This is a genomic window from Micromonospora sp. CP22 (assembly GCF_009712475.1).
Taxonomy (GTDB): Bacteria; Actinomycetota; Actinomycetes; order Mycobacteriales; family Micromonosporaceae; genus Micromonospora.
This window is the reverse complement of the sequence record NZ_VCJO01000007.1, coordinates 115,344-230,686: the sequence shown is the minus strand read 5'-3', so window position 1 is coordinate 230,686 and position 115,343 is coordinate 115,344. Positions and strand designations below refer to the sequence as shown.

General features: G+C 71.2%; 103 protein-coding genes (2 of these 103 cut by a window edge). 53 read left to right on the top strand and 50 right to left on the bottom strand.

Features of this window, described 5'->3' with window-relative positions:
• On the top strand, positions 1-99 hold the final stretch of the coding sequence (locus FF096_RS15100) for a Rieske (2Fe-2S) protein (RefSeq protein WP_155218500.1). The gene continues 381 nt to the left of window position 1, outside the view; the window shows 99 of its 480 coding nt (coding positions 382-480); its start codon lies beyond the left edge, outside the window; its stop codon occupies positions 97-99.
• 94 nt (positions 100-193) lie between these two features.
• On the opposite strand, the gene FF096_RS15095 is transcribed toward FF096_RS15100, so the two are convergent.
• Positions 194-3,409: a penicillin acylase family protein gene (locus FF096_RS15095; RefSeq protein ID WP_155218498.1), complete on the bottom strand. Its 3,216-nt coding sequence runs from the start codon at positions 3,407-3,409 to the stop codon at positions 194-196.
• A 190-nt stretch (positions 3,410-3,599) separates the two neighbouring features.
• Here FF096_RS15095 and uvrC point away from each other — a divergent pair, with 190 nt between their 5' ends.
• Positions 3,600-5,630, top strand: a complete 2,031-nt coding sequence (gene uvrC / locus FF096_RS15090) for an excinuclease ABC subunit UvrC (protein WP_309223340.1) — start codon at positions 3,600-3,602, stop codon at positions 5,628-5,630.
• Here the strand turns inward: uvrC and FF096_RS15085 are convergent, their stop codons facing one another.
• Positions 5,631-6,251, bottom strand: coding sequence for a TetR/AcrR family transcriptional regulator (locus FF096_RS15085; protein ID WP_155218496.1), 621 nt, complete (start codon positions 6,249-6,251; stop codon positions 5,631-5,633).
• 81 nt (positions 6,252-6,332) lie between these two features.
• Here FF096_RS15085 and FF096_RS15080 point away from each other — a divergent pair, with 81 nt between their 5' ends.
• The gene (locus FF096_RS15080; protein WP_309223339.1) at positions 6,333-7,175 is read left to right on the top strand and encodes an NAD(P)H-binding protein; all 843 of its coding nucleotides are present in this window, start codon (positions 6,333-6,335) and stop codon (positions 7,173-7,175) included.
• 44 nt (positions 7,176-7,219) lie between these two features.
• Here FF096_RS15080 and recQ read toward each other — a convergent pair whose 3' ends face one another.
• Positions 7,220-9,058 carry a DNA helicase RecQ gene (gene recQ / locus FF096_RS15075; protein ID WP_155218492.1) on the bottom strand — a complete coding sequence of 613 codons (1,839 nt, stop codon included), beginning with the start codon at positions 9,056-9,058 and terminating at the stop codon, positions 7,220-7,222.
• A gap of 235 nt (positions 9,059-9,293) precedes the next feature.
• Positions 9,294-9,947, bottom strand: a complete 654-nt coding sequence (locus tag FF096_RS15070; RefSeq protein WP_155218490.1) for a hypothetical protein — start codon at positions 9,945-9,947, stop codon at positions 9,294-9,296.
• A gap of 219 nt (positions 9,948-10,166) precedes the next feature.
• On the opposite strand from FF096_RS15070, the gene rapZ reads away from it, so the two are divergent.
• The 9 genes from rapZ to FF096_RS15025 all read left to right on the top strand — a co-directional run bounded on the left by rapZ (position 10,167) and on the right by FF096_RS15025 (position 18,196).
• Positions 10,167-11,096, top strand: a complete 930-nt coding sequence (gene rapZ / locus FF096_RS15065) for an RNase adapter RapZ (RefSeq protein WP_375335344.1) — start codon at positions 10,167-10,169, stop codon at positions 11,094-11,096.
• Positions 11,093-12,061 carry a uridine diphosphate-N-acetylglucosamine-binding protein YvcK gene (gene yvcK / locus FF096_RS15060; protein WP_155218488.1) on the top strand — a complete coding sequence of 323 codons (969 nt, stop codon included), beginning with the start codon at positions 11,093-11,095 and terminating at the stop codon, positions 12,059-12,061. The genes rapZ and yvcK overlap by 4 nt, the downstream gene beginning before the upstream one ends.
• Before the next feature lie 54 nt (positions 12,062-12,115).
• A complete protein-coding gene (gene whiA / locus FF096_RS15055; protein WP_155218486.1) occupies positions 12,116-13,096 on the top strand; it encodes a DNA-binding protein WhiA in 981 nt (326 codons plus the stop codon).
• Between the two features lie 248 nt (positions 13,097-13,344).
• Positions 13,345-14,349, top strand: coding sequence for a type I glyceraldehyde-3-phosphate dehydrogenase (gene gap / locus FF096_RS15050; RefSeq protein ID WP_309223338.1), 1,005 nt, complete (start codon positions 13,345-13,347; stop codon positions 14,347-14,349).
• Positions 14,346-15,545 carry a phosphoglycerate kinase gene (locus tag FF096_RS15045; protein WP_309223337.1) on the top strand — a complete coding sequence of 400 codons (1,200 nt, stop codon included), beginning with the start codon at positions 14,346-14,348 and terminating at the stop codon, positions 15,543-15,545. Before gap ends, FF096_RS15045 begins: the two co-directional genes overlap by 4 nt.
• Entirely contained in the window at positions 15,545-16,336 is a 792-nt protein-coding gene (gene tpiA / locus FF096_RS15040; RefSeq protein ID WP_155218482.1) for a triose-phosphate isomerase, read from the top strand. Before FF096_RS15045 ends, tpiA begins: the two co-directional genes overlap by 1 nt.
• Positions 16,337-16,431: 95 nt before the next feature.
• A complete protein-coding gene (secG, locus tag FF096_RS15035) occupies positions 16,432-16,692 on the top strand; it encodes a preprotein translocase subunit SecG (protein ID WP_155218480.1) in 261 nt (86 codons plus the stop codon).
• A gap of 136 nt (positions 16,693-16,828) precedes the next feature.
• Positions 16,829-17,173: an RNA polymerase-binding protein RbpA gene (locus FF096_RS27105; RefSeq protein ID WP_309223336.1), complete on the top strand. Its 345-nt coding sequence runs from the start codon at positions 16,829-16,831 to the stop codon at positions 17,171-17,173.
• A 63-nt stretch (positions 17,174-17,236) separates the two neighbouring features.
• Positions 17,237-18,196 carry a DMT family transporter gene (locus FF096_RS15025; protein ID WP_230462613.1) on the top strand — a complete coding sequence of 320 codons (960 nt, stop codon included), beginning with the start codon at positions 17,237-17,239 and terminating at the stop codon, positions 18,194-18,196.
• Here the strand turns inward: FF096_RS15025 and FF096_RS15020 are convergent.
• The 12 genes from FF096_RS15020 to FF096_RS14965 are packed head-to-tail and all read right to left on the bottom strand — an operon-like array spanning position 18,161 to position 30,832.
• Positions 18,161-18,835, bottom strand: a complete 675-nt coding sequence (locus FF096_RS15020; RefSeq protein ID WP_155218478.1) for a B3/4 domain-containing protein — start codon at positions 18,833-18,835, stop codon at positions 18,161-18,163. The genes FF096_RS15025 and FF096_RS15020 overlap by 36 nt on opposite strands.
• Positions 18,832-20,151: a Gfo/Idh/MocA family protein gene (locus FF096_RS15015; RefSeq protein WP_155218476.1), complete on the bottom strand. Its 1,320-nt coding sequence runs from the start codon at positions 20,149-20,151 to the stop codon at positions 18,832-18,834. The genes FF096_RS15020 and FF096_RS15015 overlap by 4 nt, the downstream gene beginning before the upstream one ends.
• The gene (locus FF096_RS15010) at positions 20,148-21,257 is read right to left on the bottom strand and encodes an Ldh family oxidoreductase (RefSeq protein WP_196222533.1); all 1,110 of its coding nucleotides are present in this window, start codon (positions 21,255-21,257) and stop codon (positions 20,148-20,150) included. Before FF096_RS15010 ends, FF096_RS15015 begins: the two co-directional genes overlap by 4 nt.
• Positions 21,258-21,267: 10 nt before the next feature.
• Complete coding sequence (locus FF096_RS15005) at positions 21,268-22,554, bottom strand: M20/M25/M40 family metallo-hydrolase (RefSeq protein ID WP_309223335.1); 1,287 nt, start codon at positions 22,552-22,554, stop codon at positions 21,268-21,270.
• Complete coding sequence (locus tag FF096_RS15000; RefSeq protein ID WP_375335343.1) at positions 22,551-23,405, bottom strand: sugar phosphate isomerase/epimerase family protein; 855 nt, start codon at positions 23,403-23,405, stop codon at positions 22,551-22,553. Before FF096_RS15000 ends, FF096_RS15005 begins: the two co-directional genes overlap by 4 nt.
• A gap of 5 nt (positions 23,406-23,410) precedes the next feature.
• Positions 23,411-24,529, bottom strand: a complete 1,119-nt coding sequence (locus FF096_RS14995; RefSeq protein ID WP_155218654.1) for a DegT/DnrJ/EryC1/StrS aminotransferase family protein — start codon at positions 24,527-24,529, stop codon at positions 23,411-23,413.
• A 2-nt stretch (positions 24,530-24,531) separates the two neighbouring features.
• Positions 24,532-25,680: a DegT/DnrJ/EryC1/StrS aminotransferase family protein gene (locus tag FF096_RS14990; RefSeq protein WP_155218470.1), complete on the bottom strand. Its 1,149-nt coding sequence runs from the start codon at positions 25,678-25,680 to the stop codon at positions 24,532-24,534.
• Positions 25,677-26,468 carry a tryptophan synthase subunit alpha gene (gene trpA / locus FF096_RS14985; protein ID WP_155218468.1) on the bottom strand — a complete coding sequence of 264 codons (792 nt, stop codon included), beginning with the start codon at positions 26,466-26,468 and terminating at the stop codon, positions 25,677-25,679. The genes FF096_RS14990 and trpA overlap by 4 nt, the downstream gene beginning before the upstream one ends.
• Positions 26,465-27,652: a tryptophan synthase subunit beta gene (gene trpB, locus FF096_RS14980; protein WP_155218466.1), complete on the bottom strand. Its 1,188-nt coding sequence runs from the start codon at positions 27,650-27,652 to the stop codon at positions 26,465-26,467. Before trpB ends, trpA begins: the two co-directional genes overlap by 4 nt.
• The gene (locus tag FF096_RS14975) at positions 27,649-28,440 is read right to left on the bottom strand and encodes an indole-3-glycerol phosphate synthase TrpC (RefSeq protein ID WP_196222532.1); all 792 of its coding nucleotides are present in this window, start codon (positions 28,438-28,440) and stop codon (positions 27,649-27,651) included. Before FF096_RS14975 ends, trpB begins: the two co-directional genes overlap by 4 nt.
• Positions 28,441-28,475: 35 nt before the next feature.
• The gene (gene trpD, locus FF096_RS14970) at positions 28,476-29,546 is read right to left on the bottom strand and encodes an anthranilate phosphoribosyltransferase (RefSeq protein ID WP_155218462.1); all 1,071 of its coding nucleotides are present in this window, start codon (positions 29,544-29,546) and stop codon (positions 28,476-28,478) included.
• Positions 29,546-30,832 (bottom strand): nucleotide sugar dehydrogenase, encoded by a 1,287-nt coding sequence (locus tag FF096_RS14965; protein ID WP_196222531.1) that lies wholly within the window; start codon positions 30,830-30,832, stop codon positions 29,546-29,548. The genes trpD and FF096_RS14965 overlap by 1 nt, the downstream gene beginning before the upstream one ends.
• A 708-nt stretch (positions 30,833-31,540) precedes the next feature.
• Here FF096_RS14965 and FF096_RS14960 point away from each other — a divergent pair.
• Entirely contained in the window at positions 31,541-33,028 is a 1,488-nt protein-coding gene (locus tag FF096_RS14960) for a PLP-dependent aminotransferase family protein (protein WP_155218458.1), read from the top strand.
• On the opposite strand, the gene FF096_RS14955 is transcribed toward FF096_RS14960, so the two are convergent.
• The 12 genes from FF096_RS14955 to tkt all read right to left on the bottom strand — a co-directional run bounded on the left by FF096_RS14955 (position 32,952) and on the right by tkt (position 47,380).
• Complete coding sequence (locus tag FF096_RS14955) at positions 32,952-33,575, bottom strand: phosphoribosylanthranilate isomerase (protein WP_155218456.1); 624 nt, start codon at positions 33,573-33,575, stop codon at positions 32,952-32,954. The genes FF096_RS14960 and FF096_RS14955 overlap by 77 nt on opposite strands.
• A gap of 133 nt (positions 33,576-33,708) precedes the next feature.
• Complete coding sequence (locus FF096_RS14950) at positions 33,709-35,142, bottom strand: MFS transporter (protein ID WP_155218454.1); 1,434 nt, start codon at positions 35,140-35,142, stop codon at positions 33,709-33,711.
• Positions 35,139-36,398, bottom strand: a complete 1,260-nt coding sequence (locus tag FF096_RS14945; RefSeq protein ID WP_196222529.1) for an ATP-grasp domain-containing protein — start codon at positions 36,396-36,398, stop codon at positions 35,139-35,141. Before FF096_RS14945 ends, FF096_RS14950 begins: the two co-directional genes overlap by 4 nt.
• Before the next feature lie 34 nt (positions 36,399-36,432).
• Positions 36,433-37,659 carry an ATP-grasp domain-containing protein gene (locus FF096_RS14940; protein ID WP_155218450.1) on the bottom strand — a complete coding sequence of 409 codons (1,227 nt, stop codon included), beginning with the start codon at positions 37,657-37,659 and terminating at the stop codon, positions 36,433-36,435.
• On the bottom strand, positions 37,647-38,678 hold the full coding sequence (locus FF096_RS14935; RefSeq protein WP_155218448.1) for a Gfo/Idh/MocA family oxidoreductase: 1,032 nt from the start codon (positions 38,676-38,678) through the stop codon (positions 37,647-37,649). The genes FF096_RS14940 and FF096_RS14935 overlap by 13 nt, the downstream gene beginning before the upstream one ends.
• 84 nt (positions 38,679-38,762) lie before the next feature.
• Positions 38,763-40,001 carry an ATP-grasp domain-containing protein gene (locus tag FF096_RS14930; RefSeq protein ID WP_155218446.1) on the bottom strand — a complete coding sequence of 413 codons (1,239 nt, stop codon included), beginning with the start codon at positions 39,999-40,001 and terminating at the stop codon, positions 38,763-38,765.
• Positions 40,002-40,284: 283 nt separating this feature from the next.
• On the bottom strand, positions 40,285-41,049 hold the full coding sequence (pgl, locus tag FF096_RS14925; RefSeq protein ID WP_155218444.1) for a 6-phosphogluconolactonase: 765 nt from the start codon (positions 41,047-41,049) through the stop codon (positions 40,285-40,287).
• Positions 41,050-41,099: 50 nt separating this feature from the next.
• On the bottom strand, positions 41,100-42,119 hold the full coding sequence (locus FF096_RS14920; protein WP_309223334.1) for a glucose-6-phosphate dehydrogenase assembly protein OpcA: 1,020 nt from the start codon (positions 42,117-42,119) through the stop codon (positions 41,100-41,102).
• A 94-nt stretch (positions 42,120-42,213) separates the two neighbouring features.
• Positions 42,214-43,785 (bottom strand): glucose-6-phosphate dehydrogenase, encoded by a 1,572-nt coding sequence (gene zwf / locus FF096_RS14915; protein WP_155218442.1) that lies wholly within the window; start codon positions 43,783-43,785, stop codon positions 42,214-42,216.
• A complete protein-coding gene (locus tag FF096_RS26335) occupies positions 43,725-43,874 on the bottom strand; it encodes a hypothetical protein (protein ID WP_196222540.1) in 150 nt (49 codons plus the stop codon). The genes zwf and FF096_RS26335 overlap by 61 nt, the downstream gene beginning before the upstream one ends.
• A 169-nt stretch (positions 43,875-44,043) precedes the next feature.
• On the bottom strand, positions 44,044-45,225 hold the full coding sequence (gene tal, locus FF096_RS14910) for a transaldolase (protein ID WP_155218440.1): 1,182 nt from the start codon (positions 45,223-45,225) through the stop codon (positions 44,044-44,046).
• 16 nt (positions 45,226-45,241) lie between these two features.
• Entirely contained in the window at positions 45,242-47,380 is a 2,139-nt protein-coding gene (tkt, locus tag FF096_RS14905; RefSeq protein ID WP_309223333.1) for a transketolase, read from the bottom strand.
• Between the two features lie 287 nt (positions 47,381-47,667).
• On the opposite strand from tkt, the gene FF096_RS14900 reads away from it, so the two are divergent.
• The 3 genes from FF096_RS14900 to FF096_RS14890 all read left to right on the top strand — a co-directional run bounded on the left by FF096_RS14900 (position 47,668) and on the right by FF096_RS14890 (position 50,121).
• Positions 47,668-48,624 carry a heme o synthase gene (locus FF096_RS14900; protein WP_309223332.1) on the top strand — a complete coding sequence of 319 codons (957 nt, stop codon included), beginning with the start codon at positions 47,668-47,670 and terminating at the stop codon, positions 48,622-48,624.
• A 231-nt stretch (positions 48,625-48,855) separates the two neighbouring features.
• The gene (locus tag FF096_RS14895; RefSeq protein ID WP_155218438.1) at positions 48,856-49,191 is read left to right on the top strand and encodes a hypothetical protein; all 336 of its coding nucleotides are present in this window, start codon (positions 48,856-48,858) and stop codon (positions 49,189-49,191) included.
• 6 nt (positions 49,192-49,197) lie between these two features.
• Positions 49,198-50,121: a RimK family alpha-L-glutamate ligase gene (locus FF096_RS14890; RefSeq protein ID WP_155218437.1), complete on the top strand. Its 924-nt coding sequence runs from the start codon at positions 49,198-49,200 to the stop codon at positions 50,119-50,121.
• 33 nt (positions 50,122-50,154) lie between these two features.
• Here FF096_RS14890 and FF096_RS14885 read toward each other — a convergent pair whose 3' ends face one another.
• Positions 50,155-51,138 (bottom strand): heme A synthase, encoded by a 984-nt coding sequence (locus FF096_RS14885; protein ID WP_375335342.1) that lies wholly within the window; start codon positions 51,136-51,138, stop codon positions 50,155-50,157.
• A 97-nt stretch (positions 51,139-51,235) separates the two neighbouring features.
• Here FF096_RS14885 and FF096_RS14880 point away from each other — a divergent pair, with 97 nt between their 5' ends.
• From FF096_RS14880 to FF096_RS14835, 10 genes are all read left to right on the top strand, one after another.
• Entirely contained in the window at positions 51,236-52,042 is an 807-nt protein-coding gene (locus FF096_RS14880) for a helix-turn-helix transcriptional regulator (protein ID WP_375335341.1), read from the top strand.
• Positions 52,039-53,469, top strand: a complete 1,431-nt coding sequence (gene sufB / locus FF096_RS14875; RefSeq protein WP_155218435.1) for a Fe-S cluster assembly protein SufB — start codon at positions 52,039-52,041, stop codon at positions 53,467-53,469. Before FF096_RS14880 ends, sufB begins: the two co-directional genes overlap by 4 nt.
• Before the next feature lie 118 nt (positions 53,470-53,587).
• Positions 53,588-54,730, top strand: coding sequence for a Fe-S cluster assembly protein SufD (sufD, locus tag FF096_RS14870; protein WP_155218433.1), 1,143 nt, complete (start codon positions 53,588-53,590; stop codon positions 54,728-54,730).
• A complete protein-coding gene (locus FF096_RS14865) occupies positions 54,730-55,056 on the top strand; it encodes a non-heme iron oxygenase ferredoxin subunit (protein WP_155218431.1) in 327 nt (108 codons plus the stop codon). Before sufD ends, FF096_RS14865 begins: the two co-directional genes overlap by 1 nt.
• Positions 55,056-55,829: a Fe-S cluster assembly ATPase SufC gene (gene sufC / locus FF096_RS14860; protein ID WP_155218429.1), complete on the top strand. Its 774-nt coding sequence runs from the start codon at positions 55,056-55,058 to the stop codon at positions 55,827-55,829. The genes FF096_RS14865 and sufC overlap by 1 nt, the downstream gene beginning before the upstream one ends.
• Before the next feature lie 26 nt (positions 55,830-55,855).
• On the top strand, positions 55,856-57,160 hold the full coding sequence (locus FF096_RS14855) for a cysteine desulfurase (RefSeq protein WP_155218427.1): 1,305 nt from the start codon (positions 55,856-55,858) through the stop codon (positions 57,158-57,160).
• The gene (sufU, locus tag FF096_RS14850) at positions 57,160-57,636 is read left to right on the top strand and encodes a Fe-S cluster assembly sulfur transfer protein SufU (protein ID WP_155218425.1); all 477 of its coding nucleotides are present in this window, start codon (positions 57,160-57,162) and stop codon (positions 57,634-57,636) included. The genes FF096_RS14855 and sufU overlap by 1 nt, the downstream gene beginning before the upstream one ends.
• The gene (locus FF096_RS14845; RefSeq protein WP_155218423.1) at positions 57,633-58,049 is read left to right on the top strand and encodes a metal-sulfur cluster assembly factor; all 417 of its coding nucleotides are present in this window, start codon (positions 57,633-57,635) and stop codon (positions 58,047-58,049) included. Before sufU ends, FF096_RS14845 begins: the two co-directional genes overlap by 4 nt.
• A gap of 347 nt (positions 58,050-58,396) precedes the next feature.
• Positions 58,397-59,113, top strand: a complete 717-nt coding sequence (locus FF096_RS14840) for a LysE family transporter (protein ID WP_309223330.1) — start codon at positions 58,397-58,399, stop codon at positions 59,111-59,113.
• Between the two features lie 108 nt (positions 59,114-59,221).
• Complete coding sequence (locus FF096_RS14835) at positions 59,222-59,869, top strand: acVLRF1 family peptidyl-tRNA hydrolase (RefSeq protein WP_155218421.1); 648 nt, start codon at positions 59,222-59,224, stop codon at positions 59,867-59,869.
• A gap of 103 nt (positions 59,870-59,972) precedes the next feature.
• Here the strand turns inward: FF096_RS14835 and FF096_RS14830 are convergent, their stop codons facing one another.
• Entirely contained in the window at positions 59,973-60,881 is a 909-nt protein-coding gene (locus tag FF096_RS14830) for a neutral zinc metallopeptidase (protein ID WP_155218642.1), read from the bottom strand.
• A gap of 232 nt (positions 60,882-61,113) precedes the next feature.
• Between FF096_RS14830 and FF096_RS14825 the strand changes: the two genes are divergently transcribed.
• The 4 genes from FF096_RS14825 to FF096_RS14810 all read left to right on the top strand — a co-directional run bounded on the left by FF096_RS14825 (position 61,114) and on the right by FF096_RS14810 (position 66,005).
• Entirely contained in the window at positions 61,114-62,718 is a 1,605-nt protein-coding gene (locus FF096_RS14825; protein ID WP_155218419.1) for an ABC-F family ATP-binding cassette domain-containing protein, read from the top strand.
• Between the two features lie 146 nt (positions 62,719-62,864).
• A complete protein-coding gene (locus tag FF096_RS14820) occupies positions 62,865-63,092 on the top strand; it encodes a helix-turn-helix domain-containing protein (RefSeq protein ID WP_007072022.1) in 228 nt (75 codons plus the stop codon).
• A gap of 58 nt (positions 63,093-63,150) precedes the next feature.
• The gene (locus FF096_RS14815; RefSeq protein ID WP_309223329.1) at positions 63,151-63,918 is read left to right on the top strand and encodes an enoyl-CoA hydratase/isomerase family protein; all 768 of its coding nucleotides are present in this window, start codon (positions 63,151-63,153) and stop codon (positions 63,916-63,918) included.
• 110 nt (positions 63,919-64,028) lie between these two features.
• Positions 64,029-66,005, top strand: coding sequence for an ABC transporter ATP-binding protein (locus tag FF096_RS14810; protein ID WP_155218638.1), 1,977 nt, complete (start codon positions 64,029-64,031; stop codon positions 66,003-66,005).
• A 21-nt stretch (positions 66,006-66,026) separates the two neighbouring features.
• Here the strand turns inward: FF096_RS14810 and mug are convergent, their stop codons facing one another.
• The 6 genes from mug to FF096_RS14780 form a co-directional block, all read right to left on the bottom strand.
• The gene (gene mug, locus FF096_RS14805) at positions 66,027-66,587 is read right to left on the bottom strand and encodes a G/U mismatch-specific DNA glycosylase (RefSeq protein WP_309223328.1); all 561 of its coding nucleotides are present in this window, start codon (positions 66,585-66,587) and stop codon (positions 66,027-66,029) included.
• Positions 66,588-66,655: 68 nt separating this feature from the next.
• On the bottom strand, positions 66,656-67,417 hold the full coding sequence (locus FF096_RS14800; RefSeq protein ID WP_155218417.1) for an SDR family oxidoreductase: 762 nt from the start codon (positions 67,415-67,417) through the stop codon (positions 66,656-66,658).
• 61 nt (positions 67,418-67,478) lie between these two features.
• Positions 67,479-67,949 carry a hypothetical protein gene (locus FF096_RS14795; protein ID WP_309223327.1) on the bottom strand — a complete coding sequence of 157 codons (471 nt, stop codon included), beginning with the start codon at positions 67,947-67,949 and terminating at the stop codon, positions 67,479-67,481.
• Positions 67,946-68,764, bottom strand: a complete 819-nt coding sequence (locus tag FF096_RS14790; RefSeq protein WP_155218413.1) for a DUF692 domain-containing protein — start codon at positions 68,762-68,764, stop codon at positions 67,946-67,948. The genes FF096_RS14795 and FF096_RS14790 overlap by 4 nt, the downstream gene beginning before the upstream one ends.
• Positions 68,761-69,684, bottom strand: a complete 924-nt coding sequence (locus FF096_RS14785) for a TIGR04222 domain-containing membrane protein (protein WP_155218411.1) — start codon at positions 69,682-69,684, stop codon at positions 68,761-68,763. The genes FF096_RS14790 and FF096_RS14785 overlap by 4 nt, the downstream gene beginning before the upstream one ends.
• Positions 69,685-69,786: 102 nt before the next feature.
• A complete protein-coding gene (locus FF096_RS14780) occupies positions 69,787-70,359 on the bottom strand; it encodes a helix-turn-helix domain-containing protein (protein WP_309223326.1) in 573 nt (190 codons plus the stop codon).
• 152 nt (positions 70,360-70,511) lie between these two features.
• Between FF096_RS14780 and FF096_RS14775 the strand changes: the two genes are divergently transcribed.
• Positions 70,512-71,156: an HAD family hydrolase gene (locus FF096_RS14775; RefSeq protein WP_309223325.1), complete on the top strand. Its 645-nt coding sequence runs from the start codon at positions 70,512-70,514 to the stop codon at positions 71,154-71,156.
• Between the two features lie 157 nt (positions 71,157-71,313).
• Positions 71,314-72,243, top strand: coding sequence for a serine protein kinase RIO (locus FF096_RS14770; RefSeq protein ID WP_155218409.1), 930 nt, complete (start codon positions 71,314-71,316; stop codon positions 72,241-72,243).
• Between the two features lie 90 nt (positions 72,244-72,333).
• Here the strand turns inward: FF096_RS14770 and FF096_RS14765 are convergent, their stop codons facing one another.
• Entirely contained in the window at positions 72,334-72,582 is a 249-nt protein-coding gene (locus FF096_RS14765) for a DUF2630 family protein (protein ID WP_155218407.1), read from the bottom strand.
• Positions 72,583-73,105: 523 nt separating this feature from the next.
• Between FF096_RS14765 and FF096_RS14760 the strand changes: the two genes are divergently transcribed.
• From FF096_RS14760 to FF096_RS14740, 5 genes are all read left to right on the top strand, one after another.
• Positions 73,106-74,737, top strand: a complete 1,632-nt coding sequence (locus tag FF096_RS14760; protein ID WP_309223324.1) for a prenyltransferase/squalene oxidase repeat-containing protein — start codon at positions 73,106-73,108, stop codon at positions 74,735-74,737.
• Between the two features lie 93 nt (positions 74,738-74,830).
• Positions 74,831-77,314: a nitrate- and nitrite sensing domain-containing protein gene (locus tag FF096_RS14755; RefSeq protein WP_155218405.1), complete on the top strand. Its 2,484-nt coding sequence runs from the start codon at positions 74,831-74,833 to the stop codon at positions 77,312-77,314.
• A gap of 82 nt (positions 77,315-77,396) precedes the next feature.
• On the top strand, positions 77,397-77,819 hold the full coding sequence (locus tag FF096_RS14750; protein WP_309223323.1) for a roadblock/LC7 domain-containing protein: 423 nt from the start codon (positions 77,397-77,399) through the stop codon (positions 77,817-77,819).
• 5 nt (positions 77,820-77,824) lie between these two features.
• Entirely contained in the window at positions 77,825-78,211 is a 387-nt protein-coding gene (locus FF096_RS14745) for a DUF742 domain-containing protein (protein WP_155218403.1), read from the top strand.
• Positions 78,192-78,791: an ATP/GTP-binding protein gene (locus FF096_RS14740; protein ID WP_155218401.1), complete on the top strand. Its 600-nt coding sequence runs from the start codon at positions 78,192-78,194 to the stop codon at positions 78,789-78,791. Before FF096_RS14745 ends, FF096_RS14740 begins: the two co-directional genes overlap by 20 nt.
• Before the next feature lie 68 nt (positions 78,792-78,859).
• Here the strand turns inward: FF096_RS14740 and FF096_RS14735 are convergent, their stop codons facing one another.
• Positions 78,860-81,715: an aconitate hydratase gene (locus tag FF096_RS14735; RefSeq protein WP_309223322.1), complete on the bottom strand. Its 2,856-nt coding sequence runs from the start codon at positions 81,713-81,715 to the stop codon at positions 78,860-78,862.
• Positions 81,716-82,057: 342 nt separating this feature from the next.
• Complete coding sequence (locus FF096_RS14730) at positions 82,058-82,714, bottom strand: C39 family peptidase (protein WP_155218399.1); 657 nt, start codon at positions 82,712-82,714, stop codon at positions 82,058-82,060.
• Between the two features lie 450 nt (positions 82,715-83,164).
• Between FF096_RS14730 and FF096_RS14725 the strand changes: the two genes are divergently transcribed.
• Complete coding sequence (locus tag FF096_RS14725; protein WP_309223321.1) at positions 83,165-84,841, top strand: right-handed parallel beta-helix repeat-containing protein; 1,677 nt, start codon at positions 83,165-83,167, stop codon at positions 84,839-84,841.
• Here FF096_RS14725 and FF096_RS14720 read toward each other — a convergent pair.
• Positions 84,838-85,026, bottom strand: coding sequence for a hypothetical protein (locus tag FF096_RS14720; protein ID WP_196222528.1), 189 nt, complete (start codon positions 85,024-85,026; stop codon positions 84,838-84,840). The genes FF096_RS14725 and FF096_RS14720 overlap by 4 nt on opposite strands.
• A 19-nt stretch (positions 85,027-85,045) precedes the next feature.
• Here FF096_RS14720 and FF096_RS14715 point away from each other — a divergent pair, with 19 nt between their 5' ends.
• The 5 genes from FF096_RS14715 to pulA all read left to right on the top strand — a co-directional run bounded on the left by FF096_RS14715 (position 85,046) and on the right by pulA (position 93,615).
• Positions 85,046-85,705, top strand: coding sequence for a hypothetical protein (locus tag FF096_RS14715; protein ID WP_155218393.1), 660 nt, complete (start codon positions 85,046-85,048; stop codon positions 85,703-85,705).
• 37 nt (positions 85,706-85,742) lie between these two features.
• Entirely contained in the window at positions 85,743-86,132 is a 390-nt protein-coding gene (locus FF096_RS14710; RefSeq protein ID WP_309223320.1) for a hypothetical protein, read from the top strand.
• A 152-nt stretch (positions 86,133-86,284) separates the two neighbouring features.
• A complete protein-coding gene (locus FF096_RS14705) occupies positions 86,285-87,136 on the top strand; it encodes a cellulose binding domain-containing protein (RefSeq protein ID WP_155218390.1) in 852 nt (283 codons plus the stop codon).
• Between the two features lie 91 nt (positions 87,137-87,227).
• Positions 87,228-87,926, top strand: a complete 699-nt coding sequence (locus FF096_RS14700) for a cellulose binding domain-containing protein (RefSeq protein WP_230462611.1) — start codon at positions 87,228-87,230, stop codon at positions 87,924-87,926.
• 199 nt (positions 87,927-88,125) lie between these two features.
• Positions 88,126-93,615, top strand: a complete 5,490-nt coding sequence (gene pulA / locus FF096_RS14695; RefSeq protein ID WP_155218387.1) for a pullulanase-type alpha-1,6-glucosidase — start codon at positions 88,126-88,128, stop codon at positions 93,613-93,615.
• A 114-nt stretch (positions 93,616-93,729) separates the two neighbouring features.
• On the opposite strand, the gene FF096_RS14690 is transcribed toward pulA, so the two are convergent.
• The 3 genes from FF096_RS14690 to FF096_RS14680 all read right to left on the bottom strand — a co-directional run bounded on the left by FF096_RS14690 (position 93,730) and on the right by FF096_RS14680 (position 99,268).
• Positions 93,730-95,382, bottom strand: a complete 1,653-nt coding sequence (locus FF096_RS14690) for a hypothetical protein (protein WP_155218386.1) — start codon at positions 95,380-95,382, stop codon at positions 93,730-93,732.
• A 349-nt stretch (positions 95,383-95,731) separates the two neighbouring features.
• A complete protein-coding gene (locus FF096_RS14685) occupies positions 95,732-97,444 on the bottom strand; it encodes a right-handed parallel beta-helix repeat-containing protein (RefSeq protein ID WP_155218384.1) in 1,713 nt (570 codons plus the stop codon).
• A gap of 357 nt (positions 97,445-97,801) precedes the next feature.
• Positions 97,802-99,268 (bottom strand): aminopeptidase P family protein, encoded by a 1,467-nt coding sequence (locus FF096_RS14680; RefSeq protein WP_155218382.1) that lies wholly within the window; start codon positions 99,266-99,268, stop codon positions 97,802-97,804.
• A 121-nt stretch (positions 99,269-99,389) separates the two neighbouring features.
• Between FF096_RS14680 and asnB the strand changes: the two genes are divergently transcribed.
• Positions 99,390-101,351 carry an asparagine synthase (glutamine-hydrolyzing) gene (gene asnB, locus FF096_RS14675; protein WP_155218380.1) on the top strand — a complete coding sequence of 654 codons (1,962 nt, stop codon included), beginning with the start codon at positions 99,390-99,392 and terminating at the stop codon, positions 101,349-101,351.
• Positions 101,352-101,463: 112 nt separating this feature from the next.
• Here the strand turns inward: asnB and FF096_RS14670 are convergent, their stop codons facing one another.
• Entirely contained in the window at positions 101,464-102,579 is a 1,116-nt protein-coding gene (locus FF096_RS14670; protein WP_309223319.1) for a lytic polysaccharide monooxygenase, read from the bottom strand.
• Positions 102,580-102,974: 395 nt separating this feature from the next.
• On the opposite strand from FF096_RS14670, the gene FF096_RS14665 reads away from it, so the two are divergent.
• Positions 102,975-103,910, top strand: coding sequence for a PfkB family carbohydrate kinase (locus FF096_RS14665; protein WP_155218378.1), 936 nt, complete (start codon positions 102,975-102,977; stop codon positions 103,908-103,910).
• Between the two features lie 79 nt (positions 103,911-103,989).
• On the opposite strand, the gene FF096_RS14660 is transcribed toward FF096_RS14665, so the two are convergent.
• Entirely contained in the window at positions 103,990-104,826 is an 837-nt protein-coding gene (locus tag FF096_RS14660) for an MBL fold metallo-hydrolase (RefSeq protein WP_155218376.1), read from the bottom strand.
• Positions 104,823-105,227, bottom strand: coding sequence for a thioesterase family protein (locus tag FF096_RS14655; RefSeq protein WP_155218374.1), 405 nt, complete (start codon positions 105,225-105,227; stop codon positions 104,823-104,825). The genes FF096_RS14660 and FF096_RS14655 overlap by 4 nt, the downstream gene beginning before the upstream one ends.
• 115 nt (positions 105,228-105,342) lie before the next feature.
• Between FF096_RS14655 and FF096_RS14650 the strand changes: the two genes are divergently transcribed.
• Entirely contained in the window at positions 105,343-106,368 is a 1,026-nt protein-coding gene (locus FF096_RS14650; RefSeq protein WP_155218372.1) for a phosphatase PAP2 family protein, read from the top strand.
• Positions 106,369-106,406: 38 nt separating this feature from the next.
• Here the strand turns inward: FF096_RS14650 and FF096_RS14645 are convergent, their stop codons facing one another.
• From FF096_RS14645 to FF096_RS14635, 3 genes are all read right to left on the bottom strand, one after another.
• The gene (locus tag FF096_RS14645) at positions 106,407-107,684 is read right to left on the bottom strand and encodes a PH domain-containing protein (RefSeq protein ID WP_155218370.1); all 1,278 of its coding nucleotides are present in this window, start codon (positions 107,682-107,684) and stop codon (positions 106,407-106,409) included.
• Positions 107,685-107,890: 206 nt separating this feature from the next.
• A complete protein-coding gene (locus tag FF096_RS14640) occupies positions 107,891-108,421 on the bottom strand; it encodes a PH domain-containing protein (protein ID WP_309223318.1) in 531 nt (176 codons plus the stop codon).
• Positions 108,411-108,677, bottom strand: coding sequence for a hypothetical protein (locus FF096_RS14635; protein WP_155218368.1), 267 nt, complete (start codon positions 108,675-108,677; stop codon positions 108,411-108,413). The genes FF096_RS14640 and FF096_RS14635 overlap by 11 nt, the downstream gene beginning before the upstream one ends.
• Positions 108,678-108,913: 236 nt before the next feature.
• Here FF096_RS14635 and FF096_RS14630 point away from each other — a divergent pair, with 236 nt between their 5' ends.
• From FF096_RS14630 to FF096_RS14620, 3 genes are read left to right on the top strand one after another with little or no spacing between them, the layout of a single operon-like run.
• Positions 108,914-110,020, top strand: coding sequence for a MoxR family ATPase (locus tag FF096_RS14630; RefSeq protein ID WP_309223317.1), 1,107 nt, complete (start codon positions 108,914-108,916; stop codon positions 110,018-110,020).
• On the top strand, positions 109,999-111,009 hold the full coding sequence (locus FF096_RS14625; protein WP_375335340.1) for a DUF58 domain-containing protein: 1,011 nt from the start codon (positions 109,999-110,001) through the stop codon (positions 111,007-111,009). Before FF096_RS14630 ends, FF096_RS14625 begins: the two co-directional genes overlap by 22 nt.
• Complete coding sequence (locus tag FF096_RS14620) at positions 111,006-111,956, top strand: VWA domain-containing protein (protein ID WP_155218366.1); 951 nt, start codon at positions 111,006-111,008, stop codon at positions 111,954-111,956. The genes FF096_RS14625 and FF096_RS14620 overlap by 4 nt, the downstream gene beginning before the upstream one ends.
• Before the next feature lie 67 nt (positions 111,957-112,023).
• Here FF096_RS14620 and FF096_RS14615 read toward each other — a convergent pair whose 3' ends face one another.
• On the bottom strand, positions 112,024-112,179 hold the full coding sequence (locus FF096_RS14615; protein ID WP_155218364.1) for a hypothetical protein: 156 nt from the start codon (positions 112,177-112,179) through the stop codon (positions 112,024-112,026).
• Positions 112,180-112,590: 411 nt separating this feature from the next.
• On the opposite strand from FF096_RS14615, the gene fabG reads away from it, so the two are divergent.
• The 4 genes from fabG to FF096_RS14595 form a co-directional block, all read left to right on the top strand.
• Positions 112,591-113,295, top strand: a complete 705-nt coding sequence (gene fabG, locus FF096_RS14610) for a 3-oxoacyl-ACP reductase FabG (RefSeq protein ID WP_309223315.1) — start codon at positions 112,591-112,593, stop codon at positions 113,293-113,295.
• A 27-nt stretch (positions 113,296-113,322) separates the two neighbouring features.
• A complete protein-coding gene (gene fabI / locus FF096_RS14605; protein WP_155218360.1) occupies positions 113,323-114,090 on the top strand; it encodes an enoyl-ACP reductase FabI in 768 nt (255 codons plus the stop codon).
• Between the two features lie 148 nt (positions 114,091-114,238).
• Entirely contained in the window at positions 114,239-115,270 is a 1,032-nt protein-coding gene (locus FF096_RS14600; protein ID WP_155218358.1) for a ferrochelatase, read from the top strand.
• 37 nt (positions 115,271-115,307) lie between these two features.
• Positions 115,308-115,343, top strand: partial view of an HAD-IIA family hydrolase gene (locus FF096_RS14595; RefSeq protein WP_155218356.1) — the beginning only. It continues 744 nt past the right edge of the window; the window shows 36 of its 780 coding nt (coding positions 1-36); the start codon lies at positions 115,308-115,310; the stop codon falls past the right edge of the window.

Genomic DNA, 115,343 nt, shown 5'->3' with positions numbered 1-115,343 from the left:
TTCTCCATCGAGGACGGCTCGGTCAAGGCCGGTCCGGCCACCACGCCGCTGCCGGCGAAGGACATCAGAGTCGACGGCGACCAGATCGCGCTGGCCTGAGCGTGGTCGAGCGGGCCATGGTCCCCTCGACCACGCGCCGAGTCGTACGGTGGTCGCGGCCGGGACGAACCCGTCCCGGCCGCGACCGTCGGCCTCACTGGGCGTGAACCGACATCTCCCAGAGCGAGAAGCCGTACGAGGTACCCCGGGTCAGCCCGTACATCCGCACGTACCGGGCCTGTTGCGGGGCGAAGGCGAGCACGTCGGTGCCGCCGTCCCCGGCGGTGGTCGACCAGACCGGGCGCCAGGTGGCCCCGTCGGTGGACACCTCCACCCGGTACGACCGGGCGTAGGCCGCCTCCCAGGCCAGCACCACCCGACCGACCTGGCGGACGGATCCGAGATCCACCCGCAGCCACTGGTTGTCCGACCAGGAACTGGCCCAGCGGGTGCCCAGGTCGCCGTCTACGGCGCGACCCGCGCCGTTGAACAGTTGGCTGCTGGAGGCGGTGACCGGCCGCCCGGCCGCCAGGTTGCTCAGGTCGTCGCCACGTCGGGCGGGGAACGAGACCACCTGCTGGTAGGTGGGGCGGTTCTGCCAGGCGGTGGGGGCGTGCGTGATGCCGCCCAACGGCGACTGGATGATGGCGTCGGCGCACCACTGGTCACCGGCGGCGCAGGTCGAGTCACCCGGATAGGTCTGCGCGGCCGGGGTCGCCATCGCCGTACGCAGCGTGTCGAGCAGGACCTGGCGGCAGGAGCCCAGGTTCCCGTCGCCGCAGAAGGTACGTCCCGGCCCACCGGCCACCGGCTCGCCCAGGACGGCCCGCAGGTCCTTGTCGACCCAACCCCACCAGCCGTACTGGAACGCCGAACCCTTGTGGGTCTGGGCGCTGTTCGCCGAGGTCGGCAGGTTGGACACGTCGCCCTGCTGGTGGCCGGAGGGTGACTCGTTGACCTGGAGGGTGTTCACCAGCGACTGGTACAGCTCCGCGCCGAGCGGCTCGCGGAACATGCCCCGCACCAGCAGCGGCCACCAGGCGTCGAAGGTCCTGATCGCGTCGGCATGCTGGTACACCCGGCTGCCCTTGGCCGTCTCCACCCGCAGCGCGCCGGCCTGCCGCCACGCCGTCAACCGGGCGATCTCGGCGGCCACGGCGGTGTCGGTGACCGGCTGGCTCTCCAGCACCCGGATCAGTTCGTCGAGCACCTCGGCACCCCGCAGGTCGGTCAGCCCGGCCCGCTGCACCAGCTCGGTCAGCGAGGCCCGGTCGAACGTGCGCCCCGCCGCGAGCGCCGCCCGTACCGGCTTGTCCAGCAGGTCGCCTCGGTGCACCGCGCCGAAGCTGAAGTTGCCGTCGGCGGCGCCGAAGTCCTTGGCCTGCTTGTTGTTCCAGCTGATGTAGTAGTCCTGGTTGACCGACTGCGGGTGGGCCGACGCCGGGGTGTACCGGGCGGTGCCGGTCTCCGGGTCGAAGTCCTGCCACTCGTACGCCCGCTCGGCCTTCATCGGCAGGTTCGGGTTGCTGCCGGGCGCCCGCACCGGGTTCAGCCCGGAGTTGAAGTACGCCGTGTCGGTGGAGTTGACGTAGAACCAGTTGAACGCGAACTCGACGTTGCTCGCCGAGGTGAGGAAGGCCGCGGCGGAGCCCATCTGGGTCGGGTCGTTGTACATCTGGAAACCGATCGCGGAGTCGGCCTCCCGACCGTAGGTGGAGCGTAGGTGGGTGAAGGCGTGCGGCACGCCGCCGACGGTGCCCCGCCACGCCACCAGACCGAGTTTGGTACGCCAGGCGACCAGCCGGTACGACCCGGCCGCGGTGCCGTCGGCGACGGTGGGGCTCCACCGGTTGACGTGGGACAACTCCTCCATCGCCAGGCACTGGCCCCGGAACAGGTAGTGGTTGCTCTCCAGCGTCGGGGTGCCACCGCCGGGTACGCAGAGCGGCACCGCGTACGTGTCGGTGATGTCGTGCACGGCGGAGGTGGCGCTCCAGGCGTAGTCCTGACCCCGGCCGAGCAGGACGTACAGGTTGAGCCCGGCGAAGGCGGCGCCTCGGGCGCTGATGCCCGGCCCCTGCAACTGCTGGACCATCAGCAGTTGGGGCGCGAAGTAGCCGGTCTGCGGCCCGAAGACGGCCACCGGGTGTCCGCTGGCGGAGTGTTCGGCGGAGATCACCGCGGCGTTGGACATGCCCCGGTGCGCCGGGTCGATGGTCAGCCCGGACAGCGCGGCGGCCAGTTCCGCGCTGCGGGGCGAGCCGGTGGTGGAGGTGGCCGAACCGGTCGGGTCGGTGACGACCGGCTCGACCCGGGCCGATCCGGCGTCCGGCAGCACCACGCTCGGTGCGTCGGGGGAGGCGTCGCCGTACGGGAAGCTCTGCCCGTCGTGCAGGGTCAGCACGGTCTCCGGGTCGTTCTGCCCCCGGAACCCGTTCCAGATCCGGTCGCCCTCGACGGGGCCGAACTTGGCCCGGGCGGCGATGCGGACCAGCGCGGACTGCATCTCGTTGCCGCCACCGCCGCCGAACAGGCCACCGATCACCCCGGCGATGGCGATCAGGTCGGTCATGACGAACGGTTCGGGTCCGCCGGCGTTGGTGATCGCGTCGAGGTGGCCGGTGAGCACGTACTCCCCGGGGCAGTTGCGGTTGGCCATGCAGGTGCGGATGTAGGCGTTGACCCCGGCGACGTACTCCTGCACGTCTTGGTAGAGCTGCTCACCGCGATCGCCCTTGCGCCGCAGCGCGGCGACCTGCGCCGCCAGGTCGGCCTCGGTGTACGGGGAGGTGCGCCAGACGCTCTGCTCCAACGCCCGGTTGCCCGGCGCACCACCGGCGAACGGGGTCAGGGTGCCCCGGCCGACGTGCCGCAACAGGTCCATGGTGAACAGCCGGTCCTCGGCTCCGGCGTAGCCCGCGCCGAACATGGTGCCGGCGCGGGTGGTGCCGGTGATGTGCGGTACGCCGTTGGCCCGGTCCCGCACGATGCGCACGTCCGAGCGGGGGGAGTAGTCGCGTTCCACCTGGCTGGGCGCGACTCCGAAGGAGGCGTCGGCGAAGAAGGTGTCGATCTGGTCCGCGCGCAGTCCGGCGTAGCCGTAGACGAGGTCGGCGTACTTGTCGAGTTGGTCGGTGGAGTGCCGGGGTCGGGTGCCGAGGACCTGGTGGCCCAGGATGTCGACCAGGGTGGCGTTGCCGTTCTGGCCGGGCGGCAGGATCTCCGAGCACTCGCCCAGGCAGTAGTCGTCGGCGGCGAGGGTGGTGGTCGCGGCGGCGGGGGCGGTGGTGGGAACGGTGACGAGGAAGGCGGCGAGGGCGGCGGTCGTGGCACCGGCGATCAGCCGGCGGGTGGCGGTGAGACCGGTCATGGCGATCCTTTGTGGACGGGGACCAGCGGGCAGGATCATTACATGAAGAACATTCGGTTACTGGATGGTAGGTCGAGGCGTTCGATATTGGAAGGAGTCGATGACGGCCTCGGTCGAGCCAGTCAGTCAGGGCGAGAAGGCCCATCCGGGGATGATTCGGGCTGTCGGGGGCGGCGACTAGTCTCGGAGTGTGGCTGATCCGTCGACCTACCGTCCCGCGCCGGGCACGATTCCCGAGGCGCCGGGGGTCTATCGCTTCTACGACGGCACCGGTCGCGTGATCTACGTGGGCAAGGCGAAGAACCTGCGCAGTCGGCTCAACTCCTACTTCGCCGACCTGTGGGGGTTGCACCAGCGCACCCAACAGATGGTCACCACGGCCGAGTCGGTCGACTGGGTCACGGTGAGCACCGAGGTCGAGGCGCTCCAGCTCGAATACCTCTGGATCAAGCAGTACGACCCGAGGTTCAACGTCCGCTACCGCGACGACAAGTCCTACCCCTACCTGGCCGTGACCCTCGACGAGGAATATCCACGGCTCCAGGTGATGCGCGGGGCCAAGCGTAAGGGGGTGCGCTACTTCGGGCCGTACTCCCACGCCTGGGCGATCCGCGAGACGCTCGACCTGCTGCTGCGCGTCTTCCCGGCCCGCACCTGCTCCGCCGGGGTGTTCAAGCGGGCCGGGCAGGTCGGCCGTCCCTGCCTGCTGGGCTACATCGGCAAGTGCTCGGCCCCCTGCGTCGGCAGCGTCTCCGCCGAGCGGCACCGCGAGATCGTCGACGACTTCTGCGACTTCATGGCCGGGCGCACCGACACCATGGTCCGCAAGCTGGAACGCGAGATGGCCGAGGCCAGCGCCGCGTTGGAGTTCGAGCGCGCCGCCCGGCTGCGCGACGACGTCGCGGCGCTGCGCCGGGCGATGGAGAAGCAGACGGTGGTGCTCGGTGACGGCACCGACGCCGACGTGGTGGCCTTCGCCGACGACCCGCTCGAAGCCGCCGTGCAGGTCTTCCGCATCCGCGACGGTCGGGTACGCGGCCAGCGCGGCTGGGTGGTGGAGAAGACCGAGGAGCTGACCACCGGCGACCTGGTGCACCACTTCTGCACCCAGGTCTACGGCGGTGAGCAGGGCGAGGCCGACGTGCCACGTGAGCTGCTGGTGCCCGAGCTACCCGCCGACGCCGACGCGTTGGCCGACTGGCTCTCCACCCGTCGCGGCGGTCGGGTGACGTTGCGGGTGCCGCAGCGTGGCGACAAGCGCGCCCTGTTGGAGACGGTGGAACGCAACGCGAAGGACGCCCTGGCCCGGCACAAGCTCAAGCGGGCCGGTGACCTGACCACCCGCAGCAAGGCACTCGACGAGATCACCGAGGCGCTCGGTCTGCGTACGGCGCCGTTGCGCATCGAGTGTTTCGACATCTCGCAGATCCAGGGCACCGACGTGGTGGCGAGCATGGTCGTCTTCGAGGACGGCCTGCCCCGTAAGAGCGAATACCGTCGCTTCATCATCCGGGGCGCCACCGACGACCTCTCGGCGATGTCCGAGGTGCTGCGCCGCCGCTTCGCCCGCTACCTCGACGCCCGCGCCGAGACGGGTGAGGCGGGCGTCGAATCCGCCGACGATCTCGCCGTCGCGGAGCGCGCCGCCGGGGACACCGTCGCCGACTCCGGCGGCGCGCAGGCTGTCACCGACGCTCCCGGTACGGAGGGCAGCGGTGAGCCGGGGATCGGCGCGCTGGTCGACCCGACCACCGGACGGCCGCGCCGGTTCGCGTACCCGCCGCAGCTCGTCGTGGTCGACGGCGGAGCGCCGCAGGTCGCCGCCGCCGCGCAGGCCCTCGCCGAGCTCGGCATCGACGACGTGGCGCTGTGCGGGCTGGCCAAGCGGCTGGAGGAGGTCTGGCTGCCCGACGACGACTTCCCGGTCATCCTGCCGCGCGCCTCGGAAGGGCTTTACCTGCTGCAACGGGTACGCGACGAGGCGCACCGCTTCGCCATCACCTTCCACCGGCAGCGTCGCTCCAAGCGGATGACCACCTCGGCGCTGGACAACATCTCCGGCCTGGGTGAGGTACGCCGCAAGGCGCTGCTGCGCCACTTCGGCTCGCTCAAGCGACTCTCGGCCGCCACCGTGGAGGAGATCACCGAGGTCCCCGGCGTCGGTCGGCGCACCGCCGAGGCGATCCTCGCCGCCCTCGATCCCGCGACCTCACCTGATTGATCAGCTCGGCGGGGTGCCGGGCAGGGGTGTGGCACGGGGTGCGGTGGCGTCCAGCGCGTCCAGCATCAGGTGCAGGTAGCGGGCCGGCTGGTCGGCGACGTGCCGGGGCAACTGGTCCGGATGGCAGGTGAAGACGGTGAGTAGGGCGACCAGGTCGCCGGTGCCGATGTCCGCGCGGATCGTTCCGGCCCGTTGCCCATCGGTGACCAGACCGTCCAGCAGGTCCAACCACTCCTGGCGGGACCGGGCGAACGCGGGTAGCGCCCGCACCTGCGCGACGGGCAGGTCGGCCAGAGCCGCGGCCAGCGCGCCCTGCCCCGGAGACGCGCACCAGTCGACCAGTTCGCGCAGTGCCGACCAGGGATCCGCCGCGCCGTCGATGATCCGTCGGGTGGCGGTCACCAGGTCGGCGACGTACGCCTCGGCTACGGCACCGAGCAGTGCCTCGCGGGTGGGAAATCGCCGGTAGAGCGTGCCGACGCCCACCCCGGCGCGGCGTGCCACCAGTTCCATCGGTGCGTCGAGCCCGTGCTCGACGACCACGTCGCGGGCCGCCGACATGATCTTTGTCAGGTTGCGGCGCGCGTCGGCCCGTAGGGGAGCGGCGTCGTTGGTCGGCAAGGTGTCCTCTATCCGGAAGGTTGTCCTCCGGTTATCCTAGTCGCCGGATAACCGGAATACCTCATTCCGCTTGGAGGCTTGGTGATCATCGTGACCGGCGCGTCCGGACAGATAGGCCGTGCGCTCGTCGATCGACTGGACCGGCACGCGGTGCCCCGGCGGGCGGTGGTCCGCCAGCCCCGGCACGTCGCCGAACTCGGCGGTGATGTCACGCTCGCCGACTTCGCCGACCCCCGCTCGATCCGCGCCGCCCTCGTTCCCGGTGCCCGCCTGCTGCTCAACGGCGCACCGGGGCCGGACTTCGTCCACCAGCAACGGTCGATCATCGACCTTGCCGCCGAGACCGGCGTCGCGCAGGTGATCAAGATTTCGGTACGCGGAGCGGCCCCCGGTGCGCTACTGGCCCAGGGTCAGCACGGCGAGATCGACGATCATTTGCGCGACTCAGGACTGCCGTACCTGATCCTGCAGCCGGTCGGCTTCATGCAGAACCTCCTCACCGAGGTCGCTTTCGCCGAGGGCGAGGGACGGTTCTACGGGTCGTACGGGTCTGGCCCGGTTGGCTACCTCGATGCTCGGGACATCGCCGACGTCGCCGCCGCCCTGCTGACCCGGCCGGTCGAGGCGAACGCCACGCTGATCCTGACCGGCCCCGAGGCGTACACCCACCACGAGGTGGCCGAGACGATGACCGCCGTGCTCGGCCGCCCGGTGCGCTACGTCGACCTGCCGGTGGCCGCCATGGCGCAGCGCCTACGCGCGGTCGGCCTGCCTCCGGCGTTCGCCGACGACCTCGCCACGCTGATGCGCGACATCGGCGACGGCCGGTGGGCCGACACCACCGACACCGTCCAGGCGGTCACCGGTCACCCCCCGCGCACCCTGACCACCTTCGTCACCGACCACGCCACCTGCTGGACCTGACCCCGCACCGTTCGGCGGGTCACGCCAAAGGTGGTGCAGTCGGGTTAGTCGGCTCCGGCGAGGACTTCGAGGATCTGCTCGCCGTACTTGGCTAGCTTGTTCTCGCCGACGCCGCTGATCCGGGACAGCTCGGCCAGCGAGGACGGCTTGTCGGCGGCGATCTGGCGCAGCGTCGCGTCGTGGAAGATGACGTACGCGGGGACGCCCTGCTCCTTGGCGGTCGCGGCACGCCAGGCGCGGAGTCGTTCGAAGGTGCCGGCCGCCTCCGCCGGCAGTTCCGCGACGACGGTGGCCGCGCCGCGCGGCTTGGCGACGCGCGCTGGCCGGGCCGGCTCACGGCGCAGCATCACCGTACGTCGTTTGCCGAGCACCTCGGCGCTGGCGTCGGTGAGCGCCAGCGTGCCGTAGTCGCCCTCCACGGCCAGCAGCCCCTCGGCGAGCAGTTGCCGCACCACGCCGCGCCACTCCGCCTCGCTGCACTCACCACCGATGCCGAACACGGTCAGCGAATCGTGCCGATGCTGGACGATCTTGTCGGTGCTGCGGCCGAGCAGGATGTCGATGCAGTGCCCGGCGCCGAAGCGCTGGTTGCGTTCCCGGTCCAGCCGGAACACCGTGGAAAGCAGCTTCTGCGCGGCCACCGTGCCGTCCCACGACTCCGGCGGCTCCAGGCAGGTGTCGCAGTTGCCGCAGCCGCCGGTGGCCGGCTCACCGAAGTACTCCAGCAACTGCGCCCGGCGGCAGCGCACCGTCTCGCAGAGCGCCAGCATCGCGTCGAGGTGGGCGGCGAGGTTGCGCCGGTGGGCCAGGTCGCCCTCGGAGGTGTCGATCATCTTCCGCTGCTGGACCACGTCCTGGAGCCCGTACGCCAGCCACGCCGTCGACGGTAGGCCGTCGCGTCCGGCCCGGCCGGTCTCCTGGTAGTAGCCCTCGACCGACTTCGGCAGGTCCAGGTGGGCGACGAAGCGTACGTCCGGCTTGTCGATGCCCATCCCGAAGGCGATCGTCGCCACCATCACCACCCCGTCGGCGCGCAGGAAGCGCTGCTGGTTGGCGGCGCGCGTCGCCGCGTCCAGACCGGCGTGGTACGGCAACGCGTCGATGCCGTTGGCGACCAGGAACTCGGCGGTCTTCTCCACCGAGGCGCGGGACAGGCAGTAGACGATGCCGGCGTCACCGGGATGCTCGTCGCGCAGCAGCGCCAGCAGCTGCTTGCGCGGCTCCCGCTTCGGCACGATCCGGTACTGGATGTTGGGCCGGTCGAAGCTGGCCACGAAGTGCCGCGCCCCGGTCAAGTCGAGGCGGGTGGCGATCTCCGCCCGGGTGGCGCTGGTCGCGGTCGCGGTCAGCGCGATGCGCGGCACCCCCGGCCAGCGCTCGTGCAGCATCGACAGGTTGAGATAGTCCGGCCGGAAGTCGTGCCCCCACTGCGACACACAGTGCGCCTCGTCGATGGCGAAGAGACTGATCCGCCCCCGGTCGAGCAGACTCAGCGTGCCCTGACCGGCCAGCGCCTCCGGCGCGAGGTAGAGCAGGTCGATCTCGCCGGCCACGAACTCCGCCTCGACCAACCGGCGGGTGTCGGGGTCGAGGGTCGAGTTGAGGAAACCGGCCCGGACGCCGACGGCGGTCAGCGCGTCGACCTGGTCCTGCATCAACGCGATCAGCGGCGAGATCACCACGGCGACGCCGTCGCGCACCAGCGCCGGGATCTGGTAGCACAGCGACTTGCCGCCACCGGTCGGCATCAGCACCAGGGCGTCCCCGCCGGCCACCACGTGGTCGATGACCTCGCGCTGGAAACCCCGGAACGAGTCGTACCCGAACACCCGCCGCAGCGTCTCAAGCGCGGCCTCGGTGGTCGGTGCGGTGGGGGAGGGCATCCCGGGATTCTACGGACCCGAGGAGACAACGATCGGTGTGGCGTCCGGAACGGCGGGGTGTTCCGCCGACCTCGCCGGGCTCGAAGACCTCATCACGATCCGCACAGTCTGACGTGAACAGCTAGGAGTGACCGGCGATAGGACTGGTGGGCTGCGGCACGGGGCACGTCCAGCACTCGGAAACGCCCGAGTCGGCATTGCCGGGGTCGGTGTCCTCAGCACCCGGTGCGTCCGTTCAGGCCGAGGCCGCAACGGGCACCCGTTTGGCCCAGCGGACCTCGCCGCCGAGCTCGACGTAGCAGAACGCCACCACGAGACGGCTGGGGTCGGTCACCGGCAGGGCGTCGGGGGCCAGCCGGAAGACGGCGATCAGGCTGCCGTCGGCGAGCGCGCGGGTGCCGACCGCGCCGATTCGGTCCGGGATGGTGAACGTCCCCTCGAGCTCCTCACCGCTGGCGGTGTCGGCGAGCCAGGGATACCGCTCGGCCAGCACGTCGTACGCTCCGGCCCAGTTGAAACCCGTGCCACCCGCGGCGTCCCAGCCGGCGTAGGGCTGTACCACCTGGGCGGGTTCCAGCCGGCCGTCGAGCAGCATGACCTGGTAGTGCCCCTTCCGGGGCGGCCCGGACCAGCGCAGCCGCACCGCCACCGACTGCCGGTCGGGGTCGCCGATGATGTTGTCCACCGGTTCGGGCCAGCCGAGCGTCACGACCGCGTCCTTGACCTGGTCCGGCTCCGGCAACAGGGCGTCGACGGTCACCGTCACCTGGTCGCCGCCGCGCGCCCATTCGCGTTCTCGGTCGACGTAGCGGTCCACCGTGGCCAGCACGGCGATGGTGACCGACACCAGGGCAACCACCCAGCGCAGTCGCGCTCCGTGCCTGCCCATGTCCGGAGGATAGTCGCGTCCCGCGCCGACTGCCGTCACTCAGCCGACACCGCAGCGAAAGGAAGGGCCCCTTGTTAACGCCTGATGCATAGGAAGGGCCCCTTCCTAACCGGCGAGCCTGCGGCGGGTGTGCAGGCTAGCGGTGGCCGGCGGGTTAGAGTCGCTGCTTGACCAAGCCGGTCGCCATCGACCGGGGCAGCGTGGTTGGAGGTTTTTCGGGTGGGCGAGGCGCACACGACCGGTCACCGTTCGGGCGTACCCGGTGAGCAGACCGGGCCGATCGCCGAGACGGACACCACGCTGGTCGTGGTCACCGGGCTCTCCGGTGGCGGTCGCAGCACCGTGGCCCGGGCGTTGGAGAACGTGGGCTTCTACGTCGTCGACAACCTGCCGCAGGCGCTGCTGCTGGACATGGCCGAGCTGGCGGTGAAGGCGGGCGGGGCGGCCCGGCGTACCGCGATGGTGCTGGACGTGCGTTCCCGGGCCTTCTCCACCGATCTGGCCGAGGCGATCCGGGAGCTGAAGGAGCGTGGCTACGCCCCCCGGGTGGTCTTCGTCGACGCCGACGACGAGGTGCTGATCCGCCGGTTCGAGAGCGTGCGGCGCTCGCACCCGTTGCAGGGCGACGGTCGGCTCGCCGACGGCATCGCCGTCGAGCGGGGCCTGCTGGAGGAGGCCCGCGACCAGGCTGACGTGATCATCGACACCAGCCACCTGAACGTGAACCAGCTGCGCCGCCGGGTCGAGGAGCTGTTCGGCGGGGAGGACGCCCGCCGGCTGCGGTTGACGGTGATCTCCTTCGGCTTCAAGTACGGGCTGCCGCCGGACGCCGACTTCGTGATGGACGCGCGGTTCCTGCCCAACCCGTACTGGGTGCCCGAGCTGCGCGAGCACACCGGGCGCGAGGAGGCGGTCAGCGCGTACGTGCTGGGGCAGGAGGGGGCGGACGCCTTCGTCGACGCGTACGCGGACCTGGTGAACGCCACCACGGCCGGCTTCGAGCGCGAGGGCAAGCGGTACCTGACCGTGGCGGTGGGTTGCACCGGAGGCAAGCACCGCAGCGTGGCCATCGCCGAGGAGCTGGCGGCCCGGCTGCGTCGCTCCGGGCTGGCCGCCAACGCCCAGCACCGCGACCTGGGGCGGGAATGACGATCCGGGTGGTGGCGTTCGGCGGCGGGCACGGCCTGTCCGCCTCGCTGCGTGCGCTGCGCCGCTGCGCCCCCGAGCTGGACCTGGACATCACCGCGGTGGTGACCGTCGGCGACGACGGCGGCTCCAGCGGGCGGCTGCGCGCCGAGCGGGGCGGGTTGCCCCCCGGTGACCTGCGGCAGGCACTGGTGGCGTTGGCCGGTGACCATCCCGCCACCCGACGCAGCGCCGGGCTGTTCCAGCACCGGTTCGCCAGGGTCGGCGACGGCCCGGGGGACGGGCTGGCCGGGCACGCGGTGGGCAACCTGGTGCTCTGCGGGCTGATGGAGTTGCTCGGCGACCCGGTGGCGGCGTTGGAGCACGCCGGGGCGATGCTCGGCGCGGTCGGCCGGGTGCTGCCGATGTCCCGGCAGCCGGTCGACATCGAGGCCCGGGTACGCGGTGCCGAACCGGGCCGCCCCGACGAGGTGACCGTGGTCCGTGGCCAGCACCAGGTCGCGGTCACCACCGGCCGGGTCGAGTCGTTGCGGCTCACCCCGCAGGCGCCGGCGGCGTGTGCGGAGGCGGTCGCGGCGATCGGCGTCGCCGACTGGCTGATCTTCGGGCCGGGCAGCTGGTACACCAGCGTGTTGCCACACCTGCTGGTGCCGCAACTGGCCGCGGCGATCCTGGCCAGTCCGGCCCGGCGGCTGGTCACCCTCAACCTCGCCGCCGAGAAGGAGACGCTCGGGCTCTCCGTCGCCGACCACCTGGCGGCGCTGCGCTGGTACCTTCCGGAGTTGACTGTCGACTTCGTGCTCGCCGATGCCAAGGCGGTCGGTGACCCCGAACCGGTCCACGGTGCGGCAGAATCCCTGGGAGCCCGACTGGTCCTCGCTCCCGTCGCGGTCGACGACGGCACTCCCCGTCATGATCCGGCTGCTCTGGGCGCCGCCCTGGTGCCTGTAATGGGCGCCGATCGTTAGACACGTACGTAATCTCCGGCGACACGCCGGAACCGGTCCGTGAGGGGACGCACAATGGCGATGACGGCTGCGGTCAAGGACGAGCTGAGTCGGGTCGACGTGCCCAAGCCCTGCTGCCGGCGGGCGGAGATGGCGGCGCTGCTGCGGTTCGCCGGTGGGCTGCACATCGTCTCCGGTCGGGTGGTGGTGGAAGCCGAACTCGACACCGGGGCGGTGGCGCGGCGGTTGCGCCGTGAGATCGCCGAGGTCTACGGCTATCCGAGCGAGATCCACGTACTCGCCTCCGGTGGGCTGCGCAAGGGCAGCCACTTCATCGTCCGCGTCGTCAAGGACGGTGAGGCCCTGGCCCGGCAGACCGGGCTGCTCGACGTGCGGGGGCGACCGGTGCGGGGGCTGCCGCCGCACGTCGTGGCCGCCAGCGTCTGCTGTGCGGTGTCCGCCTGGCGGGGGGCGTTCATGGCGCACGGCTCGTTGACCGAGCCGGGACGCTCCAGCGCCCTGGAGATCACCTGCCCCGGGCCGGAGTCGGCGCTGGCGCTGGTCGGCGCGGCCCGGCGGATCGGCATCACCGCCAAGAACCGTGAGGTACGCGGTGTCGACCGGGTGGTGGTCAAGGACGGCGACGCGATCGCCGCGTTGCTCACCCGCATCGGTGCCCACTCCAGTGTGCTCGCCTGGGAGGAGCGTCGGGTCCGGCGTGAGGTCCGGGCGACGGCCAACCGGTTGGCGAACTTCGACGATGCCAACCTGCGACGTTCCGCTCGGGCGGCGGTCGCCGCCGCGGCCCGGGTGACCCGGGCGTTGGAGATCCTCGCCGACGACGCCCCGGAGCACCTGACCTCGGCCGGTCGGCTGCGGTTGGAGCACCGGCAGGCGTCCTTGGAGGAGCTTGGCGCGTTGGCCGATCCGCCGCTGACCAAGGACGCCATCGCCGGGCGGATCCGTCGGCTGTTGGCACTGGCCGACAAGCGGGCCCGGGACCTCGGCATCCCGGATACCGAAGCGGCCGTCACGCCCGACATGCTCGTGGTCTGATAAGACGGTGGGGCGACCACCCGACGCAGCACGGCTCGGCGCGCTCGGATAAGGTCGCTGAGTACGGCAAGGGGGCCGGCACCGGTACTCCCAACCGTACCCACCGCCTCGACGGCGGTCAGGTCCCTCGGACCGCGGCGGGGTGGCCGGGATGAACCGTCAACGGCCGGCTCCAACGGTCGGCGCACACCATTTCGCCGGCCGAAGGTCTCCACGCCGGCGGACCAGAACGCGAGGAGATGGGACCTGTGACCATCCGGGTTGGCATCAACGGCTTCGGCCGGATCGGCCGTAACTTCTTCCGGGCAGTGCTGGCGTCCGGCGCTGATGTCGAGGTCGTGGCCGTCAACGACCTGACCGACAACGCGACGCTCGCTCACCTGCTCAAGTACGACAGCATCCTGGGCCGCCTCCCGCAGGAGGTCAAGGCCACGGCCGACGAGATCACCGTGGGCGGCAAGTCCATCAAGGCCTTCGCTGAGAAGGACCCGGCGGCGCTGCCGTGGGGCGACGTCGGCGCCGACGTGGTCATCGAGTCGACCGGCTTCTTCACCGACGCGACCAAGGCCAAGGCGCACATCGACGGTGGGGCCAAGAAGGTCATCATCTCCGCCCCGGCGAAGAACGAGGACGTCACGGTCGTGATGGGCGTCAACGACGACCAGTACGACGCGGCCAGCCACAACATCATCTCGAACGCCTCCTGCACCACCAACTGCCTGGCGCCGATGGCGAAGGTCCTGCACGACACGTTCGGCATCCAGCAGGGTCTGATGACCACCATCCACGCGTACACCCAGGACCAGAACCTCCAGGACGCGCCGCACAAGGACCTGCGTCGGGCCCGCGCCGCCGCGCTGAACATCGTGCCGACCTCGACCGGTGCGGCGAAGGCCATCGGCCTGGTGCTGCCGGACCTCAAGGGCAAGCTCGACGGGTACGCGCTGCGGGTGCCGATCCCGACCGGGTCCGCCACCGACCTCACCGTCACCGTCGGTCGGGACACCACCGTGGACGAGGTCAACGCCGCGCTGAAGGCCGCCGCCGAGGGCCCGCTGCGGGGCATCCTGACCTACAACGAGGACCCGATCGTCTCGGCCGACATCGTCACCGACCCGGCGTCGTGCATCTTCGACGCGCCGCTGACCAAGGTCATCGGCAACCAGGTCAAGGTCGTCGGCTGGTACGACAACGAGTGGGGCTACTCCAACCGCCTGGTCGACCTGGTGAAGCTGGTTGGTTCGTCGCTGTGAGCATCCGTAACCTCGACGACCTGCTCGCCGAGGGGGTGTCAGGTCGGCGTGTGCTGGTCCGCGCCGACCTGAACGTCCCACTCGACAAGCAGACCGGTGCCATCACGGATGACGGCCGGATCCGGGCGGTGTTGCCGACCCTGGGCGCGTTGACCGAGGCCGGAGCCAAGGTCGTCGTCTGCTCCCACCTGGGCCGGCCGAAGGGTGCGCCGGATCCGCAGTTCAGTCTCGCCCCGGTCGCGGGACGCCTCGGCGAGCTGCTCGGCACGGCGGTGCACTTCGCCACCGACACGGTGGGCGAATCCGCCCAGGCGACGGTGGCGGCGCTCGCCGACGGCGAGGTGGCCCTGCTGGAGAACCTCCGTTTCAACAAGGGTGAGACCAGTAAGGACGACGCCGAGCGGGGTGCCTTCGCCGATCGGCTCGCCGCCCTCGGTGACGTGTACGTCGACGACGCCTTCGGCGCGGTGCACCGCAAGCACGCCAGTGTCCACGATGTCCCCGCGCGGTTGCCGCACGTGGCCGGACGGCTGGTGCTGCGTGAGGTGGAGGTGCTGTCGCAGCTGACCGGCGACCCCGAGCGGCCGTATGTGGTGGTGCTCGGTGGCTCGAAGGTCTCCGACAAGCTCGCGGTGATCGAGGCGTTGCTGCCGAAGGTCGACCGGCTGCTCATCGGTGGCGGCATGTGCTTCACCTTCCTCAAGGCCCAGGGCCACGAGGTCGGTTCCTCCCTGCTGGAGGAGGAGATGGTGGAGACCTGCCGCAACCTGCTGGAGCGCTCCGAGGGCAAGATCATGCTCCCGGTCGACGTGGTGGCCGCCGAGGCGTTCGCCCCGGACGCCGCGCACGACACCGTGCCGGCCGACGGCATCCCCAGCAAGCGGGTGGGGCTGGACGTCGGCCCGAAGACGGTGGCGGGCTTCGCCGCCGCGCTCAAGGACGCCCGGACGATCTTCTGGAACGGCCCGATGGGCGTGTTCGAGATGGCCGCGTTCGCGAACGGCACCCGCGGGGTGGCCGAGGCGATCGCCGGTTCGGAGGCGTTCAGCGTGGTCGGTGGCGGTGACTCCGCCGCCGCGGTACGGGCCCTGGGGCTGGACGAGAAGGCCTTCGGGCACATCTCCACCGGTGGTGGCGCGTCCCTGGAGTACCTGGAGGGCAAGACCCTCCCCGGCATCGCGGCTCTGGAGAACTGATGGCGAGCGCTACCCGCCGGCCGTTGATGGCCGGCAACTGGAAGATGAACCTCAACCACCTCGAGGCGAACCTGCTGGTGCAGAAGCTGGCGGCCAGCCTCACCGAGAAGCAGCTGACCGAGGTGGAGACGGTGGTGCTGCCGCCGTTCACCGACCTGCGCACGGTGCAGACCGTGGTGGAGGGCGACAAGCTGCTCATCGGCTACGGCGGGCAGGATCTGTCGCCGCACGCCTCCGGCGCGTACACCGGGGATATCTCCGGCGCGATGCTGGCCAAGCTCGGCTGCACGTATGTGGTGGTCGGGCACTCCGAGCGGCGGCAGTACCACCACGAGGACGACGCGTTGGTGGGCGCCAAGGTGCAGGCGGCGCTGACCAACGGGTTGACCCCGATCCTCTGCGTGGGGGAGGGGCTGGACGTCCGGGAGCAGGGCAACCACGTGGCGCACTGCACCGAGCAACTCGACGCCGCCCTCAAGGGGCTCAGCCCGGAGCAGGTGCTCCGGGTGGTGGTCGCGTACGAGCCGGTCTGGGCGATCGGCACCGGTAAGACGGCCACCCCGGAGGACGCCCAGGAGGTCTGTGGCGCGCTGCGGGCCCGGCTGGCCGAGACGGTGGACCAGGCCACGGCCGACGACGTACGGATCCTCTACGGTGGCTCGGTCAAGTCCTCGAACGTCGCCTCGATCATGGCGCAACCGGACGTGGACGGTGCCCTGGTGGGCGGCGCGAGCCTGGACGCCGAGGAGTTCGCGAAGATCTGCCGGTTCCCGGAGCACATTACCGGCTGATCGCTCGCTATCCTTGACTCCGCCCGTCCGCCGGTCGGTGCCGCAGTGCCCGATCTACCCGGGCGAGGATCGTAACGAGAGGACTGACCCCCGCCATGCCGCTCTGGTTCACCTACACGTTGATCGCGTTGCTGGTCATCACGAGCTTCCTGCTCGTTCTGCTCATCCTGCTGCACCGCGGCAAGGGCGGTGGAATGTCCAGCATGTTCGGCGGTGGTGTCAGCTCCAGCCTGGCCGGTTCCTCCGTGGCCGAGAAGAACCTGGATCGATACACCGTTCTGGTGGCGATCGTCTGGTTCGCCTGCATCGTCGGGCTCGGTCTCTGGCTTCGGCTTGAGGTGGGCACGGGCGTCTGAATCGATCCCCGAGGCGTACAATCTGCGCGCGGTCCGTCACTCGACGGGCCGCGCGCAGTCCGTTTCACCCGCTGCACCGCGTCGCCCGCCGTCCACCCCTCGACGGCGGTCCCCTCCGACGACAGGAGTCAGCGCCGTGCCGAACGGCCACGTCATCCGGGGCGCCCGGGTCGGGTCCGCGCCCCCACGTCTACCCGAACGCCACCAGCCGGTCCCGTGCCGGTCGGTGAGCTACTGGTGCCGCAACGGGCACCGCACCGACATCCGGATCGTCGCCGACGTGGCGGCCCCGAGCGTGTGGGACTGCCCCCGCTGCGGGCTGCCCGCCGGCCAGGACGCCCAGGATCCGCCGGGGCGGACCCGGGCCGAGCCCTACAAGACCCACCTGGCGTACGTGAAGGAACGTCGTACCGACGCCGAGGGGGAGGCGATCCTCGCCGAGGCGCTCGCCGCCCTGCGCAACCGGCGCGGCGGGGGCTGATTTCCGCCCGACCCGGCGTCCGGAGGGTCACCTCGATCGATGCCTGGGTCGTATGCTCACGCAATGGCTATGACCGGTCACCGAGTGGGGTTGCTCAGCGGGGCGCTCGCCATGGCTTTCGTGGGCAGTTCCGCTGCCGTCAGCCCGTTGCTCACGGCCTATCCGGTGTTGACCGGGCAGGCGTGGCGGTACGCGGCGGCGGCACTGTTGCTGCTGGGCTACCTGTGGTTGCGCCGGGTGCCATGGGTCCAGGTCGGCCGGTCGGACTGGCTGCGACTCGTGGTGCTCGCCGCGACCGGCCTGGCGGCCTTCAACGTGTGTCTGCTCCAGGCCGCCCGCCACACCGACCCTCCGGTGCTCGGGGCGATCGTCGGGGCGGCCCCGCTGGTGCTCGCCATCACCGGTCCGCTGCTGGCGGGTCGGCGGCCGTCGCTGCTGGTGGCGACATCGGCGGTGATCGTGGTGGTCGGCGTCGGCACCGTCCTCGGCGGGGGACACTTCAGCCTGCCCGGTGTGCTGTGGTCCCTCGGCGCGTTGGCCGGTGAGTGCCTGTTCTCCCTGCTCGCCGTCCCGCTGTTGCCCCGGCTCGGGCCGGTGCGGGTCAGTGCGTACACCTGCGCGCTGGCCAGTGTCATGCTGGCCTTGACCGCCCTGCTCGTCGAGCGGGGCGACGTCGTCACCGTGCCCACCGGCGTGGAGTTGCTGTCGCTGGCCTTCCTCGCGGTGTTCGTGACCGCAGTGGCGTTCGCGCTGTGGTACGCGGCCGTCGGGTCACTGGGCGTGGACCGGGCCGGCCTGCTGGCGGGCCTCGTCCCGGTGGCCGCCGCCCTCATCGCCGCCGGGATCGGCACCACCGACCTGTCGCTTCAGGTGCTGTTCGGCGCCGTCCTGGTCGGGGCGGGCGTGAGCCTGGGAATGGTGCCGTCCCGACGTCAACCTGACGGCGGGCCGACCGGTCCCGTGGACGGCGGCCGGTCGGCCTCGCGGTCAGCGCAGGTCGAGCAGGTCGGCGGATTGCCGTAGGGCGTCCGCCGCCTGGTCGGGGGAGATGCCGTCGACCACGCAGGCGAGCAGCAGCACCCGGCGGGTGTCCGCCCGGACGGCCTGGTGCACGCCGTCGCGGTGGGCGAAGAGAGACAGCACCCGGGCGTCGTCGGCCAGGATCAGCCGATCCGCCTCCAGGGCCACCTCCTCCTGGGCGCCGATCGGTTGCAGGCGTTCCCCGCCCTCACTGAGGGCCAGCCGGACCGGGCCGGATAGCCGCTCGGCGTCGAACACGCCGAGCGCGATCATCGTCGCCACCGCCGTCACGTTCACCGCGTCCACAGTGGGATTGATCTTCGGCCAGCCGCCGAGCGGTTTCGACCGTAGGCCACGCTCGATGAGCGCCTGGATCGACGGCGGCTGGCGGTCCGGGTCCACACCGATCTTCCGGGAGAAGCGTCGGTAGGCGTCGACCGCCGGATCCGCGCGGATCTCCGCCTTCGCCACCCCGTGCCACCGGCCGTGCTCGTGCGCCCACCGCTGCTGAACCTCACCGGCGATGACGTCACCGCCGCCCACCTCGGCCTCGACGCAGAGCACCCGGACGTCGGGGAAGGCCGCCGCGACCTGCGGAGAGACGGTTACCTCGGCCACGGGCAGGTTCGCTTGAGCAGTCATCGCACCGTCTCCAGGAATTGCAGCGGATCGCCGACCTGCAAGTTTAGGTCCTCCGCGGTGAGAACACGTTCGGTGTCGATGAGGATGTTGTAGTGGTTGGGCCAGTGGCACTCGTCGAATCCGGCGACGGTGCCGATCCGCTGACCGTTGCAGACCACCACGTCGCCCCGCTGCACCACGGTCGCCGTGGCGAACTCGGCGAAGCCGAGGAACCCGACCGCGTCCACCCGGTCACCGGGTCGACTCGGCTGGTCCGTGGTCGTCACCAGCTCGTGGAGCTCCCCTTGCCGGACACACCGCGACAGCCACGGCGACATGGTCATGCCCCGCTCGTCACGCCGGTGGAACAACAGCTTCACCAACCGCGCCACGGTCGGCCGCTTCGACGGCATCCGCAGCCGTGGTTCCTTGCGCCGGGCGATCGCGTACGCCTGCTCGACGAGCGCGACGATGTCCGGACCCGCGTCGGTGTACGCGTCACCGAGCGACACGACGTGCCGGAAATCCGCCATGATCGCGGCGTACTCGTGGTCGAGCGAGGACTTGAACCCGGGGAATCCGGCCAGCATGTCGGCGGACCGGACCGAACCGTCCTTTCCGTACACGGTGATGTCCTTGACCTCGCCCGACGGCAGGGCCCAGTCCAGCTCGACGGTGACCGGCACGCCGCTGGCGGAGCGCAGTTCGAGTTCGGCGCAGAACTCCACCCCACGGCGGACGTCGCCGATCGTGGCGTCGATGAGTTCCAGCTCGCCGACGATGGTACGGACCGCGTCCAGCGCGTTCGGGCCGTTGTCGATGACGCAGCCGCCGCCGCCCAGATCCTGGTCGAGATACCACGCCTCCGAGCCGGTGTGCTCCTCGATGCGTTCGGAGTAGCGACACACCAGACGCTCGATGGCCGTCGGATCGCCCACCCCGAGCCGCAGCGCGGCCACGTTGCGGTTGTACCGCCGGTGGAAGGCGGTGAACAGGGTCCGGCCGGACTGCCGCGCCAACGCCATCAGCTCGTGCGCGTCCGCCAGGTGGACCGTCATCGGCTTCTCGCAGCACACGTGTACGCCGGCGCGGAGCGCGTCGGCGGCGACCTCGGCGTGCACCGCGTTCGGCAGGGTCAGTACGACCGCGTCGACCAGGCCCGAGGCGAGCAGTTCCCGGTGGTCGGTGTAGGTCGCGACGCCGCTGTCGTCGGAGAAGTCCGCGAGCTTCGCCTCGTTACGGTCGCAGACGGCGGTCAGGGTGAGGTGCTCGTCGTCCTCGATGGCCCGCAGGAAGTACGGAGCGATCACGCCGAGACCGATGACCCCGATCCTCATGCCGAACCCGCCTCGGTCAGGGCGGCCGGGACGGCCACGTCGAGTTCGGCGCCGAGGCGTACCAACTGGACGGCGACGTGCTGCGGCAGCCGGATCCCCTCGGCGTACGACACGGCGGCCCGCTCGGCCTCCGGTGCGCCCGGGTACGTGACCCGCTGTCCGGGCGCGGCCGGGGACGCCGACACGGTGTCCAACAGGGCACGGGTCTCGGTCGGGAAGCTCTCCGCGACGCCGAACGCGGCGGGGTTGATCACGAGGGCGACCTGGCCGATGTTCACGTCGTCGGCCGGCTCGGTCTCGGTCAGAGCCTCCGGCCGGGGCCCGTACGCCGCGCCCGCCAACGGCCCGCACAGCAGGTCGACCAGCAGGGCGAGGCCGTACCCCTTGGCACCGCCGGTCTGCGCCGTGCCGCCCAGCCAGGCCACGTCGGCGTGCCCGGCGAAGTACGCGTCCGGGTCGGTGGTCGTCGACCCGTCGGCGGCGACCAGCCAGCCCTCGGGCACGGGCCGTCCCTCGCGCTGGGCCGCCCGGATCTTGCCGGTGGCCACGGCGGTGGCGCTCATGTCCAGGACGAACGGCGCGCCGTGGGAGACCGGCACCGCCGCGCTGAGCGGGTTCGTGCCGAGCAGCCGCTTGACCCCGCCCAGCGGCGGAACGACGCCCTGCGCGCCGCAGTTGGACATGACGATGCCGACCAGACCGTCGGCGGCGACCCGGTTGGTGTAGTAGCCGGCGCTGCCGAAGTGGCTGCTGTTGCGCACCGTCACCATGCCGAGGCCGAGTTCACGCGCCTTGGCCGCGGCCAGGTCGACGGCGGTGACCATCGTGACGGCCCCCAGGCCGTTGTCGCCGTCGATGACGGCCGTGGTCGGGGTCTCGACCACGACCTTGGGCTGGGCGTCGGGCCGGATGCTCCCGGCGCGCAGGCGCGGGGCGTAGATTCCGGCCAGCGCGTTGGTGCCGTGGGTGGTGAAGCCGTGGATGTCGGCGTAGCAGATGACCTCGGTGGCCGTCGTCGCCGCCGGCTCGTCGAGTCCACACCGCAGCAGCACCGTCCGTACGAAGGTGGTGAGCTGCGTGTGGTCGACGGTCATGCTGTTGGCCATGTCTCTCCCGTTACTGTGTCGGCACGTGGGCGCCGAAACGCACCACGAGGTCGCGGATCTGTCTCGCATAGGTCGCCAGGTCGTCGACGCGTACCCACTCGGCTGCGGTGTGCGCGCCGTTGACGTCGAGCCGGCCCGGTCCGCACACCGCGACGTACCGGCCGGGCCCGCCGGCCCAGATGGCGTCGCAGGTGAAGGCACTGCCGTCGGCCAGGCCGTCGTGGCGGGGGAATCCCGCCGCGGCGAGCAGGTCTTCCATCTCGGGATCCCGGTTGTCGAGCACCGGCAGCCCGCGTTTGAGCCAGTCCAACCGCACCACCCGGTCCCAGTCGTCGACCAGGCGGGCGGTGAACGGGTTGTCGACGTGCGTCTTGGCGAAGACGTCACGGGCCTGGTCGACCGCCTGCTCCAGCTCGTGTGCCAGCGTCTGCGCGCTGGCCTGGTCCCGGTAGGCGATGTTGAGCAGCAGCTCACCCTCGCCGTACACCCGGTTGTGCGCGGTCCCGGTGTGCAGACCGGCGACGCAGAGCTTCGCGCCGAGGGCGGCCGCCCGGGGGCCGACGGTGCGGGCCAGGTGGTCGGCGAGGAAACCCAACGCCACCGTGGCGTTGTGCCCGTCGGTGGGGTGGTCGTCCGTGCTGCCCTCGCCGAGGACCCGCAGCCGGGGGGTCATGGCCGCCGTGCACGCGTCCAGCACCCGACCGCCGGTGGGCTCGGCGAACAGCATCAGCCGACCGGTGTAACCCAACCGGGTCAGCCATCGGGTGCCGAGGACGCCCATCGCGCCGCCCTCCTCACCCGGCACGCTGGTGAGCATGACCTCGATGCGGCGGGCCAGCGAGGGGTCGTCGGCGAACGCGGCGGCGACGCCTACCGCGGCGGCCACCCCGGGGCCCTTGTCGTCGACGGCACCCCGGCCGTGCAGGATGTCGCCGTCCAGGCGCGGCGCGATGTGCGGGCCGACGGTGTCGACGTGGAAGTTGATGACCAGCCGTCGCTCCGGCGGTGCCGGGTCGCCCATCGCCACCACCAGGGAGGGCTGGGCGGCGAGGAAGGTGTCGGGGTCGGCTTCCAGGGCCCGCCGCACCGGCATCGGGACGTCCTCGGCGGTGATGCTCCGCGTGTCCGGGCTGGCGAAGTGGCGGACCTGGAAACCGCGCTCGCTCGCCCCGGCGAGGAACACCTCCTGTGCCTGCCGGGTGGCGGCGAGCCCGCCGCCCTCCAGCGGCGACACCGAGTCCACCGCCATGAACTCCCGCAGCCAGTCCAGGTCGGGCTCGGTCCAACAGGGGGTCACGGCCGCGCCGCCTCGTCGACGATGGCGCGGAAGCGCGTCGCGTACGCCCGGTAGCTCTGCTCCAACTGCCCGGGGTCACCCGAGACCTTGAGGTGCGGGATGTGCGCCACGTGCGGCTCCAGGCTGTACCAGCCCTGGTAACCGGCCGCCTCCAGTTGGCGGATGCAACCGGCCAGGTCCAGCTCGCCGGAGTCGGGCAGGGTGAACTCGGCCTGGCCGTCCGGGTTGCGGTGGCCGTTCTTGACGTGGACGTGCTCGACCCAGGGCAGCACCTTGGCGAGGAACTCCTCGGCCTGGTAGCCGTACGCCAGGCCGTTGCCCACATCGAAGATCAGCCTGAGGTGCGCACTGTCGACGTGGTCGAGCATGCGCAGCGTGTTCGCGGCGGAGACGCCCGCCCAGCCCTGGCAGTTCTCGTGCAGCAGCATTACACCGAGTCGGCCCGCCTCGTCGGTCAGCACCCGCATGCGGCGCAGCGACTCCGCGGCCCACGCCTCGTCCGACCAGCCGTCGTTGGGGTACGACATGACGCGCAGCCACCGACAGCCCAGGGCGTGCGCGACCGCCGCGGTGCGGTCCAGGATCGACAGTTCGGTGTCCAGGTCGGTGGCGACGGTGGTGGACCAGTTGCCGATCGGCGTGTCCAGCACCGGCACCCGCAGCCCGCTCGCCTCGATCTGCCGGCGCAGGTCGGCCACCTCGTCGGCGTCGAGGTCGTGCAGGCCCCGACCGTCGACCGTGCGCAGTTCCACGCCGGACATGCCCAGGTCGCGGTGCACGTCGAGCTGCCGCGCGAGGCCGGGTGCGGCCTCGTCGCCGATGCCGCAGACCCGGTTGGCCCAGATGCTCACCGCCGTCATGCCTCCTGCCGGTAGAAGCGGGCGATCTCCTCGACGACCCGCTCGACGGTTCCGGCGGGCAGTTCCGGATGCAACGGCAGCGCCAGGCACTCGCGGGACAGTCGCTCGGCGACCGGGAAGTCACCCGGTGCGTGACCGAGGTGGCGGAACGCGGGTTGCAGGTGCAGCGGGCGGGGGTAGTAGACCTTCGTCTCGATACCGCGTCCGGCCAGGTAGGCGCGCAGGTTGTCGCGCTGCGGCGCGCGTACGACGTAGGTGTAGACGGCCTGCTCGCCGAGGTCCCCGGCGGGCGTCAGCACGGCGGGTGCCGCCTCACGCAGCAGGTCGTTGTACTGGCGGGCCAGCCGGCGACGCTCGGCGAGGAACCGGTCCAGGTGGGGCAGCCGGCGCAGCAGGAACAGCGCCGTGACCTCGTCCATCCGACTGTTGAAGCCGACCATGTGGTGCAGGAACCGGACCTTCAGGTCCTGACCGTGGTTGCGCAGCATCCGGCAGGTGGTGGCCAACTCCGCATCGTCGGTGACGATCATTCCGGCGTCGCCGATCCCGCCCAACGGCTTGCCGGGGAAGAAGGAGTACACCCCGGCGTCGCCGTAGCGTCCGGCGGGCCGACCCGCGACCTGACCGCCCAGCGCGACGGCGCTGTCCTCGATCAGGCGCATCGAGTGGCGGTCGGCCAGCGCCCGTAGCGCCGGCATGTCGGGGCTGCTCGCGAAGAGGTACGCCGGAATCACGGCTCGGCTCGCCGTGGTACGGACCGCCTCGACGCTCTGCGCGGTCAGCATCGCCGTGTCGTAGTCGACGTCGGCGAAGACCGGACGGGCACCGCGCAGCGCCACCGTGCTCGCCGAGGAGATGAACGAGAAGGCGGGGGTGACGACGTCGTCGCCGGGCCCGATCTCCATGGCCGTGAGGATCACCGTCAACGCGCCGGTGCCGCTGGCGACGGCGATCGCCTCGGCGGCACCGGTCCGCTGCGCCACCGCCGCCTCGAGGGCGGCGACCCGGGACTTGAGGATGAACTCGTCCGACTCGCCGACCTCCCGGACCGCGGCCAGGATGTCCTCGGTCCACTCGGCGTACCGGGTGGGGTAGTCGAAGTACGGGACTGCCATGCTCACGCGTGCTCCCGGTAGAACTCGTGGATCAGGTCGCAGACCCGGTCGACCTGCTCGTCGGTCAGGTCGGGGTACATCGGCAGTCCGACCGCCCGCTGGCTGGCCGCCTTGGCGACCGGTACGGGTTGGTCCACCCCGGCACGGGTGGTGAGGCAGGGCTGCTCGGTGAGCGGCCGGGGGTAGTACACCTCGGTGCCCACGCCGTGCGTGGTGAGGTACGCGACCAGCTCGTCACGTCGCTCGCACTCGATCAGGTAGACGTAGTAGACGAGGTTGCTCTGCCGTCGGGCGGGCGCGAGCCAGGGGGTACGCACCAGGGGCGCGAGTTCGCCGAGGCGCTGGTCGTAGCGGGCCGCCACCTCCGCCCGCCGGACGATCTCCGCGTCCAGCGTCTGCAACCGCCAGAGCAGGAAAGCCGCCTGAAGCTCGTCGCATCGGCTGTTGTAGCCGAGTTCGAGGTACTCGTAGGAGCCGTCGCTCGGTTGCCCGTGGCAGCGCAGTTGGCGTGCCGTGCGGGCGAGCTCCTCGTCGTCGGTGAGCAGCATGCCCGCGTCGCCCAGGGCACCGAGCGTCTTGGTGGGAAAGAACGAGAGCACCCCGGCCCGGCCCCAGCGGCCGGCGTGCCGACCGTCGATGTGCATGCCGATGCCTTCGGCGCTGTCCTCCAGCAGTTGCAGGCCGTGCTCGTCGGCCACCTCGCGCAACGCCACCATGTCCGCCATCTGGGTGAACAGGTGCACTGGCATGATCGCCCGGGTCCGGTCCGTGACGGCGGCGCGGACCCGCTCGGGGTCCAGCGCGTAGGAGCCGGGCTGGATGTCGACCAGGACCGGTTTGGCGCCGACGTGCAGGACCGAGGAGGCGCTGGCGAAGAAGGTGTACGCGGGGACGATCACCTCGTCGCCGGGGCCGATCCCGGCCGCCCGCAGCATGATGATCAACGCGTCCGTGCCGTTGTTCACCGCCACGGTGTGCCGGGCGCCGGTGCGTTCCGCGATCGCCCGTTCCAGTTCCTCGCCCACCGGCCCGAAGGTGAACCGGCCGGTGTCGGTGACCTTGCGCAGCGTGGCTTCGAGCCCGGTCCAGTCCCGCCGGATGGAGGCCGCGCCGCTGAAGAACGGCACGGCGGTGGTGGTCGGAGCACTCATCGGCAGGCCTCCTTCAGCTCACCGATCAGCGCCGTCGTCTCCGCGATCCGTTGCTGCCAGGTGGTGGCCGCGCCGATCCGCTTGAGCAGCGCGCTGCCGACGATGACGCCGTCCACCTTGCCCCGGAGGGCGGCGACGTGCTCCGGCCGCGAGATGCCGAAGCCCACCGCGACGGGCGTGGTCGCCGCGGCGCGGACCCGGGCGAGGTAGGCGTCGAGGCCGTCGGCGAGCCGATCCCGGACGCCGGTCACCCCGTTGTCGGCCAGGCAGTACAGGAATCCGCGGGACTTCTGCGCGGTGCGGCGCAACCGCTCGGGACTGCTGCCCGGAGCGGCGAAGAAGACCTGGCCCAGGTTGTGCCGTTCCGCCTCCACCAGCCAGTCACTGCTCTCGGTGGCCGGCAGGTCCGGCACGATGAAGCCGTCCGCGCCGGCCGACGCCGCGTCGGCGAAGAGTTTCGGCAGCCCGTACCGGAGGAACGGGTTGCAGTACCCCATCAGCATGATCGGCACGTCGTTGCCGGTGGCCCGCACCTTGGCGACCAGGTCGAGCGTCGCCGCCACCGTCACGCCGGCGCGCAGCGCCTGCTGGGTGGTGGCCTGGATGACCGGTCCGTCGCCGAGCGGGTCGGAGAACGGCGCCCCCAGTTCGATGATGTCGGCACCGGCCGCGCAGGCGGCGTCGACCAGGTTGACGGTCTCGTCGAGGTTCGGGTAACCGGCGGTCAGGTAGGCCACCAGCGCGGTCTCGCGCTGGCTGTCCGCGAACGCGTGCTCAAGTCGCCTCACCGATCTGCTCCATCCCGTTCGCGTAGCGCCGCCAGGGCGCTGACCAGGTCCTTGTCGCCACGTCCGGACAGGTTCACCAGGATGTTGCTGCCGCTGGGCAGTTCCTCCGCCAGTTCGAGCGCGCCGGCCACCGCGTGGGCGGACTCAAGGGCGGGGATGATGCCCTCGGCGCGGCTGAGCAGCGCGAAGGTGCTGAGCGCCTGGTCGTCGCTGGCCGTGCGGTACTCGACCCGGCCGGTGTCCTTGAAGTGGCTGTGCTCCGGTCCGACGCCGGGGTAGTCCAGTCCCGGTGCCACGCTGTGGGTCAGCAGGATCTGGCCGTCGTCGTCCTGGAGGAGGTAGGTGCGGGTGCCCTGTAGCACGCCCGGCTCGCCGTAGAGCAGCGGCGCGGCGTGCCGGCCGCCCGGACCCAACCCTTCGCCGGCCGCCTGGATGCCGACCAGGCGGACCGGGTCGTCGAGGAACGCGCTGAACATCCCGACCGAGTTGCTGCCGCCGCCGACGCAGGCCACCACCGCGTCGGGCAGACCGCCCACGGCGTCCTGGAACTGCTGCCGGGCCTCCCGGCCGATGACGGACTGGAAGCCGCGCACGATCGTGGGGAAGGGGTGCGGCCCGACCACCGAGCCGAGCAGGTAGTGAGTGGAGTCGGGGTGGGCGATCCAGTCGCGGATGGCCTCGTTGATGGCGTCCTTGAGCGTCGCCGTGCCGTTGTCGACCAGGCGTACCTCGGCTCCGAGCAACTCCATCCGCTGCACGTTCGGCGCCTGCCGCTCGGCGTCGACGCGTCCCATGTAGATGGTCGCGTCGAGTTGCAGGTGGGCGCAGGCCGCGGCGACGGCCACACCGTGCTGTCCGGCGCCGGTCTCGGCGATGATGCGTTGCTTGCCGATGCGCCGGGCGAGCAGGGCCTGTCCGATCGCATTGTTGATCTTGTGGGCGCCGGTGTGGGTCAGGTCCTCCCGCTTGAGCCAGAGGGTGCAGCCGTTGGTCTCGACCCCCAACCTGCGAAGCCTGGTCAGCGGGGTGGGCCGCCCGATGAACCTGTTCAGCAGGTCGTCCAACTCGCCGAGGAACTCCTCGCTGGCCTGTGCCTTCTGGTACGCCGCCTCCAGTTCCTCCAACGGAGCCACCAACGTCTCCGCCACGAACTGGCCGCCGTACCCGCCGAACCACCCGCTCATCGCACGGCCTGCGCAATCCGGACGCCGCGCAGCGAACGGAGCTTCTCCGCCGGGTCGTCACTGGTCAGCAGGCTCTCGCCGATCAACGCGGCGTGGAAGCCGTGGGCGCCGATGCGGGCCAGGTCGGCCGGCGTGTGCAGGCCGCTCTCGCTCACCGTCAGCACGCCTGGCGGGATCAGTTGGCGTAGCCGCTGGGAGTTGTCCAGGTCGACCTCGAAGGTGCGCAGGTCGCGGTTGTTCACGCCGATGATCCGGGCACCGGCCCGCACGGCCCGCTCCACCTCCTCCTCGGTGAACGTCTCGACCAGCGCGTCGAGTCCGAGCCCGTCGGCGGCGGCGAGGAGGTCGGCGAGCAGGGCGTCGTCGACCGACCGGACGATGACCAGTACCGCGTCCGCGCCGCAGTCGTGTGCCAGCTGCACCTGCCGCACGTCGACCAGGAAGTCCTTGAACAGCACCGGAACGGTGACCTCGGCGTCGTTGGCCACCTGCGCCACCAGGTCCGGTGAGCCGCCGAAGTAGGGGGTGTCGGCCAGGACCGACACCGCGGCGGCTCCGGCCCCGGCGTACGTGCGGGCCAGCGGCACCGCCTCGGCCAGGGGCAGCAGGTCGCCCTTGGACGGCGACTTCGGCTTGACCTCGGCGATGATGCCCACCTCGGTGCCGTTCAGGGCGGCGGCGAAGGTGCCGGCACGGGCGGGCGTGGCCCGCTCGCCGGCCGCCGACACGGGCGCACGCGCGCCGGACCAGGCCGACCGCTTTGCCGCGACGATGTCGTCGAGATGCATGCGGAACTCCTTGCTGCTGGGTAGTGGTGACCGCGTCATCGCGCGTCGCGTTCGGAGGTGGTGACGGCAACTGGCTCGTGGCGGAGGTCCGCGAGCAGGGCGGCGGCGCGCCCGCTGCCGACCGCTTCCCGGGACAGTTCCAGCCCGTCGGCGAGGTCCTCGGCCAGACCGGCGAGATGCACCGCGGCTGCCGCGTTGAGCAGGCACGTGTCGGTGACCGGCCGGGGCGCGACGCCGGTGAGGATGTCGCGTACCAGCTGGGCGTTGTGCCGGGCGTCGCCGCCCCGCAGCTCGTCGAGCCCGGCCGGTGCCACGGGCAGGTCGCGCGGGTCGACACGGAAGGTCTCGGTCCGACCCCGGGCGACCGCGATGACCGTGCTGGGTTCGGCGGTGGACAACTCGTCGAGACCGGAGGCGCTGCGTACGACCCAGGTGGGCGTGTCGCCCAGCTCCGCCGCAGCCGCCGCGAGGACTTCCTGCTCGCGTGCGTCGGCCGCGCCGACCAGACGCGCGGTCAGCGGCACCGGGTTCGCCAACGGCCCCGACAGGTTGAAGATCGTCCGGAAGCCGAGCCGTCGACGAAGCGGCGCCAGGGTCCGCATGGCCGGGTGCACGGCGGGCGTGAAGAGGAAGGCGAAGCGGTGTCGACGCAGCGAGTCGACGATGTCGGGCGACGGGTCGACCGGTACGCCGAGCGCCTCCAGCAGGTCGGCGCTGCCGCACCGGCTCGTCGCGGCCCGGTTGCCGGCCTTGGCGACGGTGGCGCCCGCGGCCGTGGCGATCAGGGCGGCGACCGTGGAGATGTTGACCGAATCGCTGCCGTCCCCGCCGGTGCCCACGATGTCGACCGCCGGGTCCGTCCAGGCCACCGGCGGCGCGGCGGCGAGGACGACCCGGACGGTCGCCGCGACCTCGGTCGCGGACGGGCCCTTGGCGGCCAGTGCGGTGAGCAGGGCCGCCGCGTCGGTGTCGTCCGCACCGGACAGCAGGGCGGTCAGCGCCCGCGCCGCCGTCGTCGCGTCGAGGTCCGCCCCCGCGACGGCCGACCGGGTGGCCGACCGGAGGAACGACGCGTCGTGCTCGGCCAGGGTTCGCGAGGTGGGCATCACAGGATTTCGACGTTGTCGGCCGGTGCCAGCACGTTGCGGGTGTCCAGCACCAGCGGCGCGGCGCTCCAGTGCGGGTCCGCCGCGATGCGGTTGTGCGGGGTCACCAGCACGACGCAGTCCTGTGCCGCGAGTTCGGTGGGCGTCCAGGCCGCCACGGGCACCGACTGGCCGTCGAGGACCATCGACGGCACCAGCGGGTCGTAGTAGCTGACCTGTGCGCCGCACTGCCGCAGCGCCCGGATGATGTCCAGGGCCGGGGCGTTGCGTAGGTCGGCCACGCCCTCCTTGTAGCTGACGCCGACGATCAGCACCCGGGCCTGCTGGATCGTCCCGCCCCGGGCCACGAGCAGCTCCCGGATCCGGTCGACGACCTGCCCCGGGCGCTCGGTGATCCGGCGGTGTGCGGCGGTGACCAGGCTGAGGTCCGTGCCGGCCAGTTCCGCGAGGGGCCGGAGGAAGAGCGGGTCGACCGGGATGCACTCACCGCCCACCCCGGGGCCGGGGTAGTGCGCGAGGAAGCCGTACGGCTTGGTCGCCGCTGCGTCGATGACCTCCCGGACCGGGATCCGCAGGTGCCGGCAGAGGTCGGACAGCTCCAGGCTCAGCGCGATGTTGACCAGCCGGAACGTGTTCTCGAAGACCTTCGCCAGCTCGGCGACCTCCGGGCTGGAGACCGGGTGGACCTGCTCGCACACCTGCTCGAACAGCAGCGTGGCCCGGCGGGTGCACTCGGCGGTGAGGCCGCCGACCAGTTTGGGCGTGTTGGTCATCCGCCATCCGTCGGCGTTCGCCGGGTTGATCCGCTCCGGAGCCATCGCCAGATAGAGGTCGGTGCCGATGCGGATGCCGCCCTCGCTGGTGAGCCGACGCGCTGCGGCGGACGTGGTCCCCGGTGGGATGGTGGACTGCAACACCAGCAACGTGCCCGGTCGTAGGTGGGGAACCACCGCGGCGAGGGCCCCGTCGACGTGCGACAGGTCGGCGACGCCGTCGGCGGTGGGGGTCGGGACGCAGACGACCACGGCGTCGGCCACCGCCATCGCGTCCGGAGACGTCCCCACCGACAGCTTCAGGCGAAGCTCCTCCAATTCCAGGTCCGAGACGTCGGGAAGGTAGGACTCGCCCCGGACTATCGCGTTGATCTTCTCGGTGTCCGTGTCGAGGCCGACCACCGAAAAGCCCGCCGCGGCGAAACCGGTAGCCAGTGGCAGGCCGGTGTAGCCGAGCCCGACGATGCCGACGACAGCCTTTCGGCTTTCGATGAGGCGATCAAAGTCGGACACCTCGACAACGGCGCAGGCATGCGGGTCCGATGCTCGGGAATCGGTGGGCGAGCTGACCATGCTAACCATTCGTACAGCTCCAAGCGGTGGGCGTGATTGCTCGGCCACTGAGTGCCGGCGGCGATTCAATCAGCCGCTCGGTGGCCCGGCCCAGACCACTGAACCTGGCCGTCGGCAGACCAGGGCCGGATCCGTTGCGAATCGTCTGCCTTGACCTGGGTGTCGTCCACGTATCGGTCAATCTTCGCTCGGCCGGACTGTCGTGCGTGTGCACCATCCGGACAGTCATTGTCGCTTATATGCTGGGCTTTCTGGTTACCCGCGTCCATGCGTATCGCAGGAGCGAGTACCAAAGCGTCTAAATGGGCGCAGGTTGGTGTTCCAGGTTGATCAACGGCCACGCTCCGTTCCGCCGTGCCTACTGGTCGTCGCTGGACGTATTCCGACCGATTAGGCCAAAAAGCGCGCTACGGTACGGCTCGGGAGGCCGCGATTGGACGCTGCACGCCGACTGGGTGGCGCTCTGGTCGTCAGCCGCGATTCGGGTGGATGCGGTGCCGGGCTAGAATCCACCCTGCGGGCCATTGTGGGTGGGGCAGCGGCCATCGTACTCGGTCATTGGCGACCGACATCAAGCTCCGCACGTGACATCCGATGAGCAATAGCCGAGGGGCGGCGACGCTGTCGTGCTGAGGGGGCAATTTCAGAATGTCGTGGCATCTGACAATCAGCGTTTGCAGGGACATCGACGAGCCGCTTAGTCGGCAGATCCAGAGCGCCATCAAGGAGAAGATTCGAAATGGCGTTCTCCTGCCCGGCGTGCCGCTGCCGTCGAGCCGCCTGTTGGCGCGTGACATTGGGGTGTCCCGCTCTGTGGTCGTCGAGGCGTACGAGCAGATGAGCGCCGAGGGGTATCTGGAGGCCGTCCAGGGCTCGGGTACCCGCGTTGCCACCCGCTCCATCGCCGGTGCGGACCGCAGGTCCAGGCTCGACGAGCCGTCGGCGCCGCCCGTGCGCTGGGACCTGCGGGTCGGCGCGACGGACGTGACGAACTTTCCCCTTCAGGAGTGGCTGTCGTGCTACCAGCGGGCCACGCAGAGCCTCGGGCCCAGCGGCTTGAGCTACCCGCCGATATCCGGCATCGCGTCGTTGCGTACGGAGTTGGCCAGCTACCTCGGCCGGGTGCGGGGCGTACGGGTGGAGCCCGCCCACACCATGGTCACGCTGGGCTTCGCGCACGGTCTCGGGCTGCTCTGCCGCACCCTGCCGACGATGGGCATCGACCGGATCGGCGTCGAGAACCCCGGCAGCGGCAAGCAGTTGCAGTTCATCCGCAGCACCGGGATGCGCGCGGTACCGGTGCCGGTGGATGCCGACGGGGTCGACATCGACGCCCTGACGCGTAGTGGCGTCCGGGCTGTCCTGGTCACCGCGGCACACCAGTTCCCCACCGGGGCGACGATGCCGCCCCAACGTCGGCAGGCGCTGTTGCGGTGGGCGAGTGACGTCAACGGCATCATCATCGAGGACGACTACGACACGGAGTTCTGGTTCGACCAGCGGGAACGGCCGCCGGCGATCCAGGGCTGCGACCCGGAGCGGGTGGTCTACGGCGGGAGCCTGAGCAAGGTGCTCGCCCCCGGGTTGCGCCTCGGTTGGCTCGCCCTGCCGGAATGGCTCGTCGGTGCGGTCGAAGCAGCGCGGGCCAGCTCGGACCAGGGCTGCGACAGCATCACCCAGCTGGCCGTGTCGGAGTTCCTCCGCGCGGGACTGCTCGACCGGCACCTGCGCCGGTTGCGGCCGAGGTACCGCTCCAGGCTGGAGACCGTGGTCCAGGCGGTCCGGCGACACCTGCCCGGGGCGAGCATCAGGGGCGCGTCGGCGGGCCGGCACGTCTACGTCGAACTGCCCCACCACGTGGACGAGGCGGCGGTCGTCGAGGGAGCGTTGCGCCGGTCGGTCCTGCTGCGCGGTGGCGGGCACTTCCGGCTCGCCGAGATTCCCGGCGTCACCCCCCGCCCGGCCCTGGTCATCGGCTACTCGTCGGTGCGGCCCAGTGACATCAACGAGGCGCTCGCCCGCGTCGGCGAGGCGTACGCGCCGTACGCGGGCCGACGGGCTAGTCGGCCTGCGGTGCACCTGACTCGTGCGATCGGGCAGCCGCTACGAATTCCGCGATCAGCTGCGGTTCCTTGATGCCCCGACGCACCTCCACCCCGCTGGAGACGTCGACCCCCCAGGGGGACAGCGCCGCGACGGCGGTCGCGACGTTGTCCGGGCTGAGGCCACCGGCCAGCATCCACCGCCCGGCCACCGGCTTCGTCTCCAGCGACGACCAGTTCCACTGGTTGCCGGAACCCGGCTGGGGGGAGTCGATGATCAGCATGTCCTCGCCGTACGAGCCGGGGCGCAGGTCGCCACCGCCGGCCACGGACGTCGCCCTGATCAGGGCGACGTCCAGGTCGCGCAGCGCCGCGTAGTGTTCGCGGGACTCACCGCCGTGCAGCTGCACCGCCCGAAGTCCCGCCGTGGTCACACACTCGCGGATGACGTCGACCGGCTCACCCCGGAACACTCCGACGGTCAGCACCTGCGGCGGCACCTCGGCCGCCAGGCGGCCGGCCTCCGTCGGGGTGACCCGACGCACGCTCTCGGTCAGCATGAAGCCCACCGCGTCCACCCCGGCGTGCACGGCGGCGGCGACGTCGGTCGAGGTCCGTAGGCCGCAGACTTTGATGAACAAGCGATCCTCCTTCGGCATCTCACATTCTGCCCGGCGGCCCGGCGGCCCGGCGGCCCGGCGGCCCGGCGGCCCGGCGGCCCGGCGGCCCGGCAGCCCGGCGGCCCGGCAGCCCGGCGGGCCACGGCTCCGTCGACTACCTCGGCTCGTCCGAGTGCTTGAGACCGGCCAGCGGCGCGCTCCCCGGGCCGCCACGGCTGTCGGGGCCACCATGACCACCAGGGCCACCATGACCACCAGGGCCGTCGGGGCCGTCGAGGTCTTCTGGCCCCTCGGGCGCCTCGGCGATCCGTCCGGCCGGGGTGAGCGCGAACACCATGGCCCCGATGACCAGACCGATGCCGGCGATGAGCAGGGCGCCTCGGGCGCTCAGGACGTTCGCCAGGGCCCCGGCGAGCAGGCCGCCCAGCGGGATGACCGCCCAGGCGACGAAGCGGTACGTCCCGCTGACCCGCCCGAGGAGCCGGTTCGGGATGATCGCCTGCCGCAGCGCCACCGAGTGGATGTTGAAGATGGTGATGCCCACCCCGCTGATCACGTACCCCGCGCCGAGCAGCAACGCCTGCACCGCCGGTGGACCGGCGGCCAACGGCAACACCAGGAGCCCCAGCGCCGAGGTCAGCACCCCCGCGACCATCGCCGGGCCGATCCCGAGACGTCGCGCCAGCGCTCCGGCGATCAGCGAGCCGCCGAAGGCGCCGACGCTGGCCGAGGCGATGATGAACCCGAGCAGCGCCGGGGTCAGCTCCAGGTCCTTGAGGCCGTACAGCGGAAACAGCACGAGCACGACGTCGTGGAACAGGTTGAACCAGGCGGCCTGGAGCAGGACGGCGCGGAGGATGCGGTGACCGAGGGTCGCCCGCAGCCCCTCGCCGATCTCGCTCCACACGCCGCTGAAGCCTCGGGCCGCGGCCGGGCGACGCGGCTCCCGGGTCTTGATCGACAGCAGGGACACGGCCGAGATCAGATACGTCAGGCAGTCGACGATGATCGCGCCGGGAGCGGTGAACACCTGGATCAGCACACCGCTGAAGCCCTTGCCGCCGGTCTCGGCGATGGAGCGGGTGGACTGGAGCTTCGAGTTGGCCTCCACGAGCTGGGCCCGTGACACCAACACTGGCACGTACGCCTGGTAGGCCACGTCGAACTGTGAGGTCAGGACACCGACCAGGAAGGCCACCACGTAGAGGGCGGTCATGGACAGCTGGTCGGTCAGCGCGAGCACCGGCACCACCGCCAGGATCAGCGCCCGCCCGACGTTGGCGCCGATGAGCAGGCCGCGCCGTCGGTAACGGTCGGCCAGCACCCCGGCGAACAAGGTGACCAGGGTGAAGGGAAGGTACTCGGCGACGTTGAGCAGACCCAGGCTGGTCGGTCCGGCGTCCAGCAGCAGAATCGCGGTCAGCGGCAGCGCCAACTCGGTTACTCGGGAACCGAGCATCGCGATGGTCTGCGCGCCCCAGAGCCGGAGGAAGTCGGGGTGACGCCACAGCGATGCCGCCACCTTCGGCGACCGATCCGGCGACGGGGAGTCGGACAGCAGCGAGTCGGCTCCGCGGTGCCGGCTCACCCGTGCGTTCCGATGGTGTCGTCCTCGGCCTGCGCCGGTGACCAGGACAGCTCGTACAGCTCGGCGGCCTGGGAGATGGCCTGCTTGACCCGGTCGGCGGTGGGTGCCCGGAACCGGAACGTGCCGGCCGTGTGGCGGGCCCCACCGGTGCCGTTGAGGATCGCGCCGGGCGGCGGCAGCGTCTCGTCGAACAGGTCGGGCACCCGACCCAGCAGCGAGCCGACCGAGTGGACGACCGCCGGGCGCACCGGCGGCTCCGGCATCATCAGGTAGCCGGCCACGGTGCCGAGGTCCATCTGCGGCAGCTTCAGCTCCGCCCCGATGTGCAGCTTGACCGAGGCGTCGATCAGGTCGACGCCGTACACGTCGCGCCAGACGAACCGCACCTGGCCCCCGCCGGCCCGAGCGCCGATCTCCAGGAAGACCATGTCGGCGTGCTCGTCGTCGTCGATCGGCGCGTCGGTGCGGAAGAACTCCAGATGGAACACGTCGTCGGTGATGCCCAACGCGGCCAGCACCCGTTCGGTGTAGGAGACCACCCGCCGCTCGAACTCGGCGTCGTCGTTGGCGACCGAGCCGAAGGGCGTGCCCTGGGCGAAGTCGAGGCATCCGGCCAGACACTGCCAGCTGCGGACGATCAGCAGCCGGCCACCCTGGACCACCCCGTCCACCTGGTACAGCCCGCCCTCGACGAACTGTTCGCCCTCGTAGTCGGTGAACGACTCGTCGGCCAGCAGGCTGTCCAACTCGGCCTCGGTACGGCAGACGAAGACGCCCTGGCTGTCCGCGCCCGCCCGGGGCTTGAGCACGATCGGCAGACCGACCCGACGGACCAGGTCCCGGACCTGCTCGACGGAGTTCGCCGGACCGTACGCCGGCACCCGCAGCCCGGCCTGCTCGATGTGCTGCTTCATGACCAGCTTGTCGCGGACCTTGAGCACCTCGGCCATGGTCTTGCCGGGCACGTCGAGGACGGCCCGCAGCTCCGCCGCCGTCTCCAGGTCGAACTCGGACAGCGCGATGACGTGGTCGAAGGGTCCGTACCGGGTGGCCAACTCCTTGGCGTGGGTGGTGACGGCGGCCGTGTCACCGAGATCGGGCAGCGTGACGATCGCCTCGGCGAGCTGCTCGTCCAGCGGCTCCCGACCGGCCGGCGTGGTCAGGTACGCCACCCGGTTGCTCCGGTGGTCGACGTAGCGGTGGTACTCGCCGAACTCGTTGCTCCATCGGTTGAGGATGAGAATGTGACGGGACACGGTCATCTCCTGAACGGGGCGGTGGCTGGGAAGGTCATGAGAAGACGACCGCCGCGTCCACTGCGTCGAGCAGGGCGGTCGTCTCCTGGTAGGTCGCGCCGGTGGCCACGACGAAGCCGAGGCGGCCCGACGAGCTACCGGGGTCCGGCACCTCGGCGCCGGGAGAGTGCAGCAGGGAGATCTCCGTGATCCGAGGATCGTCGGCCAGCCGGGGGTCGACGGTCATCGTCGTGAAGCGGCGGATCTCCGGCCGCAGGAAGTAGCGGATGCCGGCGGTCTGTCGGCGGACGCCGGGTGTCGCAGCGCCGACCGGCTCGCCCAGGTACGCCCGCAGGGTGATCGCGTGCATGTCGACGCCCTGCGCCAGCGACAGCAGGGTGGGGATGTGGTCGCCCGGCAGCCGCGCCCCGAGTTCCATCAGCAGGGGCCCCCGGTCGGCCACCCGTACCTCGGCGTGGAACGGCCCCAGCCCGAGACCGAGCGCGGCGACCACCCGCCGGACGTAGGAGGTCACCTCGGCGGCCAGCCCGGCCGGCAGGTCGGCCGGCAGGACGTGTCCCGCCTCCACGAACTCCGGTTCCGGGCCGAGCATCTTCTCGGTGATGCACAGCACGTGCGCCTCGCCGTCGTGGACGTAACCCTCGACGCTGAACTCGGGCCCCCGCACGTACTCCTCGACCAGGGCGACGGGCAACGTCTGCCGGCCGAGGTAGGTGGCCGCCGGGTCGCGGATGCGGTCGACGGCGAGGACCGCCTCGTCGAGCGTGTCGACCCGGCGGACCAACAGGCTGCCGGACTGGTTGACCGGCTTCACCACGCAGGGCAGACCGACCTTCGTGACCGCGGCCTCGACCTCGTTCGGTTCGGTGACCAGCACGGCGGCGGGCTGGTCCACGGCCGCGTCGGTGACCGCCTGGCGCATCAGGTGCTTGTAGTGCAGCCGCATCGCCGCGTCCGGGTCGATCCCCGGCAGACCCAGGTCGGCCGCCGCCCGGGCGGCGACGGGGACGTAGTGCTCGAAGCCGGGCAGCACGGCACCCAGCGGCGTGGCCTCGTGCAACGTCTTGAGCAGGTCGAGCACGGTCGCGTCGTCGTTGGTGTCGACGATCCGCACCTCGCTCGCCGCGGCCAACCGCTCGCGGGGGACTCTCCGCTCGTCCCGGTCGGCGGTCAGCACCACCGGGTCGTGGCCGAGTTCCCGGGCCCGGTCGATGAGCAGACAGCCGGACGACCTCGGCTCGATGATGATCAACCTTGCCATGATGCGAACTCCGTCAGCTGGGGAAGCGTCACCTGAGGCGGCACGGTCACCGCGGTACGCCGGGCCAGGTCCAACAGCTCGATGCTGCGTACGTGCAGGTCGAGATCACCCCGGGGTGGTGGGGCGGCACCGCGCCGCGAGTCGTACGCGGCCTTCAGGAACTGGGACAGCGGCAGGTCCTGGATGATCTGACGATCGCCGCGACCACGGATGCGTACCTGCCCGTAGTCGTCGTCGGAGCTGAGCGGGTAGTCGGCCACGATCTGGCCGTGCGTCCCGGTCACCACCAGCCGACGGCGTCGGATCGGTGCGGTGAGATCGGACAGCAGGGTGCTGGTGATCGCCGAGCCGTGGGTCAGCGTGACCGCCGCGCCACCCATCACGTGTCCGTACTGGTCGCAGGAGGACATCGGCCACCGGACGGCGGACTCGACGGTGGCGTCGGTTCCGGCCAGGTGCAGCGCGAGCAGCAGCTGATGCGGCAGTTCGACGTCGAAGGGCGTGGTGTGCGCGTCGGTCGCCGCCAGGTTCCGCCGGAACCGGGGCTTGCTCTGCTCCATGTGCAGCGTGGTCACCTGGCCGACCTCACCGGCGGCGACCGCCCGCTCCACCACGACGGTGGTGGCGCTCTCCAGCCAGACACTGACCGGCATGATGACGATCTCGGTCGACAGCTCGGCGATCCGGCGGGCCTGCGCCACACTGCTGGCGATCGGCTTCTCGAGGATCACCTGCCGGGCGCCGAGCGCGACCAGTTGCTCCACTCCGGCCAGGTGCTCGGCAGGGGGAGTGGTCAGGTGGAAGACCGCCCGCCGCAGCGGGACGGACATCGCGTCCAGGGTCTGCGCCGCCTCGTCCAGCGTCGCCACCCACCGGATCCCCGGTTGGCTCGGCACCGGGCGCGGGTCCACGACGATCACCGTGTCGTCCGGGTCGAGGAGCGGCCGGATCGCGCGATGGTGCAGGTCACGGCCGGCTCGTCCGTAGCCGACGATGACCGGTTGAAGGTCGCCTTGCATGAGGTGTCTCTGTCTCCCTTGGCCGCACCCGGGCGGCACGAAACGGAATCGAACGGGCCGTAGCCCCGGGACGACCGCGTTCCGCTAGCCGGAGTTGGCGGACAGGGAGGCCGACGAGCTGGTCGCGGCGGACGGCTCGTCGGCGAGTTCCACGGTGAGCGTGCTGCGGGCCAGCTCCATCGCGGCGGCCAACTCGTCGAGGTCGGGAGCCTGGAACAGGACGTGCCCCACCCGCTGCGCCGACGAGGAGTACGGCGCGATCGTGTCGCCGGCCTGCACCTTGAGCTTGACGTCGGCCACCCACGGCTGGGCCCGCAGCGCGTCCAGGCCGTGGACGCGTGCCACGCGACCGGCGGGGAACTGCGGGAACCAACTGGCACCGTGCGCGCCGGGGGTCGTCGTCGCGGGCAGGGTGACCGGCAGGTCCAGCGCCATGGCGATCAGTGCGGCGTACGGGTCGAACCGGTGGGTGAGGGCGAGGACGTCCATGATGTAGTCGCCTGGCGTACGGACCGCGACCTCGACGATCGCCGGGCCGTCCGCGGTCATCCGGAACTCCAGGTGCACGATGCCGGTCTGCATCCGCATCGCGGCCACCACACCGCGGCCCAGGCTGTCGATGGTGAACATGTCCGCACCGGACATCCGGGGACTACCGACGTGCGCCAGCTCGACGAAGTCCGGCGGGCCGGTCGTCTCCTTCGCGGTGACGTTGCCGAAGATCACCTCGCCGCCGCGGACCAGCGCCTCCCAGCTGTACTCCGCGCCGACGAGGAACTCCTCCAGCAGCACCTTCTCCTGAGGCAACCGGGACTGGAGCAGGGCGACGAGCGTCGGCTCGTCCACCACCTGGACGACACCGGCGCTACCACTGCTGTGCAGCGGCTTGACGATCACCGGGTAACGCCCCCGCGCCCAGCTGACCCCCGACTCCACGTCCGGGACGATCAGGAACTTCGGTTGGCACAGCCCAGCGGTGGCGAAACAGCCCCGTTGCAGCGCCTTGTTCCGCGAGATGACGGCGGCGTGCAACGACGGGCCGGGTACATCCAGCGCGTCCTGGACCAGGGCGGCGGCGATCACCTGCGGTTCGGCGAAGCCGAGCACGCCGTCCGGTTCGCACGAGTAGGCGGCGGCGGTGGCCGCTGCCGCCCAGTCCTCCTCGGCGGTGCCCTCGGTGAGGATGAAGCGGTCCGCCTGCGGAGTGAGCCGGTCGCGGTGCAGTGCCGACTCGACCACGGTGACGCGTACCCCGAGGCGTCGGGCGGCCGTCAGGTAGGGAGTACCCATGTAGCCGGCACCGATCAGCAACAGTTCCTTCACCGTGGCCCCTCCCGAACCTGCACCGCCGCGTGGCAACCAGAAGTCCCGGCGAGCATGGACGAGCGAGGCTCACCTTCTGCCGGTGAGCACAGTCTTCGGCCCCGGAACTGGTGAGAGCCAGACCAGCTAGGCGACAGTCGCTGGTACCAGTTCGGCGAACCCGCGCCGACCAGCCACAACCGGCGGCACGGGACCGCCCGGGTCCGCGATGGACCCGGGCGTCGGTCACGGTGGTGCGGCGGTGGCGGGCGTCCGGCGCGCCCCCGCGTCAGGCGCGCCCGGCTCAGCGCAGGCTGCGGAAACGGGCCGGCACGTCGGCCGCCGCGGCACGGTCCAGCAGCCAGAGGGTACGCCCGGTGCCCTGCACACCGGCCGCCGGCACCTGCACCGGCCCGGCGCCGGCCAGCGCCATGCCGACCGCGTGAGCCTTGTCGCTGCCACCGGCCACCAGCCACACCTCCTCGGCGGTGTTGATCGCCGGGAGGGTCAGCGTGATGCGTACCGGCGGTGGCTTCGGGCTGCCCCGCACCGCGCTGACCGGTCGGTTGTCGTAGTGCACCGGATGCTCGGGGAAGACCGAGGCGACGTGCCCGTCCTCGCCGACGCCGAGCATCAGCACGTCGAAGTGGGGCAGCACAGCGGTGCCGGGGCGGGCCGCACGGGCGAGTTCGGCCGCGTACCGGGCGGCGGCCTCCTCCGGGTCGGCGCCGCCGTCCGAGGCCGGCATGGCGTGGACCCGGTCCGGGTCCACCGGCAGCGCGTCGAGCAGCGCCGCGCGGGCCTGGGTCTCGTTGCGCTCCGGATCGCCAGCCGGTAGGAACCGTTCGTCGCCCCACCAGAAGTCGACCCGGGACCAGTCGACCGCGTCCCGGGCGGGCAACGCGCCCACCGCACGGTAGACCGCGGCGGCGATCCGACCGCCGGTGAGTACCACCGACGCCTGGCCGCGTTCGGCCTGGGCGTCGAGCAGCCGCACCACCAGTCGGGCCGCGACCGCCTGCGCCAGCAGGTCGGCGTCGGCGTGGACGGCGACACTCGCCTCACTCATGGTGTCCTTCCGGGACCGCGTCGCGGTCGGTGTCGTGCCAACCTGAGGGGTCAGGAACCGGCGTTGTTCGTCGAGGAGTGTGCGGTGACGCCGGCCTCGGCGCGCTGGGCGGTGGCCGGGTCCTTCCACACGTGCACCCGCTGGCTGGGCCGCCGGTCCAGGTTGGTCAACCCGGCGAAGGCGCCCAGGGCCTCGGCGTACACCTGGTCGGTACCGAGTCGGCGCAGCTCCTCGGCCAGTTCGTCGCCGAGCGGCCGACGCACCAGCGGCAGGATGCGGTCCTCCTGGCCGGTACGCCGGAACGTGGCCACGCTGTCCTCACGGGTCAGCGTCAACTCGTCACCGTTGGCGCAGCGCAGCTGGACCTCCCGCATCCGGGGGAAGTCACGGGTGCGCTCCCAGCGTGGCTTGATGCCGAGCCGGCTGCGCAGCCAGCCCCGCATCAGCGCGGCGGTCGGGTCACTCGGCGGTGCGACCACCGTCGCCTCGGTCAGCTGCGCGTCGGTGGTGTCGAAGGCACCGGCCACCAGGGTGCGCCACGGCGTGATCCTGGTCCACGCGAGGTCGGTGTCGCCGGAGAAGTAGTCGCGGGCGCGCTGCCGCAGCGCCGCGATCGGGTCGGCGGCCTGCGCCGAGTCGGTGATGCGCCGGTCGGCGACCACACCGAGGTAGTCGGTGGCGATCTCCTCCGGCGGCTCACCGTGCCACCAGGTGACCACCGGCACGTCCGGCACCAGCAGCGGCATCACCACGGACTCGGCGTGCAGGGCCAGCCGCCCGTACATCCGCATCACCACCGCCTCGCAGGGTCCGAGGCGCCCGCCGACCACGATCTCGGCGTCGAGTCGGTTGCGGTCCCGGTCCACGTCCGAGCGGACCACCACCAACAGCCGGCACGGGTGCGCGGCGGCGGCGATGGTGGCCGCCGCCTCAGCGTCGCGGACCCGCTTCTCGTCCACCACCACGATCAGGGTCAGCGCCATGCCGCTGGCCACCCCGCCCGCGCTGCGCCGTTCCGCGGCGAGCGCCTTGACCACCTCGTTGCCGGTGGTGTCCCACAGTCCGATCACCGCAGCCTCCTGCTTCGCTCGCCGTGCGTCGCCGCCTCGCCGCGCGCACCCCGCGCCGCGTCACCGAACGCCATGGTTCGCCCGCCCCGCTCGCTCACGCCCGCCGCCAGGCCCGGCCCTCACGGGCCAGCATCTCGTCGGCGGCCCGTGGGCCCCACTCACCGGACCGGTAGGGTTCCGGCTTCGTGCCCTCCCAGGCGTGCTCCAGCGGGTCCACCACGGCCCAGCTCTGCTCGACCTCGGCGGCGTCCGGGAACAGCGTCCGGTCGCCGATCAGCACGTCCAGCACCAACCGCTCGTACGCCTCCGGGCTGGACTCGGTGAACGCCTCGCCGTACTGGAAGTCCATCGCGATGTCGCGGACCTCCATCGTGGTGCCGGGCACCTTCGAACCGAACTTGAGCACCACGCCCTCGTCCGGCTGGACCCGGATCACCAGCTGGTTGTTGCCGAGCATCTCCATGTCGGCCGCGGTGAACGGCAGGTGCGGCGCCTGCTTGAACATCACCGCGACCTCGGTGACCCGGCGGGGCAGCCGCTTACCGGCGCGGATGTAGAACGGCACCTCCGCCCACCGGCGGTTCTGGATGCCGAGCCGCACCGCCACGTACGTCTCGGTGGTCGACGTCGGCGGGACGCCGTCCTCCTCCAGATATCCCCGGGCCCGCTGCCCGCCGACCCAGCCCGGTAGGTACTGACCGCGTACCGTGCCGGTGCTGACGTCCTTCGGCAGCGTGATCGCCTTGAGTACCTTGAGCTTCTCGGCCCGGATCTCGTCGGCGTCGAAGCTGGTCGGCTCCTCCATCGCCACCAGGGCGAGCAGTTGCAGCAGGTGGTTCTGCAACACGTCGCGGGCGGTGCCGACCGAGTCGTAGAAGCCGGCGCGGCTGCCGATGCCGACGTCCTCGGCCATGGTGATCTGCACCGAGTCGACGTACTGCGAGTTCCACAGTGGCTCGAAGAGGCTGTTGGCGAAGCGCAGGGCGAGGATGTTCTGGACCGTCTCCTTGCCCAGGTAGTGGTCGATGCGGAAGACGTCCTGCCGGGTGAAGACGTCGTCGACCAGGTCGTTGAGTGCCTTGGCCGAGGGCAGGTCGTGGCCGAACGGCTTCTCCACCACCACCCGGCGCCAGCCGCCACACTTCTCGTTGTCGGCCATGCCGGTGCGGGCCAGCTGCTTGAGCACCACCGGGAACGCCGCCGGTGGGATGGAGAAGTAGAAGGCCGCGTTGCCGTGGATGCCGTGGCTGTCGCGCAGACCCTCCAGGCAGCGCGCCAGGTTGTCGAAGGCGGTGTCGTCGTCGAACGACCCACCGACGAACTTGATGTTGTGTTCGAGACGCGACCACACCTCCTCCCGCCACGGTGTCCGGGAGTGGCTCTTGGCCGCATCCCGGGCCAGCGAGGCGAAGTCGCCGTCGCACCAGTCCCGCCGCGCGAACCCGACGACCACGAAGCCGGGCGGCAGCAGCCCCCGGTTGGCCAGGTCGTAGACCGCGGGTAGCAGTTTCTTCTGGGCCAGGTCACCGGTCACCCCGAAGATCACCAGAGCGCACGGCTCCGGGATCCGGGGCAGTCGCCGGTCCTGCGGGTCGCGCAGCGGGTTCACGCTGCCTCCTCGCTCCGCTCGTCCACGTCGTCCATCGTCACACCCCTGGCGACCCATCGCGCCGGATGGCCGTGCAGGGTCCGCTGACCGCTCGGCCGGCTGCCGGTGCGGCAGCGGGCGGCTCGACCGGCCACGCCGCCGGTCACCGCCAGCGACTCCTCAGCCAGGAGTACGGGTTTCCGGGCACCGGTAGATCAACGTCGACCGTACCGGTTGTCTGGGAAAGCTACCCACCGTCGAACCGTCGCGGTACCACCGCCGACCCACGCCGCCACCCGAAGCAGGTGGCGGCGTGGGTGTTGCCGGACGGCACCGTCACGCATTGCCTCCGGCACGCGCGGCGGCGTCGGCGTTGTCCCGGGCGGCGTCCGTGGGGTGGCTGCGGCCCTGGCCGGCGGCGGACAGCGACTTACCGACGCCGTCGAGCAGCTCCTGCCAGCTGGCCTCGAACTTCTCCACACCCTCGCGTTCCAACGTGGCGATCACGTCGGTCAGATCCACGCCCACCGACTCCAGCGCGCCGAACACCGCACGGGCGTCGTCGTACGCGCCGGTGACGGTGTCCGGGTGGGTCTCGCCGTGGTCGGCGTACGCGTGCACGACCGACTCCGGCATGGTGTTGACCGTGCCGGGCGCGATCAGCTCCTCGACGTAGATGACGTCCCGGTAGTCGGGATTCTTGGTCGAGGTGGAGGCCCACAGGGGACGCTGCGGGTGCGCCCCGGCGTCGGCCAGCGCCCGCCACCGGTCGGAGGAGAAGACCTCGCTGTAGCGCTCGTACGCCAACCGGGCGTTGGCCACCGCGGCCTTGCCCCGCAGCGCCTTGGCCTCGCTGGAGCCGATCTTCTCCAGCCGGGCGTCGACCTCGGTGTCGACCCGGGAGACGAAGAACGAGGCCACCGAGCCGATCGTGCTCAGGTCGTGGCCGTTCGCCTTCGCCTGCTCCATGCCGGCCAGGAACGCCTCCATCACCTGGGAGTAGCGGTCCAGGCCGAAGATGAGCGTGACGTTGACGCTGATCCCTTCGGCCAGTGCCGCGGTGATCGCCGGCAGGCCGGCCTCGGTCGCCGGGATCTTGATGAACAGGTTCGGCCGGTCGACCAGCCACCACAACGCCCGGGCCTCGGCCACGGTGCGGTGCGAGTCGTGGGCCAGTCGCGGGTCCACCTCGATGGAGACCCGGCCGTCGACACCCGCGCTGGCGTCGTACGACGGGCGCATCACGTCGCAGGCCCACCGCACGTCGTACGTGGTGAGCATGCGGACGGCCTCTTCGACGTCGATGCCCCGGGCGGCCAGGTCCCGCAGCTGCCAGTCGTACTCGTCGGCGTCGCTCAACGCCTTGGCGAAGATCGTCGGGTTGGTGGTCACCCCGGCCACGTGCTTCTCCCGGCGCAGCTGGTCCAGCCCGCCGGAGCTGAGTCGTACCCGGGAAAGATCGTCGAGCCAGACCGCCACTCCCGCGGCGGTCAGCTCACCCAGCCTGTCGGTCGTCATGTGCGCCAACGCCTCCTTAGTTGCCGGTCGTGAAACCGGTGATGTCGCCGGCCCGGGTCTGCGCCGCGTGCGCGGCGGCGACGATCCGGTCCGGGGTGAAGCCGAACTGCTCGAAGAGCACGGAGTGCGGGGCGCTTGCGCCGTAGTGCTCCAGGCTGACGCTCTCGCCGCAGTCACCGACGATGCCGCGCCAGGACATGGCGATGCCCGCCTCCACGCTCACCCGGGCCTTTACCCCGCGCGGGAGCACCGACTCCCGGTACGCCTCGTCCTGCTCGAAGAACCACTCCTGGCAGGGCATCGACACCACCCGGGTGGGGGTACCCTCGGCCTCCAGCCGCTCCCGGGCGGTGAGGCAGAGCTGCACCTCGGAGCCGGTCCCGATGATGATCACCTCGGGCTTGCCGTTGGACGCCTCGGCCAGCACGTAACCACCCTTGGCGACCCCTTCCGCGCTGGCCAGCTGCGAGCGGTCCAGCGTCGGCAGCGCCTGCCGGCTCAACGCCAACGCGGTCGGCCGGTCGGTGTGCTCCAGGGCCTGCCGCCAGGCCCAGGCGGTCTCGTTGGCGTCGGCCGGGCGGACCACGTCCAGGCCGGGAATGGCCCGCAGCGCGGTCAGGTGCTCCACCGGCTGGTGGGTCGGGCCGTCCTCGCCGAGGCCGATGGAGTCGTGCGTCCAGACGTAGACCACCGGCAGCTTCATCAACGCGGCCAACCGGACAGAGGGCCGCATGTAGTCGCTGAAGACCAGGAAGGTGCCGCCGTAGGGCCGGGTGCCGCCGTGCAGCGCGATGCCGTTGAGGATCGCGCCCATGGCGTGCTCGCGGATGCCGAAGTGCAGGGTCCGGCCGTACTCGTGGCCCGGGAACTCCTTGGTGGCGTACTGGCTGGGGACGAAGGAGGGCTCGCCCTTCATCGTGGTGTTGTTGCTCTCGGCCAGGTCGGCGGAGCCGCCCCACAGTTCGGGCAGCACCGGGGCCAGCGCGGCCAGCACCTTGCCGGAGGCGGCCCGGGTGGCGACACCCTTGGCGTCGGCGGGGAACTCCGGCAGGGCGTCGGCCCAGCCCTCGGGCAGCGTCCGGTTGACCAGCCGGTCGTAGAGACCGCGACGCTCCGGGTTCTCCGCCGACCACGAGTCGAAGGCGGCCGTCCACTCCTGCTGGGCGGCCTCGCCACGACGCAGCGCCAGCCGGGTGTGGCCGAGCACCTCCTCGCTGACCTCGAACGACCCGGCCGGGTCGAAGCCGAGGACCTCCTTGGTGGCGGCCACCTCGTCGGCGCCGAGCGCCGAGCCGTGGATCTTGCCGGTGTTCTGCTTGTTCGGCGCGGGCCAGCCGATGATGGTGCGCAGCGCGATGAACGACGGACGGGTCGTCTCCGCCTTGGCGGCCAGCAGCGCCCGGTACAGCTCCTCGACGTTCTCGTGGTAGTCACCCTGCTCGGCGTCGCCGCGCCGCCAGTCGACCGTCTGCACGTGCCAGCCGTACGCGGTGTAGCGGGCCGCGACGTCCTCGCTCATCGCGATGCGGGTGTCGTCCTCGATCGAGATCTCGTTGTCGTCGTAGATCACGCAGAGGTTGCCCAGCTGCTGGTGCCCGGCCAGGGCGCTGGCCTCGTGGCTGATGCCCTCCTCGATGTCACCGTCGGAGGCGATGCACCAGATGTAGTGGTCGAAGACGGACTCGCCGGCCTCGGCCTCCGGGTCGAACAGGCCGCGTTCGCGCCGGGCGGCCATGGCCATGCCGACGGCGTTGCCCAGACCCTGCCCGAGCGGGCCGGTGGTGGTCTCCACGCCGGGGGTGTGTCCGTGCTCGGGGTGACCGGGGGTGAGCGACCCCCACTGCCGCAGCGACTTCAGGTCCTCCAGGCTCAGCGGGTAGCCGGCGAGGAAGAGCTGGATGTACAGCGTCAGGCTGGAGTGGCCTGCGGAGAGCACGAAACGGTCCCGGCCGGGCCAGTTCGGGTCTGCCGGGTTGTGCCGCATCACCCGGTTGAACAGCAGGTACGCCGCCGGTGCGAGGCTCATCGCGGTGCCCGGGTGGCCATTGCCGGATTTCTCCACGGCGTCCATGGCCAGCACGCGGACGGTGTCCACGGCACGGCGGTCGAGGTCGGACCAGTCGAGTGCGGGGTGGTCGGGTCGGTTGGCAGCCACGATGGTTTGTGCTCCTCGGCGAGATGGGCGGAACCCTCACTGGTGACCCTATCGAGCGCGGCTAAACATGCGCCCGAGGATCTCAGCATGCTGGTCTGTACGTTTTGGCGCCGCTGCGCGGTTCAGCCTGGCAGCGGCCCGGAGCCAGCCTTCGGTGTGACGACTGGCACCGTTGCCGGGTCGCCCGGGCAGCGAAAACGACAACGCGTAGTGTGTGGGTCGGTGTGTGGACCCGAGTCGGTCCGGCCGCCGTGACCTCCCCTCCCGACGCCGGAAGGTGGCAATCCGTGAGCATGATCACCGAGCGCCCCGTCAGTACCCCTGCCGGGCAGACGCCGGTGCGTGAGGCCGGGGAGACGCCGGTGCGTCCCCGCGACCTGCGGGCGGTGGTGGCGGCGTACGTGACGCTGACCAAGCCGCGGATCGTGGAGCTGCTGCTGGTCACGACGGTGCCGGCGATGATGCTCGCGCACGGCGGGTTGCCGTCGCTGTGGCTGGTGGCGGTGGTGCTGGTCGGCGGCTCGCTCGCGGCGGGCGCGGCCAGCGTGCTGAACTGCTACATCGACCGGGACATCGACCAGTTGATGCGGCGCACGAAGCGACGGCCGCTGCCGGCGCACACCGTGACGCCCCGCAACGCGCTGATCTTCGGTCTGGTGCTGGCGGTGCTCTCGGTCGCGTTGATGGCGGTCTTCACCAACCTGCTCGCCGCCGGGCTCACCCTGGCCGCGATCGTCTACTACGACGTCGTCTACACGCTGTGGCTCAAGCGCACCACGACGGCGAACACCTTCTGGGGCGGTGCCTGTGGGGCCGCGCCGGTGCTGATCGGCTGGGCGGCGGTGACCGGCTCGCTGTCACCGGTGGCGTGGGCGCTGTTCGGGGTGGTCTTCTTCTGGCAGATGCCGCACTTCTACCCGCTGGCGATGAAGTACAAGGACGACTACGCCCGCGCTGGCATTCCGATGCTTCCGGTGGTCGCCTCCGTCCGGCGGGTCAACGCCGAGATCGTGGGGTTCGCCTGGCTGACCGTGCTGACCTCGCTGGCCGTGTGGGCGTTGGGGCTGAGCCCGATCTACGGGGTTCCGACGCTGGTGGTGGGCGCGATCTTCCTGGTCGAGGCACATCGGTTGGCCGGTCGGGCGCGGCGGGGCGAGCCGGTGAAGCCGATGCGGCTGTTCCACTGGTCCACGACCTACCTGACCATCGTCTTCGCCGCCGCGGCGCTGGACGCTCTGCTCTGACCGCGCGGCGGTCGTCACGGCGCGCGTCGGGAAACCGACAGTACGCCACTGATGGTGGATTTTCGGGATCCGCCCAGTTTGTCGGCATTCCGCTACTCGGATTGACCCGATTTGATGCTGATAAATACGGGCGAAACGGTTCCGCTGTCGGCTAAACCTACAGGTAATCGGTATCACAAAAGCTTGCCTGTTCTCGCCCGTCCGATTGCATGTCTGCTTAGGCTTCACGTTATGGCAGATGGTTCCGATACGACGCTGACGGCTGATCAGACCGCCTCCGGGCAGGCCCCCAACGGGCTGGTCGCGGGCATCAAGTCGTTCGCCGCCGAGCACGGCGGGGCGAAGGCGGTCATCGAGTACGTCGGCAAGCGCGGTGCCCGCATCGTCCTGGTGGGGGTCGACGGTGCCTGGGGCGACCAGTTCGCCGAGGACACCGTGACCGCCCGTGCGGCCTGCGCGCAGGCCGGGGTCGCCGTGGAGAACGCCTGGGAACGGGAACTGATGGACCAGATGCGCCCGAGCAACGACCTCTGGCGTTCGATGGCCCGACGTACGATGGCCCGTTGAGATAAATTGACCGATCACCACCAGCCGACCCGGGGGAGACCCCGGGTCGCTCTCATTACCTGTACCGAGCTGGCCGACCTCGACGACGACGACCGTCTCGTCCTCGCCCCCCTGGCCGCCCGTGGGATCACCGTCGACGCCGTCGTCTGGGACGACCCGAGCGTCGACTGGGCCCGCTACGACCTGTCCGTGCTCCGCTCGCCCTGGGACTACTCGTCCCGGCGGGACGAGTTCGTCGCCTGGGCCGCCCGGGTGCCGCGACTGGCCAACCCGGCGGACGTGGTGCGGTGGAACACCGACAAGCGCTACCTCGACCGACTGGCGGCGGCCGGTGTGCCCACCGTCCCGACCGGTTGGGTGCTGCCCGGCGAGCCGTGGCAGCCTCCCGCCGACCACGGTGAGTACGTCATCAAGCCCGCGGTGAGCGCCGGTAGCCAGGACACCGGCCGCTACGACCTAGCCGACCCGGAGCATCGGGACCTCGCCGTGGCGCACGTCCGCCGGCTCGGGGCGGCCGACCGGGTGGCCATGGTCCAGCCGTACCTACGCGAGGTCGACACGGCCGGTGAGACCGCGCTGCTCTTCCTGGCCGGTCCGGCCGGGCTGACCTACAGCCACGCCATCCGCAAGGGCCCGATGCTGACCGGGCCGGACGAGGGCGTCGAGGCGCTGTACAAGGTCGAGGAGATCACGCCACGGACGGCCCAACCGGCGCAGCTCGCCGTCGCGGCGCAGACCCTCGCGGCGGTGCCGGGCGGGTCGGACCGCCTGCTCTACGCCCGGGTCGACCTGATTCCCGGTCCCGACGGCGCGCCGGTGCTGGTGGAGCTGGAGCTGACCGAACCCTCGCTGTTCCTCGGCCATGCCGACGGTGCCGCCGAGCGGCTCGCCGACGCCATCCGCGTCCACCTGTCCCGAGCTGGTCGCTGAGCGGCTGTCACCCGGCGGGTCGGGAGGCGGCTGTCACCCGGCCGGGTGGGCCGCGGCAACCACCTCGTGGTCGGTCGGTTGGTGCGGGGGCGGGGCGTCGGAGCGGGCGGGTCCGGCGGTGCGGGTCGACCAGAGGGCGGCCAGGGTGGCCAGCCAGACCAGGCAGGCACCGAGCATGTGCAGCCCGACCAGCAGCACCGGCAGATTCGTGAAGTACTGCACGAAGCCGATCACTCCCTGAGCCAGCTCGACCAGGAGCAGGACCAGCGCGGCGCGCACCGCCCGCGCCGGTGCGCCCACCGCGCGCAATGCCAGCCACAGGCCCACGGTCAGCCCGACGAGCAGGAACACCAGGTCGGCGTGGATCTGGGAGATCGTCTGCGGGTCCAGGCCGTTGCGGACGGCGTCGGCGTCACCGGCGTGCGGCCCGCTGCCGGTCACCGCCACCCCGACGAGGACGACCGCCGCGCTGACCACCACGGTGATCCAGACGAGGGCCCGCAGCGCCGACGGCACCACCGAGACCAGGCGGCCGTCCGGCTCGACGACCCGACGCCACAGGGCGTACGCGGCCAACAGCAGCAGCATCGACACCACGAAGTGGATGCCCACGATCGAGGGGTGCAACTGGGTGCGGACGGTGATCCCGCCGATCACCGCCTGCGCCACGATGCCGAGGACGACGGCCACGGCCAGCGGCACCACCCCACGGCGACGGGGCCGGTGCGCGAGCGCGGCCAGCAGGGTGGCGCCGGCGATCAGCACCAGGACGAAGGTGAGCAGCCGGTTGCCGAACTCGATCACCCCGTGCACGCCCATCTCGGCGGTGGTGGTGTACGACTCGTCGGTGCACCGGGGCCAGGTGGGGCAGCCCAGACCGGACGCGGTCAGCCGCACCGCCCCGCCGGTGACGACGATGACGACGTTCGCGACGATGTTGGCGAACGTCAGCCGACGCAGCAGGGTGGCGGAGACCAGGTCTCGGACGGGTCGCTTCACGTGGCGAATCCTACGCACCGTAGTTGTCGCCGATCGGGTGACTCCGCCCGAGTGGTGGCTCGGATCACCGGGGTCACGTTTGCGGGCCCTGATTGATTTACGTAACGTGGGCGTTGTGAAAAAGGCGGCAGGGCTCTCCGGGCACCAGCCGACGGCCGACCCGGTCGCCGGCCGGTCGCTGCCCCGCGCCGACGTTCCGCCTGCTCCGCAGGCCCAGGCCGGCATCCCGGTCTCGGCCGGGGAGCCGTCGACCCGTGATCGGGTCACCCTGCTGCTGTTGGAGCGGCGTGCCGCCACCGCCGCCCAGTTGGGCGACGCGCTCGGGCTCAGCCCGGCGGCGATCCGCCGCCACCTGGACGCGATGCTCGCCGACGGTGATGTGGTGGCCCGCGAACAGACCGTACGCGGTCACCGTGGGCGGGGCCGACCGGCGAAGGTGTTCCTGCTCACCGACGCCGCCCGAAGCCGGTGTGGCACCCACCACTACGACAACATGGCCACCGCCGCGCTGCGCTGGATCGCGCGTACCGGCGGCTCGCGTGCGGTGGAGAAGTTCGCCGCCGAGCAAGTGGCCGCCCTGGAGGCGCGTTGTCGCGCCGCCCTGGCCGACGCCGGCGACGATCCGATGGCCCGTGCGGAGGCACTCGCCGCGGCGCTGACGGCGGAGGGATACGCTGCCAGTGCCTCCACGATCGCCTCCGGCGGCCAGCTCTGCCAGCATCACTGCCCGGTGGCGCACGTGGCCGCCGAGTTCCCCCAGTTGTGCGAGGCCGAGACCACGGTGATCTCCCGCCTGGTCGGTACCCACGTGCAACGCCTGGCCACCATCGCGCACGGCGACGGGGTGTGCACCACGCACATTCCCGGGCCGCCGTACGCCCAGTCCGGTAAGACCGTCACCACTGTGAGGACAGATAGATGACCGAGCAGATCGTCCAGCCACTGACCCAGGAGGAGCAGCTCGCCGCCCTGGGTAACTACGAGTACGGCTGGGCCGACCCGGACGTCGCCGGGGCCTCGGCCCAGCGCGGCCTCAACGAGGCGGTGGTGCGGGACATCTCGGCCAAGAAGAACGAACCGGCCTGGATGCTCGACCTGCGCCTGAAGGGTCTGCGGCTGTTCGAGCGCAAGCCGATGCCGGCCTGGGGCGCCGACCTCACGGGGATCGACTTCGACAACATCAAGTACTTCGTGCGCTCCACCGAGAAGCAGGCCGCCAGCTGGGAGGACCTGCCCGAGGACATCAAGAACACCTACGACAAGCTGGGCATCCCGGAGGCGGAGAAGCAGCGCCTGGTCGCCGGTGTCGCCGCCCAGTACGAGTCCGAGGTGGTCTACCACAAGATCCGCGAGGACCTGGAGGAGCAGGGTGTCGTCTTCCTCGACACCGACACCGCCCTCAAGGAGCACGAGGACCTGTTCAAGGAGTACTTCGGCACGGTGATCCCGGTCGGCGACAACAAGTTCGCCGCGCTGAACACCTCCGTGTGGTCCGGCGGCTCGTTCATCTACGTGCCGAAGGGCGTGCACGTGGAGATCCCGCTGCAGGCGTACTTCCGGATCAACACCGAGAACATGGGCCAGTTCGAGCGGACGCTGATCATCGTCGACGAGGGTGCGTACGTGCACTACGTCGAGGGCTGCACCGCGCCGATCTACTCCTCGGACTCGCTGCACAGCGCCGTGGTGGAGATCATCGTCAAGAAGAACGCCCGGTGCCGCTACACGACCATCCAGAACTGGTCGAACAACGTCTACAACCTGGTCACCAAGCGCGCCGTGTGCCACGAGGGCGCCACCATGGAGTGGATCGACGGCAACATCGGTTCCAAGGTCACCATGAAGTACCCGGCGGTCTACATGACCGGCGAGCACGCCAAGGGCGAGGTGCTCTCGGTCGCCATGGCCGGTGAGGGGCAGCACCAGGACGCCGGTGCCAAGATGGTGCACGCGGCGCCGCACACCAGCAGCACCATCGTGTCGAAGTCGATCGCCCGGGGCGGCGGTCGGACCTCGTACCGGGGCCTGGTGCAGGTGTTGGAGGGCTCGTACAGCAGCGCCAGCACGGTCAAGTGCGACGCGCTGCTGGTCGACACCATCTCCCGCTCCGACACCTACCCCTACGTCGACATCCGTGAGGACGACGTGTCGATGGGGCACGAGGCGACCGTCTCCAAGGTCAGCGAGGACCAGCTCTTCTACCTGATGAGCCGGGGCCTGAGCGAGGACGAGGCGATGGCGATGATCGTGCGCGGCTTCATCGAGCCGATCGCCAAGGAACTTCCCATGGAGTACGCCCTGGAGCTCAACCGCCTGATCGAGCTGCAGATGGAGGGCGCGGTCGGCTGACCTGCCGCCGCAGCCCGACCGGTCGGGCCGGGCGAGGCTCGGCCCGAGGGGCCGGGAACACCGGCCGGCCCGCCCTCCGGTTAACCAGACCGCCGTCGTAGAACAGACCAAGGACGAGATGACTACCCAGGCTTCCGCGCCGCCGAGCACCAAGTCGCAGGCGCTGCGTTCGTACGATGTCGCCGACTTCCCGGCCCTGACCGGCCTGGAGGAGGAGTGGCGTTTCACCCCGCTCAAGCGGCTGCGTGGGCTGGTCGGTGACGACCAGACCGCCACCGGCACGGTCCGGCACGAGTACGCCGACCTGCCCGAGGGCGTGTCCGTGGAGCGGATCGGCCGCGACGACCCGCGGGTCGGCAACGTGCTCACCCCGTTCGACCGGGTCAGCGCGCTGGCCTACGGCGGTGCCGAGCAGGCGCTGCTGGTGCGGGTGGCGCAGGACGCCGTGATCAGTGGCCCGACCGTCATCCGGGTGGTCGGTGACGGTGCCGAGGGTCTGGCCTTCGGACACGCGGTCGTCGACGTGGGTCGGTTCGCCGAGGCGGTGCTGGTGCTGGAGCACGTCGGGTCGGCCACCCTGGCGGACAACGTCGAGGTGACGGTGGGTGCCGGGGCGAAGCTCACCCTGGTCACCGTCGCCGACTGGGCCGACGACGCGGTGCAGGCGCAGCACCTGAAGGTGCGGCTGGGACGCGACGCGCGGGTGCTGCACGTCCAGGTCACCCTCGGTGGCGACCTGGTCCGCCAGTACACCACCGTCGAGTACACCGATCGGGGCGGCGAGGCGGAGCTGTACGGCGTCTACTTCGCCGACTCCGGCCAGCACCAGGAGCACCGCCAGCTGGTCGACCACACCGTGCCGGACTGTCGCAGCTACGTCGGCTACCGGGGCGCGTTGCAGGGGGAGAGCGCCCGTACCGTCTGGGTCGGCGACGTGCTGATCCGGGCCGAGGCGACCGGCACCGACACGTACGAGATCAACCGGAACCTGCTGCTCACCGACGGCGCGCGGGCCGACTCGGTGCCGAACCTGGAGATCGAGACCGGCGAGATCGCCGGGGCCGGCCACGCCAGCGCGACCGGCCGCTTCGACGACGAGCAGTTGTTCTACCTGATGGCCCGGGGCATCCCGGAGGCCGAGGCACGCCGCCTGGTGGTGCGCGGCTTCTTCACCGAGCTGCTGAACAAGATCCCGGTGGAGCCCCTGCGTGAGCGCCTGGGGGACGCGATCGAGGCTCGGCTCACGAAGGCGGGCGTCTGATGATCCGCATCTGCGCCGTCGAGGACGTGCCGAAGGGCACCGTGATCAGCGCGGACGTCGACGGCACCCAGATCGCGCTCGTGCACGGTGAGGACGACCAGTTCTACGCCGTGTTCGACGAGTGCTCGCACGCGGCCGTGGCGCTCTCCGAGGGAGAGGTCGAAGGCTGCACCCTGGAGTGCTGGCTGCACGGCTCCCGCTTCGACCTGCGTACCGGCGAACCCACCGGGCCGCCGGCCATCGAACCCGTACCCGTCTATCCCGTCGAAGTCCGCGACGGTGACATCTACGTCAGTCTGACGCCGAGCAATGGAGTGACCCGATAATGAGCACCCTGGAGATCCGCGACCTGCAGGTGTCGGTGAAGCTGCCCGAGGGTGAGCTCAAGCCGATCCTGCACGGTGTCGACCTGACCGTGAAGGCGGGGGAGACCCACGCGATCATGGGCCCGAACGGCTCGGGCAAGTCGACCCTGGCGTACTCGGTCGCCGGGCACCCGAAGTACGAGATCACCGGCGGTTCGGTGACCCTGGACGGCGAGGACGTCCTGGAGATGTCCGTCGACGAGCGGGCCCGCGCCGGTCTCTTCCTCGCCATGCAGTACCCGGTCGAGGTGCCCGGCGTCTCGGTGGCGAACTTCCTGCGTACCGCCAAGACCGCCATCGACGGGGAGGCGCCGAAGCTGCGCACCTGGGGCGGCGAGCTGCGCGGTGCCATGGAGCGGCTGCACATGGACCCGGCCTTCGCCCAGCGCAACGTCAACGAGGGCTTCTCCGGCGGTGAGAAGAAGCGCCACGAGATCGTGCAGCTGGAGCTGCTCAAGCCGAAGGTGGCCATTCTCGACGAGACCGACTCCGGCCTCGACGTGGACGCGCTGCGCGTGGTGAGCGAGGGCGTGAACCGGGTGCGCGACACCGGCGACACCGGCCTGCTGCTGATCACCCACTACACCCGGATCCTGCGCTACATCAAGCCCGACTTCGTGCACGTCTTCGTCGCCGGTCGAATCGTCGAGCAGGGCGGCCCGGAACTGGCCGACAAGCTCGAGGAAGAGGGCTACGAGCGGTACGTCGCCGGGGCTGGTTCGGCGCGGGCCTGACCTCGAAGGAAGGGTCGGTCACCAGGATGACCACCATCGCGATCCCGCCCGGGATGCCGCAGTACGACGACGTGCCCCGCTACGACGTGGCGGCGGTACGCGCCGACTTCCCGATCCTCGGGCGGGAGATCAACGGGCATCCGTTGGTCTACCTGGACAGCGCCAACACCTCGCACAAGCCGCGCCAGGTGCTCGACGTGCTGGCCGCGCACTACGCCCGCCACAACGCCAACGTGTCCCGCTCGGTGCACACGCTCGGCACCGAGGCGACCGAGGCGTACGAGGGGGCCCGGGCGAAGATCGCCCGGTTCGTCAACGCGCCGAGCGTCGACGAGGTGGTCTTCACGAAGAACTCCACCGAGGCGATCAACGTCGTGGCGTACGCGTTCTCCAACGCCTCGCTGCGCCCCGACGGTGATCCCCGGTTCCGGTTGGGGCCGGGTGACGAGATCGTCATCTCGGAGATGGAGCACCACTCGAACATCGTTCCGTGGCAGCTGTTGGCCGAGCGGACCGGCGCGACGCTGCGCTGGTTCCCGGTCACCGACCAGGGCCGGCTGGACGAGTCGGGCCTGACCGACCTGGTCAACGAGCGGACGAAGATCGTCTCGCTGGTGCACATGTCCAACATCCTCGGCACCGTCAACGCCACCTCGCGGATCACGGCCCGGGTCCGCGAGGTGGGTGCGCTGCTGCTGCTGGACTGCTCGCAGTCGGTGCCGCACATGCCGATCGACGTGGTCGACCTGGACGCCGACTTCATCGTCTTCACCGGGCACAAGATGTGCGGCCCGACCGGCATCGGCGTGCTGTGGGGGCGTGGCGAGCTGCTGGCGGCGATGCCGCCGGTGTTCGGCGGCGGCTCGATGATCGAGACGGTGGCGATGGGCGGCTCCACGTACGCCCCGCCGCCGGCCCGCTTCGAGGCGGGTACCCCGCCGATCGCCGAGGCGGTCGCCCTCGGGGCGGCCGTGGACTACCTCACCGGCGTCGGCATGCGGGCGATCCAGTGGCACGAGAAGGAGCTGACCGCGTACGCGCTGGACGCCCTGGCCACCGTGCCCGGTCTGCGGATCTTCGGCCCGGAGGTGCCGGTCGGTCGGGGCGGCACCATCTCCTTCGCGCTCGGCGACGTGCACCCGCACGACGTGGGGCAGGTGCTCGACTCCCTCGGGGTACAGGTGCGGGTGGGTCACCACTGCGCCCGGCCGGTCTGCACCAGGTTCGGGGTGCCGGCCACCACGCGGGCCTCGTTCTACCTCTACACCACCACCGAGGAGATCGACGCACTGGTGGCGGGTCTGGAGCAGGCGCGGAAGGTGTTCGGTTGATGCAGCTTGAGTCTCTTTACCAGGAGATCATCCTGGACCACTACAAGCATCCGCACGGTCGCGGGCTGCGTGACGCCGCCGACCCGGCCGACCAGGTCGGCGAGGCGCACCACGTCAACCCCACCTGCGGTGACGAGATCACCGTCCGGGTGGCCACCGACGGCGAGACGCTGCACGACGTGTCGTACGACGGCATGGGGTGTTCGATCAGCCAGGCGTCCGCGAGCGTGCTGCACGAGCTGCTGACCGGCCGTGGTGCGAGCGAGGCGTTCGAGGTGCACGAGGCGTTTCTGACGCTGATGTCCGGTCGTGGTCAGGTCACGCCGGACGAGGACGTACTCGGCGACGGGGTGGCGTTCGAGGGCGTCGCCCGCTATCCCGCCCGGGTCAAATGCGCGCTGTTGCCGTGGATGGCGTTCAAGGACGCCGCGGCACGCGCCGGTGTGGGCGCGAGCCCGACGGAGGTGAAGGCATGACCGAGGAGACCAGCAGCACGCCGGAGTCGGGCGCGGTGGCGACCGACGGCGCGGCGACCCCGGCGACCGGCGGCGCGGCGACCGGCGGTAAGGCCGCCGTCGCCGACGTCGAGGAGGCGATGAAGGACGTCGTCGACCCGGAGCTGGGCATCAACGTGGTCGACCTCGGCCTGGTGTACGGCGTGCACGTCGACGACGACAACGTCGCCACCCTGGACATGACGTTGACCTCGGCGGCCTGCCCGCTGACCGACGTGATCGAGGACCAGGCCCGCCAGGCGTTGACCACCGGCCCCGGTGGTGGCCTGGTCAACGACATCCGGATCAACTGGGTCTGGCTTCCCCCGTGGGGACCGGACAAGATCACTGACGAGGGGCGCGACCAGCTCCGCTCCCTCGGTTTCAACGTCTGACAGCTCCTCCGGGCAGACTCCGGAGTGCATCCTCGGGCGCGGCATCCACCGGGTGCCGCGCCCGAGGCCGTTATGGAGGCACCTTCCCGTCGTGGCGGCGAGCCTGCCGGGCACGGTCAATGGGCGATCCCGCACTGTCGAGCTGGGAGCGCGGACGCATCGCGGCATCGAGTCACTCCGACGGTCGCAGCGGCGTGGTCGGATAATCCGTGGCGCCGCCGCGACGGGCGGCCGCAGCATGACCCAGTGAGTGAGGCGTACCCGACGAACTCGTGTCCTGGCGTCGTTGCCGCCACCGCTCGTCGGCAGCGGACCGCGGCGGACGGCATCTCACCACGGCGTCCGTCGTGACCGGCGCGTTGCTCGCCGGTCTGGTCGCCGGCTACGGCGTGGCCGTCCCGGTCGGCGCGATCGCCGTGCTGATCCTCGGGCTCGCCGCGCGGACCTCGTTCCGGGTCGGCGCGGCCGCCGCGCTCGGGGTGGCCACCGCCGACGGGTTGTACGCCGGTGTCGCGGCGTTCGGTGGCGCGGCGGTCGCCGGTGGGCTCGCGCCGGTGGCCGGGCCGCTGCGGCTGGTCGGCGCGACAGTGCTGCTCGCCCTCGCCGCCCACGGCGCGTGGCGCGCCCTGCGGGTGCGTGGCCCACGCCGGTCCCCGAACCGCTCGCCGGTGATCGTCCCGGCCGTCTCGTCGGCCGGCGGCGTGGACCAGCCACCGGCGGACGACGCGTCGCCGGGACCTGGCCTGCCGGAGCGGGGCGGGATGGCCACCCCGGCCCGGGCGTTCGCCGGGATTCTCGCGCTGACCCTGCTCAACCCGGCCACCATCGTCTACTTCACCGCCCTGGTGCTCGGCCGTGGTGACCCGGCCGGGTCCGCCCTCGCGGCCGCGCTGCTCTTCACAATCGGTGTGTTCGTGGCCTCGGCCAGCTGGCAGTTGCTGGTGGCAGCGGGCGGCACACTGATCGGTCGGGCGCTCACCAGTGAGCGCGGACGCCTGCTCACCGCCCTGCTGTCGAGCGCGATCATCACGGTGCTCGCCATCAGCATGCTGCTCAACGGATGATCCGTACCCGGAGCCAGGGCCGGCCCGCCGCCTCGTCGCCGGTCCGAGGTGACGGTTTCGGCGCTCGGCGCTCGGCGGGGGCGATCTCGCATGCCGTACGGTCAGGGGATGAGTAGCCGACCTGCGGCCGGGGGCGGCCGGTGGGTCGACGTCGACCCGGCCCGGACCAACCGCTGGGTCGCCGGCTTCACCGACCGGCACGGCCCGCCCGCCATCACCATCCAGGAGTACGGTCTACTGCTGACCGCCCCGGACCGTGCCAGCGCCGGGCTGCACACCCCGCCGGGTGCACCGGCCACCACCGATCTCGATGCCTTCGTTGCTGCTGCGCTCGCGCCGCGCCGGATCGGCCTGCTGCTGGCGCGCAAGGGGGCGGTGGCGATGGGGATCGCCGAAGGGGAGCGGCTACCGGTGCACAAGGTCGACACCCGTTACGTGCAGGGGCGTACCGCTGCGGGTGGTTGGTCCCAGCAGCGGTTTGCTCGCCGCCGGGACAACCAGGCCAAGGCGGCGTTGGCCGACGCGGCGGAGCTGGCGGTGCGGCTGCTGCTGCCGGAGGCGGATCGCCTGGACGCGGTGGTCGCCGGCGGTGACCGGCGGGCGGTGGACGCGATCCTCGCCGACCGGCGACTCGACCCGCTGGCGGCGCTGCGCGCGGAGCGGCTGCTCGACGTTCCCGAGCCCCGGTACGCGGTGCTGCTCGACGCGGTCACCGCCGCTCGCGCGGTCCGCATCCTCGTCCGCGACCCCACCTGACCGACGCCCCCGACCGATGTAGGAAGGGCCCCTTTTTAACACGAGCGGTGAGAAGGGTTCCCTTCTATACCGCAGGCGTTAACAAGGGGCCCTTCCTTGCACCTCAGACCGCGCCGGTGAACGTGTCGCAGGAGGCCGGGTCGCCGCTGTCGTATCCCCGGTTGAACCACTGCTTACGCTGCTCCGACGAGCCGTGGGTGAACTCGTCCCGGTTCACCGGCCGGTTGGCCCGCTTGGAGATGGCGTCGTCACCGATGGCCTCGGCGGTGTCGATGGCCTCGGCGATGTCCCGCTCGGTGATGCTGGTGAAGATCTTCTGCCCGCGCTCGTCGGCCGTGCCGGTGGCGTTCTTCGCCCAGGCTCCGGCGTAGCAGTCGGCCTGCAACTCCAGCCGTACCGACAGCTCGTTGGCGTTGCCCGGGTCGCGCTGCTGCTGGCGGCGGACCTGCTCGTTGGTGCCGAGCAGGTTCTGCACGTGGTGGCCGTACTCGTGGGCCAGCACGTACGGCTGGGCGAACTCACCCTCGGCGCCCAGTTGCCTGGCGAGCACCTCGTAGAAGGAGAGGTCGATGTAGACCAGCGAGTCGGCCGGGCAGTAGAACGGGCCGACGCCGGAGTCGGCCTGGCCGCAGGCGGTGTTGACGGCCTGGCTGAAGAAGACGGTGCGGGTCGGGCGGTACTGCTCGCCGAGGGACTCCGGCAGGGCGGTGCGCCAGTACGCCTGGATCGAGTTGACGTAGAGGGTGTTGCGGCAGTCGAGCTGCTCAAGGGCGTTCTCGGCGGAGCAGCGCTGCTCCAGCGCGGCGTTGTCACCCTGCTCCTCGCCGCCGGTCATGGCGTTCAGGCCGAAACCGCCACCGACGAGGGCCACCAGCACGGCGATGACGATGCCGACGATGCCGCCGCGCCCGCCGCCGATCGGGATGGGAATGCCCATCCCGCCGCCTCCGCCGCTACCGCGCCGGTCCTCCACCTGGCTGGTGTCTATCCGTGCGTTCTCGTTCAGCTCCATGGTGACCCCGATCAGTCTGTGGCTCATGGGCCGGAACCGGGTCCGGTCCGCCATCCGGTACCCGACGATCTTGGTCGGTAATCCGCGTGGAGTGTCGGCCGGGGCCCGGTACAATCGACGCCGTGCTGCGCTGCGAAGGCTGAACGCCCCGCGCCGACGGGTCACCTCGACTCGCCGGCGCTTTCGTGTGCCCTGAGTCAGCCCTTCGGATCCCGAGAGCGAGTACCGCGAAATGATCACTGCCACCGGCCTGGAACTGCGTGCCGGATCCCGGATCCTGCTGTCCGACACCACGCTGCGGGTCCAGCCCGGCGACCGGATCGGCCTGGTCGGGCGCAACGGCGCCGGCAAGACCACCACGTTGAAGGTGCTCGCCGGTGAGGGCCAGCCGTACGCCGGCCAGGTCGACCGGCGCAGCGCCGTCGGCTACCTGCCACAGGACCCGCGTACCGGCGACCTGGACGTCACCGGCCGGGACCGGGTGCTCTCCGCCCGTGGCCTGGACGTGCTGATGGCCGGGATGAAAGAGCTGGAGGCCCAGCTGGCCGAGGGCGGCGACGAGCGCCTGGTGCGCCGGTACGGCGCGCTGGAGGACCAGTTCGCCGCGCTCGGCGGGTACGCGGCGGAGGCCGAGGCGGCCCGCATCTGCGCGAATCTGGGGTTGCCCGACCGGGCCCTGGCGCAGACCATCGGCACCCTCTCCGGCGGTCAGCGTCGCCGTATCGAGCTGGCCCGGATCCTGTTCCGCGACGCGGGCGAGAACGGCGGCGGGATCCTGCTGCTGGACGAGCCCACCAACCACCTCGACGCCGACTCGATCACCTGGTTGCGGGGCTTCCTCGCCAATCACAAGGGTGGGCTGATCGTGATCTCCCACGACGGCGACCTGCTGGAGTCGGTGGTCAACAAGGTGTGGTTCCTGGACGCCACCCGCAGCGTGGTCGACGTCTACAACCTGGGCTGGAAGGCGTACCTGGCGGCGCGGGAGACCGACGAGCGTCGTCGCCGCCGGGAGCGGGCCAACGCCGAGAAGAAGGCCGGCGCGCTGATGGCCCAGGCCGACAAGATGCGGGCCAAGGCCACCAAGACGGTCGCCGCGCAGAACATGGCCCGCCGGGCCGAGCGGCTGCTGTCCGGCCTGGATGAGGTCCGGGTCGCCGACAAGGTGGCCAAGGTGCGGTTCCCGGCTCCGGCGCCGTGCGGCAAGACCCCACTGACCGCGACCGGCCTGTCCAAGTCGTACGGCTCGTTGGAGATCTTCACCGACGTGAACGTGGCGGTGGACCGGGGCTCCCGGGTGGCCATCCTCGGGCTCAACGGCGCCGGCAAGACCACCCTGTTGCGGATGCTCGGCGGGCTGCTGGAGCCGGACACCGGCGAGGTACGCCCCGGTCACGGACTGCGGTTGGGTTACTACGCTCAGGAGCACGAGACGCTGGACGTGGAGCGGACCGTGCTGGAGAACATGCGGGCCGCCGCGATCGAGCAGACCGACACCGAGCTGCGGAAGATCCTGGGCGCCTTCCTCTTCTCCGGCGAGGACGTCGACAAACCGGCCGGTGTCCTCTCCGGCGGGGAGAAGACCCGGCTCGCCCTGGCCACGCTGGTCTGCTCCGGCGCCAACGTGCTGCTGCTGGACGAGCCGACCAACAACCTGGACCCGGTCAGCCGGGAGCAGGTGCTCGACGCCATCGCCCGCTACCCGGGCGCGATCGTGCTGGTCACGCACGATCCGGGTGCGGTGCTGGCGCTCAAGCCGGACCGGGCGATCCTGCTGCCGGACGGCGACGAGGACGCCTGGAGCGACGATCTGCTGGAACTGGTCGAGCTGGCCTGAGATCGGCGCCACGTCACCTATCGGGAAGCTGACATCGCATAGCGTGTCGGTTGGCGAATAGTTGATATCTGGCGCATGATCGTTCGAGACGGTCTAATAGGTGGGACCGTATCCGAACCGCACAGTCTGGGACGTGAGGACACAGCATGGCAGCCACTGGCACAGCCACCAGCACTGAGAAGGGTCGCCGGATCGTCGGAGCCGAGCGTCAGACGCTCGCGAAGGACCTCGTCAAGCGGTACACCGGGGGCGAGAGCATCCGGGCGCTCGCGGCCTCGACCGGGCGATCGTACGGGTTCATCCACCGCGTGCTCACCGAGTCCGGGGTGCAGCTGCGGCAGCGCGGCGGCGCTCGGCGTCGCAAGAAGGCGTGACCCGCCCGTCAGCGTCGTCCATCAGCACCGCCACCACCACCGTGACCCGGGCCGCCCGGTGACCGCCGAGGCGACCGGGGTCCGGCTGGAATGCGACGGGCCGGTCGCCACTGTCACCCTGTGCCGGCCCGACGTGCTCAACGCGCAGACACCGGCGATGTGGCGCGCGATGAGCGACTTCTCCCGGGAGCTGCCCGGCGACGTACGCGTGGTCGTGGTGCGCGGTGAGGGGCGAGCCTTCTCCGCCGGCCTCGACCTGTCGGTGGCCGGTGCCTCCGGCCCCGGTTCTTTCGCCGAGCTGACCACCCTGTCGGAGCAGGAGTGCGCCGACCGGATCGCCGAGTACCAGGGCGGGTTCACCTGGCTGCACCGGCCGGACGTCATCTCGATCGCCGCTGTCCAGGGGCACGCCATCGGTGCCGGCTTCCAACTCGCGCTCGCCTGCGACCTGCGGGTGTTGGCCGAGGACGCGACGTTCTCCATGGCCGAGGTGACGCTGGGCCTGGTCCCCGACCTGGCCGGCACCAAGCGTCTGGTCGAGCTGGTCGGCTACCCGCGTGCCCTGGAGATCTGCGCCACCGGGCGACGGATGGGCGCGGCCGAGGCCGACCGGATCGGCCTGGCCACCCTGGTGGTGCCGCGCGCCGAGCTGGACGGCGCGGTGCGTGACCTGACCGCCGGGCTGCTCGGCCACCACCGGGACGCCGTCGTCGAGATCAAGGCACTGCTTGCCGGAGCCGCCGGTCGTACCCACGCCGAGCAGCAGCGCGCCGAGCGGGAGGCACAGACCAGGCGGCTGCGGGATCTCGCCGGTCGAGGAGAATAGTAAGGACCGTTCGGGAAGATCCGGGTTACTCGCGTGGTTGTCGTAGTCATCGGGAGAATTGACCCGACAGCGAACGGCGTCCTGACTCGGAGGTGAGCGTGTCCCACCCGATGACCGGTGGCGGCGTGGGCGGTTGGAGCATGCTCCGGTCGATGCGTAGTCAGGACGACATCGCCACGCACCGGCTCAAGCGCGGCGTCGCCCGCCGGATCGTGGCCTTCGCCCACCCCTACCGACGCGACATCGCGGTCTTCCTGCTCACCGTGATCATCGCCGCGGTGATCGGGGTGGCCACCCCGCTGCTGGCCGGTGACGTGATCGACACGATCACCCAGGGCGGTCCCGAGGCCGGGGCGGCGGTGGTCCGGCTGGCCCTGTTCATCGCCGCGCTCGCGGTCGCCGACGCCCTCCTGTCGCTGGCCCAACGGTGGTATTCGGCCCGCATCGGCGAAGGCATCATCCTCGACCTGCGCACCCGCGTCTACGACCACGTGCAGCGGATGCCGTTGCAGTTCTTCACCCGCACCCAGACGGGTGCGCTGGTCAGTCGGCTCAACAACGACGTGATAGGCGCGCAGCGGGCCTTCACCTCGACGTTGTCCGGCGTGGTCAGCAACGTGATCCAACTGGTCCTCACCGCCGCCGTGATGCTCACCCTCTCCTGGCAGATCACGGCGTTGTCGCTGGTGCTGTTGCCGGTCTTCATCATCCCGGCACGCCGGGTGGGTCGGCGGTTGGCCGAGATCACCCGCGAGTCGTACGACCTCGACGCCAAGATGAACGCGACGATGACCGAGCGGTTCGGGGTCGCCGGCGCGTTGCTGGTGAAGCTCTTCGGCCGACCCGACGCCGAGGCGGCCCGCTTCGCCGCGCGGGCCGAACGGGTCCGCGACATCGGCATCACCTCCGCGATGTACTCGCGGACCTTCTTCGTGGCCATGCTGCTGGTGGCCTCCCTGGCCCAGGCCCTCACCTACGGCCTCGGCGGTTGGCTCGCGGTCAGCGGCCAGGTCAGCGCCGGCACCGTGGTGACCCTGGCGCTGCTGCTCACCCGCCTCTACGGCCCGCTGACCGCGCTGAGCAACGTCCGGGTGGACGTGATGAGCGCGTTGGTGTCGTTCGACCGGGTCTTCGAGGTGCTCGACCTGGAACCGGGCATCAAGGAGCGGCCCGACGCGGTGCGGATCCCCGAGGGGGCGGGCAGCGTCGAGTTCCGCGACGTCCGGTTCCGCTACCCGAGCGCCGCGGAGATCTCGCTGGCCTCGCTGGAGGAGGTCGCCGCGCTGGATCGTACGGTCAACGAGCCGGTGCTCAAGGGGGTCTCGTTCAACGTCGAGCCGGGGCAGATGGTGGCGTTGGTCGGCCCCTCCGGTGCCGGCAAGTCCACCCTGTCCATGCTGATCTCCCGCATCTACGACGTCACCGACGGGCAGGTGCTGGTCGGTGGGGTCGACGTCCGCGACGCCCGGCTCGACTCGCTGCGCGACGAGATCGGTGTGGTCACCCAGGATTCGCACCTGTTCCACGAGACCATCGCGGAGAACCTGCGGTACGCCAAGCCGGACGCCACCGACGACGAGCTGTGGGCGGCCCTGGCCGGAGCGCAGGTCGCCGACCTGGTCAGGTCGCTGCCCGACGGGCTCGAAACCACCGTCGGTGAGCGCGGCTACCGCTTCTCCGGCGGCGAGAAGCAGCGCATCGCCATCGCCCGCCTGCTGCTCAAGGCGCCGTCGATCGTGATCCTCGACGAGGCGACCGCCCACCTGGATTCGGAGAGCGAGGCGGCGGTGCAACGGGCACTGGCGGTGGCGTTGACCGGGCGTACCGCCCTGGTGATCGCCCACCGGCTCTCCACCGTCCGCGACGCCGACCAGATCCTGGTCCTCGACGACGGTCGGATCGTGGAGCGGGGCCGACACGACGAGCTGGTCGCCGTCGGCGGTCTCTACGCCGAGCTGTACCGCACCCAGTTCGCGGTGGCCGACTCGCCCACTCCGTACGCCGACGCCACCGGCCCGGAGCCGGTGGTCATCCCCTCCCGGGAGTACATCGCCGACGAGGCGCTGCCACCCGCCGCCGCGAACTGAGAGGACGTCTGAGCGGCGGGGTCACCCGGGGACGGCCGCGCGGAGTTCGGCGAAGGCGGCACCGAGGGTCTGCGGGGTGTAGTGCGCGTTCAGCCCGCTGGGGTTCGGCAGCACCCACAGCCGGGCGTCGGCCAGCCGCTCCGGCTGCGGCCCGAACCGGGCCTTCGGCCGGGCGAAACCGATCCGGTACGCGGTGACGCCGACCACCGCGACCCAGCGTGGCCGGTACCGGGCCACCTTGTCGGTGAGCCGGCCCGCGCCGTCGACCAGTTCGGCGGCGGTCAACTCGTCGGCGCGGGCGCTGGCCCGGGCCACCATGTTGGTGATGCCGAGCCCGAACGTGGGTAGCTCGTCCTGCTCGCTGGGGTGCAGCAGGCGTGGGGTGAACCCACCTCGGTGCAGCGCCGGCCAGAACCGGTTGCCGGGGCGGGCGAAGTGCCAGCCGGTCGCCGCCGACCAGAGTCCCGGGTTGATGCCGACGAAGAGGACGTCCAGCCCGGTGGCGATGACGTCCGGGATGGTCCTGTCGGCCGCTGCGGCCAGATCCTCGCGGCTGGGGCGCGGGTACGGTCGGGGCGACACATGGCCCGGCTGGGTGGCCTGCCCCGACCTGCCGTGGAAAGTCTTCGGCCGGTGCGGCTTCGCGCTGCTCACAGGCCGCGCAGCGCGCCACCGTCGACCGGGATGGTGACGCCGGTGAGGTAGCTGGCCGCAGGGGAGAGCACGAAGGCGGCGACCCGACCGAACTCGGCGGGGTCACCGATGCGCCGCAGCGGGACGCCCGCCTCCGCCTCGGCCCGGGCGCGCTCGGGGTCACCGGTGGCGGCGAAGAGTTCCCGGTTGCGGTCGGTCAGGATCCGTCCCGGCAGCAGCCCGACCACCCGTACACCGCGCGGGCCGTACTCGTCGGCGACGTCCTTGGCGACGCCGGCCAGACCTGGCCGTAGTCCGTTGGAGATGCCCAGTCCGGGCACCGGCCCGCGCGCCGAGGTGGAGAGCACCAGCGCGATGGCACCGCCGTCGGGCAGCGCGGCGGCGACGGTACGTACCATCCGGACGCTGCCGAGGAAGACGGTTTCGAAGGACCGCCGCCACTGCTCGTCGTCGACCGACGCGGCGCTGCCGGCGGGTGGTCCACCGACGGAGACCAGGGCCCCGTCGACGCGGCCGAAGTGACGCCGCGCGGTGGCGAGCAGCTGGTCGGGTGTCGCCGGGTCGGCCAGGTCGGCGGTGACGCCGACGGCCCGGTCGGGGCCGCCGAGGCCGGCCACGGCGGACTCCACCGACTCGGCGTGTCGGGCCGACAGCACCACCCGGGCGCCATCGGCCACCAGGCACTGCGCGGTGGCGTAACCAAGCCCACGGGAGGCACCGGTGAGCACGTAGACCCGATCGGTCAGTCCGAGATCCATGCCGACGATCCTGCCCCAGCCCGTCCGGCGGGAAACAGCCCGGTGCGCTGGACCGCGCCGTTCAGGGACGGGCGGGGCGCAGCAGGCGTACCCGACCGGCGACCTGGACGGCGACCGCGCCGCCGGCCCGTCCGAGGGCGGGGAAGCGGCGGCGGCGCGGGGCCCGGTGTCCGTCGTAGCGGAACTCCGCTTCGCGTACGGCGAGTTCCTCGGCGCCGAGTGCCGGCAGGGCGGCGCGGGCGTGTAGCGCGCGGGCCAGGTCCCAGCCGTCCCGGAACCCGCCAGCGCCGGGTCGTCCGGCCGCCCACTCGGTGAACGCCGTGGGCCAGGCGGGGCCGAGCCCGGCGGCGAGCAGCGGCCAGTGCCGGGCCACCTCGCCAGCGCGCTTGCGTAGCAGCGCCAGGCGGGCGGCGGCCAGCGGGCCGGGTGCGAAGCCGGGCGGCGGCGGACCACCGGCCACCAGGGCCGCGACCAGTTCCGCCTGCCGTGCCGCGAGCGATCCGGTCGACTCGGCCGGTCCGTCCGGGGTCACGTCACCACCGGGAAACCGCAGGCGGTGGCGATGGCGTCCAGTTCGGTACGTAGCTCGGTCGCCGACGGGTAGTGCCCGTCACGCTCCAACAGCGCCGCCGGTGGACGGTGCCGGGAGCACAACTCGGCGAGCAGCGCCAACACCTCCTGCCCGATCGGGTCGGTGTGGGTGTCGTGGTAGAAACCGCCGCGCTCGGCACCACCCGCGACGTGTAGGTAGGCCACCCGTTCCAGGGGCAGGCGCTCCAGCAGCGCGACCGGGTCGGTGCCCCGGTTGCGGGCGTTGGCGTAGACGTTGGCCACGTCGAGCAGCAGCAGCGCTCCGGTGCGTTCCAGGATCTCGTTGAGAAACGCCGCCTCGTCGAGCTCGTCGTCCGGCCAGTCGAACAGGGCGGCGATCGGTTCCAGCGCGATCGGCACCGGCAGGCCCGCCTGGGCGCGGGCGATGTTGGCGCACACCGCGTCGACGGCCTCGTGGGTGCGGGGCAGCGGCAGCAGGTGACCCGCTTCCAGGCCGCCCGCCCGGACGAAGGCGATGTGTTCACTGACCAGGGGTGCCGCCAGCAGTTGCGCGACCGCCGCCAGGTGGGCGACCCGGGCTGGCTCGACCGGCTCCGCGCCGCCGAGGGAGAGCCGCACGCCGTGGGGTACCACGGTGACACCTCGGTCGCGTAGCTCGACCAGGCCGTCCGGCACTGGACCAGCGGTCGGCACCGACTCGGCGATCACCTCGACGAAGCGCAGGCCGGGTAGCTCGGCGACGAAGCCGGAGATCTCCGGGCGCCAGCCGATGCCCACACCGTGCGGGGTGTTCATCCGCCACAGCCTCCGCCACCGCAGCCGCCGCCGCCTCCGCAGCCCCCGCCGTCACCAGAGCCACCGGAGCCCGCGGTGCTGCCGCCGCCACACGAGGCGATGGAGCTGGTGCCCCCGGTCGCGATGTGGCGTTGGATCTCCGCCTGCTGGGCGAAGGCCGGGTCGAGCGACCAGAGCGAGGCGGTGCCGTAGAGGGCCACGGCCATGGCCGCTCCCGCCGCTCCGTAGGTGGCGTACGACGGGTTCGCGGCGGGGGAGAGGTGCCGGTTGCGTTGGCGTAGTGCGCGCAGCGCGGCTTCGGCTGCCCGGGTACGGCGGGGCGCCCGGACCAGCAGCACGATGGTCAGTACGGTGAGCGCCAGCACGGTGAGCACCAGGTACCCGACCGGGCGGTCGTTGGCGAGCCCGGCGACGATCCGGGCGACACCGACCGCCAGCAGGGCGACCAGCAGCAGCGGACCCTGACGCAGGGCGCTGCGCCGGTCCGGGCCGACCGCGAGACCGCGCTCGTCGAGCCCGTCGCGCAGCTCGACGAGGGCACGTTGGACCCACTCGGTGCGCCGCACGTCCCGGGCCCGGGTGCGCTGCGTCGCGGCGTAGTGGATGGCGCGGTCGAGTGGGGTGGGCGCGAGCGGCAGCGGTGCGTCGGCGCTCAGCCGGTGCTCCGTGTCGACACCGATCACACCCTGGCTGCGCAGGGTGGCCAGCGACGCCCAGACGGCGAAGTCGTCACCGCCGTTGAGGTAGGCGATCTGCTGCGGGCCCAACTGGTCGACGGGCGGGGCGGCCCGGCCACTCAACAACGACCGGCGGCGGACCAGCACGATGGCGACGGCGATCACCACGACCACCAGGTAGGCCCTGATGAAGGTGGGACCGGGGATTCCCCAGGTGTCGTAATCGACCGCGAAACCCATCATGGCCTGCTCCTGTCACGCGAGGGGACGCGGTCTCATTGTGGAGCGGCGATGCCAGCACCCGGCTGCCCGGGTAGCTGAGTTACCTTCTCGTTACCTGCCGACTCAGCGTCGGCGTACCGCCTCCTCGACCAGGTCGAGCACTGCGCCCAGGTCGCCGGCCGGGCGGCCCATCGCCAGGTGCAGGACCAGCCCGTCGTAGGCGAGTTCGAGGAATCGGGCCAGCACGTCGATGGGGACGTCCTCGCGGAGCACGCCGGCCTCCCGTTGCCGGGCCAGCCGGTCCCGGGTGGCCTCGGCGATGGCGGCCGAGCGTTGCGCCCAGCGGTCGGCGAAGGCCGGATCGGTACGCAGCCGCCGGGACACCTCCAACTGGCTGCCCAGCCACCCGGTGGTGTCCGGCGAGACCGCCCGGGCGAGCAGGTCGCGCATCACCTGGACGAGTCCGTTGCGGGCGACCGTCTCCACCATCGTCGCCGCGTCGTCCTCGGCGACGGCGAGGAAGAGGGAGTCCTTGTCCCGGAAGTGGTGGAAGATGGCTCCCCGGGAAAGCCCGGTGGCCTCCTCCAGGCGACGGACGGTCGCGCCCTCGTAGCCGTGCCGAGCGAAGCAGGCTCGCGCGGCGGCGAGAATCTCCTGTCGGCGGGCCTCGAGCTGATCCGGGCTTACTCTGGGCACATGTCGATCGTGTCAGGTCCCGCCCGCTGACGCAAACCGTACGTACGGCTTGGTGCCGGGTCGCCCGTCCGTGTGGCGTCTCCTCCCGTCCGACATCACCGCGTGACGTTCCGCCCTGTCGGCGAGGTACCCGATTCCCGTAAGGTGCCCGAGTGCCGCTGCTCCTGCTGGATCTGGACAACACCCTGCTCGATCGGGCCGGGCCGTTCCGCACCTGGGCAGAGCGCTTCCTCGACGGCATCGGAGCGCCACCGAGCGACATCGAATGGTTACTCTCCATTGATGCTGACGGATTGACTGATCGCTGGGACGTGGCGGACGCGATCCGCGACCGCTACCGGCTGCGGATCCCCTCCATCGACCTCGTGGAGGAGTTGCACGACGGGGTCGTCGAGTTCACCCGGCTGGACCCGTTGGTGGCGTGCGCCCTGCGGATCGCCGACGACGCCGGCTGGATGCCGGTGGTGGTGAGCAACGGCGCGGTCCGGCAGCAGGATGCCAAGATCCGCCGAACCGGACTCGATCGCTACATCGCCGACTGGGTGATCTCCGAGGAGGCCGGGGTCAGCAAGCCCAACCCCCGCATCTTCGCCCTCGCCGCCCAGCGGGCCCGGATGCCGTTGCGTGGTGCGTGGGTGGTCGGGGACGGCCCGGAGGCGGACATCGGCGGGGCCACGGCGGTCGGCCTGCCCAGCATCTGGTTGCACCGGGGGCGTCCCTGGACCGACGCCCGGTTCGCGCCCACGGCGACCGTGGACACGGTGATCGCCGCCATCGCAGAGATCATGGGTGCCTAGGCGCTAATTCGGTTGACCCGGTCGAAGGCGCCGACGAGTATGGGCCGCGCATCGTGCGTCCCGGGCGGGTGCCCGGTCGAGAGAGGAGGTCGGTCATGGCCGTCTTCGCAGGTCACGTCCTGTCTCCCCATACCTCGACCAAGGGATCACCAGCGCCATGCGCGACCACGATTTTCCGGCGCCCGAGCGCCGTACTCGCGGCGGACGCCGCTTCGACGACGACGAACCACGTTTCCTGAAGCGCGGCCGCCCGGCCGCCGCCTTCACCGAACCCGACGAGCCTGACCCGGGCAGCGACGAGAGCTGGTCCTCCTGGGACGAGGCGGTGCACGGGCCATTGCCGCACCCGGAGTGGCTGGTCACCGAGTTGGCCGCGAAGGACGTCGAACTCGGTGTGCTCAAGACCGGCAAGGAGGCCGACGTCCATCTGGTGCGCCGGGGCGTACCGGACACCGACCGGTTCTGCCTGCTCGCGGCGAAACGCTACCGGGATCCCCGCCACCGGCTCTTCCACCGCGACGCGGGGTACCTCGAAGGGCGCCGGGTGCGCCGCTCCCGCGAGATGCGGGCGATGACCGGCCGCACCGCGTTCGGTCGGCAGATGATCGCCGGGCAGTGGGCGGCGGCGGAGTTCGCGGCGCTGAGCCGGCTCTGGGAGATCGGTCAGCGCTACGGCACTATCACCGTGCCGTACCCTGTGCAGCTGCGGGGCACCGAGCTGATGCTGGAGTTCCTCGGCGACCCCGGCGAGGGCAGGGCCGCGCCCCGGCTGGCCGGGCTGCGCCCGGAGTCGGCCGAGCTGCTCGGGCTGTGGGAGCAGCTGATCGACGCCCTGGTCGTGCTGGCTCGGGCCGGGTACGCGCACGGCGACCTGTCGCCGTACAACCTGTTGGTGCACGAGGGGCGGCTGGTGTTGATCGACCTGCCGCAGGTGGTCGACGTGGTGGTGAACCCGCAGGGGCGGGAGTTCCTGGCCCGCGACGTCCGGATCGTCGCCCACTGGTTCGTCGCCCGGGGTCTGTCGGCGGACCGCGCCGACCCGACAGCGCTGACCGACCTGCTGTGCCGCGAGGCGGGTCTGGCCTGATCCGACGGGCTCCGGTTGCCGGTCAACGGTAGCTGGAGCCCGTCGGCGGTTCCTGCCCTGGGTGTGACCGCCGACCCCCGTCGTCCGGAGCTACTGGAGATACCGTTCGACCTCGGACACCGGGCGGGCGCCCTGCGCCTCGGGGTCGCCATGGGCCTGTCGGGCGGCGCGGCGGCGGCGCAGCAGGTCCCAGCACTGGTCGAGAGACTCCTCCAGCTCACGCAGGCGGGTACGGGCCTCGTCGTCGGTGCCCGCCTCGTGGGCTTGCGCCTGTGCCCGCAGCCGGTGCTCCTCGTCGACCAGATCCGAGATCCGGCTCAGGATGGTCTTGTCGTCCATGTCCTGAGCCTGGCACAGCGAGCCCGACCACGCCGGGCATTCCCGTCGGCGAATCCCACCGCAGTGCGCCCGTCCGTCCCGCCGGTGCCTGACCGGCCAGCGTGCCGGCTGTGCCGGTCCGGTTCCGCCCGGCGGGCCTGATCTGCGAGCGTGCCAGGCGGGCGGCTGTCCCGACCGGTCCGCGTGGGGTGGTCCGTGCGGGCCCGGCATCCGCCGGACGTCGGCGAGGTGACCTGCCCGGCATCCAGGGCCAGGGACGCGGTCGGCGCAGCGATGCGTACGGTCCGTGGTGGACGGCTCGCCGATAGTCGCTAGTGGACAGTGGGAATGTCGACAAAGAGGATTTCTCGTTGCGCGACTAGTGAGGAATGCCCGTACGATGTCATGCTCATTGCAACCGTGGCAGTTCGAAGAGTAGCGCCCCACGCCCCTGGGGCCATCACGTAGGAGCCGACCACTTCATGTCAGTCCAGAGCGGACACGCGGGATCCGTGCCCCTACGAACCGCGTCGGGTGTGGCGCCGTGACGGCTCCGATCGCCACCACCTCGACCCCGGCGGTTTCCGCCGTCGCCGACGCCGTGAGCGACCTGGTCGCCGAACTCGAACGGCAGCCACCCGGGCAGGTCAGCCCCTCGGTCTACGAGACGGGCCGACTCGTCGCCGACGCGCCGTGGCTCACCGGGCACGGCCGGCGACTGGCGTACCTGCTGGGGCAGCAGGGTGTCGACGGAGCCTGGGGCGCGGCCGGTGGGTACGCCCTGGTGCCGACGGCGAGCGCGGTGGAGGCGTTGCTGGCCGAACTGGTCCGCGCCGACCCGGCCGGGCCCGGCGCACCCACCCGGGCGGACCTGGTCCGGGCCGGCACGCGCGGACTGCTCGCCCTGGCGGGGCGGCTCGCCGCGGGCGGAGCCATGCCGGACACCCCGGCGGCGGACCTGATCGTGCCGGCCCTGGCGGCCAGGATCGACGCACACCTGACCCGGCTGCACCACGGCGACGACGCGTCGGCGAGCGAAATGCCCCGCGCGCTGCCCCCAGTTGACCGACGACGACTGAACACGGTCGACGCGCTGCTCGACACCGACCGCCCGGTTCCCGACAAGCTCTGGCACGCCTACGAGGTGCTGGGTCCGGCCGCCGCCGGCCGTACCGAGGTGAGTCCGGTGGCCGGGGCCGTGGGTGCCTCACCGGCGGCGACGGCGGCCTGGTTGGGTCACCGCCGCTCGGCGGATCGGTCCGCTCGGGCGTACCTCGACGAGGTGGTGTCCCGCCACGGCGGTCCGGTTCCCTGCTGCACGCCGATCACCGTCTTCGAGCGGTCCTGGACCCTGGCCACGCTGAGCCGGGTCGGCTTGCCGGCGCGGCCGTCGCCGGAGCTGATCGCCGAGCTGGTGGCCGCGCTCGGGCCGCGCGGCGCGGCGACCGGCCCCGGGCTGCCCGCCGACGCGGACACCACCTCGGCGACGCTGTACGCGCTCGCCCGGTTGGGGCGTCCGGTCGACCCGGTCAGCCTCGACCACTACGACCTCGGCAGCCACTTCTGCACCTGGCGGGGGGAGGACGGGCACTCGGTCACCACAAACGCGCACGTGCTGGAGGCGCTGGGCTGGCACTCCCGGCACACCGGGGACGGCGCGACCCGGTACGCACCCCGGGTGGCGGCACTCGCGGGCTGGCTCTGCGAGCGGCAGCAGCGCGACGGGCACTGGGCGGACCGGTGGCACGCCTCGCCGTACTACGCCACCTGTTGCGTGGTGCTGGCCCTGGCCCGGTACGCGCCGCCCGGGACGGCCACCGCATGCATCGACCGGGCCGTGGACTGGGTGCTGGCCACGCAGCGCGCCGACGGTGGCTGGGGGCGCTGGTCGAGCACGGCCGAGGAGACGGCGTACGCGGTGCACATCCTGCTCGGCCCGGGCCACCGGGACCGGCCCGAGGTGCCGTCCTCGGTGCGTCGGGCGCTGGCCCACCTGCCCGTCGAGACGACCGATCACCCCCCACTGTGGCATGACAAGGACCTGTACGCGCCGCTGCTCATCGTGCGGGCGGCGGTGCTGGCGGCCCGACACCTGGCGCTCGGTGTGGTCGCGCCGTCGGCGTACGCGGTGGGTGTCAGCGACTCGCGCGGGCATGATCACGATCGCTTGAGTTGATGGGTAGACGCTGTTAGGTTGCGCCGGGGTCGGTGTGCCGTGTGACGCACTCCTGACTGGCCGATCAACTAGCTCAGGGCCAGGGACGGTGTAATGGGTTCCCGCAGTTTCAGCCTGCGCACCAAGGTGGTGGCCCTGCTGACCTCGCTCGCGGCGCTCTGGGGCTTCGCCGCCTGGGTCACCGTCCCCGACGCTCTGAACCTGCTCGGCGTACGGCAACTCGACACCCGCGTGTTCGCACCCACCGAGCCGTTGCTGGCCCAGTTGCAGCTGGAACGGCGTACCTCGTTGGTCTACCTCGGACGCCCGCGTGCGACGCAGCGGGAGGAGCTGGCGAAGCTGCGCGAGCGTACCGACCGACTGGCCGCCGAGTTCGCCGAGTCGGCCGACAGCTGGCCGGTCGGCCTGTTCGGCGGCGACGCGCTGCACGACCGCATCGCGCGGCTCAAGCGACACCTCTCCGAACTGCCCGAGACGCGTACCGCCATCGACGAGCGCAACATCGGCCGTGGCGAGGCCGGCGCGGTGTTCACCGCGCTCATCGACTCGATCTACCAGGTGTACGACGAACTCGGCAACCTCGACGACGACCGGATCGTCGACGACACGGCCCAGCTGCACCGGCTCAACCGGGCCCGGGAGCTGCTGTCCCAGGAGGACGCCCTGCTGGCCGGGGTGCTCGCCGCAGGCCGGATCACCTCGGTCGAGCGGGCCGAGTTCACCCGGGTCGTCGGTGCGCGTCAGTTCGTCGCCGACCAGGCGATCGTCCGGTTACCCGAGGCCGATCAGCGCCGCTACGAGCAACTGGTCACCGGGTCGGCCTTCCGGCGGCTGGCCGACCTGGAGAACAGGGTCATGACCGGCAGCGGCACCTCCCGGGTGCCGTTGACCGCGTCGGAGTGGTCCGACGCCACCGGGGCGACGCTCGTCGAGATCGGCGACGTGGTGGTGGCCGCCGGAGACGACATCGTCAGCAACGCCACGCCGGTCGCGATCGGTGTCATCGTCCGACTGGTGCTCGTCGCCGGTCTCGGTCTGCTCGTGGTCATCGCCTCGGTGCTCGTCTCGATCACCACGGCACGGGACCTGAGACGGCAGTCGCGCCGACTGCGCGACGCCGCGTACCGGTTCGCCGACGAACGACTGCCGAGCGTGGCGGACCGGCTCGGGCGCGGCGAGCAGGTCGACACCGTCCCGGAGCCGCCGCCGAGCCTCGGCGACGGCGAGATCGCTGAGGTGGGCCGGGCCTTCGACGCGGTACGGACGGCCGCGGTCCGCACCGTGGCCGAACAGGTCGAGCTGCGTCGCACCACACGCGAGGTGTCGCTGAACCTGGCCCGGCGTACCCAGACCCTGGCGCACCGCCAGCTCACCCTGCTCGACTCGATGGAACGCCGCGAGCGGGACGCCGAGAAACTGGAGGACCTGTTCCGCGTCGACCACCTGGCCACCCGGATGCGCCGCCACGCGGAGAACCTGATCGTGCTCTCCGGCGCCACGCCCGGCCGGGCCTGGCGGCGTGGCGTCGCGATGCTGGACGTGATCCGTGGCGCGGTCGGCGAGGTCGAGGACTACAGCCGGGTCACCGTGCACCCGGTCGACGCGGTGGCGGTCGCCGGACGGGCTGTCGGTGACGTCATCCACCTGCTCGCCGAGTTGATCGAGAACGGGCTCTCGTTCTCCCCGTCGTACACCGGCGTCGAGGTACGCGGACAGGTGGTCGCCAACGGCTTCGCCGTCGAGATCGAGGACCGTGGACTGGGCATCCCCGAGGCGGAGCGGGCCGCCGCCAACCACCGCCTGCTGGACCGTGCCGAGCTGGGTCTGCCCGGCGAGTCCCGGCTCGGCCTCTACGTGGTGAGCCGGCTGGCCGCCCGGCACGACATCCGGGTCCGACTCAAGGAGTCCGCGTACGGCGGGACGACCGCCGTGGTGCTGCTCCCGAGCGACCTGCTCGTCGCCGACGGCGCCGAGCCGGACGGGACCGAGCCGGATGGCGGCGGCGACACCCGGGCCGAAACCCCGGCCGCCGCAGCGGAGCCGACGGCACCGACTGCCGCAGCGAACACCGCACCGGTGGACCTCGCTGACCCGGCAACGCCCACCGAGGGGCCAGAGCCCGACGTCGGGGCGTACCCCGCAGACGCCGACCGGGCCGGTCCGCAGGCTCCGCCCGTCGACGAGGCCGAGCTGCCGACCAGGTCGCGGCACCGTCCGGCGTACTCGTCGGCCCTGGACGGACCGACCGTCCCGATCGGACTTCCGCTGACCTCCCGCGCCGACTCCACTGTGGATCCGGGCGCCGGTGCGGTGGGCGAGACCGAGCTGAGCCGCACCGAGTCCGGCCTGCCGGTCCGGGTACGCCAGGCGAGCCTGGCCCCGGCGCTGCGGGCCGGGACCGAGGCGGTGGATGATGACGACGACGTGGTCCGCGAGCCCGAACGGGTGCGTCGCATGATGAGTTCGTACCAGACCGGCACCCGGCGGGGACGCTCCGACGCCGCTCGGCTGCTCGGTGCTGGCGGTCGGCCCGGGCTCGACGAAGGGCCCGACGACGCCGATCAACAGGGGACCTGATCGTCCTCTCCCGGTGAGCCGGGCGGGAACGGTCAGGTCCAAGTGAGCACGGCGATGAGCCGGGGGAGAAGAGGACGACGAAGTGGCGCAGAAGACGGCTTCGAGTGCCGACCTGACGTGGTTGCTGGATGACCTGGTTGGCCGGGTCAAGCAGGCCGAGCACGCGGTCGCCCTGTCCGCCGACGGTCTGCTGATGGCCTCGTCACAGGGGCTCAGCCGCGATGACGGTGAGCACCTGGCGGCGATGGCGGCCGGCATCCAGAGCCTGGCCCGGGGCGCTGGCAAGCGGTTCGGCGGTGGTCAGGTGCAGCAGACGATCATCGAGATGCAGTCGTCGTTCCTGTTCGTCACAGCCGCCGGTCGCAACGCCTGTCTGGCGGTGCTGGCCAGTGAGGACGCCGACGTCGGTCTGATCGCGTACGAGATGGCCATGCTGGTCACCCGGGTGGGCAAGCACGTCGCCTCGCCGTCCCGGTCAGCGGAGCAGACCCACGGGCGGAACTGAGGCCGATGACGGCGCAGTTGGATGCCGCCGAGCACCAGTGGGTGGATGACCACGCTGGTCCGGTGGTTCGCCCGTACGCGGTGACCGGCGGTCGGGCCCGCCCGGTCACCGGCACGTTCGACCTGATCTCCCTGGTGACGGCCACCCGCGCGGAGGTCGCCCCGGAGGTCGGTCTGGGCCCGGAGCACCTGGCGATCGTCGGCCTGTGCCAGCGGATGCGGTCCGTCGCCGAGATCGCGGCACACCTGGACCTGCCGGTGGGCACCGTGCGGGTCCTGCTCGGCGATCTGATGGCGCGCGGTCTGGTCCAGATCCGCGAGCCGCACACCACCGTCGGCCTATCCGATCACAGCATCTTCGAGGCGGTTATCAATGGACTACGGGCACTCTGAGCGGCCGGCGGGCACGGCCGCCCTGCCCACAGCGATCAAGATACTGGTCGCCGGTAGCTTCGGGGTGGGTAAGACCACCCTGGTCGGCGCGGTGAGCGAGACCCGTCCGCTGCGGACCGAGGAGGTGCTCACCGAATCGGGAGTGGGGATCGACGACCTGGCCGGCGTCGAGGCGAAGCAGACCACCACCGTCGCGATGGACTTCGGTCGGATCACCATCAGCGACGACCTGGTGCTGTACCTGTTCGGCACCCCGGGGCAGGACCGGTTCTGGTTCGTCTGGGACGAACTGGCCCTCGGCGCGATCGGCGCGGTGGTGCTCGCCGACACCCGCCGCCTGGCCGACTGTTTCCCCTCCATCGACTACTTCGAGGGCCGGGGGACGCCCTTCCTCGTCGCGGTCAACTGCTTCGACGGGGCCCGGCGGTACCAGCTCGACGAGGTGCAGGCGGCGCTGAACCTCGACCCGGGGGTGCCCGTGCTGCTCTGCGACGCTCGGCAGCGGGAGTCGGTCAAGGAGGTGCTCATCACGCTGGTGGAGCACGCCATGAAGGTCCGGTACGCCCGACGCGCCGACTGACCCGGCACCGCCCGCCACGAGCGAGGGCTCCCACCCCGGGCGGGGTGGGAGCCCTCAGGCCGTTCCGGTCAGCTGGCGATCATGCGACGCAGCACGAACTGCAGGATGCCGCCGTGCCGGTAGTAGTCCGCCTCACCCGGCGTGTCGATCCGCACCAACGCGTCGAACTCCACACCGCTGTCGGTGCTGACCTTCACCGTGCGCGGAGCGGCGCCGTCGTTGAGGGCGGTCACCCCGGTGATGGTGAACGTCTCGGTGCCGGTCAGCCCCAGCGACTCGGCGGTCTCCCCGGCGGGGAACTGCAACGGCAGCACGCCCATCCCGATCAGGTTGGAGCGGTGGATCCGCTCGTACGACTCGGCGATGACCGCCTTCACCCCGAGCAGCATGGTGCCCTTGGCCGCCCAGTCCCGCGAGGAACCGGAGCCGTACTCCTTGCCGGCCAGGATGACCAGCGGCACGTCGGCCGCCTGGTAGGCCATCGCGGCGTCGTAGATGGAGGTCTGCTCGCCGGTCAGGTGGTTGACCGTGAAGCCGCCCTCCACGCCCGGGACCAACTGGTTGCGCAGCCGGATGTTGGCGAAGGTGCCCCGGATCATCACCTCGTGGTTGCCCCGGCGGGAGCCGTACGAGTTGAACTCGTGGCGGGGCACGCCGTGCTCGGCGAGGTACTGCCCGGCGGGGGAGTCGGCCTTGATGGAACCGGCCGGCGAGATGTGGTCGGTGGTCACCGAGTCGCCGAGCTTGGCCAGCACCCGGGCACCGGCGATGTCGGTCACCGGAGCCGGCTGCTGCGCCATGCCCTCGAAGTACGGGGGCTTGCGGACGTAGGTGGAGTCACCGTCCCAGGCGAAGGTGTCGCCGGTCGGGGTCGGCAGGGACTGCCACCGCTCGTCACCGGCGAAGACGTCGGCGTACGCGGAGCTGAAGCCGGTCGCACCGATCGCGGAGGCGATGACGTCCTGGATCTCGGCGGTGCTCGGCCAGATGTCACGCAGGAAGACCGGGTTGCCCTCGCTGTCCTCGCCGAGCGGCTCGTTGGCCAGGTCGATGTCCATCGTGCCGGCCAGCGCGTACGCCACCACCAGCGGCGGGGACGCCAGGTAGTTCATCTTCACGTCCGGGTTGATCCGGCCCTCGAAGTTGCGGTTGCCGGAGAGCACCGAGACGACCGCCAGGTCGGCCTCGTTCACCGCGGCGGAGACCTCCTCCGGCAGCGGGCCGGAGTTGCCGATGCAGGTGGTGCAGCCGTAACCGACCAGGTGGAAGCCGAGCTTCTCCAGGTACGGCGTGAGACCGGCCCGCTCGTAGTAGTCCATGACGACCTTGGAGCCGGGCGCGAGGGTGGTCTTCACCCACGGCTTGCGGTTCAGGCCCTTGTCCACGGCGTTGCGGGCGAGCAGCGCCGCCCCGATCATCACCTGCGGGTTGGAGGTGTTGGTGCAGGAGGTGATGGCGGCGATCACCACCGCGCCGTGGTCCAGCTCGTAGCTGTTGCCGTCCTCACCGGTGACCCGGATCGGGTTGCTGGCCCGGCCGCCCGAGCCGACCGCGGCGGTCACCAGGTCACGCGGGGCGTCGGCCGGGTCGTTGACCCCGTTGGCGGGCGAGTCGCTGGCCGGGAAGGACTCGGCGCTGGCCTCGTCGGCCGGGCCGGCGGCGCCGAACGGCTTCTCCTGCGGCGGCACACCGGGCTTGCGCCCCGGGTCGCCACCGGTCTCGTCGGCCGTCACGTAGTCGGTCAGCGCCGCGCGGAACAGCGTCTTGGCGCTGCCCAGCGGCACCCGGTCCTGCGGGCGCTTCGGCCCGGCGAGGGACGGCTCGATGGTGCTCAGGTCGAGCTCCAGCCGCTCGGAGTAGACCGGCTCGGCGTTCGGGTCGTGCCAGAGACCCTGCTCCTTGGCGTACGCCTCGACCAGGGCGACCTGCTGCGGGTCGCGGCCGGTCAGCTCCAGGTAGCGGGTGGTCTCGGCGTCGATCGGGAAGATCGCGACGGTGGAGCCGTACTCCGGGGACATGTTGCCGATGGTGGCCCGGTTGGCCAGCGGCACGGAACCGACGCCGGGGCCGTAGAACTCGACGAACTTGCCGACCACACCGTGCTTGCGCAGCATCTCGGTGATGGTGAGGACCAGGTCGGTGGCGGTGGTGCCGGCCGGCATCTCGCCGGAGAGCTTGAAGCCGACGACCCGGGGGATCAGCATGCTGACCGGCTGACCCAGCATGGCGGCCTCGGCCTCGATGCCGCCGACGCCCCAGCCGAGCACGCCCAGGCCGTTGACCATCGTGGTGTGCGAGTCGGTGCCGACGACCGTGTCCGGGTACGCCTGGCCGTTGCGCTCCATCACGGTGCGGGCCAGGTACTCGATGTTGACCTGGTGCACGATGCCGGTGCCCGGCGGGACCACCTTGAACTCGTTGAACGCGCTCTGGCCCCACCGCAGGAACTGGTAGCGCTCCTTGTTGCGCGCGTACTCCAGCTCGACGTTGCGCTCGAAGGCGTCTTCGCGGCCGAACAGGTCGGCGATGACGGAGTGGTCGATGACCAGCTCGGCGGGGGCGAGGGGGTTCACCTTGGTCGGGTCGCCACCGAGGTCGCGGACGGCCTCGCGCATGGTGGCCAGGTCGACCACGCACGGTACGCCGGTGAAGTCCTGCATCAGCACCCGAGCCGGGGTGAACTGGATCTCGACGTTCGGGTCCGCGCTCGGGTCCCACGCGCCGAGCTGGCGGATGTGGTCGGCGGTGATGTTCGCGCCGTCCTCGGTCCGGAGCAGGTTCTCCAGGAGGATCTTCAGGCTGTAGGGGAGCCGTTCGTGCCCCTCCACTTGGCTGATTTTGAAAATCTCGTAGCTCGCGTCTCCGACGCGTAGCTGGGTCTTCGCACCGAAGGTGTCGAGGCTCGCCACGTCGTACTCCTTCACACCAGCGACCGTGAGTAGTCCTGAGCAGTCTTTCGCACCGGGCGGAGTGCCGCCGTGGTTAGGCCACACTTACCGCCGTTCCGCGCCGTCAATAAAACCGTACGTCCGTCTTGCTATCCACGCAACCCGGTGTCACGGTATGGACGGGAGGTGCCCCCGGCAACCGCCTGGAGTTCCTCACCCCGACCTGAACGCCGGGGGTACAGCCAGGCGGCAACATCGGTGATGTTGCTGCCTCGCCCGTGCCGTGACACGGCAACATCGGTGATGTTGTCGCATCCGGCGGTGCAGACGACGAAGGGCCGACCCCGGTGGGGTCGGCCCTTCGTGGTGTTCGGTCGGTCAGGAGGTGGCGTAGCCACGGGTGGCGATCCAGTTGGCCAGGTCCTTGGTGGTCATCCAGTAGGAGGCCTGGTTCGGGTCGGCCGAGTCGGCGATCTTCACCAGGTCGCCGTTGTCGCGGTAGCCCACGACGCTGATGTAGTGGCCGCCCTCGAAGCTGTGCACGACGCCGTCGGTGTCCGTGGCGGTGCCGGCGATGTTGGCGACGACCGCCCGACCGGCGTCCACCGTACGCACGACGTCCTCGCGCAGCTTCTCAATCTGCTTGGCGTCGGCCTTGGCGCCGGGGATCTCGACCGACTTGTAGACGTCCTTGCCGGTCTCCTTGTTCAGCACCGGGGTGATGTCGTTGATGGAGTCGGTGCCGGCCTCGGTGGTGCCCATCCGCTTGGCCATGTCGTGCTGGTCGATGTCCTTACCCTGCACGGACAGGGCGTTACGGGTGGCGGCGGGGCCGCAGTAGTAGAAGGTGTCCTGAGCCTGGTAGCGCACGTCGAGCTGGCGCTCGCCGCCGGGCTTGCGCTCGGCCTGCACCTGCACGACCGGCTTGGTCGCGGGGGCGGCCTGGGCGGCGATCGCGGGTCCGGCGATACCACCGGCGGTGGCGGCGGCAGCGGCGATGGTCAGAGCGGTCTTACGCAGGATGGTGGTAGCCATGATGATCTACACCTTTCGTCGGGGGTACGCGGCCGCTGCCCGCGATGGGGGATGCGGGTGGGCCTCGCGTGAAAGGGAGAAGACTTGCGTGGCGTCCGGGGTGGTCAACGCCGGGCGTGCCGGTGTCATTCCCCGGGGGCCGGGGCCTCGTGGTGAGGGGGGCGGCTCCGGCGTACGGGAAATGTAACGACCGGCGGTGGGGGGTCATTCCCGCCGGGTCGAGGGCCGCGCTCGGCGGCGCTCGCGGTTACCCCATGTACAGCGACCGCGCCGGGGCCCCGATTCCGCCCGTGGGGTGACCCCGGTCACCGCATATCAGCACATAACCCGACAAACCATGTCGGACGGGCATCTCCGCCGGGGCTGTCCCAGTGCCGCCGCCCGGCGTTTCCGGCCGTGGCGACGGGGAAAGCCGGGCGGGCAGCAGGTCACGACCGAGGGGAGAGGTCCGTGGGGCAGCAGGATCGATCCATCGCCACCCGCGAACGCCCGTCACCACCGGTCGCCGGGGCGCCGCTGTGGTGCGACGCCCGGGATTTCGGACTTCAGGGCGATGGGGTGACCAACGACCAACCGGCACTGGCCGCGCTGGTCGACCAACTCGGTGAGGGGTACGCCGCCGACGGTCGGGCACGGGTCATCTACTGTCCGCCCGGGATCTACTCGATCCGGGACGCCGGCACGGTGTGGCGCAGCGGGGTGTCACTGATCGGTGCCGGGCCGGGAGCCACCCGCTTCATGCTGAGCAACGAGGGAAACCGGGCAGATCCGACACCGCTGGCCTTCTGGACCACCGTGCAGCACGGTGCCGACCGGGATCGGCACATCGCCGACTGCACCTTCGCCGACTTCGAGATCGACGGCTCCGGCGTGGCGATGGTGGCGTACAGCTATCTGGCCAAGGGGCTCGGCCTGCAGTACGTCGTGCGCGGCGTCTTCCGCAATCTGTACATCCACCACACCGGTGCCACCGGCCTCGGCTGTGACTTCCTCCAGGACAGCCTGATCGACGGCGTGGTGGTCGTCGGCTGTGGCCGACTGGACAACGGCGAGGAGATGGGTGGCGCGGGCATCGGCATCGGCATCGGCGGCTGGGGGGAGGTGGAGCGGTGCACCATCAGCAACTGCACCACGCTCGGCAACGGCACCAACGGGATCTTCCTTGAGTTGCAGAAGCCGTACTGGACGCCGCCGCGCGGGTACCGCATCATCGGCTGCCACAGCCAGGCGAACCGGTTCGGCATCTCGGACTGGGGCGCGGACGGTCTGATCGTCTCCGCCTGCACGCTCACCGGAAACCTGGAGGCCGGCTTCGACGTCTCCGCCAAGGGCACGGCGGGCATCGCCGGTCGAGGTGGCATCGTCAGTGACTGCGTGATCGACCGCAACGTCCGCGACGGGATCAGCGTCGGCAACACCCCCGGGCCGTACACGATCCGGGGCAACCGGATCAGCGGCAACGGTTGGTACGGATATCGCCAGCATGACCTGGGCAACGGCTATCAGGGCCCGACGTCGGACGTGGTGATCGACAGCAACGACTTCTGGGACAACGGACTCGACGGGATCCGGGTCGACCGGCCGATGATCGACGCCACGGTGACGAACAACCGGATCCGGAGCAACGGACGACAGTGCGCGCCGGCGGCCACCGGCTCAGGTGAGTCGGTGCGCTACTCGCGGCGCGCCGTGTCGGACCGGACGGCGACCTGGCAGCCCGACGGGCACCGGGGAAAGGTGCTCCGGGTGGGATCCCGGGTGGCGCTGGTGATCGGCAACAGCGAGATGGAGCTGGAGTTGGCCGACCTGCGGCCGGACGCGTCGATCGCCTGGAACGAGAACGTGCCGCCGCCCGGGGCACGCTACGAGTTGCCACCGGCGACACCGGTCCGGGCGGGCATCGCGGTGAACTCCCGCTTCGAGTCGGCGATGGTGCGCGGCAACCGGATCTGGGACAACCGCGACGAACCGACGCAGAGCTACGGCCTGTGGGTCAGCGATCGGGGCTCCTGCGTCTCGTGCCGGGTCGAGGACAACGACCTCGCCGGCAACGTCGAGGGGCCGCTGCGCCTGGACAGCCGACCCGTCGGTGGTCGCTGGGACCGCAACCACGCCGAGGTCGACTAACCGACCTCGTCGGCCGGGGAGATCGAGCTGGCCTCCGCGTGCCGGTCACGCAACCGGGCCCGGATCTCCTCCGGGGTGTACGCGCGCCGTCGGCGCTCCGCCCGGGCGACCACCACGCCCGTGGCCGCGACACCGGCCAGACCGGCCAAGCCGAGGACCTTCCACCACCGCACCCTTTGCCGCATCCGCTTAGGGTAGTCCTCCATGAGCATCAGCCTGGACGAGGCGGTGGAGCTGACCCGTACCGGCGATCTGTGGGTCTTCCGGGGCCGCAGCGTGCCCGACCGAGCCATCCAGTTGACCACCAACAGCCCGGTCAACCACGTGGGCATGGCGGTGGTGCTGGACGACATGCCGCCGTTGCTGTGGCACGCCGAGCTGGGCCGGTCGCTGCCGGATCTGTGGACCGGTACCCACCAGCGTGGCGTGCAGCTGCACGACCTGCGGGACGCGGTCTGCGTCTGGGCCAACCGGTACGGCCAGCGTGGCTGGCTGCGCCAGTTGGAGCCGCCGGCCGACGAGGAGATGGAGCGGGCGGTGCTGCGCACCATCGCCCGCCTGGACGGCACACCGTTTCCCTCCACCGCCCAGCTGGCCTGGCGGTGGTTGCGGGGTCGGGTGCCCTCGCCACGACTGCCGTTGCCGACGACCCGGCGGCGCGAGCCCGCGTCGCGGGACCTTGCGCTGGAGACCGCGTACTGCGCGGAGGTCGTCGCGGTCACCTACGAGGCGATGGGGCTGCTGCCGACGGGACGGCGACCGAACTGGTACGACCCGGGCCGGTTCTGGAGCGGCGACGACCTGGGACTGCACGGGGACGCCCGGCTGGGCAGCGAGATCGAGGTGCGGATCCCATCCCGGTGAGGTTTCACCGGACCGCGCGCCGGCAATTGCTTGCGGTGTGACTGCTTCCACCGATCTCGACACGTTGACCGACTTCTTCGACCGGTACGGCGTGGCGCTGACCGTCGGGGACCTGCCGGCGATCGCCGGCTGCTACGCCCTGCCCGGGTTGGTGGTGGCCGACACCTACAGCTTCTCGTTCAATTCCACCGCCGCCGTGGCGCTGTCCTTCGTGGGTGCCGCGCCGGACTACACCGAGCGTGAACTCGTCGCGGCGCACGCGGACATCGAGCAGGTGCAGCAGGTGTCCGCGCTGCTCGTGGAGGTGGCGGTGCGTTGGGAGTTCCTGGACAGCCAGGGTCGGCAGGTGCCCGGCGAGCGCTACCGCTACCTGCTGCGCAGCACCGACGACGGGCCGTTGATCTGCACTGTCGTGCGTACGGGATGAGCCGCCGGTCAGGACGCGACGGCAACCGGTCAGCGGTGGGCGGCGAGGTGTCCGGTCCGTCCGCCGGGTCGGACGGCTTCGACACCTGCCCGTTTCGCACCCCGGGTCGGCGTGACTAGGCTGCCCGTCGGCGACGACGAGTGGGGACATCAATGTCAGTGCGGCCGTCCGGTGATGCCAACGACGATGCCACCGGTGACCAGTACGGCGACGGCAACCGTGCCGTCGTCGGCGACCATGACGACGAGGCCGCCGGTGACCGGCTCGGTGACGCCGTCGGTGACCGGGCGACGTCCGGCCGCGCGCTGTCCAGGATGGTCGCTTCCGCGCCCTGGGTGATGGTGCTGGCGGGCGTCGCGGTCCTGGCGGTGTTGTTGGTGGTCGCGCTCCTGTCGTTCCGTGGTCCCGAGCAGCCGACGGCCTGGTCGCCGGGTCCGCCGATCGCCCTGCCGACACCGGCTGGGGAGGGCGGGGAGTCGGCGGCTCGTTCGACCACCTCGACCGGCCCGTCCACCTCGCAGACCCCGAAGACCTCGCTCACCCCGAGCGCGTCGACCGGCTCGCCCACGTCGGGTGCGACGTCGACGCCGTCGACCGGTGCCTCGCCGAGCGGGACGCCCGCACCGACCGGAGCCGGCGCGTCCCCGAGCGCGTCCGCGCCGACGGCCGCGTTCGAGGTGGCCGGGGCGCTCACGGTCAGCTACCAGGTGCAGGGCAGCGGCGCGGGCCACTTCGAGGCGGAGATGGTGGTCCACAACGGCACCGGGCAGGCGGAGGACTGGCAGGTCGAGTTGCGCTTCGCCAGCGGCGTCACCGGTATCCGTGCTTCCAGTGGTCCGGGCGTGGCGGTGACCATCCGAGGTGTCGGGTGGTATCGGCTCAGCGGGACCGGACAGCTCGCCGCCGGGGCCCAGCAGTCGGTCTACCTGCGCTTCACGCGTATCGGGGGAGGGGAGTACCCGGCACAGTGCACGGTCAACGGAACACCCTGTGGGATCGACTGACCGGTCGGGTCGGACAGATGGTCATTCGTCGGGCACTTTCCGCCGTGGCTGAAGATCGTTACGCTTGCCGGGCTGCCCGCTGAGGAGAGACATGTCCGGTATGCGTCGCGCTCCCCGCCAGTTCCCGCCGCCCGGCTCGACCGCTGTGGCTTCCTCACCGTGGATCCTGGTGTCGGTCGGGGTCGTCATCATGGTGGTGCTGCTGGTCATCGCGGTCGGCGCGTACCGGGGCCCCGGGCCGGACTTCCAACCGGTGCCGCCGGGGCAGCCGCCGGTGGCCGCCGCGCCGATGCCCGAGCGCGCCTCGTCGGCGGGGTATCACGCGTCGGCGTCACCGCCGCCGGTGGTGCCGGGGTTGTCCCCGCGCCGGACCGACCCGCCGAGCGCCACTGCCGAGGCGATGCCCACCACGTCGTCACCGTCGCAGGCCGCGCCGCCCGCCAAGCCGTCGCGTACGACAGCGCCGCCGCCGCCCGCTCCGCTCGACGCCCGTTACCAGGTCTTGCAGGTCTTCCAGGGTGGCTTCATCGCCGAGGTGCTGATCCACAACACCTCCCGAGGTGACCTGGGTTGGGTGGCGCGCGTGGAGTATCCGGGCGGGCGGGTGGTGACCGCCTGGTTGGAAGGTGTGCCACAGGGGACGTTCAGCGGTGCCGGTGGGACGCTGACCTATCGCAGCGGTCCTGAACTGGCCGGGGGATCCTCGGTCCACCTGCGGTTCCATATCGAGTCGGCCGGCTCCCGGCCGGCGCGGTGCGACGTCTCCGGACGTGCCTGCCGGGGCGTGTAGGGGCACGCGTGCCAAGACCGCCCGACCGGCGGCGGTCGTCGGCGTGCGCTCGGTGACTTTCGGGTACCCGGTTCGCGGCTGGCGGACGGACCGACTTGCGCAAACGTCTGCTTTGTTACGGGAACGTTTGCAAGGTATTGCAGAACCTTTCGGCAAGGGCTAGCGTGCGGGCCAATCAGCTGCCAGAGGAAGGCCGTCGATGAAACCCCCGCCGACATCGCGCACGACCCTGCTCGCCCTCGTCTTCCTGCTCACCGTCACCCTCGTCGGCACGCCGGTCGCGGTGACTGCCGCCGGGGCGGCCGGTCGACCCGCCGCCACCGGGGAACCGAGCCCCACCGGGGCCGTCACCTGGCACGCCGAACCCTCCGCCGCCGCCCTGCTCGACGCCGGCCGCAGCCAGCGCGGGGCCGAGCAGTTCTACTTCGTGCTGCCGGACCGGTTCGCCAACGCGGACCCCCGTAACGACCGGGGTGGCCTCACCGGGGACCGCCTGCGCACCGGGTACGACCCCACGGACAAGGGGTTCTACCAGGGTGGCGACCTCAAGGGACTGATCGAGCGACTCGACTACATCGAAGGGCTGGGCACCACCGCCATCTGGCTCGCCCCGGTCTTCAAGAACCGGCCGGTGCAGGGCGAGGGCGACGACGTGTCGGCCGGCTACCACGGTTACTGGATCACCGACTTCACCCAGGTCGACCCCCACTTCGGTAGCGCCGCCGACCTGAAGCGGCTGGTGCAGCTCGCCCACCGGCGCGGCATCAAGGTCTACCTCGACGTCATCGTCAACCACACCGCCGACGTGATCAGTTACGCCGAGGACAGGTACGGCTACGTCGACAAGGCGAGCGCGCCCTACCGCGACGCGCGGGGCCGGGCGTTCGAGGACCGCAACTACGCCGACGGCAGTCGGGACTTCCCGACGGTCAACGCCGACTCCTTCCCGTACACCCCGACCTTCAAGACCCCGGCCGACGCCAAGGTCAAGGTCCCGGCGTGGCTGAACGATCCCACGATGTACCACAACCGTGGTGACTCGACCTTCGTCGGGGAGAACAGCGAGTACGGCGACTTCTTCGGCCTCGACGACCTGTGGACCGAGCGGCCCGAGGTGGTCCGGGGGATGACGAAGATCTACGCCGACTGGGTACGGGACACCGGGGTCGACGGTTTCCGGCTGGACACGGTCAAGCACGTCAACATGGACTTCTGGCCGAGGTTCAGCCAGGGGGTGCAGCAGGCGGCGGCCCGGGCCGGCACGAAGGACTTCTTCATGTTCGGTGAGGTGTACAGCGCGGATCCGGAGATCGCGTCGAGCTATGTACGGCAGGGCGGGCTGCCCGCCACGCTCGACTTCGGCTTCCAGGAGGCGGCGCGGGACTACACCGCCAACGGCGGGTCAGCGGCGACGTTGGCCGACCTGTACGCCCGGGACGACCTCTACGCGGCCCGGGACACCCACGCCGGTCGGCTGACCACCTTCCTCGGTAACCACGACATGGGCCGGATCGGCTCGTTCATCGCCAACGGCCCCACCGACCCGGCCACCCACCTGCGTCGGGACCAGCTCGCCCACGAGCTGATGTTCCTCACCCGGGGCCAGCCGGTGATCTACTCCGGCGACGAGCAGGGCTTCACCGGTGCCGGCGGCGACAAGGACGCCCGACAACCGATGTTCGCCTCGCGTACCGCCGACTACCTCGACGACGATCTGCTCGGCACCGACCGCACCCACGCGGTCGACCAGTTCGACCGCACCCACCCGCTCTACCGCACCATCGCCGACCTGGGCCGGTTGCGTCAGGCTCACCCGGCCCTGCGGGACGGGGTGCAGGTCACCCGGCACGCGGCTGACGGGCCCGGCGTCTTCGCCTTCTCCCGGATCGATCCGGGCGACCGCACCGAGTACCTGGTGGCGGTCAACAACGCCACGACCGCGCAGTCCGTCACCGTGGACACCTGGACGGCCGGTGCCACCTTCACCGGCGTCTACGGCAGCACCGCCCGACCGGTCGCCACCGGTGACGGGAAGCTGACCCTGACCGTGCCGCCACTGTCGGCGGTGGTGCACCGGGCGGGCCGGACGGTCGCGCTGCCCGACGCCAAACCGGGTATCACCATCGCCCCGGTCGGCGTGCCGGCCACCCGCGCGGCGGTCACCGCCCAGGTCACCGGCGACCCGCTGGCCCGCGTGACGATGGCGGCCCGGGTCTCCGGTGGGAAGTGGACGCTGCTCGGCTCCGCCCAGCGTGCGCCGTACACGGTGCACCACGACCTGACCGGCCTGGCCGCCGGTACGAAGATCGAATACAAGGCGGTGGTCCAGGACGGTCGGGGCCGCACCGCGTCCGCCCGCGCCACCGCCAGCGTGGGCACCCCCGAACTGTCCGGCTCGTCGCGGGACTGGCTGGTGGTCCACCACCAGCGTGCCGACGGCGACTACGACGACTGGGGGCTGTACGCGTGGGGTGACATCGACCCGGCGTACGCCACCGAGTGGCCGCAGGGACAACCGTTCGCGGGCACCGACGCGTACGGGCGGTTCGCCTGGGTGAAACTCAAGCCCGGGGCGAAGACCGTCGGCTTCCTGGTGGTCGACGCCGACGGGAACAAGGACGTCGACAACGACCGGACCGTGGACGTGACACAGACCGGCGAGGTCTGGGTCAAGCAGGGCGACCCGGCGACATACCTGAGCCGGGAGGAGGCCGCAGGCGCACCCGCCCCGCCGGTCGAGGAGGGTGTCGCGGTCATCCACTACCACCGACCCGACGGCGACTACGACGGCTGGGGCCTGCACCTGTGGGACGGCGCGGCCACCCCCACCGACTGGGCGACGCCGATGCCGCCGACCCGGGTCGACTCCTTCGGCGCACAGTTCCGGGTGCCGCTGGCCGAGGGGGCGACCGGACTGAGCTACATCATCCACTCCGGTGACGAGAAGGACCTGCCGCAGGACCAGCGGCTCGACTTCGACGACACCGGCCGGGAGGTCTGGCTGCTCGCCGCGACACCGGGCCGGCTGCTCCCGCCGACCGCCACCGGCGCCGCTGCGGACACCGACATCAGCAGACAGCGGGCGCACTGGATCGACAGGTCCACCGTCGCCTGGCGCACCGGACCCACCGACGGCCGGTCGTACACGCTGGTGAGCGCAGCCGGAGGCGGGGTGCGCGTGGTCGACGGCGAGCTGGTCGGGGCGTACACCGAACTGCCGTTGACCGCGCAGCGCAACGGGCTCACCGAGGCCCAGCGCACGGCCTTCCCGCACCTGTGGGACCACCGGGCGTTCACCCTGGACCGACGCGACCTGGCCAAGGTGCCGGCGGCGCTGCGCGGGCAGGTGCTGGTGACCGAGCGGGCCGCCGACGGCACCCTGCTCGGGGCCACCGGCGTGCAACTGCCCGGCGTGCTCGACGACGTGTACGCACCGGCCACCTCCGCCCGGCTCGGTGCCACGTTCACCGGTGGCGTACCGACCCTGTCGGTCTGGGCGCCGACGGCCCGGACGGTGTCGCTGGAGCTGTACGACTCGCCGACGGCCACCGCGCGGCCGGTGGCGATGCGCCGGGACGACCGCACCGGTGTCTGGTCGGTACGCGGGCAGCGCTCCTGGACCGGCAGGTACTACCGCTACCGGGTGCAGGCGTGGCAGCCGGCGACGCAGCAGATGGTCACCGCCTCGGTCACCGACCCGTACTCGGTGGCGTTGGCGGCGGACTCCACGCACAGTCAGATCGTCGACCTCACCGACCCGACGCTCGCCCCGGCGGGCTGGACGCGGCTGCGCAAACCGGCGGCGGTGCCCCCGGCGAAGGTGCAGATCTCCGAGCTGTCGGTGCGGGACTTCTCCATCGCCGACGAGACCGTGCCGGCGCAGCGGCGGGGCACCTTCCTCGCCTTCACCGACCCGACCACCGCCGGGATGCGGCACCTGAAGGCGATCGGCGACGCCGGGGTGACCCACCTGCACCTGTTGCCGGCGTTCGACTTCGCCACCATCCCGGAGCGGCGGGCCGACCAGCGGCAGCCGGACTGCGACCTGGCCGCGATGCCGTCGGACTCGCCTCGGCAGCAGGAGTGCGTGGCCGCGGTGAAGGAGACCGACGGCTACAACTGGGGGTACGACCCGCTGCACTACACCGTCCCCGAGGGCGGGTACGCGGTCGACCCGCAGGGTGCCGGGCGGACCACCGAGTTCCGGCAGATGGTGGCCGGGCTCAACGGGGTGGGCCTGCGGGTGGTCATGGACGTGGTCTACAACCACACCTCGGCCGCCGGTGCCGACCCGAGGTCGGTGCTGGACCAGATCGTCCCCGGCTACTACCACCGGTTGCTCGACGACGGCACGGTGGCCACCTCCACCTGCTGCGCCAACACCGCTCCGGAGCACGCCATGATGGGCAAGCTGGTGGTGGACTCGCTGGTCACCTGGGCGAAGGCGTACAAGGTGGACGGGTTCCGCTTCGACCTGATGGGCCATCACCCGAAGGCGAACATCCTGGCCGTACGCGCCGCGCTGGACAAGCTGACGGTGGCCCGCGACGGCGTGGACGGGAAGGCCATCCTGCTCTACGGCGAGGGCTGGAACTTCGGCGAGGTGGCCGACGACGCCCGGTTCGTGCAGGCCACCCAGGCCAACATGGCCGGTACCGGGATCGGCACCTTCAACGACCGGCTGCGTGACGCGGTGCGTGGCGGTGGTCCGTTCGACGACAACCCGCGCCGGCAGGGTTTCGCCTCCGGCCTCTTCACCGACCCCAACGGCGATCCGGTCAACGGCTCGGCCGCCGAGCAGCGGGCCCGTCTGTTGCACCAGCACGACCTGGTCAAGGTGGGGCTGACCGGTAACCTGCGCGACTACCGGTTCACCGACTCGTCGGGGCGGGTGGTGACCGGCGCGCAGGTCGACTACAACGGCTCACCGGCCGGTTACACCGCCGCGCCGGGGGAGGCGGTCACCTACGTCGACGCCCACGACAACGAGATCCTGTACGACGCGCTGGCCTACAAGCTGCCGCAGGCCACCTCGGCCACGGATCGGGCCCGGATGCAGGTGCTGGCGCTGAGTACCGTGGTGATGAGCCAGGGCGCCGGCTTCGTCACCACCGGCACGGAGCGGCTGCGGTCGAAGTCGCTGGACCGCAACTCGTACAACTCCGGGGACCACTTCAACCAGATCCGGTGGGACTGCGCCCAGGGCAACGGCTTCGGCGTCGGGCTGCCACCGGCCGAGGACAACCGGGACAAGTGGCCGTACGCGCAGCCGTTGCTGGCTGATCCGACGCTGGTGCCGGACTGCGCGGCGGTCGAGCTGACCGATGCCCGCTACGCCGAGTTGCTGCGGATCCGGGCCTCGTCGCCGGTCTTCGGGCTACCCACCGCGAAGCAGGTGCAGCAGCGGGTGGCGTTCCCGCTGTCCGGGGTGGACGAGACCCCGGGGGTGCTCACCATGACCCTCGACGCCCGGGGGCTCGGTGGGCAGTGGACGTCGGTGACGGTGGTCTTCAACGCCACCCCGGAGGCCGCCACCCAGCGGGTGACCGGGCTGCGCGGGGCGGACGTGTCGCTGCATCCGGTGCTGCGCTCCTCGGCCGACCCGGTGCTGCGTACCGCCACCTTCGACCGGTCCAGCGGCACGTTCACCGTACCGGCGCGCAGCGTGGCGGTGTTCGTCCAGCGGTAGCCCGGCACCACGAGTCAGAACGTGCTCCGGCCCCGCCGGTCCGATCCGTCTGGATCGGTCCCGGCGGGGCCGAAGTCCCGTCCCCTCAGTCCGGCGAAGCCGGTCAGATCACGATCAGCCGAAGCATCCCGTGATCGCGGTGACGCTGCCGGCGCAGTTGGTCGGCTTGTTGGCCGTGATGGCCGACTTGTCGTCCAGGTTCACCGTGCCGACGAAGTTGAAGACGCCCCCGGCGGGGAGGGTGGCGAAGTTGTGCGCCACCCGCGTCTTCTCGAGGTCGATCACACCGGCGACGGTGAAGATGCCGCCGCCGACGCCCAGCGGACCGACGGCCCGGTTGCCGCTGATCTCGCTGTTGCGGAAGGTCGCCTCACCGGTGCCGTTGAACACGCCGCCACCGAAGAAGCCCGCCTTGTTCTCGACGATCTTGGTTTCCTCGACGTTGGCGATGGCACCGAAGCCGAGGCCCAAGCCGCCGCCGACGCCGGCCGTGGTGTTCTTGGCGATCTCGACCTGGGACAGTTCGAGCGTGCTGTCATCGCCGGCCGCGGTGACCCCGGCGCCGGCCAGGACCGCGGTGTTTCCGATGACCTTGGACTGCCGCACGGTGGTGTTGCCCTCGATGTCGAGCACACCGCCACCGAAGCCGAGCACCTCGTTGGTGGTGACCTCGGTCTTCTCGATCCAGGCGGTGCCACCGTCGATGTCCTCGCGGAAGATGAACGCGGCACCGTTGGCGATGCCGCCACCGCCGATGATCGCGTCGTTGTTGCGCACGGTCGACTCGGTCACCCGCAGCACGCCCGCGTTGAAGATGCCGCCGCCGTAGAGGAAGGCGGTGTTGTCGGCGACCGTGGTGTGGTAGAGGCTGGCCTTACCGAAGTTGGCCAGACCGCCACCGACGCCCCCGGCCTGGTTGGCGACGATGTGCGTCTCCTCGAAGGAGGCGGTGCCGCCGGGCTGCACGAGGACGCCACCACCGTCGTTGGACTCCGGGTCGGCCAGCACCGACGGCGCACTCTGGGCCTTGGCCTTGAGCGCGATGCCCTTGGGCTTGGCCTGGAGCAGCGACAGGTACTCCTTCTTCGCCTCGGCGGCCTTGGTCGCCTCCACCGAGTTGGAGAACCGCGACCAGATCGCCTCCGGCGTGTCACCGGCGACCGCCAGCGCCGTGGTCTGGCCGTTCTTGATCGTCAGACCCTTGACGGTCAGGTTCCCACCGCGTCCGACGTTGAGGATCCGGAACTGTTCGGCGGTGGCATCCCGGACGATCTTGGTGTCGTGTCCCTTGAGCACGACGTTCTCCGTGATCACCGGCAGGCCGTTGGGGCCGGTCCCGTCTACCGAGTCGGACCGGGTCAGGGTGTAGGTGCAGCCCTTGGCCAGGTTGAGGACGCCACCGTGGTTCTCGTTGGCGTAGACGAGTGCCTGGATCAGCTTGTCGCTGTCGCAGGGCACGTCCTTGCCGCGGTCCTCACCGCGCTTGCCACCGTGGTCGCCTCCGGCACGGTCGTCCCGCTTGCCCTTGTGTCCCTCGGGTGTCGCGGTCGCCTCCGCGCTCTGGTCGCCGTCCCTGCTGACCTGCTGGGCGGTGGACCAGCGGAGACCGTCGGTGCCGACCGCGCCGGCGCCGGTGGCGACACCGACGGCGGCGATGCTGACCACGCCGGTGAGCCCGGCGACGCCGCTGGCGAGCCAGAGCTTGCGGCGCCGCTTGGGCGTCGCCTCCGGCTCGCTGGCGTTGTTCTTAGCTAGGAAGTTGGACATCGGAGCTCTCTGCCCTCTCGTCGTACCAGACAGGGTCGTCACGCACAGGCGAGCGTCCCCTGCTACAAATCGGTTGTAGCTCCCAGAAACACCGTATGAGAAGGTTCCTCGCCTCAGGCCCTTATCCGAAATAACCCCACATTAGGTACGCGGATGGTCAGTGACCCCAGGGCAGCGGTGACCGGTACGCACCGGTGGCTTCCGCCCGGACCCGCTCGGATCAGCAGCGGTCGACCCGGGCGGGGGTGAGCGGGCCAGGCAACAGGATGGGCTCCTCCGCACCGTCGAGCAGCGCGGAGGAGCCCTCTCTATGTGGTGGTGCTGTCCTGTATCGCTGGTCGACCGACGATCAGCCGAAGCAACGGTCCGGGATGACCGGGCTGCCGACGCAGTTGGTCGGGCGGTTCCCGGTGACCGCAGACTGCCTGTCGATCTCCACCTGGTCGTTGTCGGTGTAGATGCCGCCAGGTTGGTTGTTGGCGACGTTGTCGATCACATTGGTCCGGATCAGCGTGGTCACGCCGCCCTGGTTGACGATGCCGCCGGCCAGGCCGATCGCTCCCAATGCCTGGTTCGCCCGCAACTCGGAGTCCTTCAGGGTCACCGAAGCCCCGTCGTTGAACAGGCCCCCGGCTCCGCCGACTCCGGCCGCGTTCTCGGTCAGGGTGCTGTCGGTGATGACGGCGATGGCGTCCTGGGCGAAGCCCAGCCCACCGGCGTCGTCGTCGGCGAAGTTCCGGGTGACCAGTACGTGCTCCAGCCTCACCCGGCTGTCACCGATGGCGATCAACCCACCGCCGTCGACGCTGCTGGTGTTGTCGGTCAGTTGGCTCTGCACCGCGGTGGTGTCGCCGCCGTTGAGCAGGACGCCGCCGCCCAGCACCCCGGTCCGGTTGTGGCTGATCGTGCTCTTCCAGATCCAGACCGTGCCGCCCGTGTCGGCGCCGCCGTTGGGGATGGCGCCGTTGGCGATGCCGCCGCCCCCACTGCCCGAGGAGTTGTAGACGATCCTCGACTCCTCGACCCGCAGGGTGCCCAGGTTGAACACACCACCGCCGAAAGAGCCGGCGTTGTTCTGCTCGACCGTGCTGGTGCGGATCGTGGTGGTGCCGTAGTTGGCGATGCCGCCTCCGTTGCGGCTGGCCTGGTTCTGCACGATCCGACTGTCCACCAGGTCGGCGGTGCCGCCGCGCTGCACCAGGATGCCGCCCCCGTCGACGCCGTCGGCGGCGATGCTCGGCCCGCCGACGTCCACTGCGGCGCTGCCTTCCTTGGCCGCCGACGCCGCCTTGGCTGGTGCCGCCTTGGTCGTCGGCTTGGCCGCCGCCTTGGCCGTCGGCTTGGCCGCGGTCGCCGTGGGTTTCGCCCCGGCAGCCGTGGCCGGGGTCGAGGTCGCCACGTCGAAGTTCCAGGTCGTGGCGGGTGCCGCGAGCATCATGCCGGTGGTGGTCTGGCCGCCCTTGACCGTCACACCCTTCAGGGTCAGGTGACCGCCGCGGCCGACGTTGAGGATGCGGAACCGCTCGACGTTCGCGGCCCGGACGAGCTTGCTGTCCTCACCCGTCAAGGTGATCGGTTTGGTGATCACCGGAAGCCCGTTGCCACCGTCGCTGCGGGTCAGCTCGTACGTGCAGTGCCGGGCCAGGTTCAGCACGCCGCCGTGGTTCTGGTTGGCGTGCACGATCGCCTGGATCAGCTTGTCGGTGTCGCAGGGAACCTCGTGCGCCCTGCTCTCGCCGCCGCCGTTCTTCCTGCCGTCGCCGTCCTTGCGGCCGACCCGGTCGCCGGCTGCCTCGTCCTTGGCGTCGCGGCCCTCGGCCGCCTCGGCCTTGCCGGTGTCGCTGACATTCTGCCGGGCGTTGGACTGCGCGTCCGTCCGGCCCGATGTGCCGGGTCGGTCGTCGCGGGCGGCCACCCCGCCCAGGGCGGCCAGACCGACGACGCCGGTCAGGCCGGCGACGCCCGCGGTCAGCCACAGTTTTCGCCGTCGAAGCCCCGGCGGTGCCGGGGGTGGTGGAGCCGGGGGCGGCCCACCGTAGGAAGTGGTCACGTCATCAGACATCAGAGCCTTCCGCCCTTTCCTGCTACCAGACTGGCCCGCACCGCACGAATGGGTGCGAGCTGCTACAAACGTCTTGCAGCCCTCTGATGACCACCGTATGAGAATGTTCCTCGCGAGAAGGATGAATCCGAAATACCCCCGCATTGGCACCTGATCGGGCATCAGCGTGTCATCTCGCGGGATCCGGTCGAAAGCGGTTGAGCGGATCGTGAACGCGTTGGCCGGGGGTGGGTGGACGTGCACCCAGGCAGACGAGGGCGGGCCCCGCGCCGAGGCGACAGTGTCGTCGCTCCGGCGGGGGCCCGCCCTGCTGCTCGTGTCTGCTGTGCGTGTCGCCCGATCAGCCGGACGCTTCGGTCAGCCAGGCAGTCGTGGCCCGGCCTCACGCTGCTCGGCCAACCAGGTCTCCACCTCGTCGGCCTGGCGGGGCAGCCCCGCCGACAGGTTGACCGCGCCGGAGTTGGTGACCAGCACGTCGTCCTCGATCCGGATGCCGATGCCGCGCAGTTCCTCCGGTACCAGCTCGTCCTCCGGCTGGAAGTACAGCCCCGGCTCCACGGTGAGCACGTACCCCTCGCCCAGGGTGCCGTCGCGGTACATCTCCTTCCGGGCGTTGGTGCAGTCGTGCACGTCGATGCCGAGCATGTGCCCGAAGCCGTGCAGCGTCCACCGGCGGTAGACGGTGGAGGAGTCGTCCATCGCCTCGTCCACGCTCACCGGCAGCAGCCCCAAGTCCGCCAGCCCTTCGGCGAGCACCCGCATGCAGGTGCGGTGGACGTCCTTGAACGCCACCCCCGGCTTGATGAAGTCGATGCCGGCCTGCTGTGCCGCGTACACGATGTCGTAGACCTGGCGTTGCAGCGGGGTGAACCGCCCGTTGACCGGCAACACCCGCGTCACGTCCGCCGTGTAGAGGTTGCGCCCCTCCACGCCCATGTCCATCAGCAGCAGCTCACCTGGTCGGGTGACACCGTGGTTGTGCACCCAGTGCAGGATCGTGGCGTGTTCACCGGCGCCGACGATCGAGCCGTAACCGACGTCGTTGCCGTCGTGCCGGGCCCGCAGCGCGAAGACACCCTCCAGCAGCCGCTCGGAGACGCCGCGATCGGCCGGCAGCACCCGGGCCACGTCCTCGAAGCCGCGCACCGTGGCGTCGATCGCCTCCTGAAGCTGGGCGATCTCCCACTCGTCCTTGACCAGCTTCAACTCCGCGATGGCGATGGCCAGCTCGCGGTCGCGGGCCGGCTGCCCCTCCTCGCGGGGGCCGTCCCAGGGCCGCACCGCGGCGTCCACCTGCGCGTCGAAGCCGCGCAGCACCCGGGTCCGGGCGGGGGCCAGCCCGGCCAGTGCCGCGTCCAGCTCGGTCAGGTCGGCGGTGGGCAGGCCCAACTCGGTCGACTTCTCGGTGAGGGTGTGTCGCCGACCCACCCACAGTTCGCCGTGGCGGCTGCGGAAGAACTCGTCGTTCTCCCGCGACGAGCGGGGCCGCATGTACAGCGTGGCGTCGTGACCCGAGCCGTTCGGCCGTAGCACGAGCACGCTGTCCGGGTCGTGGTCGCCGGTGAGGTACGCGAAGTCGCTGCCCGGCCGGAACCGGTACTCGGTGTCGTTGGCGCGTACCTTCTCACCGCCGGTGGGGATCACCAGCGTCTCGCCCGGGAAGGCCGCCGAGAGGGCGGCCCGACGCTTGGCGTAGTTCGGCACCTCCGGCCGGGGACCGACCGGCAAGGTGGTGTCCCGCCAGCCCTGCCGCATGAACGACAGGAACGCCGGTGGGAAGTCCGGATCGTGCGACTCGGTGCCGTCTTTGCGTTCCTCGGACATGCCCCGCTCCCTTCGCCTCATTGCTGGTGCCGACGGTACCGCGAACCCCGCCCGGGGCGACCCACCGGTGACCCCGACAGTGCCGCGACGGCCGTCGGGCACCCGTGGAAAGATGACGGACATGTGCGGACTCCTGGCTTTCTTCAGTGCACGTGGCGATGCCGCCGCCCACCGCGACAACATCGCTGCGGCGTTGGAATGCCTGCACCATCGCGGCCCGGACGAGACCGGGGTCGAGGTGGTCGGCGACGCCTCCGGCCGGTACGCGGACGGGGTGTTCGCCCACAAGCGGTTGGCGATCATCGACGTCGCACTCAGCCATGAGCCGCTGCCCTACGCCGACGGGCGCTACCTGCTGACCTTCAACGGCGAGATCTACAACTACATCGAGCTGCGCGAGGAGCTGATCCGCGACTTCGGGGCCCGGTTCGCCACCAACGGCGACGGGGAGGTGATCGTCGCCGGCTACCACTACTGGGGCGAGCAGGTGCTCACCCGGCTGCGGGGCATGTTCGCCTTCGTCATCTGGGATCGCCAGCAGCGCCGCGCGTTCGGCGCCCGGGACTACTACGGCATCAAGCCGCTGCACTACCTGGAGACCGGCGACGGGCTCTACCTCGCCTCGGAGAAGAAGGCCCTGCTGCCCTTCGCCCAGTCGGCGTACGCCGGGGACGCCGGGGTCGACACGGCCAACCTCAGCCACTACCTGACCCTGCAGTACGTGCCCGAGCCCGGCACCCTGCACCGGGGGATCAGCCGGATCGGCTCCGGGGAGTACCTCACCTGGACCCCGGGCGGCCGGATCGACGTGCGCCGCTGGTACCAGCCGGTATTCCGGCCCGCTCCGGTCGCCGACGAGCAGAAGCTCTACCAGGAGATCCGGGAGACGCTGCGGGAGAGCGTACGCATGCACATGCGCTCGGACGTGCCGGTCGGCTCGTTCCTGTCCAGCGGGATCGACTCGACCGCCGTGGTGGCGCTGGCCCGGGAGTTCAACCCGAACATCCTCACCTTCACCGTCGGCTACGACGTGCCCGGGTACTCGGAGATCGACGTCGCCCAGGAGTCGGCCCGCCACCTCGACGTGACCACCATCCCCACCAAGATCGGTCCGCAGGACATGATCGAGGCGCTTCCGAAGATCGTCTGGCACCTCGACGACCCGGTCGCCGACCCGGCGCTGGTGCCGCTCTACTTCGTCGCCAAGAAGGCCGCCGAGCACGTCACCGTGGTCCTCTCCGGCGAGGGTGCGGACGAGTTCTTCGGCGGTTACACGATCTACCGGGAGCCGCTCTCGCTGAGCAGCGTCAACGGCCTGCCCGGTGGGGTGCAGAAGGGCCTGCGGGCGGTCTCCAAGGCGATCCCGCAGGGCGTCAAGGGCAAGAGCTTCCTGGAGCGCGGCACCACCCCGATCGAGCAGCGCTACTACGGCAACGCCCGGATGTTCACCGAGGAGGAGAAGCAGCACCTGCTGCGCCGCTACGACCCCTCGGTGCGCTACACCGACGTGACCGCGCCGATCTACGCCGAGTGCACCGAGCTGGACGACGTCACCAAGATGCAGTACGTCGACCTCTACACCTGGCTGCGCGGCGACATCCTGGTCAAGGCGGATCGGATCTCCATGGCGCACTCGCTGGAGGTGCGGGTGCCCTTCCTCGACCGGGCGGTGTTCGAGGTGGCGGCGAAGATCCCGGTCGAGCTGAAGCTGCCGCCACGCTCCGACGCCACCAAGTACGCCATGCGTCAGGCGTTGCAGGGTGTGGTGCCGCCGGCCATCGTCAACCGCAAGAAGCTGGGTTTCCCGACCCCGACCCGGGTCTGGCTGCGGGGCGAGATGTACGAGTGGGCCCGGCACGTGCTCTCCACCTCCGGCGCCGGTGACCTGCTCGACCTGTCGTACGCGCTGCGGCTGCTGGAGGAGCACAAGCGGGAGGAGGCGGACCACTCCCGCAAGGTGTGGACCGTGCTGATCTTCTGCATCTGGCACGCCATCTTCGTCGCGAAGACCCTCGACCCGGGCATCCAGCGCAACCAGTCGGCCCTGCTGACCAAGCCCGTCGTCGGCTCCATGGTGCGCTGACCGGAGCGGAAGGACTCCGTGGTGCGCTGAGCGGACGGACGTCGAGCGCCCAGACCCGGAGCGGACAAGCGGAAGGGGGCCCCGAGCGGGGCCCCCTTCGTGCTGCTGGTGATCAGCTGCTGGTGCAGGTTGCGGTTGGCGTCGCTTCGCTGCCGCTGGCAAGGAAGCCGAACGTCGTGCTGCCGTTGGCCCCGAGGGAGCCGTTGTACGACACGTTGCTGACCGTCACCGACGATCCGGACGCCGTGTGGGTGGCGTTCCAGACCTGGCTGATCTGCTGACCGCTGGGCCAGGTCCAGTTCGCGGTCCAGCCGTTCAGCGCCGAGCTGCCGGTGTTCTTGATCTCGACCTCACCCTGGAAGCCACCGGACCAGCTGTTGGTCACCTTGATGGTGGCCGAGCAGCCACCGTTGCCCGGGGGCGGGGTGGTCGGGTTCGGCGGCGGCGTGGTGGGGTTCGGCGGCGGCGTGGTCGGGTTCGGCGGCGGCGTGGTGGGGTTCGGCGGCGGGGTGGTCTGGTTGCCACCGATGCCGGTCACCTCACCGTTGCCACCGTCGAAGACCACGTCGGAGCAGCCGAAGAAGTTCTCCTGGCTGTCCGAGCGGACCCACCGGGAGTAGATGATGTGGCGGCCGCTCTTGTTCGACGGCAGGGTGCCGGTGAAGTAGTAGTGGCCGTCGTTGGTGCCGACCGCACCGCGCTGCGGCGGGTTGGTCACCGTCAGGAACGGCTGGGCCTCCAGGTCGCTCCAGGCCAGCGCCCGGGTCGGGCTCCAGCTGTCCCGGGTCACGTAGAAGTAGAACGTGCCCGGGTGGTGCGCCCAGTTGCTGTACCGGAACTCCATGGTGCGCCCGGCCGTCAGGTGCGTCAGCGGCCAGTCGTTGCGGGCCAGGTCGAAGCCGCGGAAGCCGGTGGCCCCGCCGCTGCACAGCTGACCGTCCGGGATGAAGCCGGTGGTCCGGCCACCGGCGTCCGAACGCAGCACGCTGAACCAGTTGTAGAGCGAGTTCGTCCCGCTCTGTGCGACGGCGGCGGCGCAGGCCGGGTTGTTCGGCCGGATCTCACCGGTCTGGGTGAGACCGTCGCGCCAACACAGGTAGGTGCGGGCACCCGGCGTCATCGCCGCGCCGTGCGCGGACGCCGGATCGGGGCTGGCGGTCACAACGACCGCCCCCGCGAGAAAAGTGAAAGCCGCGGTTATCAGCGCGGCCAAGCGTGGACGGTTCACGGGTTCTCCTGACTCGCAGGGCGCAACCCAGTAGGTGCGCCCTGCCGAACGCGCGGGTGGCGGGATGTCGCCCCCGCTACTGCGGGCGAATACGACTACGCGGCGACCGTGCGGATGGGGACGATGACCCAACCGGCACGCTGTCGCCAGCGGAGTGTCGACGCGTGAATGCCCTCGCGCGATGTGAAGCCCGGCGCCGGTGGACGCGCAGCCCCGCGCCATCCGGCATCCTCATCCCACCATGTCGGTCCGGTTGACGCAATAGCCGCATCTCGATGTGTGAAACGGACCTGGTTCGCCGCGCCCAGGCCGCGCCAATACCGTGGCTTCCACGCCCCGCACACATCCGCTGTGCCAGCCTGGGCATCACGTACGGCAGACGGAAGGACCTGACGATGGGATACGCGGTGGTGCTCGGCGAGGCGCTCGTCGACCTGCTGGACGCCGAGTGCGACGGCGCGCCGGTCTACCGGCAGGCGATCGGTGGTGGACCGCTGAACGTCGCCGTCGGTGTCGCCCGGCTCGGTGGCGCGGTGCAGTTCGTCGGATCGCTCGGCGACGACGTGCTGGCCGACCGGATCCGCGCCTTCCTGACCGCCGAACAGGTCGGGCTCGCCGGTGCGGTCACCGTGGCGGTGCCGACCACGCTGGCCGTGGCCACCTTCTCCGGCGCGGAGCCGGACTTCCGCTTCTACGGCGAGCCGCCCTCCTACGCGCTGCTCGGACCCGACCAGCTCGAGGTGACGCTGGTCGCGGGTGCCGACGTGGTCTACTGCGGTTCGATCGTGCTGCTGGCGCCGAGGACCTTGGCCGCCGCCCGTCGGGCCTGGGCGGCGGCTGCGGGCCTGCGGGTCTTCGACCCCAACGTGCGGCCCCGGCTGCTGACCGGTCCGCAGGCGTTGGGCGAGCTACGCGAGGTGGTCGCCGAGTTCGCCGCCGGAGCGCACCTGGTTAAGCTCAGTGCCGCCGACGCGGAACTGCTCTATCCCGGCGAGCCGGTCGAGTCGGTGGCGGTCTACCTCCGTGAACTTGGCGCGGCCACCGTCGTGGTCACCCTCGGTGCCGCCGGCGCGGTGGTCGCCGCCGCGGACGCCGATCCGGTACGCGTACCCGCGCCGAAGGTGGACGCCGTGGACGCCACCGGCGCGGGCGATTCGGTGATGGCCGCTCTGGTCGCCGACCTGTTGACCGGCGGCGAGCCGGTCGAGCCGTCCGGCTGGCACGCCCGGGTCGGCTACGCGCTGCGGGTCGCCGGTCTGGTCTGTGAGCGTCCCGGTGGGGCGGTCGCCATGCCCACCCGCGCCGAGGTGCGGCAGCGCTACGGCGACTGACCGCAGGCCCCGACACCGCCAGCCCCGACACCACCGGTCGCGGCGACCCGGCCCGCCTGGGCTCGCCGCGCCGACGGGCTCAGGCGGTGCCGTCGAGTTCGGCGTAGCCACGTCGTGCGGCGGTCAGCGCGGGACGGGCCGGGAACGGAGCGTCGGCGGCGACCCGCTCCGGCGGCGCGCCGCCGGTGTGCCCGGCCCGGATCAGCCAGGCCAAGTCCACCAGTTGGGCGTGCTGGGCCCGGACGAACTCGGCGTCGACCAGGTCGCCGTGCCCGGGTACGACCACCGTCGACGGTGAGATCGACCGCGACAACTCGGCCAGCGCGTCGGGCCACTGCAACGGGTACGAGTCCTCGAACGCCGGAGGACCGCCCTGCTCGACCAGATCACCGGCGACCAGCAGATCGGCGTCGGGCACCTGCACGACGAGGTCGGCGTCGGTGTGGCCCCGCCCGGGATGACGCAGCACCACCCGCCGGCCACCGACGTCGAGGACCGCCTCGGTACGCACGGTATGGCTGGGTGCCAGCAGCTCGGTGCCGGCCGCCTCGGCGGCGAGTTCCGGATGCCCGGGGTGCAGCTCCGCGTACGCCTCGCGGCGCAACCGGTCCGCCTCGTCGCGCATCGCCACGGCGGCCAGCTCGTGCGCCCACACCGGCCGGGGCGGCTCACCGGCCAGGGCGGCGTTGCCGAAGCAGTGGTCGAAGTGGTGGTGGGTGTTCACCAGCGTCAGCGGGTCAGTGGTGACCGCGCGTACCGCAGTGGCCAGCTCGGCCGCCTGACCGGTGGTGGACAGGGTGTCGACCAGCAGCGCCGCGCCGTCGCCCAGCACCAGCGTGACGTTGACCGCGAGCACCGGCTCACGGAGCACGAACACCCGGTCGGCGACCTCGACGAACCGGCCCACCGTGGTCATGTCGCGGCACCGGCGCGTTGTACGAACCGGGCGCGGTCCACCAGGACCCGCTCCACCTGCCCCTCGGCGACCGTCTGCCCGCCCTCGGTGACGTCGACCTCGAAGACCAACCGGCGACGGTCGACCTCGGTCAGCCGGGCCTGCGCCACGACCGTACGGCCCACCGGGGTGGCGGCCAGGTGCGCCAACGCCACCCGGGTGCCCACGGTGGTGGCACCGCTCGGCAGGTCACGGGCGGTCGCGGCCACGGTCGCCGCTTCGGCCAGGGCCAGCACCCGTGGTGTGCCGAGCACCGGGACGTCACCCGAGCCGAGCGCCTGAGCGGTGTCGGCGTCGGTGACGGTCAACTCGACCCGGGCGGTCAGACCCGGGGCCAGGGCTTGATCCGGTTGCTCCCGCATGGGCACAGCGTAGGTGCTCGCGGAGACCCGGACCACGCGGCCGGGCAGATGCGCCACGACGCCGCAGGTGCTCCTGCGTCGGGTCGTACGCAGGTCGCCGCTAACCTTGTCCGCGATGTCTGCCATGACCGACCCCCAGCCCTCTGCCTCGGCCGAGCCGCCCGCCCCGCGCGACGGCGGGCGTCGCCGCGTGATCGCCATGTCGGTCTGGGGCGTCGCCTTCGTGGTGGGCTGGCTCGTCATCGGCCTGCCCACCGATCCGGTGTACGCGTTCTTCTGGATCTGGGCCGGCACCATCGCCTGGCACTCCAATCGTCCGTGGCGCAGCCACCTGCGCTTCGCCCGGGACTGGGTGCCGGTGGTGCTGCTGCTGGTGGCCTACAACCTGTCCCGGGGGTTCGCCTACCACGACGGGACCGTGCCGCACGCCTACGAGTTGATCCTGGCGGACCGCCTGATGTTCGGCTGGGCCATGGACGGCCAGGTGCCGACCGTCTGGTTGCAGCAGCACCTCTACCACCCGCAGGTGCGCTGGTGGGACGTCCTGGTCAGCTGGGTGTACTTCTCACACTTCGTGGCGGCGCTGGCCGCCGCTGCGGTGCTCTGGATGCGCGAGCGCAGCCGGTGGGCGGCGTTCATGCGCCGCTGGTTCTTCCTCTGCGCCACCGGCCTGATCACCTATTTCCTCTACCCGGCCGCACCGCCCTGGTGGGCGGCGCAGAACGGGCTGATCGAGGAGGTCGCCCGGATCTCCACCCGGGGCTGGAAGGCGTTCGGCATGCACGGGGCGGGCAACCTGCTCAACGCCGGTCAACTGGCCTCGAACCCGGTGGCCGCGATGCCGTCGCTGCACACCGCCTTCGCCCTGTTCGTCGTGCTGTTCTTCCTGCGTAGCGTCCGGCTGCGCTGGTGGCCGCTGCTGCTGGCCTATCCGCTGGCGATGACCTTCACCCTGGTCTACAGCGGCGAGCACTACGTGATCGACGTGCTGGTGGGCTGGGCGTACGTCGGGATGACCTTCCTGGTGGTCGGTTGGGCCGAACGTTGGTGGGCCCGCCGGAAGGCCCGCCGCACCGCGACCGACCCACCCGCCGTTGACGAGGTGCCCGCGTCGCCGCCCGCCATTCCCACCCCACGCTGAACAGCGCCTCCTCAACCACGCTCTGACCGTCGGACCGGTCAGCCGACGCGGCGGGCGTCGCGGCCTCGCGCGGTCAGCTCCGCCGCCAACGCCCAGGCGTCGGCGAGGTCCCGGTCCACCGCCGCGGCACCCGCCCCACCGGCGGTGTCGGCGTACACGGTGGCCAACCCGAGCAGTCGCTGCACCGGGCCCTGCACCACCCGTACGCTCTGCAACCGGGCGTACGGCACGATCGTCAGTCGGCGGGTGAGCAGGCCGGAGCGGACCGCGAAGACCTGCTCGGTCAGACCGGCGCCGAGGACGTGGCGGCTCAACGGGTTGACCCAGCGGGCCCGGGGCGGCGGTGGCCGCAGCGGCAACGACGACAGCGCCACCCCCGGCAGCACCTCGGCGACGATCATCTCGCCGGTCGGTTGGTCGCCGACGGGCAGCAGCCGGTCCGGCCGGTCGCGCTCGTCGGCCTCACCGGCGGCGTAACCGGCCACCTCCAGGCGGAGCCGGAGCCAGCCCTTCATCCGCCACAGCAGCGGCCAGGCCACCCGTACGGTCTGCACCCGGTGCAACGGGACCGTCTGCGACCTGGTCTCCAGCAGACCGTTGCGGATCCGCAGCCGGTCCTCGTCACGGGCCAGTTGGAACCGCCAGTCGTCGAGGACCCGGCGGATGGGTTGCAGCAGGACACCGGCCATCGCGGTGAGCGTGCTGGCCACCGCGATGAAGGACCAGGAGCCCTCCGACAGGAACTGCGCCGCCACGAAGGCCACCCCGAAGGGCAGCAGGAACGCCTGCGGGGTCAGCAACTGACTGATCAGCAGGTCCCGGTTGCGCACCGCGTGCAGCGGCCGGCCGGACGGCGGTGCCGGCTCGGTGCCGGCCGGCTGCGACCCGCCCGTCGCCACCGCGGTCGAGGGGTGACCCGCCAAAGCCAGCAGGCGCTGCCGCAACACGGCCGCCTCGGCGACACCGAGGTACGCCAGCGGCGCCTCGGTCTTACCGCCGCCGACCACCTCCAGCCGTAGCTCCGCCAGCCCGGTGAGCTGCGCGAGCAACGGCCGGACCACCTCGACGGCCTGGAGTCGTTCCAGCGGAATCGCTCGGGTACGCCGCCAGAGCAACCCCTCGTGGATGCGCAACTCCCGCCCGACCACCTGGTAGCCGGTGTTGTACCAGCTGATCACGGCCAGCACGCTCGCGCCGAGCGCGAGCACGATCACCATCGCGACGAACCAGCCGAACCCGACCCGGGACAGGGTCGACCAGGAGAGCCCGGCGATGACCACGGCCAGCGACTTGGCACCGTGCAACGCAGGGCTCAACGGATGGAGCCGTTGCCGGGCCGGCTGCTCCTGCGTCGGCCCGGCCGATCCGACGGGCGGAGGCCCCGATCCGGCCGGTGCAGGCCCGGCCGACGCGGTGTCGTCGGACGGCTGACCCGCGTCCGGTGGGTCGTGAGCGGCCCCGACCTGATCCCGATCGTCGGTGGTGGCTGGAGCCCGGTCCGGATCCGGACCGGCCGACCCGCTCACAGTCCTTCCGCCCGGTCCTCGCCGAGTGCGGTCAGGCGGTCCCGCAGCCGGGACGCCTCGGCGGGACGCAGCCCCGGCACCCGGGCGTCGCTGGCCGCGGCGGCGGTGTGCAACTGCACGGTCGCCAGGTCGAACGCCCGCTCCAGCGGGCCGGCGCTGACGTCGACGAACTGCATCCGCGAGTACGGGACGATGGAGAGCCGACGCACCAGCAGGCCGTGCCGGACCAGCAGATCGTCCTCACGTTCGGCGTAGCCCCAGGCGCGTACCGCCCGAACGATGGTCACCGCGCGCCAGAGCGCGAACAGCCCGACCGCGCCGAGCGCCGCGGGGACCGTCCAGGAGTCGGTCAGCACCCAACTGACCCCGAGCACGGCCGAGACGAAGGCGACCCCGATCGCCAGCCGCAGCAACTCCACCCAGATCAGGTCGGTCGAGATCGACTGCCACTGGACGGTGTCCGGCCACGGTTCGAGCGGGCTGATCGGCCCGGCCGAGTTCGGGGCCGGAGCCGCGTCATCGCTCACCGGGCTGACTTTTCGTTGTACGCGTCCACTCTTCGAGCGTAGGCGATCCCGGCAGCGGGGCGACCTCACGCAGAAAGCCTCGTGCGTCGAGGAAGTCACCGAGCGACGACCGGTGCGCCTCGCAGGCGAGCCAGGTCTTGCGCCGCTCGGGCGGGTGCAGCCGAGGATTGTTCCAGCGCAGCGCCCAGCGGGCGCGGGCCTGACACCCACGCGCCGAACAGGGCAGTGCCTCGGTGGGGATGTCGGGGTGGGTCATCCCGCTCAGTCTAGGTCGGCGGGGAAGAGTGAGCGCCGGGCGGCCACGGGGGAAGCCGCCCGGCGACGGAAGAATGGTACACACGCCGGGGTGGCTTTTGTCCACTGGTGATCGGCGATTCCTCCGTGTCGGAACGGTGGGGCGAAAATCGGTCGCTCCCTCCGTCGGTACTCAGGCGGGCATGCGAGGCTTGTTACCGCACACGCCGCGACGACCGATCACGCTGTGGAGGACCAGTGGCCCAGCCGACCACGCCCGACGCCCCGCCGCCGAACGGGGCACAACCGCAGGCGTCCGCGCCGCCGACCACCCCGGCGCAGGACGCCACCCTGCTGGAGCGGGCGCTGTTCGAGATCAAGCGGGTGATCGTCGGGCAGGACCGGATGGTCGAGCGAATGTTCGTCGCGCTGCTCGCCCGTGGGCACTGTCTGCTGGAGGGCGTACCGGGAGTGGCCAAGACCCTCGCCGTGGAGACGCTCGCCAAGGTGGTCGGCGGGTCGTTCGCCCGGGTGCAGTTCACCCCGGACCTGGTGCCGGCCGACATCATGGGCACCAGGATCTACCGGCAGTCCAGTGAGAAGTTCGACGTCGAGCTGGGGCCGGTCTTCGTCAACTTCCTGCTCGCCGACGAGATCAACCGGGCCCCGGCCAAGGTGCAGTCGGCGTTGCTGGAGGTGATGAGCGAGCGGCAGGTGTCGATCGGCGGCGAGAGCCACCGGGTGCCGAACCCGTTCCTGGTGATGGCGACGCAGAACCCGATCGAGCAGGAAGGGGTCTATCCGCTGCCGGAGGCGCAGCGGGACCGCTTCCTCATGAAGATCGTCGTGGGGTATCCGACCGATGCCGAGGAGCGGGAGATCGTCTACCGGATGGGGGTGGCCCCGCCCGAGCCCGTCGCCGTGTTCGACACCGACGACCTGGTCGCCCTGCAACACAAGGCCGACCAGGTCTTCGTGCACAACGCCCTGGTCGACTACGCGGTCCGGCTGGTGCTGGCCACGCGTGCGCCGGCGGAACACGGCATGCCCGACGTGGCGCAACTGATCCAGTACGGTGCCAGCCCCCGGGCCTCGCTCGGGCTGGTGCGGGCCACCCGGGCGCTGGCCCTGCTGCGCGGGCGGGACTACGCCCTGCCGCAGGACGTGCAGGACATCGCGCCGGACATCCTGCGGCACCGGCTGGTGCTCAGCTACGACGCGCTCGCCGACGACGTCCCCGCCGACCACGTGGTGCACCGGGTGATGTCGACCATCCCGCTGCCGTCGGTGGCACCCCGGCAGCAGGCCACCCCGCCCGCCGGGGCGGTGGCTCCTACCTCGGGGTGGCCCGGGCAGCGGCCGTGACATCGACCACCCCTCGACCCGGCGAGCCGGACCACCTGGCGGTCGCCAACCGTTCCGGTGCCGTGCTGTCCCGGCTGCAACTGATGGTGACCCGCAAGCTCGACGGGCTTCTACAGGGTGACTACGCGGGCCTGTTGCCCGGACCGGGCAGCGAGGCCGGCGAGTCGCGCGAGTACCGTCCCGGCGACGACGTACGCCGGATGGACTGGCCGGTGACCGCCCGCACCACCACCGCGCACGTGCGGCGTACGGTGGCCGACCGCGAGTTGGAGACCTGGCTGGCGGTGGACCTCTCGGCGAGCCTGGACTTCGGCACCGGCCGGTGGCTCAAGCGGGACGTGGTGATCGCGGCGGCTGCCGCGATCACGCACCTGACCGTGCGGGGCGGCAACCGCATCGGAGCCGTCGTGGGCAGCGGAGCGGACACCCCGGCGCCTCGGCGGGGTCGACCCGCCGTACCGGCGGGACCGGGTCGCCTGGTCCGGTTGCCGGCCCGCTCCGGGCGCAAGGAGGCCCAGGGGATGCTGCGGGCCATCGCCGGCACCGAGAGCCGGCCGGGCCGGGGAGACCTCGGCGCGCTGGTGGACATGCTCAACCGTCCACCTCGGCGGCGGGGCGTCGCCGTGGTGATCTCCGACTTCCTCGCCCCGCCCGCCCAGTGGGCGCGCCCGCTGCGCAAGCTGCGGGTACGACACGACGTGCTGGCGATCGAGGTGGTCGATCCGCGAGAGCTGGAGCTGCCCGACGTCGGCGTGCTTCCGGTGATCGACCCGGAGACCGGCGAACTGCACGAGGTGCAGACCGCCGATCCGCGCCTGCGGCACCGTTACGCGGCGGCGGCCGCCGCCCAACGTGCGGAGATCTCCGCGGCGTTGCGGGCGGCCGGCGCCGCCCACCTGCGACTGCGTACCGACCGAGACTGGCTGCTGGACATGGTGCGCTTCGTGGCCGCTGCGCGGCACGCCCGCACCCGGGGGACGACACGATGATTCGCTTGCTGCAACCGTGGTGGCTGCTGGCCGTGCTGCCGGTGCTCGCCCTCGCCGCACTGTACGTCTGGCGGCAGCTGCGCCGACGGGACTACGCGCTGCGGTTCACCAACGTGGACCTGCTGCGTACCGTGGCGCCGAAAGGGCTCGGCTGGCGTCGGCACCTGCCGGCCACCGCGTTCCTGCTGGCCCTGCTGGTGCTGGCCGGGGCGCTGGCCCGACCGGCGGTGGACACCCGGGAGCCGCTGGAGCGGGCCACCATCATGCTGGCCATCGACGTGTCGCTGTCGATGCAGGCCGACGACGTTCCGCCGAACCGGCTGGAGGCCGCCCAGGAGGCGGCCAAACAGTTCGTCGCCGAGCTGCCGGAGACGTACAACGTGGGGCTGGTCTCCTTCGCCAAGTCGGCCAACGTGCTGGTGCCGCCGACCAAGGACCGTCCCGCGGTGACCAGTGCCATCGACGGGCTGGTGCTGGCCGAGGCGACGGCGACCGGCGAGGCGGTCTTCACCTGCCTGGAGGCGATCCGGACGGTGCCGGCCGACGGGGCGGCCGGTATCCCGCCGGCCCGGATCGTGCTGCTCTCCGACGGCTTCCGCACGGCCGGACGCTCGGTGGAGGAGGCGGCTGCCGCCGCGCAGGCGGCGAACGTGCCGGTCTCCACCATCGCCTTCGGCACCGACGCGGGTCACGTCGACATCGGCGGTCAGTTGCAGCGGGTGCCGGTGGACCGGTTCGCGTTGGCCGAGCTGGCCGAGACCACCGAAGGCTTCTTCTACGAGGCGGCGACGGTCAACGAGCTGAAGCAGGTGTACCAGGACATGGGCAGCTCGATCGGGTTCCGTACCGAGCCGAGGGAGATCACCCAGTGGTACGCGGGCATCGCCCTGCTGCTGGCTCTCTGCGCGGGTGCGTTCAGCCTGCTCTGGTCCTCCCGCATGATCTGACCGAGTCGGCGAGCTGCCGACCGGTCGACGCGACCGCCCCACGTCGACGGCGTGGGGCGGTGCCGGCTCAGTGGTTTCCGCTGGCCAGGACGAACAGGACGGCCACCCAGACGGCGGCGAGGGTGAAGCCCAGCGGGGCGACGTAGCGGCTCATGACAGCTCCGACGTGGCGGCTCGGCGGTCCGGGCGGCGGACCGCGAAAGGGGTGGATCAGGACGCGCACGCGAAGTCGTGGCCGGGCTGCTGTCCGGAGGTATCCGTGCGATCGTCCGCCGGGAAGCGATTGCCGGGCGGTGGAACGGATACGCGCGGGAGCGGGCCAGCTCAGGCGGAGTGGGGCTCAGCGTGGCTGGCGGTCGGCCCGGCCACGACTGGGAGGATCGCTATCTGGCACAGCGATCACCTCCTGAGGTCGGGTTCCGGGCGGCACGGGCCGCCGAGCGGCCCGCGAACGCGGATCATCGTACACCCGAGGTGCGCGCTCGACGCACTCGGTCGATCGTCCGGGCGGCGGTGGTGGGCGCGGGTGTGCCGTGGACTGGTCGGCACGCGAGATGACCTGCGGTGGTTAGTGGTTACCGCTCGGTAACGCCTAGTCTCCAACCCGCAGCGATCATTGGGGAGGGGACGTACTGTGTCGCGAACTGTGCTGGTAACCGGGGGCAACCGGGGGATCGGGCTGGCCATCGCTCAGGCTTTCGCCAAGCAGGGTGACCGGGTGGCGATCACCCACCGGGGCAGTGGGGCACCGGACGGACTGTTCGGCGTGCGCTGCGACATCACCGACGCCGAGTCGGTGGATGCGGCCTTCACCGCGGTCGAGGCGGAACTGGGGCCGGTGGAGGTGCTGGTCGCCAACGCGGGCATCACCGACGACACGCTGCTGCTGCGGATGTCGGAGGAGCAGTTCACCCGGGTGCTGGACACCAACCTGACCGGCGCGTACCGCTGCGCCAAGCGGGCCACCGGCCGGATGCTGCGGGCCCGGTGGGGCCGCATGATCTTCGTCTCCTCGGTGGTCGGCCTCTCCGGCGGCGCGGGTCAGGTCAACTACGCGGCCAGCAAGGCCGGCCTGGTCGGGGTGGCCCGTTCGATCACCCGGGAGCTGGGCAGCCGGAACATCACCGCCAACGTCGTCGCCCCGGGCTTCATCGAGACCGACATGACCGCCGGGCTGTCCGACCAGCGCAAGACCGAGATCCTCAACTCGATCCCGGCGGGCCGGATGGCCGCTCCGGACGAGGTGGCTGCGGTGGTCACCTGGCTGGCGGGCGACAGCGCCGGGTACGTCTCCGGCGCGGTCATCCCGGTCGACGGCGGCCTGGGTATGGGCCACTGAATATCGAGCACGGAGGAATGAGCATAAATGTCCGGACTGCTGGCCGGTAAGCGGCTGCTCGTCACCGGCGTCATCACCGACGCCTCGATCGCCTTCTCGGTGGCCAAGCTGGCCCAGGAGAACGGTGCCCAGGTCGTGCTCACCGGCTACGGCCGACTGTCACTGGTGGAGCGGATCGCCAAGCGGCTGCCCGAGCCGGCACCCGTGATCGAGCTGGACGTGACCAACCCCGAGCACCTCGCCGGGCTGGCCGACAAGGTCCGCGAGCACGTCGACGGTCTCGACGGGGTGGTGCACTCGATCGGGTTCGCCCCGCAGAGCTGCCTCGGTGGCGGGTTCCTCGACGCCTCCTGGGAGGACGTGGCGACGGCGCTGCACGTCTCGACGTACTCCTACAAGTCCCTGGCCGTCGCGGCGCTGCCGTTGATGTCGCCGGGCGGCTCGGTGGTCGGCCTGACCTTCGACGCCACCCAGGCATGGCCGGTGTACGACTGGATGGGCGTGGCCAAGGCCGGGCTGGAGTCGGCCTCCCGCTACCTCGCGCTGCACCTGGGCAAGCAGGGTATCCGCAGCAACCTGGTGGCCGCCGGGCCGCTGCGGACCATGGCCGCGAAGTCCATCCCCGGCTTCGAGCAGTTCGAGGACGCCTGGGCCGGACGTGCCCCGCTCGGGTGGGACCTGACCGACCAGGAACCGGCGGCGCGGGCCTGTCTCGCCCTGCTGTCGGACTGGTTCCCGGCGACCACCGGCGAGATCGTGCACGTCGACGGCGGCTACCACGCCATCGGCGCCTAGCGGGTAAGGAAGGGCCCCCTGTTAACGCCTGCGGTATAGCAGGGGCCCCTTACTAACCGCCGGAACGCTGGTAGCCGCCGGAGCGCCGGTAGTGGCCGGAACGGGGGGCGTTGCGGAGGTGGCGCCGGTCACCGGCGACAATGGGCCCATGGCGTACGACGCGGTGGTGCTGGTGTCCTTCGGCGGCCCGGAGGGGCCCGACGACGTGATGCCGTTCCTGCAGAACGTGACCCGGGGACGGGGAGTCCCGCCGGAGCGGCTGGCCGAGGTCGCCGAGCACTACCAGCACTTCGGCGGAGTCTCCCCGATCAACCAGCAGTGCCGGGAACTGCTGGCGGCCCTCCGCGCCGACTTCGCCGCCAACGGGCTCGACCTGCCGGTGTACTGGGGCAACCGGAACTGGGAGCCGATGCTCGCCGACACGGTGGCCCGGATGCGTGACGACGGCGTGCGGTCGGCGTTGGCCTTCGTCACCAGCGCCTTCGGCGGGTACTCCTCGTGCCGGCAGTACCAGGAGGACATCACCGCCGCCCGGGCGGCGGTCGGCCCGGACGCGCCGGTGATCGATAAGCTGCGCCAGTTCTGGGATCATCCCGGCTTCGTCGAGCCGCACGTCGACGCGGTGCGTGCCGCGTTGACCCAGCTCGACCCGGCCCGGCGGGACAGCACCCGGCTCGTCTTCACCGCGCACTCGGTGCCGATCTCGGCGGCCGACAGCGCCGGCCCGCACGGTGGCCGGTACACCGCCCAGCTCGCCGAGACGGCCCGGCTGGTGCACGCGGCGGCGGCTCCGGACCTGGCGTACGACCTGGTCTGGCAGAGCCGGTCCGGCCCGCCCCACGTGCCGTGGTTGGAGCCGGACATCAACGACCACCTGGCGGCGCTCGCCGAGCAGGGCGTGACCGGCGTGGTGGTCAGCCCGATCGGGTTCGTCTCCGACCACCTGGAGGTGGTGTGGGACCTGGACACCGAGGCGTCGGAGACGGCCAAACGGCTCGGCATCGACTTCGTCCGTGCCGCCACCCCCGGCGTCGACCCCCGCTACGTGACGATGGTGCGGGAGTTGGTGCGGGAGCGCATCGAGCCGGACGGGGCGCGGCTGCGCCGTCGTCTGGGCCAGCTACCGATGTGGGACACCTGTCCCACGGTCTGCTGCGTCCCGCCCCGTCGCCCCTCCTGACCGTTGCGGCGGACCCGACCACACCCTGGGGATGATCATGAAGGACCGTAAGCCCGTCGAGAGTTGGCTCACC

Excerpts from the sequence above, each read along its gene's own strand:
- FF096_RS14755 (WP_155218405.1), top strand. The coding sequence starts at position 74,831 with ATGGGTTCCCGCAGTTTCAGCCTGCGCACCAAGGTGGTGGCCCTGCTG.
- sufB (WP_155218435.1), top strand. The coding sequence starts at position 52,039 with ATGACCGAGCAGATCGTCCAGCCACTGACCCAGGAGGAGCAGCTCGCC.
- sufD (WP_155218433.1), top strand. The coding sequence starts at position 53,588 with ATGACTACCCAGGCTTCCGCGCCGCCGAGCACCAAGTCGCAGGCGCTG.
- sufC (WP_155218429.1), top strand. The coding sequence starts at position 55,056 with ATGAGCACCCTGGAGATCCGCGACCTGCAGGTGTCGGTGAAGCTGCCC.
- FF096_RS15095 (WP_155218498.1), bottom strand. The coding sequence starts at position 3,409 with ATGACCGGTCTCACCGCCACCCGCCGGCTGATCGCCGGTGCCACGACC.
- FF096_RS14660 (WP_155218376.1), bottom strand. The coding sequence starts at position 104,826 with ATGACCACGGTGGGCCGGTTCGTCGAGGTCGCCGACCGGGTGTTCGTG.
- FF096_RS15020 (WP_155218478.1), bottom strand. The coding sequence starts at position 18,835 with ATGACTGCTCAAGCGAACCTGCCCGTGGCCGAGGTAACCGTCTCTCCG.
- trpD (WP_155218462.1), bottom strand. The coding sequence starts at position 29,546 with ATGCCCACCTCGCGAACCCTGGCCGAGCACGACGCGTCGTTCCTCCGG.
- FF096_RS14940 (WP_155218450.1), bottom strand. The coding sequence starts at position 37,659 with ATGGCAAGGTTGATCATCATCGAGCCGAGGTCGTCCGGCTGTCTGCTC.
- FF096_RS14770 (WP_155218409.1), top strand. The coding sequence starts at position 71,314 with ATGCGCGACCACGATTTTCCGGCGCCCGAGCGCCGTACTCGCGGCGGA.
- FF096_RS15025 (WP_230462613.1), top strand. The coding sequence starts at position 17,237 with ATGGCTATGACCGGTCACCGAGTGGGGTTGCTCAGCGGGGCGCTCGCC.
- FF096_RS14790 (WP_155218413.1), bottom strand. The coding sequence starts at position 68,764 with ATGAACACCCCGCACGGTGTGGGCATCGGCTGGCGCCCGGAGATCTCC.
- FF096_RS14740 (WP_155218401.1), top strand. The coding sequence starts at position 78,192 with ATGGACTACGGGCACTCTGAGCGGCCGGCGGGCACGGCCGCCCTGCCC.
- FF096_RS14820 (WP_007072022.1), top strand. The coding sequence starts at position 62,865 with ATGGCAGCCACTGGCACAGCCACCAGCACTGAGAAGGGTCGCCGGATC.
- FF096_RS14655 (WP_155218374.1), bottom strand. The coding sequence starts at position 105,227 with ATGCGGGAGCAACCGGATCAAGCCCTGGCCCCGGGTCTGACCGCCCGG.
- pgl (WP_155218444.1), bottom strand. The coding sequence starts at position 41,049 with ATGAGTGAGGCGAGTGTCGCCGTCCACGCCGACGCCGACCTGCTGGCG.
- FF096_RS14835 (WP_155218421.1), top strand. The coding sequence starts at position 59,222 with ATGAGTAGCCGACCTGCGGCCGGGGGCGGCCGGTGGGTCGACGTCGAC.
- FF096_RS14960 (WP_155218458.1), top strand. The coding sequence starts at position 31,541 with ATGTCGTGGCATCTGACAATCAGCGTTTGCAGGGACATCGACGAGCCG.
- zwf (WP_155218442.1), bottom strand. The coding sequence starts at position 43,785 with ATGGGTCGCCAGGGGTGTGACGATGGACGACGTGGACGAGCGGAGCGA.
- FF096_RS14650 (WP_155218372.1), top strand. The coding sequence starts at position 105,343 with ATGTCTGCCATGACCGACCCCCAGCCCTCTGCCTCGGCCGAGCCGCCC.
- FF096_RS14685 (WP_155218384.1), bottom strand. The coding sequence starts at position 97,444 with ATGTCTGATGACGTGACCACTTCCTACGGTGGGCCGCCCCCGGCTCCA.
- FF096_RS15070 (WP_155218490.1), bottom strand. The coding sequence starts at position 9,947 with ATGGGCAGGCACGGAGCGCGACTGCGCTGGGTGGTTGCCCTGGTGTCG.
- FF096_RS14700 (WP_230462611.1), top strand. The coding sequence starts at position 87,228 with ATGTCCGGTATGCGTCGCGCTCCCCGCCAGTTCCCGCCGCCCGGCTCG.
- FF096_RS14665 (WP_155218378.1), top strand. The coding sequence starts at position 102,975 with ATGGGATACGCGGTGGTGCTCGGCGAGGCGCTCGTCGACCTGCTGGAC.
- FF096_RS14845 (WP_155218423.1), top strand. The coding sequence starts at position 57,633 with ATGACCGAGGAGACCAGCAGCACGCCGGAGTCGGGCGCGGTGGCGACC.
- FF096_RS14680 (WP_155218382.1), bottom strand. The coding sequence starts at position 99,268 with ATGTCCGAGGAACGCAAAGACGGCACCGAGTCGCACGATCCGGACTTC.
- secG (WP_155218480.1), top strand. The coding sequence starts at position 16,432 with ATGCCGCTCTGGTTCACCTACACGTTGATCGCGTTGCTGGTCATCACG.
- whiA (WP_155218486.1), top strand. The coding sequence starts at position 12,116 with ATGGCGATGACGGCTGCGGTCAAGGACGAGCTGAGTCGGGTCGACGTG.
- FF096_RS14635 (WP_155218368.1), bottom strand. The coding sequence starts at position 108,677 with ATGACCCACCCCGACATCCCCACCGAGGCACTGCCCTGTTCGGCGCGT.
- recQ (WP_155218492.1), bottom strand. The coding sequence starts at position 9,058 with ATGCCCTCCCCCACCGCACCGACCACCGAGGCCGCGCTTGAGACGCTG.
- FF096_RS14855 (WP_155218427.1), top strand. The coding sequence starts at position 55,856 with ATGACCACCATCGCGATCCCGCCCGGGATGCCGCAGTACGACGACGTG.
- tpiA (WP_155218482.1), top strand. The coding sequence starts at position 15,545 with ATGGCGAGCGCTACCCGCCGGCCGTTGATGGCCGGCAACTGGAAGATG.
- FF096_RS14600 (WP_155218358.1), top strand. The coding sequence starts at position 114,239 with ATGGCGTACGACGCGGTGGTGCTGGTGTCCTTCGGCGGCCCGGAGGGG.
- FF096_RS14785 (WP_155218411.1), bottom strand. The coding sequence starts at position 69,684 with ATGATGGGTTTCGCGGTCGATTACGACACCTGGGGAATCCCCGGTCCC.
- FF096_RS14730 (WP_155218399.1), bottom strand. The coding sequence starts at position 82,714 with ATGGCTACCACCATCCTGCGTAAGACCGCTCTGACCATCGCCGCTGCC.
- FF096_RS14715 (WP_155218393.1), top strand. The coding sequence starts at position 85,046 with ATGAGCATCAGCCTGGACGAGGCGGTGGAGCTGACCCGTACCGGCGAT.
- FF096_RS14995 (WP_155218654.1), bottom strand. The coding sequence starts at position 24,529 with ATGGCAGTCCCGTACTTCGACTACCCCACCCGGTACGCCGAGTGGACC.
- FF096_RS14690 (WP_155218386.1), bottom strand. The coding sequence starts at position 95,382 with ATGTCCAACTTCCTAGCTAAGAACAACGCCAGCGAGCCGGAGGCGACG.
- FF096_RS14800 (WP_155218417.1), bottom strand. The coding sequence starts at position 67,417 with ATGGATCTCGGACTGACCGATCGGGTCTACGTGCTCACCGGTGCCTCC.
- FF096_RS14830 (WP_155218642.1), bottom strand. The coding sequence starts at position 60,881 with ATGGAGCTGAACGAGAACGCACGGATAGACACCAGCCAGGTGGAGGAC.
- FF096_RS14705 (WP_155218390.1), top strand. The coding sequence starts at position 86,285 with ATGTCAGTGCGGCCGTCCGGTGATGCCAACGACGATGCCACCGGTGAC.
- sufU (WP_155218425.1), top strand. The coding sequence starts at position 57,160 with ATGCAGCTTGAGTCTCTTTACCAGGAGATCATCCTGGACCACTACAAG.
- FF096_RS14975 (WP_196222532.1), bottom strand. The coding sequence starts at position 28,440 with ATGCATCTCGACGACATCGTCGCGGCAAAGCGGTCGGCCTGGTCCGGC.
- FF096_RS14810 (WP_155218638.1), top strand. The coding sequence starts at position 64,029 with ATGACCGGTGGCGGCGTGGGCGGTTGGAGCATGCTCCGGTCGATGCGT.
- FF096_RS15010 (WP_196222533.1), bottom strand. The coding sequence starts at position 21,257 with ATGGCCAACAGCATGACCGTCGACCACACGCAGCTCACCACCTTCGTA.
- tal (WP_155218440.1), bottom strand. The coding sequence starts at position 45,225 with ATGACGACCGACAGGCTGGGTGAGCTGACCGCCGCGGGAGTGGCGGTC.
- FF096_RS14990 (WP_155218470.1), bottom strand. The coding sequence starts at position 25,680 with ATGAGTGCTCCGACCACCACCGCCGTGCCGTTCTTCAGCGGCGCGGCC.
- fabI (WP_155218360.1), top strand. The coding sequence starts at position 113,323 with ATGTCCGGACTGCTGGCCGGTAAGCGGCTGCTCGTCACCGGCGTCATC.
- FF096_RS14720 (WP_196222528.1), bottom strand. The coding sequence starts at position 85,026 with ATGCGGCAAAGGGTGCGGTGGTGGAAGGTCCTCGGCTTGGCCGGTCTG.
- yvcK (WP_155218488.1), top strand. The coding sequence starts at position 11,093 with ATGACGATCCGGGTGGTGGCGTTCGGCGGCGGGCACGGCCTGTCCGCC.
- FF096_RS14745 (WP_155218403.1), top strand. The coding sequence starts at position 77,825 with ATGACGGCGCAGTTGGATGCCGCCGAGCACCAGTGGGTGGATGACCAC.
- pulA (WP_155218387.1), top strand. The coding sequence starts at position 88,126 with ATGAAACCCCCGCCGACATCGCGCACGACCCTGCTCGCCCTCGTCTTC.
- FF096_RS14935 (WP_155218448.1), bottom strand. The coding sequence starts at position 38,678 with ATGCAAGGCGACCTTCAACCGGTCATCGTCGGCTACGGACGAGCCGGC.
- FF096_RS14895 (WP_155218438.1), top strand. The coding sequence starts at position 48,856 with ATGGCAGATGGTTCCGATACGACGCTGACGGCTGATCAGACCGCCTCC.
- trpB (WP_155218466.1), bottom strand. The coding sequence starts at position 27,652 with ATGAGCGGGTGGTTCGGCGGGTACGGCGGCCAGTTCGTGGCGGAGACG.
- FF096_RS14825 (WP_155218419.1), top strand. The coding sequence starts at position 61,114 with ATGATCACTGCCACCGGCCTGGAACTGCGTGCCGGATCCCGGATCCTG.
- FF096_RS14765 (WP_155218407.1), bottom strand. The coding sequence starts at position 72,582 with ATGGACGACAAGACCATCCTGAGCCGGATCTCGGATCTGGTCGACGAG.
- FF096_RS14620 (WP_155218366.1), top strand. The coding sequence starts at position 111,006 with ATGATTCGCTTGCTGCAACCGTGGTGGCTGCTGGCCGTGCTGCCGGTG.
- FF096_RS15015 (WP_155218476.1), bottom strand. The coding sequence starts at position 20,151 with ATGAGGATCGGGGTCATCGGTCTCGGCGTGATCGCTCCGTACTTCCTG.
- FF096_RS14865 (WP_155218431.1), top strand. The coding sequence starts at position 54,730 with ATGATCCGCATCTGCGCCGTCGAGGACGTGCCGAAGGGCACCGTGATC.
- asnB (WP_155218380.1), top strand. The coding sequence starts at position 99,390 with ATGTGCGGACTCCTGGCTTTCTTCAGTGCACGTGGCGATGCCGCCGCC.